Origin of the sequence: Paenibacillus sp. BGI2013, assembly GCF_002843485.1 — a bacterium.
Classification (GTDB): domain Bacteria; phylum Bacillota; class Bacilli; order Paenibacillales; family Paenibacillaceae; genus Paenibacillus; species Paenibacillus amylolyticus.
On sequence record NZ_PJFA01000002.1, the window covers coordinates 57672 to 173014 of the forward strand.

Below are 115343 nucleotides of genomic sequence, written 5' to 3' on the forward strand. Positions count from 1 at the left end.
CTAATGCGGATTAAGCAGGATATAGGGGTGAACTTAGCCGATGCAGGGGAAGATTTTGGTGGTGGACGATGAACAGCCCATCGCGGACATTCTGAAGTTTAATTTGGAAAAAGAGGGGTACGAGGTCATCTGTGCATTTGATGGCATTCGTGCGGTTGAACTGGCGTTATCCGAGAAACCGGATCTGATGCTGCTGGATCTGATGCTCCCGGGCAAGGACGGTATGGATGTCTGTCGTGAGGTGCGCGCTCATCTGGAGATGCCAATCATTATGCTTACCGCCAAGGATGGCGAGATCGACAAGGTGCTTGGTCTGGAGCTGGGTGCGGATGATTACGTGACGAAGCCATTCAGTACGCGTGAGCTGCTTGCACGGGTGAAGGCACAGATGCGCAGACGGCAAAAGCTTGCGATTACGGCAGAAGCGCATGAAGACGAAGAGAAGCAGGTCATGCGGCTATTTGATCTGGCTTTTGATATGGACATGTATACGGCTTATAAAGGCGGAGAACCGCTTGATCTGACCCACCGTGAATACGAACTTCTCTATTATATGGCGAAGCATTCCGGCAAGGTTATGACACGGGAACATCTGCTGCAAGCGGTATGGGGATATGAATATTTCGGTGATGTACGTACCGTGGATGTCACGATCCGTCGTTTGCGTGAGAAGATTGAGGAGAATCCGAGCAAACCGGAAACGATTCTGACTCGCCGCGGGCTCGGTTATCTCGTGCGCAGTGCCAAAAGCGTGGGGATATAATGGGCCGATTCGCGCGATTTTCGTTCTTCCGAACGATTCAGGCGAAATTGATAATTATCTATGTACTGCTGATTCTGATTGCGATGCAATTGATCGGGGTTTATTTTGTGAGCGCGATGAAGAACTCACTAACGAGCAACTTTACGGAAGACTTGCAGGCGCGTGCGGAGATGCTGTCGGTTCTCGTGGGGGAGACGATGGCTGGTGGAGAAGCAGAGGCTGGCGAGGACAAAACGGAAAATCTGCGTGTGCTGGTGAACAACCTGTTCAACATTAACGGTGCCGAGATTCAGGTGCTGGATGCCAGCGGCAAAGTACTGACGACCTCGCTAAGTTCACATTCGGACTATGTCGGGCGCAAAAACACCCAGACCGTCGTCAGCCGTGCGCTGCAAGGCATTCGGGACAATGAGGAATATATCGTGGACGAGGATAATGTTCGCAAAAAGGTCGTTGCCAAGCCGGTGCTGTCCGGCGGCAAGATCATTGGCGCGGTCTACATCGCGGCATCCATGAACGAGCTGTATTCCACGATGGAGGGAATCAACAAAATTTTTATCTCCGGCATTCTGATTGCCTTGGTGTTAACGGCGGTGCTTGGCGTGATCCTATCTCATACGATCACGCAGCCGATTAAGGAAGTGACGCGGAGAGCGACAGCGGTCGCAGAAGGTAACTTTGATCAGCAGACACCTGTATTTGGCACGGATGAGATTGGTCAGCTCAGTCGGGCTTTTAACTATATGACCAGCAGGCTTCGAGATGCACTCTCCCAGAATGAAGAGGAGAAGGAGAAGCTGACCTCCATTCTGACCAATATGAGTGATGGTGTAGTGGCTACGGATGAGTACGGTAAAGTCATTCTCGTAAACCGTCGTGCCAGCAGCATTCTGGGTATGCATCCTGCGGATATTGAAGGAAGACACTTCGCTATATTACTCGGCATTGATCCGGAGGATGCGGAAGCTCTCGCGAGTGGTTTCACAGGTTCAACGTTGCTGCAGATTGCACCTGCAGGACAAGAAGAACCTGTGGTCATTCGGATGACGTTTACACCGGTTCACCGGCGTGAACGGGGGATCACGGGAACGATTGCCGTACTTCAGGATGTTACTGAGCAGGAAGAGCTTGAGGCATCCCGGCGTGAATTCGTAGCTAATGTATCCCATGAACTGCGTACACCACTGACCACGATCAAGAGTTACGCGGAAGCACTGGATGACGGTGCACTGGAAGATCCGCAGCTTGCCGGTCGTTTCGTGGGTGTTATTCAGAACGAGACGGAGCGAATGATACGACTGGTTACGGATCTGCTGCATCTATCTCGGCTGGATTCCAAAGAGGCCATGCTACGTAAACAGCCAACTGACATTCTGGAAATGCTGGAGGAAGTGACGGATCGATTCTCGTTCCAGATGCATCAGAAGGATATTCAGCCTGTGCTGTCTGTAGAGAATGATATTCCGGCTGTTCCGCTGGATCGGGACCAGATTGATCAGGTGCTGGATAATGTCGTATCCAATGCGCTGAAATATACATTGGAAGGCGGCACCATTACGATTGCGGCTAGACGCAGTGATGAACACGCACTTGCCATCTCGGTATCGGATACCGGAATGGGTATCCCACAGCGCGATTTGGATCGCATTTTTGAGCGGTTTTATCGGGTGGACAAGGCTCGTTCCCGCAGTATGGGAGGCACAGGGCTAGGACTGTCCATTGCCCGGGAAATTGTGAAGGCACATGATGGTAGCATCTCTCTGGAGTCTGAAGTAGATGTGGGAACGACAGTAACGTTCACACTGCCGATGCGTGAGAAAGGGGGTGAGCACCGTGAAGGAACGGATTAAATCCTTGGTGCTTGCTGCCCTTGTTGTAGCCAGTCTGGTTCAGAGTTATTTTCTGATCTACCGTTTGCCCGGAGGCGGGGATTCCATTGTGACGTCAGAAACGAACTATGTGAAGACGGAAAATATGGGTCAGGAACGAAATATTGAAGAATTGATCTTCCCTGATCAGATGATTATTCATCTGGGTGAGGATAAACATACGGTGTTTTACCCTGGCAATACATTCTATCAGTTAATCTATTCGCGGTTACAGGGGCGGGCGTTCGATGATTTTCAGCGCCGCAGTGTGCAATCGGTGAACTGGGATCAGATTCGCAAGGAGAACCCTGGGTTTGAGCTATCGTTCAAAGAAGGTATTCCCGTAGCATTGTTACAGCGGGTGATGAGGCTTGGGACGGATTCCTTGTTCCAAGGGGAGACCATTAACCGAATCTCGATCTATACGTCCAAAAATGAAACGAAGGCCCATGCGCTGTTCTTCAGCGCCAAGGGAGACGTGGTATACGAAGCAACGCAGGCGGACCTTACAGTACAAGACGTGCAGCAGCATGTTGACTTCGGTACGAACTGGACGCCATATACGCTGATGGATGGCGGGTATTATATCCCGGCCGAAGCTCTGGAGACGATTGAGGCAGATGTGCCGACAGGGCAGTTCACGGTTGAGCAGATGCAGCGTAGTCTGTTCTTCGATCCAAGCATGACCCGGAATATTCGGGAAAAAGACGGATCTGAGATCTACACGGACAGTAAACGTAGTTTGCAGGTAAAACAGGAGCAACGCTGGATCAGCTACACCGATCCGGCGGCACCGCCTGCGGGACAGATTGATCCTGCGAAGGATGCGTTGTCTGCAGTTGATTTTGTGAATCAGCATGGTGGCTGGAAAGGCCGTTCGCGCATGATGCTGGAGACCGCCGACATCAAGACGCAGCTTGAATTCCAACAGTATTATGGTAGCTATCCGATTATGGATTCCATGCAGTTCCGCTTTGGCACGATCAGTATGGAGATGCAGCAGGAGACGGTATCCAGCTATGAGCGATCACTGGAATACCTGAACGAAGGTGCAGAGACGAAGAAATCGGTAAAGTTGCCTGGCGGAGACAAGCTGAAGGCTCTTATTAAAAAGGTAGCAGGTGAGAATCGCCAGGTCGTGGACGTGTACCCGGCGTATCGTCCTTCTTCGATTGAGGACGGACTTAAGCTGATTCCGGTATGGGTGATCCGCTTTGGAAACGGGGAGGAAACCACCGTTTCTTGATAGGTTATAGTCTTTGAACCAAAGAGTAGCTGTACTTTATCACTACGCGTGCAGAATAACCTTCCGATCGCTGTTACCCCCAGATTTCTTGAATTCCCTTTTAACACGGGAGAAATCTGGTGGTAAAGGCGAACGCTCCGCTTCTTCAGGTTATTTCTGCCCTCTCCGTTATCGTATAGCTTTAAGTTCAAAGGCTATAAACGGCCAGTTCCGGTGGAAGGTGTAGGCAACTTGAGAAAGTATTGCAAGCAGCTAAGTTAGGGGGGGATGTTTTGGATTGGGGACGGGCGAAAAATGTGTTGATCTATGCCTTTCTGCTGCTCAATCTGGTGCTGGGATACCAGATCTGGATGGATGCGCGGGAGACGGCCGGAGCCAATCTGGACTTCACCTCACTGGCAGATAATACACAGCAGGCGATGGAAGAGAAGGGCATTCAGGTGCTGGCTCCGATTCCAAATGAAACGCCAAAGCTGCCAAAGTTGTCCTATGAGTTCATTGAAGAGGACAAGGCTGGCGTGGATATGGAACTGGAACAGCCTGTAGATAGCAAGTTAATCTTCTCTCAAAGTGAGCTGGAAGATGCATTAGAGCGTGAGATTCCACAGATCGGGACATACCGGCTGGATCAGTTGATGGCCGAGGATGGGGCTTTTGTGCTTCACCCACTGGTGGATGGCAAATGGCCGCTCTTCAATGTGAGTCTGGAGCTATTCTACAGCGACCAGAAAATAACGGGTTACCGTCAGACTCCAGTGCGGATTACGACCGCAGAGGAGAGCGATCAGCAGGTGCTTCCGGCGTCGAAGGCGCTGGGAACGCTGATCGAGAACTTTTTGCCAAATGATGCAATTGTCAAAGATATTCAGCTGGGCTATTACGGCCAGTTGTTCAATTCAGATATACAGGTAGCGATGCCGGCATGGCGGTTCGTGCTGGAAAGTGGCGAAGTGTTGTACGTGCAGGGCATCAGTGGGGATGTTTTCAGTCCCAAGACAGACAAACCAGGGGAGTAATGCGTTATGGGGATATATTTTACCGTGTTATCCAGCGGTTCGACAGGTAATGCCACAGTCATACAACATGGGGGTACCTCTCTCATGATTGACGCGGGTCTTAGTGCGAAGCGATTGGATGCACTGTTTCAGGAAAGGGAGATTTCTGGGGCAGAATTGGACGGGATTCTGGTTACACATGAACATTCCGATCACATTAAAGGACTAGGCGCGATGTCTCGGAAATATAATTTACCAATCTACGCGAATCTGAATACGTGGGCGGCACTGGAGAAGTCGGTTGGGGCGATTCCAGAGGAAAACCGGAGGGTATTTGAGACGGGTGAAAAGCATGATTTTGGTTCACTGCGCGTGGAATCCTTCGGGATCTCGCATGATGCGGCTGAGCCGGTAGGTTATACGTTCGATGATGGTACGGAGAAGCTGTCTGTTGCAACGGATCTCGGGTACATGAGCGACAAGGTTCGCGATGCCATCTCTGATTCTGACGTGCTGGTGCTGGAGGCGAATCATGATGTCGAATTGCTGCGTATGGGGCGTTATCCATGGAACACCAAGCGCCGGATTTTGAGCGACATTGGGCATTTGTCGAACGAAGCGGCAGGTGCAGCGCTTAGTGAACTGATGAACGGACGCATCAAGCGCACGTATTTGGCACATCTTAGCCGAGATCATAATATGATGGACTTGGCAAAAATGTCGGTGCGCGACGCGATGGAGAGCCGTGGATGCTTTTATCGGGACCATGAGTTCAAACTCTGTGATACGTATTACGACCGTCCTACGCCATGGGATAGGGTGGGTGAGCCATAAAGCTGTCCAGTTCGGCGGCTTTGCGCTCGACTTCCTCGCGGGTTAGGATGCCTTTATCAATAAGTAGTTCAATGATGGTGCTGAGTGCAAGGGTATTTCGATAGTGTTCTTCCTTGAGATCGGCCAGCTTGGCCGCCATATGAACTTCATCCATGGCTGTGAGTGTACGTGTGCGATCCATATATATCCTCCTCTATGAAGCTTCGAATTGTCTTTTACTATTATTGTAGTCAGGCTTGATGGAAAACATTCCTCTTTTTGCCGCTAACATTTGTGTGATGAGACGTGTATGCTGAACCTGTGACTATGCAAGGGTGAAAAAGTTCTTCAAATTTGCCAAAATGGCGCTTAGCGGACCGGATTTTGTGGTGATAGATACTATGGACCTTTATTGTTAAGCGCGTTATAGCGGAAATTTGCTTTAATTTTCGTAAATATGCAACTTTTTGTGATTTGACGTGTTTAGTATATGAGGAGCATTGTGATTTTTGCTGTTTTGCGTGTGAAATGGCATGTCATAGAATGCGAGAGCATGATTGATAGAGTCACTGACAGAATGGCGTGTCCGTTCTGTTGTACATAGACGCTGTATCTTGATTTGATGCCGGGATGCGGCGATATGCAAGACCATTTTTTAAAATTGCAAAAAAGCATGGGAAACCGTTGGAGTCTTCACGTAACGAAGACGACAGAAGAAACCTGAAGAAACAGAGTGTTCGCCTTTAGGAACAAATTTTTACCTTGGAAGAGGGGATCAAAAAAATTTGTGAGTAACAGCGATCGGAAGGTTCGTCTGTTGGCGGAGTGGTGTATGTGAGAACTCCATCGTTGAACCATGCGACAACTTAGGCGGCAGTCAGGGTCTTGATGCGTGACAACGAAGGGGAGAGGATCACGATGGGATTGTTTGGAGACGATTTTTATTCAACCAAAGTATCAAGACGCGCCGAACCTGAACAGAAAGGCAAACTTCAGATCATACGCCCTGGAGGCAGAGCACGTGGACGTGACCGCTGGAGCAATCCGCGCAGATCGCGTACGGGAATCAGTTCCACAGTGAAGGTAGCTGTGATTAGCTCGGTGATCAGCTCCATCGTGACCGTCATGCTGTTTAGCTTCATCACACAGCCTGCTTCGTTACCGCTGGCTAATGCTACAGGTAATGGTGGTGGAGGCGGTGCACAGACAGCGCAGGCAGCTGATCCATACGACCGGATTATCCAGGCAGCAGCCCATGTTCGTCCTTCCGTGGTGAGCATTGTGAACCATAAAACGGGTAGCAGTCTATCGATGGAAGATTCGGCGCTGGGCTCAGGGGTCATTTTCAAGAAGGAAGATGGCAAGGCCTACATTATGACCAACCACCACGTCGTGGAGGGTGCGAGTGATCTGGAGATTGTGACCGTAGATGGGGAGACACATAAAGCGAAGCTGGTCGGTAAAGACCGTGTAAGTGACATTGCTGTATTATCCGCAGAAGATAAAGGGCTGGGAGCAGTCGCGGAGATTGGCGATTCCAGCAAACTTCAGCGCGGTCAAACGGTGCTGGCGATCGGGAATCCGCTCGGTCTGGGCGGTACGCTGACATCCGGTATTGTCAGTTACACGGATCGTATTCTACCTGTATCGATTAATCAGGACGGAGTGTACGACTGGGAGCAAAACGTGATCCAGACGGATGCGGCGATTAATGAAGGTAATAGCGGCGGTGCTTTGGTCGATTTGAACGGCAAAGTGGTCGGCATCAACACGATGAAAATCTCGGATACGGGCGTTGAAGGTCTTGGCTTCGCGATTCCGATGAACGAAGTGATGAAAACGGTAGATTCCCTGCTACTGAACGGCAAAGTATCTCGTCCATACCTGGGCGTGTACACGGTCGATCTGAGCAACCCTTATGCACCACTGGATGACGAGCAGCGTAAGGATCTGAAGCTGCCATCTCATGTGGACAGCGGTGTGGTTGTGCTGGAAGCATCCGGTCCGGCATCCGAAGCAGGTATGAAGCTGAATGATGTCATTACGGAATTTGACGGGCAAAAAATTACCTCCACGCTGGATCTGCGGAAGTATCTGTACGATGAGAAGAAGATTGGAGATACCATTGAAGTGACCTTCTACCGGGATGGCAAAGCGGAGAAAGTATCAGTTAAGCTGACGGATAAACCGGAGTAAGGGAAGATCAACGAGCGAGCCCATACTGTTGCGTGGATTGAAATAGGGAATGCTAGAAGAGTGATCAGATCAACTGACCACTCTTTTTTAGTTGTTATGGGTGGATGTGCTCGTTCGACAGTAAATGAGTAGATCAACCATTTTTATATTCTCATGATCAGTTAGACCCGGAGCCAAAGGAGCAGATACATAAGACTAGGGCTGTGGTAAACTGTTGTCAATATGTTGGAGACGGTCGCTGATGCAATAACATCTGTTTGTCGATCTGATTTTATTTCAGAATGGAAGGGGTATTTTTGATGAAACATTTGAAGAAAAAGATGCTTGGGGGAACGAGCTTGGCGCTGTCGCTGTTTGTGCTGTCGGCCTGTGGATCTGAGGTAGCTACGACAGGAGCATCTGTAGATACAAGTGCTCTGCAAGAGAAGATTGCAGGGCTTGAGAAGAAACTGGTGGAGCAGGGAGCCAAGAGCGTTGAGCAGGAGCAAAAGATCGCAGCACTTGAGACCAAGTTGAATGAGTTGAGTACAAGTGTGATTGCGGTAGGTGAGGCTGGTGGTCAAACGCCTGTAACATCGGGAAACAACGGATCGGCTGGGAAAGGCGATGGGGTGCTGATTACCTTTGCCCAGTATGAGAAGCTTGAGGTTGGCATGTCGGTGGGAGATGTCATCGAGATCCTCGGCGGCGAAGGTGAAGCGCTGAGTGAAGCGGAGAATATGGTGGTTTACAACTATAAAGGCACAGCCGGCAATGGTGCCAATGCTGTTATTGCTTTTCAAGGTGGCAAGCTGTTGACGAAAGCGCAGTCGGGATTGAAGTAAAATTAGTATTGGACATGAAGAGTATGAATCTTTGGAATAAAGCGTATTACAGGGTTAGGGGAAGTTAAATGGGGGCCAATCAGAAAATTCTGGTTGGTTTTTTTGTTGTTTTGATAAAGTCTGTGAGTAGCGGAAAAGTTATTAGAAGTAGATTTTTTGAATAAATATCTTGACAGTCGCAGTTAGTTGTAACTATAATAATCACATTATATAAGTTGTAACTGTAGTAGTTACATATAGTGATTTAAAGGGGGATTTAGTCTAAGCAATTGTACAACCAGACTATAGGATGGTTTAAAAAATCAACGGAATTGGCTGCTGGATACATTGTTATGAATAAACGGCGGCGACATAAAGAGAGGGAGATCAATTAAATGTTTACGAAAAAATCATCAATGGGCATTATGCTCGTTCTATGTTTCATGTTAATTCTGAGTGCTTGTGCGGGTACAGCAAGTAAAACCGAAAATGCGGAAGACTCTTCATCCAATGCTGCTAGTGCTGAAAATACAAAGAGCGAGGAAACAAACACACCAGCGGTGGAGCTGAAAGTGACTACCTATAATCCTGGGGAAAACAGCATTTTTGGCGTTTCATCAAACCTGATTGAAGGTCCAACTGAAATCGTGCTCGTTGATGCGCAGTTCCAAAAGAATGATGCCGAGAAATTGGTCAAAATGATTAAAGAAAAGGGTAAAAAACTGACCATCGTATATATCAGCCACAAGGACCCGGACTACTACTTCGGTCTATCGGTGATCCGTGAGGCGTTCCCTGATGCAAAAATCGTTGCGACTCCAGCAACGGTGGAAGGAATCAAGGAAACAATTCAAGTGAAGAATGAATATTGGAATCCGATTTTGAAAGAAAATGCACCAACTGCACAGATTGTTCCGAACGTCCTTGAGGGTGCTCAATTGACCGTAGATGGAGAAACCGTAGAGATTATCGGTCTAGATGGTTCCGATCCGTCCCATACGTTCCTGTGGATTCCTTCCATTAAAACTGTTCTGGGTGGCGTTCCTGTCTATGAAAATTCGCACGTCTGGATCGCAGATAACCAAACGCCAGAGAGCCGTGACTACTGGCGCCAATTGCTAGACCAAATTATTGCATTGAATCCAGAGCGAGTGATTCCAGGTCATTACCTGGGTACCAGTGCCGGGGATATATCGAGTGTTACATTCACTCGTGATTATATTGCTAAATTTGAAGCAGAGGCAGAGACAGCCAAAGATTCTAAAGAACTGATTGCAGCCATGAAAAAAGCATATCCGGACTTTACGAATACAGGCGATCTGGATACGAGCGCTCAGGTAATTAAAGGCGAAATTTCTTGGCCTTAAGTATAACGATGGAATTCTAGAAACGCTATAAGTAAAGGGCGAACATCCTTATCCTGTTAAGTGGGAGGGATGTTTTTGCTGTCATTAGGCGTGTAGGGGTTTCTTTTCGGCGGCAGGTGTGATAGAACTGAGAAGTGGCTATCCTGTAATGGGGTACGCGGTTGTGAATCGGGAACATAGCTGGTTACAGAAAGGATGCTTAACGGATGTACGTTGTATGCAAAGAACACGTGGACATTGCCATCGACATGTTTGTCGATGAGTATGAGGACGCTCCAGATATCGTTGATCTGAAGGAGACGGAATTTGCCGACTGGGACCCGCCTGCTAAATGCGCCGAGTGCGAACAGCACGCGGAATTCCTCGTCGTTTAGCGTACTGTAGGACTTAGATGGCTGGAGGCGTGACTTAAGGTGGCGCTTCGGGCTGACTTTCCATCCGGTATGAACATCACAGCAAGAAGCCAAGGAGAGCGTGATGAGCGCTCTTTTTGGCTTTGTGTGGGGAATTGGTGGTGGTTGTTAGGCAGCGTGGAGCTGTAGGGGTTAACGTGGGAGTAGGCCGAGAGTAAGAGAAGATTAAGGTAGGTAGGTGCCGAGTTGGGAGTGAGCTAGGTTGTAGTAAAGGTGCAAGTTGTAGGTAATAGAAATGGAAGCCGCTGAGGCATGGGGGAAAGTGCCGTTGGGTAACAGCGATGTGGGTAGTGACGTGGGTGTGGCGGAGCGGAGTAACTCTAAAGAACCTGACGGATCTTATTCGTGGCAAATACCGCCTGGTTGAAATCTAACGAATCGTAGACACTTTATGTTACTGAAAAGGCCTCGAAAGTGGTGGGGAACGCTTGTTTTGACTGAGATAGTGTGTTTCAGATTCGTTAGATTTTAAAGTAGCCGAAATGGGGCTGAATAAGGTGTGTGAGGTTCGTTAGAATTGGAGAAATATGTAGTAAAGGTATACTACAGATGGAACGAACGATGCGATGAAGCATCTTACTTATAGGAAATCTCGCAAGACAATTTAGGAGGAATGGATTTTCATGTTTATTCAGATTATTGGCGTAGGCAAATTGAAGGAAAAATATCTCACGCTGGGCATTCAGGAATATGCCAAGCGGCTCGCCCCGTACATCAAATTTCAGATGATCGAGGTCGCAGACGAAAAGGCGCCCGATACCCTGAGCGAAGCTGAGGTTCGGGCGGTAAAAGAGCGCGAGGGCGAACGCATCCTCGCGCATGTGAAGAGCGAGGCGCACGTGGTCGCGCTCGCACTGGATGGCCAGCTCTGGAGTTCCGAGGAGCTGGCATTGGAGATCGACAAGCTCGGCACGTATGGGACGAGCCATGTCGTGTTTGTCATCGGAGGAAGCCATGGGCTCTCCGATGAGGTATTGCGCCGCGCGAAGCAGCGCTTGAGCTTCGGGCGCATGACCCTGCCGCATCAGTTAATGCGGCTGGTGCTGGTGGAGCAGATTTATCGCGCGGTGAAGATAAATCGGAATGAACCGTACCACAAGTAGGGCGAAATTTGCTTGATGTCAACATCTTTGATCCGATAGTACCCCGTCTCCTCCATGGAAGAGCGAAGTGTGGAGAGATACCTCGGCCAAGCACTCTCCAACTGCTCCTGTTCCTCTGGTGTGGGCACGACCAGCTCACTGTTCTCCAGGGACACCCGGTCGGTTTGTCACCTTCTCCAGAAAGTGTCCTTGCTGACGCCTCTCCAGCTTACGGATCAAGCCCTTGGCGTGTTGCTTGTCCATCACGAATTTGTCAGGGTCCGCCTTGTGTTTGGCATAGCGACGAATCTGCTTGTAATAGGCCATCGTATAGTGCTCCAGCATGGCGAGTTGGCGCTCCTGGTCGTAGCCAAGATGACGGCGGCCTAGCGCAATGGTTGCCGACATCCGCAGTACATCATACAGATAGGAGCCGAAGCAGCCTTCATCAAAATCATTCACATCATACACAATCTGGCCCGATTCATCACAGAATGCCCCGAAATTTTCAAAGTGCAGATCGCCCTGAATCCATGTCGGCTGTTCTACCGATGTGTGATAGAGAAATAATGACGTGTAGCATCATAATAGAACAGATAGGCACTTCCCCGGAAGAAGGAGAACGACGTTTGCATTATTTTCCGGTAATTCTCAGCAAGCTCCTTCTGATCCAGCTTCATAAACCTCTCATCGAACTCTTCCAGCACCGAGATGAGCGTATCCGGCGCAGCTTGGTACGTGTGCTAATGTCATTGTCGACAATGACTGGCTTTACCATCAAGATGCTCCCCTGTATATAAGAACCTGAATTATGCCTCTTATCATAGTGCACATCAGGGCCACAATCCAAGAGAGGAGAATACAGGCTCCTGCGGATTGTGGCTGGAATTTTATGCTTGATTTTGTAGACGTGATCAGCCAAGCAGGTTACACTCTTTCATATTATGAATTACTTTATCTGCTAAGGAGAACACCCTGATGATTCGTGTGATGCTGATTGATGATGAAGAAGATGCACTCGATTTGCTTGAAATATTGCTGGGACAGCTCGGGAATGTGCAGGTGATCGGGCGATATATGAACCCTGTCGAGGCTATTGAGGTAATACGGACACTTCAGAGCAACGGAAGAGAAAGCCCTATTGATGCCGTGTTTCTGGATAACCGAATGCCAGGCATGAACGGGATGGAGGTAGCACGAGCGATTAGACAAATGATCCCACAGATGCCGATCATCTTCACGACAGCTCATGCAGAGTATGCCGTGGAGGCATTTGAGATTCAGTCGATTGACTATCTGCTGAAGCCCTTTACACCAGACCGATTGCAGAATGCTGTTACTCGTGTTCAGCATTCCATGTCCCATTCTTCGCTTAGCCCCTCGTCCACCAACCCATCCCAAGCTGGACATGTTGAGAATTCGTCTGCTGCCATTCAATGTCTGGGTGGATTCCAGATCAGGCTGCCGGGTAACAGAGGCAGAGTGTTGTCCTGGAAGACGAAGAAGGAAAAGGAGCTGTGCGCTTTATTGATTCACGTTGCAGGGGAATCCTTAAGCACGGCGGCTATTCTGGAAGCCATCTGGCCAGGCTATGACCTGAATAAGGCAAAGACGTATCTGTATACATGCCTGTCTTATTTACGCAAGACCCTGACAGATCATCATATTCCGATTCGTATAAACAAGGTTCATCAGGGCTTTGTGGCTGAATGGGATGGAATGATACTCGATGTCGCCGAGTTCAAGCAATTGGTAAGCCAAATCAAATCGCTGAGCACCCAGTCAGACCACCTGACTAGGAGTGTAACTACTATAGAGATGGATGCCGAGCTTTATGACCAAATGAATCAAATGTACAAGGGTGATTATATGGACGCTTGTGACTTTAGATGGGCGGAGTCCAGGCAGCTGGATGTTAGAGGGGCCTATATTCGTGCGCTTAGAGTATGGTATGCGTATTTCCACAAGCAGGACAACGCCAGTTTGGCTGTAGATAGTATGCAGCGCATATTGAAGCTAATTCCGGATTCTGAACAGGACGGACGTGAGCTGATCAGACTGCATCTGAACATGGGCAATCGATCTGAGGCCCATCGCGTAGGCTCCCAGTTGGAGCAAGCGGTGTGTCTTCAGTTGGGAGCTGAGCTGGAGGCGAAGACCGTGCTGCTGATTCAGCAGACGAGGGAAAAGGCTGAGTGGAACAACCGATGAAAAAACAAGCTACCGCTGCATGTATTACCATATTTCTGCTGATTGCTGCCTACGGGATTTTCCTGACCTATGTGTCTATGCCCAAAGAACAGATCCCCGTCGCAACGAGCGGAGTGCTGGATCTGACCTCCTGGGGGTTCGCGGAGAACGGAGTGCTACCGCTGGATGGTGAATGGGAGCTGTACCCTGACAAGCTGTTCACTCAGCAAGACTTGATCCCTACTACTGCGGGGGAAGAATTAACAGCAGCAATGATTCAGGTACCGGGATCATGGTCGCAGCTGATACCTACGAAGGGTATGGTGACCTATAGACTACGGATTGAAATGGATCACGTGGCTGCCAGTACGGTATATGGACTCAAAACATCATCTATTCAGGTATCGAATCGAATAATGGTAAATGGCCAGGTGGTTGGCTCCAGCGGGAATCCAGGCAAACAACCGGATTATGTAGCCTTGAATAAGCCACATACAAGCTATTTCACACTTCAGCCTGGCTCGAATGAGCTTCTGATTCAGGTGGCCAACTATGATTTTCGCGCAAGCAGCGGAATCAATGAATCTGTCTTTCTAGGCACAGCTACGCAAATATCAGATCTGTATAATCAGGCCATCATTCATGATTGGATTACCATAACAGCCTTTTTGATGATGGGCTTATATTTTCTCGGCTCATTCTCTCAGCGCAAAAAGGACTTTTCCATTGCTGTAGTTGGTATCGTCTGTATGTGTTTCGCCATATTCACTAGCGTGAATGGTGAGCGGGTGTTGTTCGATGTGGTCGGACTGCTGCCCTTCTGGTTGTATTACCGTATTCAGATGGTGTCAGCGGCAGTTGTGGGGATTGGATTTTTCTTCTATGTCTATTCCGCCTTCCGGCCTTATTGCTCCAAATGGTTCGTTCGCGGCGCCTTGATCTTCGGGGTGATATTGCTTGTGTTGCATGTTCTGTTTGGTGCCAGAATTTCGTTGTCTCCATTTCGAGAAATGTCAACATTCTATACCACCTTTTCATTGTTGTATGCTACCTATGTATTCGTATTGGCCGCACTCCATAGAGTCGCAGGCAGCCTCTATCTAGCTGTAGCAGCCATGGCCTCGAATGTACAAGCGCTGAAGCAGAATATGAACATTTACTATGGAGTACGGATTTTTGAAATGGCGCCGATCGAGCCCTTTCTGATGTTGCTGATGCTGGCCTTGCTGATGTCAGTCCACTTCTCGAACGCCTTCCGTAAAATTGAGGAGCTCTCAGAGGAGCTACTGCAGGCGGACAAGGTAAAGGATGATTTCCTGGCCCGTACCTCACATGAATTCAAGACACCGCTGCATGTGGTCATGAATATTTCACGCTCGATGCTGAGTGATACCGTACATCCGCCAACGGCAGAGCAGCGGGAGAAGCTGCAACTGATGACAGACATGACCAAGAGACTGTCGCAACTGGTGTATGACATTCTGGATCTGTCCAAGCTGCGACAGGGCAAGCTTCAGATTACTGCGGCGCCAATTGATATTCGTGCTGTAGTCGAGATGCAAGTGCGCTTCTACTCTTATCTGGCTGTCGAACGGCAGCTTCAGCTCGTGAACCACGTCCCAGCACATTTACCTTTTGCACTGGCTGATGAGGGCCGTCTGAGTCAAGTCATCGGTAATTTACTGGATAATGCCATCAAGCATACCGAGCATGGAAGAATTGTGGTAACGGGAAGGCTACAAGGTGATCAGCTAGAAATTTCAGTGCAGGATTCAGGAAGGGGCATTGAGCCGGAGGATCTGGCGTTAATCTTCGATCCGTTCAAATCGCTTCATGGAACGCAGCCAGGCGGCTTCGGATTAGGACTGTCCATCGCAAGACAATTGGTACAACTGCAGAGTGGTACGCTTACGGTCTTCTCTACGCCTGAAGTTGGCTCGACATTCACGATTACGCTTCCTGTCGCCGATCAAGGCAACCCAGCAATTACACTTCCTCCAGTCGCCGAGGTCGATCCCAAGCAAATGCAGTATTCATTTGCTACGCCTTATTATTCGAATCACGCGGGCAAGCACACGGTACTCATCGCTGACGATCAGTACGAGAATCTGAAGGTCCTCATTGACGCACTTCAGGGGCTTGACTATCGGGTAATCGCAGTGAAAAACGGGTATGAGGTGCTCCAACAGCTTCAGCGAGCAGACAAGGTTGATCTGGTCATTATGGATCTGATGATGCCAGGAATGTCAGGCTATGAGGTGTGTCAGGAACTGCGAACACGGTACTCGCTGCTGGAGCTGCCGATTCTGATGGTAACGGCTACCATCCAGCCACAGCACAAGGTAGCCGCCTTCCAGGCAGGGGCGAACGATTATTTGCCCAAACCGTTCGATATGGAGGAGCTGAAAGCTCGTATCGGAAGCCTGCTGGCGATGAAGGAGTCCCTTGGACGTGCGATCCAAATGGAGATAGCTTTCCTCCAATCCCAGATCAAGCCGCATTTTCTGTTCAACGTGTTGAATAGTATTGTCGCATCAAGTTATACGAATATTGAACGGGCACGGGGAATGATTGTCGATCTGGCTGATTACTTGCGCGGCAGCTTTCGATTCAGCAATACGGACGAAAGAATCGCTTTTGAGGAGGAGTTCAAGCTCATACGTACGTATGTCGATATTGAGCAAGCACGTTTTCGCGATCGGATTCGCTTCGAATCAGATATTGCGGCAGGTGCGTTGGACTTGCGTATTCCCCCACTGCTGTTGCAACCGTTAGTAGAGAATGCCATTCGTCATGGCATTGGTGATCGCCTTGAAGGAGGCCTGGTTACTTTAACAGTGAGTGAGTCGGATGGATATTGGCAATTTGTTGTGGCTGACGATGGTGTTGGTATACCACTGGAGCGACTGCAGACACTGCTCGATCGTACTGTGACGGATGAATCGCAAGGGGTGGGCTTACTGAATATCAATAAGCGGCTAACCTATGAATATGGCATATCACTGCGACTGGAGAGCACTCTGGGGCACGGAACGAAGGTAACTGTGCGCATCCCTGCCTCGTCGGTGGCGATGTAAACGGCTGATGAGTATTGACGCGGGTGTTGACGCAAGCAACGGCTCACATGACAGGCTCCTATCCATGATGATAGGGCCTGTTTTTTGTTTTTTTCAGAAATATTCTGGCTGGTTATCGTCATTGTTCATTCAATGATTCATCTAACTGTGAATATAAGCGTGTCAGTAGGAGAGAAGTGCTGTAGAGTTATGTCGATTTTTAAGGTTTTTTTAAGGTGTGATCTTCTATACTAGGCTAAAAGAAGTGGGACAAAAGTAATAATAGTTGTGAGAGCGGCAGATTTGTGCTGTCAGGAGGGATCAAGAAATAGACGCTATGAATCAACCAAAGAAAGGAATGAACAGAACGATGAACAGAGGAATGCTGACTGCAAGAAGGGTTTGTTTCATTCTAATTGCATGTATGCTGTCAATGGGGTACATCCCTCCATTCCAGACATGGGAAGTGAACCGCGCCTATGCGGCGCCCGAGAAATGGACAACCGTAGGCAACCCTGGCATCTCAGATGGATATATGCAATATCACCGACTGGCGGTGGAGGATGGTACGCCCTATGTGACCTTTCAGAATCAAAATGGCCAGCTGCGTGTGATGACGTATTCCAGCACAGATGGCTGGAGGACACTCGACAACACAGGGCTCAACCAACAGACCTACTACACTACCCCGATTGAAGTTCGGAATGGCGCTCCTTATATCGTCTATCCCGATATGGCGCATGAGGGTAAGCCAATGGTCATGAAGTATATGGAGGGCGAAGGCTGGGTACCTGTCGGCAATCCGGATTCACTGCCGCCAATGGGCTATAATGCTGGACTGACTCTAGACCAGGACGGTACACCTTATATTGCTTTTACGAACAATCGCAAGGTATTTGTCATGAGTCTGGATTCTACAGATGACAATTGGAAATTCATAGGCAACATTATTTACACCTCAAGCAGTCCTTCAGATATACAGCTCAAGATGGATAACGGCGTCCTCTATCTGACCTACCAGTATAACTACAATGGTTATAGAGCTGCCGTCATGAAGTATACAGAAGGAAGCAACTGGACTAGCCTCGGGGATGACATTTTTAATAACAACCTGAATTATTTCTCCGCATTTGACGTCTATGATGGTCAGCCTTACCTCGCATTCGGAGATCGTTCCCACAGCAATAAGGCAACCGTCGTTACGTATAGCGAGCAAAATGGCTGGACACCTGTAGGTACAGAGGGCTTCTCAACAAATGGGGCCTATAATACGAGTCTGACGATCGATGAAGACGGTACACCCTATGTAGGCTTCCGCAATGGTTCCTCTGCAAAGGCTACTGTGATGAAATACGGCACAGACGGCGTATGGCAAACGGTGGGCAATGCTGAGTTTTCCGAAGGTTTAATTAACGATACCTGGCTTGCGGTAGACCATGGCACTCCTCACATTGCTTTTCAGGACAGTGTATATGGTCAGAAGATGACGGTCATGAAGCTGGGTGAAGCTTACACCGTGTCTTATAACAGCAATGGCGCAACCGCCGGTAATGTGCCTACAGACAGTAACCTGTATGATAATCAGGCTACTGTGACGACAGCGGGTAATACGGGGAATCTGGAGAATCCTGGCTATGCCTTTTGCGGCTGGAATACGGCGGCGGATGGTAGCGGAACGGATTATAAGGCCGGAGACACCTTTACGATCCGTAATTCCAATGTACTCCTATATGCGAAATGGGCCTCACTGAACGTAACAGTCGATTATGCGCCAGGCGAGCATGGGACGATCAGTGCGACGAACGAGACAATCGTGAAAGGCGGTCATCCAGCGGCAGTACCCAACGTCACTCCGAACAGCGGTTATCGGTTCACAGGCTGGAGCAGCGATGGGGGTGTAACGAAGCTGAGAACCGACGAGTTGAAGACAACTGTTATCACCCAAGGGATCACTTACACAGCTTACTACACCCAGATTATCAAAGGTGATACCAGCGGCGACGGCATCGTGACGGCTGCGGACGCCCTGATGCTGACAAAGTATCTGAAGGGCAACATTCAATTGACACCTGAGGAACTGGAAGCAGCAGACGTCAATGGTGATGGCGTTGTGGATGATAAGGATGTCAAGGCGATTCTGGCGATTATTACAGGAAAGGGTTGAGCACATGAAATTTTTTGACACGAGGAAGCAACTGACTGGATGGAGAAGATGGACGTCGATATTGCTGGTGATTTGTCTTGTATTGTCCATCACTCCTGCGATTCAAGCCGATACTGCACTGCCTGCGGTTGAAGTGGCCGATGCGGAGGGCAAGCCTGGAGATATAGTAAGTATGGCGGTATATGTTGATCCTGAATTCCTTATTCATAAATTTAACATCTCGCTCCAGTATGACACCAGTTCACTCGAATTGGTGACATTGGTTAATGAGCTTGATGTAATTGATAATTCCTACTCTTTCAATTTAAGCCAAGGAATCATTAATCTCGATTCTCCAACAGATGATGTCGTAGCTATCATGGAAAAAAGCAAAATTGCGACATTGAGGTTCAAGATTAAGGAAAATGTGCTGCCTGGTGAGGTGAAGGTAACTGTTACCAATCATGCGCTTTATGAAGGTGATGACCCAGCAGATCCATCCTACGCGTTTGATGGCACGATCACAGTCTCAGCAGCGCAATATACAGTAGCATTTGACACGCAAGGTGGTAGCGCAGTAACGAGCATCACGGGTGTAAGCAGCGGAACCACCATCAGCGAGCCACCTGCTCCGATCAGAGCAGGCTACAGCTTCACTGGCTGGTACACCGATGCGGCAGGGACAACTGCTTGGGATTTCTCCTCAGCAGGAGTTACGGCAAATACGACTCTCTATGCCAACTGGCTGCGCCACACTGCAACGGTTGGTATTGGTAGTGTAGCAGGAATGCCGGGGGAAACGGTAAAAGTTCCAGTAATGGCAAGTGGTTCCAACTATGGAATCGGATCCTACAGTCTGCAGATCGACTTTGATGCTGATGCATTGGAAGTGATGAGCATTGAAGGTGAAGCGGGCGACTACTTCGATTCCAATTATGATAATACAGCAGGCTGGCTCAAGACAGCCTGGGCAGACAGTGACGGTGGAGATTCGCCGATTGTTGTTGGAGACAAGCTGTTCACTGTAAGCTTCCTGATCAAGAATGAGGCAGCAACCGGGGACAAGCCTTTGACGGTGCAGACGTCAAGCTTGGACCATTTTACGGTAACAGATGCTTCCGTGGCTGAAATGGAGAAGACGCTGAAGGCTGGTAAAATAACGGTCAGCGACATTCTGGCTGTTAACAGTGTAAGCGTCAGTCCCACTACGATTGGCGTACTGCCAGGAGGCAGTCAGCAGTTCCATGCTACAGTGGACGCTTCAGAAGGCGCCGCTACGACCGTAACTTGGTCCATAACCAGTATGAATGACAAAGTAACTATTGATGATACAGGCAAGGTTGATGTTGCGACGGATACCACACCAGGATTGTACACCGTCACGGCTACTTCCACAGCAGACTCCAGCAAGCAAGGTACAGCGACGTTAGTGGTACTGCCGATCATTCCAATTCCAGGATTCCCAGGTGACTCAGAAGCACCTGCAGCTCCCCAAATTCTTACTGCAGTTGAAGGAGATCAGCTGGTAGATCTCAGCTGGAATACCGTTACGGGAGCAACATACTATAACATCTATATGGCAACAGAGCCATGGGCATACAGTAATCAGGAGATCGCAAGTGTAACAGACTCAACCTACACAGTCCGGAATCTGAGTAACGGCCAAGCTTATTACTTCACGGTAAAAGCAGGCAATACTCACGGCATAAGCGTTGCTTCGATTCAGGCGGGCGCAACCCCAAGTAACGGAGGTGCTCCAGGAACTGACACACCAACGCCTCCTACGGTATCGGCACCTCCAACGAACGTAACAGCAACTGTAGGAAATAGACAGGCGACAGTCCGCTTCACAGCACCGACAAGTGACGGCGGTAGCCCGATTACCCACTACGAGATTACTGCTGAGCCAGGCGGACAGACTGTGACAGGAACAGCAAGTCCAATCGTCATGACGGGCTTGAGCAACGGCACTAGCTATACATTCACGGTGAAGGCGGTGAATGCAGTCGGGGCAAGTGAACCCTCTGCTGCATCCAATGCCGTGGTCCCAAGAAGCTCTTCCAGTAACGACGACAATAGTGGCATCGGAAATGGAAGCACAGGTAGCGGTACAGGTGGTGGCAGTACGCCATCAACACCAGCGACACCCCCAGCCTCTAACGGCGTGGAGATTCTGGTTAATGGCAAGGCTGAGCAAGCAGGTACAGTTGTCTCTGAAGAGCGCAATGGGCAAAAGGTGACGACGATTCAGGTCGATCCACAGAAGCTGGAGCAGAGACTTGCAACAGAAGGTCAAGGAGCAGTCATTACAATTCCGGTCAGCACAGAGTCGGATATAATTATTGGTGAATTGAATGGACAAATGGTCAAGAGTATGGAAAGCAAGCAGGCAGTGGTCGAGCTCAAGACGGCTCAAGCGACATACACACTTCCTGCAAGCCAGATCCAGATCAACGCGATTGCAGACAGGCTAGGCAATTCCATCTCACTGGAAAATATCAAGGTACGTATTGAAATTGCTGCGGTGACAGCGAATATGCTGAAGGTCGTTGAAGATGCCTCTGCACAAGGTTCATTCACACTCGCCGTACCGCCACTAGAATTTACGGTGAAAGCTGTGTATGGGGATTCTGTTGTTGAGGTATCAAAATTCAATGCTTACGTAGAGCGGAGCATCGTGCTTCCAGCTAACGTTGATCCGAACAAGATCACGACAGGTGTCATTGTTGCACCAGACGGAAGCGTGCGACATGTACCAACGAAGGTAGTGAATAACGGCGGAACGTACTATGCACAGATTAACAGTCTGACCAACAGCATCTACTCCGTAGTATGGCACCCGACAGAGTTCAGCGATGTGGCTTCACATTGGTCGAAGGGTGCTGTGAATGATATGGGTTCACGGATGATTATTGAAGGCACTGGCGATGGGCAGTTTAGCCCGGATCGGGACATTACCCGTGCAGAATTTGCAGCTATCCTGGTGCGGGGATTGGGACTCGCCTCAGAGCAAGGAAGAACAGCCTTCTCTGATGTGAAGCAAGGAGACTGGTATAGCCAGGCCGTCAGCACAGCACAGGCATATGAGCTGATTGGCGGATATGAGGATGGTACATTCCGTCCGAACGACAAGATTACACGTGAGCAGGCCATGGTCATGATTGCCAAAGCAATGAAGCTGACTGGACTGCAGGACAAGCAATCTGGTACCTCGACATCCACAGCTACAGTGCTGGGTTCATTCAAGGATGCAGCAGCCGTATCAACATGGGCACACAGTAGTGTGGCAGACAGCGTACAAGCAGGTATCGTATCCGGTAGAGGCGTTGCCGAGCTGGCACCCAAGCAGCATATGACTCGCGCGGAGGTAGCGGCAATTATCCAAAGACTTCTGCAGCAATCCGGCCTGATTTAATTAGTTTAGGGGGCAAATGCCCCCTGTTGTATTTATATATCCTAGGCAGGTACTCCTTAAGCGGGCATGCAGGCTAGCGAAAAATAGGTTACCTTTCGGAGGATATTTGGCCTAGTACACATTTTCATATTTTCGAGAGGAGAAAGAACAGCTTATGCTTAAAAAAGCAGGAAAGGTCACTTTATGCCTAGCACTGATCTCCACCTTGTTGGGCAGCTTGTTACTCCCTAAGGACGAGGTCCAGGCCAATGGTTCAGCTACACCTCCGCAGTATAAATACAAGCTGCTCAAGGATAACATAGGTGTTCCTATGAAGCTCTATTACAACAACGATACCTTTTACTACAAGTCACAGTTGACTGGTGGCCACAACATCGCACACCAATCCACGGACCTGCAGACATGGACCAAAATCATTGGCTCGGATACCTTCAGTTCAAGCACAACTTTTAATCTGGACTACCTCTCCTTTATTGGAGATAGAGTCTTTGCGACGGGATATAACGTATCTATGATGATGTTTCCTGATTTCTCTAATACTACTACTTCTTTTTTGGGCTACATGAATAATACATCCAATGCCAGCAATAGCTGGACTCCATCAGCCTTTCCTACGGGGCAATTCTTGCTTGGGCCTATTGTTACCGACGGAAGTAATATTGTAATGGGAGCTGGCAATACCAATGTCATTTATCGACAAACCTCATCCACTGGAAATATAGAAGAGAAGGCATGGACCAGCACTAATTTCAGTGGTGTGCGCATTGTAAATGCTGTATATGATCAGGTTAACAGTCGATTCATTTTAGGAGATCTTAGAAAAAATATTTATTACTCGACTAACGGAGGGGCTTCCTGGAATACCATTCAAGTGGATTCTTCGGATCTGGACTTGAACGACCTTGCTCAAGCTGGAGGGACAACTTATATTGCTGGTAGTAACGGTGTATGGAAGCTCGTAGGCACTACAGTAACCAGATTATTGCCCACAGGCAGCAATTACCGCGCTGTAGCTGTTGACGAAGACAATAATGTGTACGTGCTACGCTCTGACGGAACCGTGCTCCTGTCATCCAATAGTGGAATAACCTGGACACCCGTAGCGGCAGCAGACAGTAGCGTTATTTCCACTACATTTGGTGCTATGGAATATGGTAACGGGAAGTTGCTTGTCGGTGGTAATAAAGGACTGTACCAGTTAATAACCGACACAAGCATTACTAAGCAGCCAGAAAATACGCAAGTAAATATTGATGAAGCGGCTACCTTCTCTGTATCTGCCATGGGAGACAGCCTTGCCTATCAGTGGCAGGTGGATACGACAGGCACAGGCAACAGCTTCACGGATGTGAATGGAGCAACAAGCAGCAGTTTGACAGTTAATCCAGCGTCAAAGAATATGGACGGCTACCTGTATCGTGTCGTCATTACCGATGCCTCCGGGGCACAATTCATCTCGAGTACAGCTACCCTTTCCATCCTTATCGTGAAGGCGAAAGTAAGCTACAAATCTGGTGACCACGGAATGATCAGTGCAACGAGCGAGGATGTCGAGGTGGGGATGAAGCCAGAGGCTGTACCAACCGTTACTCCTGACCCTGGCTATCGGTTTACGGGCTGGAGCAGTGATGGTGGTGTGACGAAGCTAAGTAGCGACCAGTTGAAGGCGACAGTTATCACTGGGGCGGTCACGTTTACAGCTAATTATGCCCAGATTGTTAAGGGAGATCTGGATGGCTCTAATGGAGTATCGGCAGCGGACGCTCAGCTGCTGGCGAAGTATCTGAAGGGTGCGATCACCTTGACCGCGGATCAACTGGCAGCAGCCGATTTCAATAATGATGGAGTTGTGGACGAGGCTGACGTTAAGGCGATTCTTGCCTTTGTAACGGGAAAAAGATGAGGCATATTAGTTGTCGCTGATGAAGTGAAAATAGCTCCATGTAAAGCCTAATGGCTTTGCGTGGAGCTATTCTTTTATACTGAAGACATAGCGATAGGGACATCGAGATTTGTATAATAAATGAACTGGGACATCAGCAGAAGTCTGCTGAATGTAAATAACAGGCCACTGCCAGCTTGAAGTGAGATGCTCTTTGGGTCTGCTCCATGTGATGCTTGACTTGATGCCCACTTTGTTCATTAATGAGTTTTTCATTTTGTTTTTCTATCTGCTCTTTATTTCGAGCTTCCTCCTGTGCCGTCATTCTCAACTCCTGCCGTTCTACTTTATATAACAATCGACAATCACAAAATCGGCCTTTTCCTTGATGCTTCTTTTTGCTGGATTGGTTGTCAGTATTCACTGTTATTTTACTGATGATCAAATGTAGTAATTCTCTCTGTTTCTCTGGTTCAATTTTCGTTATGATCTTAGAGAAGCCATTCAGAAGTAGCAGGAAGGAGGGGGGCTCTTGCAAAAAAGCAATCATTTCAGAAGAGGTTTCTAGCAATTCGAGAAAAGATATGGAACGAGTGTGGGATATAAGACAACCTTACTGGTATCCATTATTCGATTGCAGTAGAGAAGACCTGATATCTTTTGATTCCGAATATATAGAGAGTGAAGAAAAGCTAAATGATATTATTACTTTGCTTACGCACCATGAAGTTGAGCAGGTGATTGAATTTCTAGAAACAGGTGAGACTTTTAATATACAGGTTTCCAATCTGTATCCTTATTATGGCTGCAATGGCGAGCTTTCAGGTGGTGAGGGGTTTTGGACTTCACACAAAATGGACTGGATTATTTATGTTTCACACGAAGGAACAATAGCTTTTGTGGAGAGTGGCTAGTTAAAGGATTAAAGTCATTATGGTCTGATTGGGGAAACCATACTGCTTGGGATACAAAGAACTAATATTCTATAATAGAGAAGTTCTATGCAAAGAAACCACTCCATGTACGGAGTGGCTTTGTCTTTATATTTTGATCCAATCACCTGAAATGACTGGACCCTCAATCATAAACTAAATTTCAAAATCAATCGTACCCTTTTTGGTTAATTCAAAGGGACCAGGTGTGACATCTGCATCGGGTCTCTTTGATCCGAAGAAATCGGAGTCCAAATGATATGGACTACTGTCCGGCTCCTCAAACTTCATGTTGGCGTGATAAGTCTTTCCAAGCAGATCCGTGGTAACTAACATTGCAGAGATTCCCCGAAGCAATTCGGGATCATGGATCTGAATGTGCACTTTGCCTAGTGCAGGATCCATCTCAATTTTTACGCCCTTCTGTGCAACTATCTTCGCATCCGATTCGTGACGACTTGGAACCGCATCGTTGAGAAATGCATTGCCACCCATAGCCACCGGAAGAACGGCATTGCCTATAAAGAAATCCTTCGCGGCATCGCCAAGCTCAAGAAGCTCCTCTTTGGTGTATTCCCACCATTTCTTATCTTTCACATTAGGATGTTGATCGTAGCCGCCAAGTCCAACAGCATGCAGATAACATATGGAATTATCCGGAACCCCGTCCATGACCGTCTTCCCGTCCTCTCCAACTTCATCCCTTGGTTTAAGGGGAAGATGTTCAAAGAAGGTAATAGGAACAGGTTCTTTATTCGCATCGTTATCACCCAAGAAGATATTGTTGTAGTACCTGTCATCGCCCCCAGTGATATTAGAGTATCCGGCCATGGCCGTCTCGTGAGGGAAGTGATATGGCGTAATACGAGTAATTTCGGAACGAACGACAAATCGGCCTGCAAACAAATTATGAGCAAATGCCCCGCCCTGAGCCATATTTCTGAAATTCATCGGAGAGAGAAATAGATTGTGATCGACCATATATGGACCATGGCAAACCTCAACGAAGAGGTCCTCCGAAAGACTGTCAAAAAATACATTACGGCTGATGCGAGTGCCCTGTGCCTGCCAGTCCAGCCAAAGCGCACGGTAACAGCTATACATTATATTTTCGCTAATTTGAGTATCCAGTGAAGCATGAAGCTTAATTCCCGCAACTTCGGCACCATGTCTGAGTCGTTTGTGGTGAATATTATAAATGCGGTTCTGATAAATGTGGCTGAAGGCTGCTCCCATATGACCCACAATACCTGCCTGTTCACAATCATGAATTACATTACCTCGAACAATGTGACTGCCGATGTTATCCTTATGCCAGCCGGAGCGTAATGCTCGTAAAATAACCTCCTGCTCCCGTTGAGTACCGCCTTTACTATGCTTCTCCAAAGACTTGCTGTGACCTGTACCGATTTCGGTACCCAGGCTAATACCAACGCATTTGGATTCACTGATGATATTGTTTTCAATAATCCAACCCTTGCTCCAGTGAGGTCCAATCAAACCTTCCTGGTAGTCGGTAGGCGGTGCCCATTGGGGGGAGGCCTGACGAAGAGTAAAACCGCTTACGGTGATGTAGTTAATTCCCGGTTTCTCAGGCCAGAAGCAATAAGGACGTACATTAATTTCTACATTTTCCGTACGAGGGTCTTTTCCACCAAAGTTGGCCCAGATTTTGGTTGTCGTAGAACCAACCTCGGCATACCATTTTAACAATGAATCCTTGGGATACTTGGCTTCGGGCCAAACTTCAGGATTGTGAACGCTTTCAACACTATTGCACTCATATAATGATTTGCCATCCAGATAGACATCGCCGAGATGAACCGGGAAAGGCCCGTCAAACAACCAGTCTCCACTGAGCTCCACCTCAAAGGGATTACGAACGGAAAAGATAGAGTTGAGCACTTCTGTGCTCCAAACATGGTCTCCTTCAGACTTCCAGTTGGTAATCCGCTCAGCTCCTGTAATCACAACTTCCCCGTCTCCTGCGGATCGATATACGATTCGATGCTCCGCTGTTCCTCCATTCGCCGGGTTAACCCATTCCCTGTATACTCCCGCATGAACAATAACGGTATCACCAGCCATGGCATGAGCCGCAGCGCGTGATATGGTACGAAGGGGTTGATCTGCTGTTCCTTTTCCTTGATCATTCCCATGGTTGGATACATGATATTCCATAACAACTCTCCTTCTATTTAAAAATGTTTGTTGTATCTCGTTATTATACTAGAAAATAAATGTATTGGGAGAGATAGGAAGTCAGGTGTCGGGCTAAAGGTATACTGATATGAGGTAAACCATATCTAGTACCCTATGAGGTTGTGATTTTTTTGCTTTTTGAGAATTTAGCTATTGTTAAAAGCTATGACTAGCCATGCTTTTTTCATATAACAAGCATTCCATTTCATCATGCTATACTCATTAGAATAAAAAGTTAGAAGGAGAAATTCTTATGATACCATTTCGTAATGATCATGTAGGCAGCTTTCTACGCCCTGCAAACTTAAGTCAGGCACGTGAACAATATAAATCAGGCAACATCACATATGAAGAATTAAGAGCTGTAGAAGATCAAGAGATTATTCGAATTATTGAAAAGCAAAAGGAAAATGGCGTATTGGCAGTTACGGATGGTGAGTTCCGCAGAAGCTGGTGGCATTTTGATTTTCTGGGCGGCTTGGATGGCGTAGAGTTGTATGAGGAAATTGATGGGCCTCAATTCCATAATATGCAAACTCGCAAGGGTGGAATTCGTGTTTTTGGTAAAGTTGATTTCTCGAGTCATCCTTTTGTTAAGGATTTTGAGTTTTTGAAAAAGCATGCAGGTGATGCAGTGGCGAAACAGACCATTCCAAGTCCCAACATGCTTCTATATCGGTTGGAAAATGGCGCCAATATCTATACGGACCGGGAGCAATTTCTTCAGGATACGATTGCGGCGTATCAAAAAGCCATTCAAGCTTTCTATGATGCGGGATGTCGATACCTGCAATTAGATGATACCGCTTGGGCAGACCTATTCTCAGAAGCTGGTCATGATAAGCTGCGTGCCAAAGGTCTGGAACCGGCAGAAGAGTTGAAAACGATGCAGCGCATGATTAATGAATCCTTGTCTCATAAACCGGCGGATTTAGTGGTGACGATGCATATTTGTCGTGGTAACTATAAATCGAATTATTTCTCAACGGGTGGTTATGATTACGCTTCTGAAGTTATCTTTGGAGGCTTAAACGTAGACGGATTATTCTTAGAATTTGATGATGAGCGTTCAGGTGGTTTCGAGCCATTAAAATATGTGAATCGAAAAGATTTGAAAATCGTGCTTGGTTTACTCACATCAAAAACAGGCGAGTTAGAGGATAAAGAACAAATTAAAGCTCGGATTGCAGAGGCGGCAACCTATGTACCACTTGAGCAACTTTGTTTGAGCCCACAATGTGGCTTTTCGTCTACAGAAGAAGGCAATATTTTAACGGAAGAACAACAATGGCGTAAACTTCGTTATGTGAAGGAAATTGCAGAAGAAGTTTGGAATTAATCCATTTAAATAACGGAGGGGATGTAAAATGACGATACAAGCAGACCAAGAGACAATTATAGTTGAAGCGTTCATTAATGGTCAAAATGTAAAATCCCTTTCGCAGTTAGCCAAAGAGAATCCGACAAACCCAACTGAGATCGTAGGCTATTTCCCTGTCACTACGAAAGAACAAGCGGTTGAAGCGATTGAAGCGGCGGCAGGGGCTTTTAAAACATGGAAGCAGACCTCCATTGATGAACGCATTATTATGATGCGCAAGTCGATCGAGAAGATTAGAGCAGCTGAGAATGAAATTGTTCATTTGCTGTCTAGAGAGCATGGCAAGCCCCTGTATGATGCACACGGTGAAATTTATGTTTCGTTAATGTGGATGGAGTTTGCTTGTAATGAAGCTAAATCGGCTCTACAGGAAGAGATCAAAGAGCATGAGAATGGTAAAACTATTCTTTCCTATGATCCAATTGGTGTGGTGGCAGCGATTAGTCCATGGAACTATCCCATTGCATTATCTACGATTAAGATCGCTCCTGCCTTACTTGCGGGCAACACAATTGTGCTTAAACCAAGCCCATATGCGCCACTGGCGGCAGCGAAGGTGGCAGAGATTATTGCGAGTGAGTTCCCGGCTGGGGTAATCAATGTCGTTCATGGTGATGCGGATGTGGGCGTTGAACTGACTAGTAATCCTCTTGTTACTAAAATCGCTTTTACAGGTGGAACCGCAACAGCTAAGCATATCATTAAAGCTGCGTCGGAAACGATTAAGGATATGACGCTTGAGCTTGGTGGTAATGATGCGGCTATCTTCTTGGAAAGCTTTGATGTTCATGATGAGCGAGCAATGCGCCGGATTGTCATTTCTAATTTCTTGACAGCAGGCCAGATCTGTATGATCGCCAAACGTGTGTATGTACACCGTTCTATTTATGATGAGTTTGTGGAAAAATATATAGAGGCGGCTAATCGCTGGATTCGAATTGGTGATCCATTTGATTCAAATACGACGGTAGGTCCGGTTAATAACCTGAAGCAGAAAAATTATGTGCTTGGTTTGGTTGAAGATGCGCAAAAGCGTGGGGCTAAGGTCATCCCTCTCGGGCAAATTCTTGATCAGAAGCTGTTTGACCAAGGTTACTACCTACAACCTACGCTTGTCTTAGGTTGCGATGTTCATGATCCGATTGTAGTGGAGGAACAGTTTGGCCCTACGGTTCCGATTCTTCCATTTGACGATGAAGAGCAGGTTATTCATCTACACAATGAAAGCATATATGGATTGACGAGTTCTGTCTGGGGGAAAGAAGAGGATGCCATCTCCGTTGCACGTCAACTCGAAGCTGGAACGACAATGATCAATACAGCTGCTGTGCAGGGTCTCGACGTTCGGTTCCCTTTCGGTGGAGTTAAGCAATCTGGTATTGGCCGTGAATACGGTGCCGAAGGCATCCGCACGTATACAGAAAAACATGTCATCAACGTTCCAAAGACACTGGATCTTCCTTATATACCAGAATAAATCTTATAGTACACAACTTCGCATCGTACAGGAATGTACATGTGAAATTGAATGTAGGCTCTAACTTTGCGCTTTGTTTACTGATTTTTAAGAATCAGTAGACAGGGCGTTTTTTTGTCAGATCAGTTTGACAGTGGTGACTTTTTTAGAGAAAAAATAACCCCACATCTGATGGAGGTGACGCTGAGAAAATAAAGAAGCCACTCCATTGATGGAGTGGCTTTATATTCAGCTATTTTACGGTGAACGGCGGTTATCTTCTACCTAGTGTCTCCCAAATTCCATGGAGCCAGGAATCGAAATCAGCATCTTTGTCGCCCTCGTAAGTATCATAAATATCCAGACGTGTCTTTTGCAGTTTTTCCTTGAATTGCTCGAATGTGTGACCTTCAGGAAGGCTTTTTTTAATCCGTAGCAAAATTTTGTTAGTACCTTTAAACAGCTCACCTTTGTTTTTGGCAGGCATTTGTACATCTTCATCCAACTGCTTGAGCTTTTGATATGCGGCTTCGCGCACTTGAAACACTTGATCATTTTTCAAAACATGCTGCAGCAACTTAATGGTAGGGGCTGTATTCCAGTTCCCCAATTCGTTCACGGCATTCAGTCTTTCTCTCCAGCTCGACGTCCGGTTAGCCGCTCGTTTGAGCTCTTCAAAGTTCTCCGGTAGTTCGTTAACTGCTCCAATATCATGGTTGTTCGTCAAAATTCAATCTCCTTAATCATCGCCATCTCGGCAGAATGATGAATGTTATTTATGTGATCACTATTATAGCACGAACCTGACTAAACTACTCCTATGAAGCCGATTGGTTAGCCTTTTCCTTAATGAAGTCCACCATATACACCCAACCAATTAGTCCACATAAGACAAAACCAAACGCATGCAGAGATCCATAAATGGGAATAAAATCGAGTATGGTTAAGGAGTACATATTTTTCAGTAACGGATAGAAGATGGAAATGACAACAACCGTGTAAAAGGCTAGACAAGAAAGGCCTAAGAAAAAGGCTGCCTTAATATCCAAAGCATTTTTCCTCAAGTAAGTAAGGAGATAAGCGGTGTAAACCACAATATTACAGGCGAACAAAGTGACACCAATGTATTCAATTGGCTTGGAGAAAATCATACCAATAGCAATCAAGATTGGTCCGATGATATCGATGGCAACGACCCAAGGATACCAGCTTTTCTTCGTCATGATGCGTCCCAGTGCACCAATAAAAATCGGAACGATCGCAGATGAGAAATGGAAGTGGAGCGAGCTTAACGCGTGCGTTGAAGGATTAGCTTGGAACAGGTTCAATTGATATTGATATAAGGTAAACCAAATGCCCCCGATAAAAAAATAAACGAGCCCCGCACCAATCGCTATTTCCGCTGCTTTTCCTTTAGAGATCACAATCGTGGTCAAGCCATAGATGCCAAGCAGCAGTGTGAACAGTAGCCATCCAAGAGACAGAATTCCTGGGATTTCCGTACTTTCTAACCCCCACATCTTATTACTCATTACCGAGGCCAGGGTAAGAAGCGCAGCGGGAAATTGAAGCCATTTCATAGCGGCATAAATCATTCGTTGATGTTTATTCTTTTCGTCATGGTTCAAAAGTGAAATCACAAGAGGTACAATGACAAAAGCCGCAAAAAGCAGAAATTTTTCAACAAGTTCGATTTGGAAGTAATCAAGGGAAAATATCAGAATGGTTATGATTCCACCGGGAAACACGGGTGCTAATAATGATTTCATTCGTTGCTTCAAGGAACTATTCATGGGGTTTCCTTTCTAACTACGTTTATCGTAAGAACTGCCTGTATCCAGTTGTGTAGCATTCTTTAGTATAGATTGGCAATTCTTCTTTTAGTAGTCTAACACATTTATTTGTCAATATATGAAAATAAGCTTATCTTACTGCGGTTGATGGAGTCATGGGAAATAGCCCTTTCGCTCTTCAAAGACTTTCGCCATAAAGGAGCTGTGGTATCAAATGAATAAGGATAAAAGTATAGAAATGAAATACTCTTCAAAAGCAGGGGACATTCTACAGCAGATCAATAGTAAAACTAAGCTAGGCGAATTACGAAAAATCGCAAAGGATATTAAAAAAGATCACGAACTAGCTATGGAACTTTGGTCGACCGAAGCGTTTTTGCCCAGACTATTAGCTATTTTAATTATGGATAAAAAACTTCTCTCACAAGAAGTGCTTAATAAGTTTGATAAGGATATGCAGACTCACACTTTTGATGAGCGAAATAACTTAATGGATTGGTTAATGGCTAATCAGCTTACCAAAGACAAGAAGACCATTGCATTGATGGAGTCATGGGAAAAAAGCCCTTCTGCTCTTCAAAGGCGAGCTTTTTGGTATTATCAAGCGCGATTGAGATGGACCGGACAAACGCCTCCTGATAACACCGAGGACTTACTATCTGCAATTGAAGCTAATATTACGCAGGAAGAGCCGGCAGTTCAGTGGGCTATGAATTTCATTGCAGGCTGGATAGGCATTTATGATCAAAAGTATCGTGCACGTTGTATAAAACTTGGTGAGAATACAGGTCTTTATAAAGATGAAATGGTATCAAAGGGCTGTACTCCTAATTATTTGCCAGAGTTCATTGCAATTGAAGTTAACAAACGAAATAAGAATTAGTTACCTCTGCGAATCCCTATGTGGTTCGAACTAATGGACCTCCCTGACTGCATCCATTAATAATAATGATGCCTTGCCCAATGAGTAGGAACCAAACCACAGGTTTATTTCTTTCATTATTCTTTCATAGCACTCTGTTATAATTTCAAAAATAAGTAATCAAAATGGAACAAACCGGCTGGGAAAAATGAAACGAAATTCAATAAGTTTTTGACTGTACATTAAAGCCAATAAAGATGAAAGGATAAAAAGAATAGATATGAATATAGCGATAGAGAAAGAGTTGCAAAAACGGCTACTTGTTCCGTGCGAGCAAAGATTACTGTCACTCCTATTTAAGGAACACGTGAATATAGAAGAAATAGAGGATCAGCTTCAGGGTCTGAATATGGATACGGGTAATCATAATTATCTGCTGATGTTAGCTCATTTTGGGTATAACGTCGATTGGATGGGATTTCCGAAGCATGTCATCCCACAATTAAAAGGCATCTATCGTTATTATCAGGTGGAGAATGCCCTGATGCTACAGAAACTTTTTATGAGTACACAGAAGTTGAATGAAAAGAATATATACCCTTTGCTTTTAAAGGGAGCCGCGATGCGTCTACATTTTGCCTCAGGAGTATCTAGAATGATGGCTGATTTAGACTTTGCGCTCGAGGGTGAACAATATGAAGAAGCGGTTTCAATTTTTCAAGATATGGGTGCGGAGTATATAGTAGAAGCTAAGCATTCCATTACATATAAGTTGGGAAAGACGGAGTTTGATATTCATCATGTCATATTTAAGAACAATCTTGAAAAGGGCAGTGATATTTGGGAGAGAGTTGAACAGGTTGAGGTGAATAGCTGTAAATTCAGAGTATTATCACCGTTAGACATGTTTGTCCATATATTAGATTCGCAATCCAGATGCATATTTGTTGATGAGATGCCGGAACGACGGATGAAGTGGTTATTTGATGCAAAAATGGTCTTGAAAATGATGCCTGACACGGATTGGACAGCAATAGCAAAGCGCGCGAGTGAACTGCATTGTAGTTATCGGGTTCACTTGATGATGAAATTATTCGCAACCTGTTTTCCAGAGGACATTTCGTTAGAGGATGCAGAAAATTTATTTGCAGTGGATAGTGGATATGGCAAATGGCTAAAAGACGCAATGGATTTTTATGAGACGATTGTGCCTTATATGAAAGAACGCCGTGCGGACGAAAATAGTTCAATCACGCTGCGGGTAATACATTTAAGAATAAAATATAAACCTATCAGAAAGGAGTATAGATATTATTCTCATGAATTAAAGGAAGTAGAATCTGGTATGTGTTTTGCAAAATATGTTGCCGAACTTTACCACTTAAATAGACCCGTGAAATTGTATCAGAAATTTCTCTCACGGTTAAGACTTCGTTGATTAGAACAAATACTATGCGAGAAAAGAGAGAATAATGGATGGATAATAAAAAAGCTACAATTTCCACTTTCTTCGAAGATGTTAATAAGCGAATTTTGAAGAAAAACGGGATGCATTATAAGAATATGCAAATCAGATTAGCAGATAAGGTTCTCGAAATTCGATATTGGGATGACATAGAGGTTTCATTAATACGATCATCTCTTTTGGGAAGAGTCCTTTCAAATGAGCAGTACGTAGTGCCGGGTGCAGTAATCTGGTGCTATACGGATGATGTTAATGTCTATATTCCCGATTCGTTTCGCGATAAGCCGCTGCAAGAAGGAGCAATAACCGATGTATATCAGGGAAAGGATGCAACGGGAAGCATCAAGGTTACTAGAAGTACGGAGATGGAGGGTGCCGACTACATCAGGAAGACCTATTATTTCTGCAGACAAGCAGGCACTGATTATGATGATTGCATGTTGGGACATCCACTTATAAGATGTTTTTATTTTTGGGCAGAGCAGGAGAACATATTGATTCTGCATTCCGCTGCAGTCGGATTTAATCATAAGGGTGTATTGATAAGTGCGCGGGGTGGTGCTGGGAAGTCAACTTTATCGGTAAGTTGTTTGCTTGAGGGGTTAGATTTTGTGGCAGATGATTATGTTATGATGCGTGAAGTGGGAGAACGAAATGCACTGCCACTATATACAATGGTTGGATTGAATTCGGATATGTATCAGATTTTGAAACCGAACATGCCTGTTATCAAGACGGAGGAAAAGCGAAACGGGAAGAAGTTCTTTGATGCATCCGCCTATCCTTTTCAGGAAGAATTACCGATTAAAGCTATTTTGTGTCCAACTGTTACAGAGGGAAGCGATCCAATGATTGTGCCGACGGACCGAGGTTCAGTATTGGTAAAATTGGTTCATTCCAGTGTAAGTCAGATTGGCGGACGAAGAGATACAGAAATGGTTAAGAGAATGATGGACAGACTGAAGGATTTACCCGTTTATGAGTTTCGTTTAAGTAAAGACCTTAAGAAGAATGTAATCGTATTGCAAAACTTTATGGAGGGACTTTAACATGTATAAATTAAATGATGAGAAGATGTTTTATGATATTGCTGACGGACAAGCCATTATAATCAATTTTGTTACTGGAATGTATTATGGAGCAAGTGCTCTTGGATCGATGGTTTTAGATGCGTTGATGCAAGGCAAGGACCCGAAGCAGATTGTCGATACAATTAAAAATAATGAGGACTGTGTAGTGGATATTGATCAGCGTGTAGAGCGGTTTATTGCTGCGCTTACGGAAAAGGAAATATTTATTTTAGATGATCAACCTTACAGCCAAGAATCATTGGGCGATTTTGTCGTGGTTCATGGAGATTACAGCCTTGAGTTGAATGAATTCGCGGAGGTTCAAGATCTTCTGTTGGCAGACCCTGTACATGATGTGGAAGCAGATATGGGATGGCCTAAGCTAAAAGAAGAGGATTAATACAATGAGGCTATCCATTATTATGCCTGTATATAATGCGGGATATTATTTAGAAGAAGCAGTGGAATCGATATCGAACCAGACCTGGAATGGCGAGAAGGAGATTATTATTGTAGATGATCAATCAGAAGATCATTCCTTTGCGACTGCCCAAAGATTAGGTGATCGTGTGATCTCGGTGGAACATGGTGGTGCAGCAAAAGCAAGGAATGTCGGACTCAAGATGGCTTGTGGGGATTATGTATTATTTCTGGATGCAGATGATGTTTTGTCTCAGGATGCATTGGATAATCTTTTTACTGCCATGGAAGATGAATCGAACTGTGTTGTTGTATATGGAAAGGCAAAAGATTTTATTTCGCCGGAGTTATCGAGTGAACAAAGTATGAAACTGAAGGCAAGAGAAAACGGTTATGGCGGTGTATTGCCGGGCTGCGCGCTTATCAAAAAATCAGTCTTTGATCGGAACGGATACTTCGATGAAAATCTTTCAAGTGGAGAAACGGTAGATTGGATGATGAGTTTGAAGGAAACAGGAGCCGTGGTTCGTGAAATCAATCAAGTAACGTTAAGGCGACGCCTTCATATGACCAATACAGGACGTTTAAAACGTGAAGAAGAAATGAAAAATTATGCAGCTATTTTAAGGAAAAGGATGTCAAAAGAATGAAACCGTTAGTATCCATCATAACGCCAATCTACAATGCCATGCCATATTTAAACACTTTCTTAGATTCTGTAGAAAACCAGACCTATGCGCCGTTAGAACTTATTTTGGTAGATGACGGGTCTACCGATGATTCACTCTCGGTCCTTACAGAGCGGGCAGTTATAATGGAAGAAAAAGGTATATCGGTGAAAGTTCTATCCCAAAACCATGCAGGACAGGTGGCTGCTGTAAATCTAGCACTTCCGAGTGTCCACGGCGAACTATTAACCTGGTGCGATGCGGATGACTACTGGACGGATGACAGTATTGAAAAGAAGGTAGAGTGTCTTCTAACTCATCCTGATATTAATATGGTGCGAAGCAACGGATTAATCAAAGATGAGACAGAGAATCCGATTATGTATAGAGAAAAAAATAATCAGCCGTTTTTGTCCGATATATTTGATGATTTGTTCCATGAACGTATCTTGGAACTTGCGGGCCGATTTATGGTGCGAACAGAAGCCTTGTTTTCCTGTTATCCGAATCGTCAGATTCCGGCATCCACTGTGGATCAGAATCCGCAGCTGCTACTTCCAATCGCGAGCAGAAGCAAGTGTGCTTATCTAAACGAGGAGCTGCATGTATATTGCAGGAGAAGTAGCGGTCATTCTAGTACGAAGCGTAGTTTCACGGAGACTATGAAACGGATAGAAGATATCAAGCAGCTTTATTTAAGTATTTTGCCTTATTGTGAATGTGATCAAGAGTATTATCACAAAGAAGTGGAACATATGATTGCTGCATTTAAGAAGACCTTAATGCAAACTACGGCCATGATAGCAAGAAATAGAACGAGCAACGAGTGAAGACTGAAATTAGTGTGCAGTAGTTTTGATGGACTATACGAAGAAAGCGGCGACTTGCCTTGAATAAATCACTCGGAGTAAATTTACTTACATTATGGAATCTGTTTGGTCGAAAGCGACAGATTCAATTTGGCGTGCTTGTCTTTTTCTATGTGATCGGTGCAGTGTTAGAGACCGCAAGCATTTCACTTATTGTTCCTTTTGTTTCTACTATTCTAGAAGGGGATCATGAGAGTATTAGCAAAGTTGCTTTTTTTGCGGGAATTGTTTTTATATGTTTTCTAGTAAAAAACGTGTTTGTATATGGGTTAGGAATTATAAAGCGCAAATATATCGTTAGCCAATATAAGGATACAAGCAAGTCATTGTTGCGCATGCACCTGGATCAAGATTATCAATCTTTCACTGATGAAGATTCGTCGGCTCTTATTAATAATATTAACAAATACACGGGTTCCATCTTCCTGAGTATACAGAGCATGCTGGAGTTTATTGCAGAAGCTGTCGTCATTCTCATGCTTTTGGCTTACATGTGCGTCCTAAATGTCAATATTTCAGCGGCTTTGATTCTGGTGTATGTTCTTATCATGATCTTGTTCCATCGGTTTATTTATACTAAAGTGCGAGAGACCGGAAAACGTTCCAATCACAGCTTCGACCGAATGAGTGCCGTCACAAGAGAGGCCATAAATGGTATCAAGGAAGTGAAATTGTATCACGCAAAAGACGCAGTGGAGCATCTCTATGAAGGGTACATCGAGGAAAATGTAACCTTAGAAGTAAAGCAAACTGTCTATTCCACATTGCCTAGACATCTGATTGAATTGATTACGGTGGCTTGTATGTTGATGGCGTTTCTTGCTGTTTATGTAACGAATGGCTCATCCGAGGACGTCATGTCGAAAATGGCCATTCTAGCCTTGATTTTAATTAGAGTTATGCCAGGAGTGACCAGAATAAATGGTTATTTATCTTCTTTGTATGCGAACTCCTCGGTTTTGGATCGAATGGACGGGGGTTTCTACGAGAAGATCCAAGGGATACTAAAGGAAGACAAACCAAGAAAGTCGTATGCTGTAAATGATCAAGACAAAGATACACATGCTACAGGCAGGTTTAATCAGGGCAGTAAAATTGTATGTAGTAATCTATCTTTTTCCTATGAGAATGGAAAAGAAGTTTTGAAGAAAATAAACGTTGAGATTCCTTGTGGTGCTATTGTCGGTTTAAGGGGCCCCTCCGGAATAGGCAAAAGTACACTGTTAAATCTGTTGACGGGTCTTCTTGTGCGAAATGACGGAAGACTCGATATCGAGCATGGAGATGGAACGACGGAGCAACTTAGCGAGGCAAAGCTTCGTTTCGGATATCTTCCCCAAAAAGTATTTTTGTTGAATGCAAACCTGAAGGAAAATATTGTTTTCTATCGGGACTATGATAAAGAAAAAATGACGCATGCTATATCGGTGGCTCAAATAGCAGATATGATTGCAGGGTTAGGTCAAGGTGAAAATACCAATCTTGGTGAGAACGGAATCTTTCTTTCCGGGGGACAGTGCCAACGCGTAGGCCTAGCGAGGGCGGTGTACGATTCTCCGGATATCTTGGTGTTGGACGAGGGAACATCCGCATTAGACGAATGCCTTGAAGAGGAAGTGATGAGAGCAGTGTCTAGATTAGATAATCAGACTGTTATCATTGCATCTCATCGAGAATCAACTCTAAAGTATTGTGATTTCGTTTATGAATTGAAGTGATTTGATAGAGTGAAATGTTGAAGCCGATTAGAGACAGCTGCAAGTAAAGTTGTCTCTAATCGGTTTTTTCTGCTTCCTGGGGGATCAGTTTGGTTCGAGCCAAGTGTATACGTTAGAAGTCGGGATGGATCGTGGTTCCATCATCGCTATGTTCTTTCATTATTCTTTCATAGCCCTCTGTTAATATCCATAGAGGATGATGGATCTCGGATCTGGGTTAAAGCTTGCTCTAGCAAGGCTATCATTCTGACGTATGCCGATAGAAAATAATCAAGGATTAGTTACCTAATCAAAGGGATGAAGGAGAGGATACATATTGTTATCGTTTAATTGGAGAAAGACGGTTTATCTTGTTATAAGCTTCGTATTGTTGTTCAGCATAATCGTTCCATTCGAGGTGCGATCAGTTTATGCTGCAGATCCTTCTTCACCTGTTAAAGCGGAGAAAATAGACGCAGGAGGTAATGCTTCAATGGCGTTAAAGTCAGATGGTACCTTGGTTAGCTGGGGGCCTGGTCAACTAAACGTCCCCGTAGGCTTAAGCGATATTATGGCAATTGATGTTGGGTATTTTCATATACTTGCATTGAAGTCAGATGGCACGGTGGTCGGCTGGGGGAACAACAGCTTTGGTCAACTAAACATGCCAGCGGGCTTGAATGATGTGGTGGCAATCGCCACAGGAAGCAGCCATTCGCTTGCATTGAAGTCAGACAACACGGTTGTCGGCTGGGGTAACAATACCAACGGTCAAACCAATGTACCAGTGGTTGTAGAAGGGGTAGTGGGGATTGCTGCAGGAAACATCCATTCGCTTGCACTGAAGTCAGATGGCACAGTGGTCGCTTGGGGAGGCAACAATAGGGGTCAAACCAATGTGCCCGTAGGCTTAAACGGAGTAGTGGCGATTGCTGCAGGAGAAACTCATTCACTAGCGCTAAAGTCAGATGGCACAGTGGTTGCCTGGGGATCTAATCAGGACGGTCAAACCAATGTGCCAGCGGGCTTAGACGGAGTAGTGGCGATTGTTGCAGGAGAATATCATTCATTAGCGCTAAAGTTAGATGGCACAGTGGTTGCCTGGGGATACAATAATAGTGGTCAAACCAATATACCAGCCGACTTAGAAAGAGTAGTGGCGGTCGCTGCAGGTCATTTTCATTCGCTTGCCTTAAAGTCAGATGGTACCGTAATTACCTGGGGATCTAATCAGGATGGACAAATGAATGTACCTGGGAATGCCAATCTGAGCGGGCTTAAGCTACAGGAAGGGGATTTCACAGAATCCTTTGATCCTTCAGTCATGGACTACACGTATTATTACGACGGTCAATCGCTGTCCAGTGTAGATGTAACGCCGACACTCGAGAGCACTGACCAGACAGTTATGTATGTGAACGGTGAGCTGCTGCCGTCAGGTAGCACGAAGATGATAAACTTTGCGGGAGCAACCACGGATACGGTTATTCCTGTTCGCGTGGAGCCCTACTTGTTACCCGGTAAAACGTATACCATTACGCTGGCGATCGATTCAACGCCTCCGGAAGTGCAGTTTGGTACGAATGGTGGTGTAGTGGCAGCGAAAACTGCAGCGAGTATCGTAACGGTCAGCGACCTACAAAGCGGAATAGATGATCATTCACTACAATATGTGTGGACGCAAAGTACGGCCGTTCCGGCAATGGGCTGGTTCCCCTTTAGAGACGGCGATACGTTGAGTCAGACTAGCGGGAATGGAAGTTGGTACTTACACATTCGCGCAGTAGACAAAGTGGGGAATGTTAAGGAGGCTGTTTCGAATCCGTTTCTACTGGATAACACAACGCCGGCACCAGCACCGAGCCCAATAGATCAAGGCGGTAATTCGTCTGCTCCGCCTGCAGTAACCTCATCTCCATCTAACCAGGCAGCTTTAGCTAAAATAAATGTTTATAATTCCGGAAAGGCATTGGAATTATCTCCTAAGTTCACGTCGGGGACTACGACGTATACAGTAGAAACAGACGCTGCGCAGGTTGAACTGGAAGTAGCTTCAGCCCATCCCAAGGCGGTTGTGAAGCTGTTGGGAGAACGGATAAGTGAGATGACGACTGTTCCTTTGGTGATGGGTGCTAATGTGTTAACCCTTACGGTTCAAGCTGAGGATGGAACGATCAAGACGTATACCGTCACCATTAACCGTATGACCCATGATGAACATCATGTTCCTTCAGCTCCGGTATGTCGGTTCACGGATATCGAGAATCACTGGGCAACATCAGATATATGCGAGGCAGCCGAATTGGGTATTGTGGAGGGGATGGATGCCCAGACCTTTGTACCAAGAGGCAACGTAACACGAATGGAGTTCGCCGTTATGCTGATGAGGACACTTCAGATCCCGATACGTAACGAATCAAGTGAGGTATCTTTCAGCGATGCAGAGAGCATTCCGGCATGGGCACACCTGACGATCCAGACAGCCGTATCTGAGGGCGCTCTGCAAGGATATCCCGACGGAACATTAAGACCGAAGCAAACGGTAAGCCGTGCAGAGATGGCTACAATGGTATCCAAGGTCATGGAATGGAAGGCTGGCAGTACGGATAGCCCCTACTTCTCTGATGATACACACATTCCAACATGGGCCAAAGCTTATATCGAAGCTGCTCGAGAGCACGGACTTCTGAAAGGGCAAGCGGGTAATCGATTTGTTCCGGAGGGACGAACAACAAGAGCCGAAGCTGCGGTTGTACTCTTGCGACTTTGGAAATCTATACATTAAGCAATAAAGGACTGACCCCTGATGTCATTAGATGACAACAGGGGTCAGTTTTTGTTGAAGCCTGATAGGAGATATGCTTGTAATCCATAATTCCCTCTACTATTATGGATAGAAAAGGCATAAGGTGTATATTTTCTTAATTTAAATATAAAGGGACCTGATGTATGAATTCCACTGTAGAACTTATCCTGATGATTGTTTCATTGATCATGACGGGTATCATCTTACTCACTGTGTACGGGTTTAGACGAGAGCGCGGAGTAATCTACCTCGTAGGTTTGATCGTATGCCGAATGATGTACTCAAGCAGTATCATTCTGGAGAGACATAGCGATGTATTTATGACTAAATTAATTTTTCGCAATATTCAGAATACGACCCAAAATGTAATGGTCCCTTTCTTGATCTTATTCGTTTATCACTTAGTCGGTCGAGACAAGCTGCTGAAGAACCAATGGAAGATCCTATTGTTTGCCGTATTTGTATCGTGGTCGTTGCTTATGTGGCTTGACCCAAACTTTCATATTATATATCTGACGATTGAGCTTTATAATGGCCACCTAGTCACAACAAAAACCCTCTATTCTAGAGCATTCAGCCTCATTTGCTATAGTGCAGTGGTTATATGCCTCTACTATTTATTTCAGTATGTAAGGAATATTAGGAGTGATTATCGTAAGCCGGGAATGTGGGTTCTCCTTCTGGCTACATTACCGTTTGTCCTGGAGATTATCAAATTTGTGAAGCCTGAGTGGTCATCATGGTTACTTCCATTAACAGTTTACTGCGGATCTACAGGGACAATTATGCTGGTGATTATTCTGAGGATTAAGTTCTTCTCTACCGTTCCGATTGCCAGGAATATTGTGCTCGATACGTTGCAGGAGAGTATTGTGATTGTGAATGGTTCGGGAAAGGTCATCGATAACAATAATCGAGCTTCACAATGGTTCTCAGAGTTGGGCTATACCAATATTTCGGGTCGGAATATATCGGAAATCCTAGCGTCCTGGCCAGAATGGTATAAGCTGAGCAAGTCTATGCAACCGGGCAGTGTAGAGATTGATAAGTGGCTGGATGGAGAAAGAAAAATATATAGTGTAAACGTATATCCATTATATACACTGGGTAAGGCACAGGGTAATATTTCTCTTATTTTTGATATTACAGAGAAACAACGGCATCTGGAGCAGATGGCACAGTTGAACCAGTTGAAGGATCAACTGTTTACAATTATATCGCATGATATTCGCAGTCCGCTAGCGCTGCAGTTTCAACTCGTGGAGTTACTGGAGGCGGACAGGCAATCCTTCGCTGCGGATCATCAGGAGATCATTGAGCAGCTGGGTGACCAGATTCGTAATACACTTGGAATGGCTAATAACTTGTTGGAGTGGTTTCGCAGTCAGGTTGAAGACATGACACTTCGTCCAGAGTTACTGGAGCTTTCGGAGGTTGTTGAGGACTGTTGTCATATGTTACACATTAAAAGTGAGAGTAAACATATCAGCGTGATGAATAAGATTGCTATAGGCACCCATGTATATGCAGACCGGGAAACAGTTGGTTTAATTATTCGTAACTTATTAACCAACGCCATCAAATTTTCCGAATTGGGTGGTTTAATCGAAGTGTACGCTCAGTTGTCAGGAGACATGGTGATCGTGTCCGTTCGTGATAACGGAGTAGGTATGGAAGAGGGGCGAGTTCGTCAGCTATTTAACGAGAAGCAACTCAACTCCATGGCGGGTACATTAGGTGAAAAAGGGGCAGGGCTTGGACTGCTCGTAAGTCGACAGTTCGTACAACTAAGTGGTGGAGATATGTGGGCAGAAAGCACGGTGCGACAAGGAAGCGTATTTCACTTCACTTTGAGAGGCGGAACAGAGAGATGAAAGTTCTCATCGTTGATGATGAGCCTGCCATGCTGTTGGCAATGAAGCGGATGCTGTCGAATATGCAAGATGTGGAGATTGTCGGAAGCTTTCAGAATGCGGCAGAGGCACTCGATTTCGTTAAGAACAGGGAAGTGGATCTCGCATTCCTGGACATCCAGATTGCTACGGACAATGGATTAGAGCTTGCACGCAGCTTGATCTCAGTTTGTAATGATCTTGACATTGTGTTTACCACTTCGCATGCAGAATATGCGATTCACGCTTACGATGTTTATCCGTTGGACTACATGGTTAAGCCGATTTCCAGAATGCGACTGGCTCAGACGCTCACTAGGGCGGCCAGCAGACGCAGATCTTCTTCTAATCTTGCTGACGACCTTGTGCCTAATCGGCTGACGGTTCATGGACTGAGTTGCTTCGAGGCTAGCAGCAAGCAAGCGGGTACAGTGAAATGGAAATCCAAGAAAAGCATGGAGCTATTTGCCTATCTGCTTGTTCAACAGGGTAGAAGTGTAGCCAAATCCCGAATCCTGGAGGATCTCTTCCCAGGGAGGCCTCTCAAGCAGGCAGAAGTGTACTTGAATACGATTGTCTATCAGCTTAGAAAGGTGTTATCCGAGCATGGGTTCAAGGAGATGATCCTATCAGCGCAAGAGCAATATCGGGTAGATTTAGATCAAGCCGATGTTGATTTTATTCGATTCGAACAGACCATGTTGGAGTTATTTGAATTCAATATAGCTAATGAAAAAGCGGCCATAGCGTTAGAGAAACAGTTCGTAGGCGAGTTGTTTGAGGGTAAATCTTTTGATTGGGCGACAGGGGAACGTGAGAGATTGTTAATTGTGTACGTTTCCTATGCCAAGCGTCTTGCAAGCTGGTTGCTGGAACGGAATCAATATAATGAAGCAGCACGCATTGCCAGAAGAATTGTATCCCGCAATGAGTTTGAGGAAGAGGCAACATTGCTGTTGTTAAGTATATTGGGAGCCATGGGAGATCGAAAATCACTACATAACCACTATGAGCAATATACACAATTACTGCTTCATGAACTTGGATTACAGCCTTCGCTGTCTATTCAACAGCAATATGAACAATATCAATGATATTCTCCTGATAAACAAAAAAGAGCCGCAAAGCATGCGGCTCTTCATTTTTTTAACGCCCGCCCGTATTGGAAGCCCAGACAGGAATCCAACTGTTCGGATAATTGCTATTGGTCAGGGTTGTGTTATAGAGAACTAAATTCCCATCACTTTGCATGACCAGTGTGTCACCCGTTGTGTTAGCAGGTAAGCTGCTCCCGTGATGACCTGGAATCCATGAGGTGGTATTGGGAGACCAGGCAGCTACCTGTACAGAAGTATCAATCATCAAAACTTTATCCCATCCCCAACCGGTGTAATATTCGAATTTACCTGTAGCCGGGTTGAAACCATAACGATAACCATATTGGTAAACGTCTTGATATTTCATGCCATATTTATACATGACAGGTTTCCCGTACTGTGATTCAAAATTGAACGAAAGAGCCCCACTGTTACTAGTTCCGCTACTCCAGAGAGAAGAACCGTTTTGATAGATAACAAAGTTCCCGTCATTTTGCCAGATGGCTGAGAACCTGCCATCTTGGGAGGTGAGATAGTCACCCTTAGCCATGCTTTGGCCGATCGTGAGTTTATCTCCAAGATAGCCAGCAGAAGCTGTTGCTGGTACGGCAAATGCAAGAATCAACAAGCAAGCCATAAGAACTCGAAAAGATCTGGGAAAAAGTCGTTTGTTCATTGGACACGCTCCTATTTTTCTTATAATGGTTAAAGTTAAATGCATAGAACAACAAATCCTTACAGCTATTGCATGTTTCTACGTTGTATTCAGTCAGGAGCGGTGAGGTAACACGTCCCCATCTGGTGTAAAATGGGAACTAAGATCTAAAATGCTCCCAACGGTCACCTCCTTTAATAGAAGTGTGAAAATCTTTGATACATATTATGTAATGGGATGTGTGTGTTTTAGGAGATGGAAGCTAAGTGTTTTTTAGTAGAGGAGTTATATCATCAAGTGAAAATGCATACTTTATTTTCCATTATAGCAACAAAAAATATAAAAGCCATATTTTTCTATATGAAATTTTGAATCTATTACTTACAACCAATGCGTTATAACTTCTCGTCTCCTGAGCTAGAAAAAAACCTGTTATTCGATTGAATAAATTGAAGCTAAACACTAATTTTGGTGCAGATCGAGATATAGGTATTCATCTCCTCTATCAATCTCTCAACTTTTTACACCCATTTTATATATTTAATGATTTTTATGAATTGAACTATGGTAAAATATCTCAGGATCTAAAATTGGAGAGGGGTTTTTTCATTCATGTTTTGGAAAAAAGTTTTGGGTAAAAGCACACTGCGTGTAGCTACCGCTGCACTATTACTCACGCAACTATTGGGCGCAACAGGTTCTGTCTCTGCCGCAGGTAACGATGTAGAAGTACACTTGATTGGAATCAATGATTTCCACGGTCAGTTAGATACCACATCAATCGTGGGTGATAAGAAGGCAGGAACGGCTCCAATTCTAGCAACCTATCTCAAAGAAGCTCAAGCCAAATATGAACACTCTCTACTCTTCCATAATGGGGACTCTGTTGGTGCATCTGCTCCAGCCTCATCTTTGGATCGTGACGAGCCTACCATGGAATGGATGAATATGATGGGCTTTGATGTAGGTTCCTTAGGGAATCATGAATTCGACCAAGGTGTCGCTGCTTTAAAGGCACAGATCTTTGGTGGCCTTGATCCAAAAGAAGGTAAGGTAACACATGCCGGTGCAAAATTTGATTACGTCAATGCAAACGTGATTGAAACTGCCACAGGAAAAACATTGATTAAGCCGTATGTGATTAAAGAAGTGGGCGGAGTCAAAATTGGATTTATCGGACTAGTGACGAAATCAACACCTGCCAAAGTATCTCCATCTGGGACAGCTGGCGTACGTTTCTTAAGCGCAGAAGAAGAAGTGGAAGCCGTTAATAAATATGCCAAAGAATTGCAAGACCAAGGTGTAGAAACGATCATTGTTTTGGCACATGATCCAGCAACAACCAAAGAAGGTGTAACCACTGGAGAAGCAGCTGATCTGGCAAAAGCTTTACCGGCGGACTCCCCTGTTGACGTTATCGTTGCAGGTGACAATCATGCTTTGGCTAACGGTGAAGTGAACGGAAAGTTGATTGTGCAAGCCTACTCATATGGTACGGCGTTTGAAGATATCAAGCTGATGATTGACCCTGCTACCGGGGATGTAACTGAAAAATCAGCGACTGTTACAACGACTTTCCAAGAGGGTGTAAAAGAAGACCCTGAATCTTTAGCTATTATTAAAAAATCATTAGACAAGCATCCTGAGCTGACGAAACCAGTAGGTACAACGGATGGTTCTGTTACCCGTACAGATGCTTATAATAACGAAGCCCCTCTGGGCAACCTCATTGCAGATTCAATGCGTGAAGCAGACTTTGGGGATAAGGCCAGTGCTGCTGACTTTGCATTTATGAATCCAGGCGGTATTCGTGCGGATCTGCCACAAGGCGATGTGACCTTTGCTGATCTTGCCAAAATCCAACCGTTTGGTAATACTCTAGTAAAACTTGAGCTGACTGGCGAACAGGTTAAAACCTTGTTGCAGCAGCAATGGGGTACCAATGCTGACGGTACACCTAATACCAAAACACTCCAAATCTCTGGTTTGAAATACACTGCAGATTTCAATAAGCCAGTCGCAGAACGCGTTACTGGTCTTAGTCTGGAAGATGGAACAACGATTGATCCTGCAAAAACATATACGGCTGTAGTTAACAACTTTATGGCTGCAGGTGGAGATAACTATAAAGTGCTGCTGGATGCTAAATCATCCCTGGCAGGTCCTATCGATCTGGATGTATTCTACCAATACATCGTAGACACGTATAAGGGCGGTAGCATCGAAGCTAAAAATGAAGGACGTATCACAAACCTGGCTGCATCTACTGAGCCAACAGAAACACCTGTAACAACAGAAGTCATTTCTCGTGCTGAATTTGTAAGTGCTCTGGTCGACATGTTGAAACTTAACGAAGTAGCTACAGCACCTGTATTCAAAGATGTTGCGGCTAATGCTGCATATGCAGATGCGATTGCTGAAGCTATGCATGCTGGATTCATTCAAGGTTTTGGTGGAAACTTCTATCCTGATCGGGATATCACGCGTGAAGAAGCTGCTACCATTCTTGCTAAATTGGTAAAAGATCAAGCGACTGATAAAGACGCTGCTACAATTATTGCTAGTTTCGAAGATGGTAAATCCGTGTCTGCCTATGCAATTAAACCTATGGCAAAACTGATTGACAAAGGTATTTTTGCTGGAACAGATAAAAAATCACTTCAACCTAAACTAGGTCTGACTACTAACGATGCAAAAGCATTAATTGAAAAAGCTGTTGCAGCAAAAGCTTCATAATGTAGAACTTATTCAAACTTTATATTAAAACAGAGAAACACATCCTATCGGGCGAATGAGCATTCCTCTACGGATAAACCCTCTCATCAAGTAGTTCTTTAATTGGTGAAAAGGGTTTATCCAAGAGAATGCCATATCCCAATTTAGGATGTTTTTTTTATGCTTAAAATCCACGATTCTATGGAGAAATCTATGTCTGAATTGGCTCTATGGTTTGGTTACCGTTTAGTGTTCAGAATTTGGTAAGGGCTCTACAGTAAAATGGTAAGGCAAGCCATATGAACTTGATGAATTTTATCAGTTTCTGTTGTAAGGATGGAATGGCCAAAGAAAAGGGAAAAAGTTTCTGGTTGCTGCAAAAATTTTAGAAGTGGAGGAGATTTTCGTTTGAAACAAAAACGCAATATAGGTAAACCGATATTGTCTTTATTTCTGGCAATGTTGCTCGTCTTGCAGACCGTGATATACTCCACCGCCGCATATGCGGAGAGTGTGCCAACCGATTCCGGAATGGAAGCCGTCATTGAATCTGACTCACCGAGTGCCGACGAACCACTTTCGGTACCTGAGGCAGTGTACGATGCACCGAATAATTTCGTAGCGATGGTGGCAGTCCCAACGGACAAAACAGCGGTATTTATGGAATCCAATTCAACCTTTCCGCTGGAAGTGACACAGGGGAATGCTGTTATTAATCCGAACGGTATTATTCAGGGTAGACAGCCCTTTACGCTCAAATCGGAAGGTCTCAAGGTACCAGTGAATGGTGATGACCCAAATCCCACTAATGCAGATCCTGAGAAATACATCCAAAAGGGTGACTGGATCGAGCTGAAAAGAGAAGATTACTTCAAGGAAGTGGTGCTGCCAACAGCTACTAAAACCTTGAATGCACAGACGGAATCAGGTACAAAACAGCTGGGCACCGCCTATTTCACTCCAAATAGCATCAAGATTGTATTTAACGGTGAAGATAATTTTTTCAATGGTGTTGGACGAGGTATTGCCTTCAGCTTTGAATCTACTGCCAATGCAGATATAACGGGACTAGCGTATGGCGATAAAAAGCCGATCAACATCTTTGGTGGTGCATATCAGCTAGAGAACCCAGATGTTACAGCAGAGTATAACATTACTTTAAGCTCACCTGGAATGATCAGGTGGGATCAGTATGGTTACCGCGGGATTCAGCCAGCGCAATTGGTTGAAGGTGCAATTACTTGGGAGTCAAACGTCTCTGCATTCGATCAGTTTGATAAAACAGTCAAATTGCCGTTAGACGGGAAGACATTCTATACGAATCCAGCCACTTATAATACGGGTTTTGGAAATGTCCGTGGTATCTATAAGGAGGGTTCATTCAAAGTAAACGGCCAAAATGTAACGCCAGTCATTGGGGCCGACGGATCGCTGACTTACATATTTCCAGAGGGAACAGGTCTAGATCCAAAGGTTGAATATAAAACATGGATTCCAAAGGAAGCTTATTATTACGAACATCGGAATCCGCCAAACAATCTTGGTCGCAGCTACCGGGACATGAATGGCAAAGTGGAACTGAGACAGGACAACAACATGTTGGTACAGGCAGGTCAGGAGATTTCTTTTGCTCCCGACTGGATTCAAGCCAGCGCTTCGTATGACCATGCGAATGAAACCATTACATGGAAGATCGCGGTTAACCAATATAATAAAAAAGAGTTAAAGGACTTTACCATCACAAATGTATTACCGGCTGGGCTGGAATTTGAATCGGCTGCATGGCAGACATGGGTAGATGGCGCTGTATCTGAAGAAACGCCAATTACACCAGATTCAAACGGCGTGTATTCCTTCGGGGATATTAACGGAAAAGTCGAATTGTTGATTAAAAGCAAGGCGATAAGTGGTTCCAGCTTCCAAATTGACCCTCGTGCCAACTGGAATTTGGACACACCAGGGGTTATACAGAACAACGATGTAATGACGGGTAAAAGACCTATTGCGGTGACAGATGAGGCAGTCGTCAGCATTGGCGCACACACGTTTACAAAAACAGGCGCAGTATCAACCGAGGATTATAACCTGGGCAGTATCACGTGGACCGTTAATCTAGCACCACAGTATGCCTTACCTAACGCGGTAGTATACGATGTCCTTGTGCATGGCGGTGACTTGAACGTCTTGGACAACGCTGTAGATGAAACCAGCGAGGTGAGTGCGGAGACAATTGCGAAAATTAAAGCAAATATCACTTCTGCGCAGCTTTGGAAGCAGTACAAAGCGGGAACTCTGAAGTCGAATGCAACCGGATTGACGATGAAAGCTATTCCATTAACCGTGGACGGTAAAGTGGTGGCGGATTTGATCAAGGTGACCGGATACACCGAAGAAGCGGCATCCTTCAGCTTCCGTGCACTTGAGACCAACCCGAACATTCTCTTCAGACAGGAAATTAACGCAGGGAAAATAAGCTCGAATCGGGCTTTGCTCATTGATGGCGAAACCGTAAAAGAAGCAAATAGTAGTGCCAACCTACACCTGCGTATGTTGAACAAGGATATGCTCTTTGCTTCGAGGCCATTAAAAGTAGATGGTAATTTTGAAAATGTGACGCCGAATAATGTTAGCAGTTACATTAGAGATGATAACAATGAAGCATGGACGATTTCTGGCTATGACAGGACAACCAAGACGGTCACATTCCGTTTAGGGGTTAATATGCCTGGATATAACACAGAAGAAATGGCTAAGGATGGCGGTAATCGAGTCATTAGTAATATTAAGCTAGTGGATACACTTCCCGAAGGGTGGGAATTTGTTCCTTTCTCTGAAACTAAGGATTTTGAGCTTTGGAAAGGAATTTCGAACAATGGTTCAGGCAATGAATATGGTGTTAGAAACGATGCTAGAACTCTAATTGAACCAGGTACTAGTTCTCATGTAGTCCATTTTTCACACATTGGAAACGAGGGTACCTTCACCTTCTCTAAGTTGGAAAGTCCTTATATCATTCTGGTGAAGGCAAGACCTTCCAATGATGCTCTGCAGAAGTATTTAGAGGAATACACTATCAACGGCACAGACAAGCAGGTGCTGTATAACAAAGCCGACCTCCATATGACATGGGGTGGAGTGGAGAAGGTTGTCACCGAACAGCGCAAAGTTATTGTACCTATTCAGACCCTTGGAAAGTCGGTAACTAAGCCAGTTCCAGGAGTGCTGGAATGGACGGTGAACTATACCCCGCCATTTAACATGAAGCAGGGTGTTTATTTGCAGGATACCTTGGGTGCAGGCATGAATTTGCGTTATGAAGAAAACGGAAAGCTTGTGCTGACATCACCTAGTATGGCAGTCTATCCTGCTAAATTGACCGCAAGCGGCACTCTTGAACGAGAGGGCGCAGCACTTGACCTCAGCGACCCGAATGCTGAAGTTCAAGTAGAAGCTGCACCAGGCACGGGTGGCGCTACGGTTCTAACATTTAAAATGGACGACCCTAATCAGCTTTACCAGTTTGTGTACCAAACAGAAGTTGATCCATCTAAAGCGAAAGCTGGAGACACAATGGGCAACGAGGTAAAACTGGAGGGCGATGACAATCTGAAATCTGTCAGTGCCAGAAGCGAAAGTACGCTGGACAGTTCGGACGTGGCTGGCAGTTCAAGTTCCAATGCTCTGTTGCCTCTGAAAAAGGTAGATCCCAATGGCAATCCGCTAAAAGACGTAGAGTTTACACTCTATAAGAAAGACGGCGGAACTATAATCACCAAAGGAAAAACCGATAGCGGAGGGAAACTTAATCTGCTATTCCCTGATCCAGGGTATTATGAGCTGAAAGAAACTTATATTGACACCAATACTTGGCTGCCAACTACAAGAGTATACCAAGTATATGTAGGGAATACGCCAGGGAAGCCCATCTGGGTTGACGGGGTGAAATTAACCTCTGATAATCCACTGATCGTGCCTACACCGGCCCAAGGCAAGCTGACCATTACCAATAAGGTGGAAGGCAACGGCAGTGATCCGGACAAAGAGTTCGAGTACAACGTGACCATCACCGGCGAAGGTAAGGACAGAGAGTATACCTATAAGAAGTCGGATGATACGTTCGGCACGATCAAGAGCGGAGGCAAGATTACCCTTAAGCACGGGGAATCTGTGACGTTCCCAGCCTTGCCTGCGGATCTGGTCTATACCGTAAACGAGGCTGATTATACATCCGTTGACGGTTATACGACGATACCGGGTACGAGAGAGCTGTCTGGCTCAATCGTGAATAAAGGTGATCACAAAGCGGACTTCATCAATGAACGGACCGTTAACAAGCTGACCATCAGCAATACGGTCATGGGCAACGGCGGCGATAACACGAAGGAGTTCGAGTACACCGTCAACTTTGAGGATACAGGCAAAGAGGAAAGTTACTCTTACTTGAAGACGGACGGCAGCACAGGTTCGATCAAGTCCGGCGGTACTTTCCGCCTCAAGGATGGAGAGACACTGGATATTTTGGGCCTGCCTAAGAATCTGAAATACACAGTTACCCAACAAGATTACCCAATCGATGAATACATGACTACTCCTGAGGAACGGTACTATACCGGGGTCATGAAAGGTATTGATGAAGATGCCCCATTCACGAACGTGCGAGTCTTGAAGGGCGGCCTATTAATCAGCAACACAGTTAAAGGCAAAGATGAAGACAAGAAGAAGCTGTTTAAGTACACGGTTGCCTTCACCGGCGAGGGATCGGACGAATCCTACGTCTATGAGAAATCAGACGGCAGTAAGGGTATGATCAAGAGCGGTGAGAGCTTTGAGCTTACAGATGGCCAGACGTTCATTGTCCAAGGGCTTCCAACCAATCTTCAGTACAAAGTGACCCAAGATGATTATACGGAAGATGGCTATGTGACTGATCCAGAGAGTCTCATTCACATGGGCACTATTCCAGAGAAAAAATTATCTGAAGCACATTTTGCCAATACCCGACCGTATCTGGAAGGCGTGTTGCGTAACAATAACACAGGAGAAGTCATTCCGAATGCACCGATTACGGTAACTGATCTGAAGACAGGCGAAGAGATTCAGACGCAGACGAACGAGAAGGGTGAATATTCAATTCCAGCCGTAGCGGATACCGATTATACGATCAGATATACGAAATTGTATCGGGTAGGCGGTAAGGATGTACCTGTTGAATTTACGCAGAAAGCAAAAGTGAACAGCAGTGTAACGGACGAGACTGTTCCAGCGGACATTACGGCCGTGGGGATCATTCTGTTCAAACAACTGGATGGAACAACAGTGCTATTCAATGATTTGTTGACTAGCCAGATGCATATCTATTTGAAAGACAAGGATGGCAATTATGTTAAGGAAAACGGCCAACCTAAAGCATTCCCTATGGCTACGAATGGAACTTTCTCTGTGGAAGGGCTAAGCGAGCAGAAGTACACAATGGAAGTTCGCTATCAAGCTGAGACCGGCGAGGAATTGCTCCTCAAAGTGGCGCAACTTGACGTTAAAGCTAACGGAGAGCTGAATATTTCAGAGGAGTTAGTCGACCCTTACGGTACGGTCTATGATGAAACGACAGGAGATGCCGTCACTGGCAAGAAAATTGATGGAGCCAAAGTTACACTGTATTATGCGGATACGCAGCGGAATAGAGATAACGGCCGCATTCCGGGTACGAAAGTAACGCTTCCAAAGGTTCCAAATTTTCCGCCGTACGACAACGAGAGCCCGGAGCAGAGTAGTGATGCAGATGGCTTCTATGCGTACATGGTGTTTCCTGAAGCGGATTACTATCTGATCGTAACGAAAGACGGATACGAAACGCACACAAGTGGTACCATTTCAGTCGATTTTGACATTGTCAGGTACGATGTGCCAATGAAGCTAATTAGTTCTGGTGGCGGCAATGGTAACAATGGAGGCGGCACCATAACGCCTGGTCCAGGGACAGTAACGCCTGGTCCAGGCACCGTAACGCCTGAACCAGGCACCGTAACACCTGAACCAGGCACTGTAACGCCTGAACCAGGCACCGTAACGCCTGAACCAGGCACCGTAACGCCTGAACCAGGCACTGTAACGCCTGAACCAGGCACCGTAACACCTGAACCAGGCACTGTAACGCCTGAACCAGGCACCGTAACGCCTGAACCAGGTACCGTAACGCCTGAACCAGGCAATGGTAACGATCAGCTTAAGAACGATAGCAACGAGTTGGACGATGCTCCGAAAACTGGAGATAACAGCGTATCGCCATTCTTGTATATGATTTTGGCGCTGATGTCCTTAATGACGATTGGGTTCTGTCTACTCGGGTACAAGAAGAAAAAGCACTTCCAGTAATGGAAGGGAAGGCGGTAAGAAAAATGAGCAAAACTAAAAAAATTCTTATCGCTGTTTCCTTGCTTGTGTTGGTATTTTCACTTGTCAGTCTTGCGAGGACTTTCTTGCGAGACTATGCCGAGAAGCAGAAAATCGAAGAGTTAACAAAGGTTTGGAAAGAAGGATCAGAACAAGGTGGAGGGGATGCAATCCCCTCCCTTTTGTTCAATAAAGGCAATGAGCCGGTTATGCTTCCCGAATTTCGAGATCTTTACGAGAGGAACTCAGACATCGTCGGCTGGCTGAAGATTGACGGTACCCGAATTGAGTACCCGGTCATGCAGAGGCCACAGGATTCGGAGTACTATCTCAATCATGATTTTGATAAAAATGGAAACCAAGGTGGTCTTCCTTTTTTGGACGAGTCTAGCCGGGCTAATAGTTCGGACATTTTGCTGATTCATGGACATCACATGAAAAGTGGTTGGATGTTTAAAGATTTAATGAAGTACAGGAACGAAAGCTTCTATCAAGAACATGCGACGTTCCAGTTCAGCACGCTTTACGAAAAGGAAGAGTATGAGATTGTTGCCGTTATTCTGTCAAAAGTTTATCGCAAATCGGACGACGTGTTTAAATACTACCAGATTGAGAATGTAAGTACGCCCGCCGAGTTCGATTCATATGTTCAGAATATCAAACAACTCTCTCTTTATGACACAGGTGTAACAGCACAGTATGGTGACAAGCTTATTGTGCTGTCCACATGCGAGTATTCAACCGAAAACGGTAGGTTAGCGGTGGTGGCTCGAAAGCGTTAATTGACGATGCTGAAACACAAAATCAATCTGCTTTATCTCGCGTTCTCTCCTTAGAGGACGCGATTTTTCTTGTCCCCGAAATAAGGTGCTCATGGACATGTGGATTGAGGAATTACGCAGAATGATAAATTCTGACGAATCCAACGAGTATCGAGGATGTATACATTTGAGATGAGGACATGAAGGCCACTCCATCGTTGGGGTGGTCTCTATGCTGATCAACGACGCAGACTGGAAGGAGACGCTTTTGATCATATTATGGGGTTAAATCGACAAATCTATGTTTCTATGATAGGGTTGAATCATCCCATAGGCATTCTACTCTTCGGAGTAGAGTGCCTTCATGTATATTATGGGTGCTTACATTAAATGTATTTTAAAATTAATTGGATCGTATATGGAGGTGGTGATGCTATGTTTCTCTCTTTAGCCCCAACAGGGGATGGTTGGATGAGTATGAAAAATGTGAAAATATCATTTAATAAAGAGGAGCGAACATAGCATGACTACTAGTTTTCAAGCGGAGAACCGCATTCCATTAAATACATCCCGACTTAGGGATTTACGTAAATCCGGGCGTTTGCCAGGTATTGTTTTTGGCAAAAATACGGAGAATGAAATGATTCATATTCCAACAATACAATTTCAAAAATGGTTGAAGCAGGGTACGTCTGGTTTTATCGAACTGCAGTTTGAAGAGAAAGGCTCATTGACTGTATTGTTGGAAGATCTCCAGCGTGATCCAGTTACACGGGATTTACTTCATGTGGATTTTCAGCAGGTGCAGACCAATGAGATCCTGCGTACTAAAATTCCTGTCAAGTTCAACGGCACACCGATTGGCACAAAACAGGGCGGAGTCGTGCAAGTTCAATTATCTTCTATTGAAGTGGAGGCATTGCCGAGACACTTGCCAACGTCGATTGAATTTGACATTAGTACTATGGAACTTGGAGAAACGATACATGTAAGTGATGCTAAGTTTGCACCAGATGTGACGGTGATCTCTGAGGGAAATGAGTCTCTTCTCTCTGTAGTTAAACCTTAACAATTCCAAATTCGCAAAGCTGAATAATTCAAAATTAGCCGTACGGGTGATCATCCGTACGGCTAATTTGTGCTGATTACGAGATGTTGGCGTGATCCCATCCTCACAAGGCGGGTAGTCTGGAATTCACCTCACGTATGTCTTTTGCTCGCGTACAGGCGTAATGATCCTGATATTTCGCTACCTTTTCAAAGTTCATTCGCAAAATTCAGGTGTAAAGTAGGTAGACTCAGGAAAGGTAATCACTATAATGGAAATAAGATACATATATAGCTGAACCTGACCCGCTAAGGTCATTGGCATAACATTTCTAAACAGGGCGGTGAGCGAAAAGAAATGGACAAATTAAAGAATAGCGGATTCTATAAACTGAGATTCTTCATCACTCCTGAAGAGTTTAAAAGCCTTTTGCAGCTTTTGGAGCATCGGCAAGCGCAATTCTATCGTACCAATGCTGCCCGAACAGAGCATGATTATAATCAGGTGTACGAGGAGTATCAGACGTTCTATCAGTATTTTGTGGCAGGAGAAAAGAGAGATGACATCCATCCCTTCTTTGTTTACTCTATTTCTATTGCATCAGAACAAGAAAGTTCAGGATTTTTTGTAAGAAATGAAGAGGTTTCTTTTCCATATCACGGACAATGGGCAGAGGATGAACTGCCGTGTATCTTGCTTTCATTTCCGAAAGGTTTTCAAGTTGATTTGGAAGATGAAAAAGGAAAGTACTATATTTATGAGGATATCCGTGAACATAAGCCGGCAACTTATGCGTTTTTCGATGAAATAAGAGATTCTATCAAAAAAATGACCAAACCCCTTCGCTTCTCAGCCCTTGATGCAGATGCGATGAAGGAGCAAAAGCCCTCTGTGCGTATAAGCCATGATGCAATGCACGAATTGAGCCAATCGTGGATCTTCAGTAAATATGGACTTGTGATTCATGGCAAATAGGAGGGGCTGAAATGACGTTCGCCCTAAAGCTTATCTGTACCTGGGTACTGCTAGTTGCCTCATGTTCAGCGGTATGGTGGAGCTTCAGAACAGAAAAGCTTATAACCGTCTCTTGGCTGGCGTTTCTGCTACCGGCTGTCTTCCAGCTTGTTACGGCTTTCCGGATTGGTCCAGGCCAAGCAAAGTCACTCATCGTGTTCGGCTGCATCAATCTAGTGTTTGCTGCCCTTGTGGGTGCGGGTGTCTGGTATCTAGTCCAAATAGCCAATTCATATCGAAGGGGCAAATGATCAACGAATGGAAAGGGGAACTCTAATCGTGAAGCCAATGCAAGAAATAGAGCCGCTGGCCATAGAGATCGCTGCTGCCGCCAGAACGTCCTTTTGTACTCTTTTTGAAAATGGTGAACGTTACTATTATTGTACGTTATACACTACTGGCGAGGGACATGCGCCAAGTATCTCTGCATGGTCGTGGGAAGCTTTGGCGTTAGAATCGGCTAGGCAAGCAGAGGAAAGTGATACGCCGGTATCCACGATTGCGGATCTCATCAAATGGTCGTATGCGGATTCGCCCTATTGTTGTTTTGGGGATGATCACTTTGACGATGTCAAACAACGATATAACGAGCGTCCTTTCATTGCGGAACTGGAGAATGATGATTGGAATCGCGAGTTGGATGTGAGGCTGCACGCCATGGAGCTGGCGATGAAAATGCTCGATGATGAAGGCGTGTTTGCCTTAAATCAACCACGAGAGTCCGTATGTGTCCTTGTTGAAGTCATGCCGCCGGATAAGATCAATACCGAAATTGCCTTACGTTTGAATCGGGCAGAATCTCCGGCTATGCAAGCATGGTTGGCGGAGGCGGCAGAATAGAAGCATCAGGAGCGTTACTACGATGCTCGCAAGGCATACATACGACTTAATCTCGACAATCTTACTGAATCGGCAAATAGTAGACGATCAAATTTCCCGAACTACCTTTGTACATTAAAGGGTGGTTCTTTTTCGTGTTTGAGCTACGACATCAGAAGCTACCAGTTCCCCCTCTACCACTGTACAAACACACTTTTTCTGCCTTGTCCACATTTATACCTCACCAAAACTATTTAATTGCATCTAATAGATTATCAATAAAAAAGGAGGTTTTGAGAATGGGAAATAGAAGACCTGGAGCACCTAGTGGTTATGACCCTGTTCAGATCTATAACTCGACTTCGTTTAATGCGAGTGGAGTAGTGGAGTATGCATCCATTTTTTGTAGCAACGATAGATATAGTGTTCAGCGTGACGAGACTTGGAGATCTTCCGACCGTGGTGTGTGCCTGGTAACTAGAATCACCGCGACGGTTAGAACACCGAGTGGAAATATTGAGGCTGAACCGTATACCTCTTCTGGTACTTCGTACAGCCAGTTCGCCATTATACAGGTAGGGGTAAATCAGTTCCGAGTGACACGTGTTACAAGTGCGATTAGAAAATGCCGGAAATAACCGAAGAGGGTTAATATCGAGATTAGGTACGAAACATGAAGAGACGACTTGCCGGGCTAGCAGGCAGGTCGTCTTTTTTCGTTTTAATGTTCTTTGTACCATAATATTCTGCGGTGCATCGAGGAATCTTTCAAAAGTCGGAAAGGCCGTAAGGCTGGTTGATAATTGCCTTCGATAATCCAAATTCGCCGTTTCTTGTCGATGGCTATATCGAATCCAACTTGTCTAAGCATAGGGTAATGCTCTCCCAATCGTTTGGCAGCTAATCGTGCAACTTGTTCCGCTCTGACAAGTAAGCGCCGATCTCCAATTCGAGCTAGTCTCAGTGCTTTAAAAACGGGAATGGGGCGGTTATTCACATTGGTGACTTGGTATCCTTGTGCCGCAACTTTAGCATAGGAACCTGTCACGTTCCAAGTGGACGAGGAACTCTTTTTGCGCTGAACCATGATCCGAATGTCGAACGGCCTGTGTTTAATTTGAGCAAGCTGCAGACGCTTTTGGACAATATATTCATCACTTTTGATTGTTTGTTCGAACCATTCGAGTAACTGCTCGTTGTCTCTCATGGTGACTGTGTTATTTTCATTTTGAATACGATAAGCATTTGCACCGCTTCGTTTAATGAACAGGATACCCCTTCCGTAACTGCCATTACGAGGTTTCAGTACAACGCTGGGATACTGAAGAAGCATCTTTGTTAGCGTATCCTTCTCAAGCAACTGTGTTTCTGGCAACCGTTCAGCGAGAGAGGGCTCATCGCGCAGAATGCCATACTGCAACCATTTGTCTCTTTCGAATAACATTGGAATCACAGCCTTTTTTTCAATCGTCTACGGTAATTCTAATTCAAATTCGTGATCCGCATAAGTGGCCATTCGTCCAGATTTGTAAGTTGATGCATGTCCAATTGGTCGATGGAGACAGAAGATGAACTTTTGCGAGAAATGACTGCATTCTGGGGAGGTGTTCATTCACGCTTCGAGTAGCTTCTGGATACGAAGGTTCACTTCTAACACCACCGTGGATAACGGCATGCCATGCTGATGCACGTACTGAAACGAGAGCCAAATGTGTAATGGATTGAGCAGTGCTAGACTAACCCTATACTAGTATTTTTCGCCTATAAACTAGCTTATAAAAGAGTGCAACTTTTTTACCAATATATATACAAGTTATTCGTTTACTGTATGCCTTTTCGATGTTATACTCACAATATTCAAAAAAGAATTTGTGAAAATATGTCGAATTGAGGCTTATCAGGATGATTATAGGTAGACAAAACGGCGAAACGATCATCCTCATTCCATCGCTTGAACCGGATGAGAGACTTCCAGCCTATGTACGGCAATTGCGAGAGTATGGATTTACTAATATTGTTATTGTAGACGACGGATCTGGTGAGGCCTACCAGTCGATTTTCGAGGAGCTTCGTGAGAACGGTTGTGCTCTGCTGACACATACGGAAAATCAGGGGAAGGGTGCGGCACTCAAGACCGGATTTGAGTATATTGGGAAGCAATTCGACGCATCTTCCTTCGTCGTAACCGCTGATTCAGATGGACAACACGCAGCTGAGGATGTATACCGCATAGCCCAAGAAGCAAGGATTTATCCGGACTCATTGGTGCTCGGGGTAAGGAATTTCAGCGAGGGGAACATACCTCCAAAGTCCCTGTTAGGCAATCGAATGACCTCCTTTATTTTTGCCATGCTCTATGGTAAAAAACTGTCAGATACCCAGACTGGGCTTCGTGCCTTCGGTCCAGGGTTACTTGCGTTTATGCAGGATGTTCGCGGCACTCGATTTGAATATGAGCTGCAGATGCTCATCTCGTGCATTCAGTCTGGCATACCGATTCATACGATGCCAATCCAAGTCATTTATGAGAATGGCAATGCAGGCACTCATTTTAAAGCGATCCAGGATAGTGCTCGGGTCATGGGGGTGTTGTTCTCCAATTTCCTGCGGTTCATTTCATCATCGGTGGCCAGTTCTGTTGTGGATTTAGGCATCGCCTGGTTTTTGATCGACGCGTTGCGGCCCGTGTTGGGTGAGCAGCACTATTTAAGAATTCTGCTTGCAACCGTGATTGCGAGAGTGATTTCCATTGTGGTCAACTATGTACTGAACAGACACTTTGTATTCCGCAAGGAGGATAGCCAGGGCAGTCTATGGCGCTATCTGACGTTATGCGGAGTAGTGATCTTGCTTTCCAGTACCGGTGTATATATATTCCATACCGTTCTCTTCGTAGATGAGAAATTGGCGAAATTCGTCTGTGATGCCTTGCTGTTCCTGCTCAGTTTCCAATTGCAGCGAAGATGGGTATTTGCAGCAAGGAGGAAGCAGTTGTAGTGCAAAACGAAAAAAGGCAGAATATCTTTTTTGTCATCACGATGATCCTGATGTCGATTTATTTGGTATGGCGTACGTTCTTTACGTTGCCATGGGGTGAGGGCGTTCTGAACGTCATTTTTGGTATGCTGCTGATTGTGGCTGAAACGGTCACCGTACTGACAACCTTTGAATTATTCTTTCAAAAGATGCAAAAAGAACGTACACAGCTCGACTTTCCAATCGTTCCGCCGGAGTATTATCCGGATGTGGATGTATTTATTGCTACGCATAATGAGCCTGTTGATCTGTTATATAAAACCGTTAATGCCTGTACGTTCATGGATTACCCGGACAAGCAGAAGGTTCATATCTATCTCTGTGACGATGGAGCAAGAACTGAGGTGGAGGAGCTTGCCAGACAGTTTGGCGTGGGGTATCTGGGGTTCCCCGGAAACAAGGATGCCAAGTCTGGTAATCTGAACAATGCACTGAGCAAAAGCTCTTCGCCGCTCATTGCAACGTTTGATGCGGATATGATTCCGCAGCACACCTTTTTGATGAAAACGGTACCCTATTTCATGCTCTCCACGTTTATTAAGGAGAATGAGGTATGGCGTCCTCGCCGAGAGGACGAGATGGACCCTAAGTTCAAGCTTGGTCTGGTACAGACCCCGCAAAGCTTCTACAATCCGGATCTATTCCAGTTTAACCTGTATGCAGAGCAAGGTATTCCGAATGAACAGGATTTCTTCTCCAGAGAAGTGAACATCCTGCGTAATGCCTCCAATGCGGTAGCCTATACAGGAAGTAATACGATCATTTCGCGGCAGGGCATGGAAGACATCGGAGGTTTTCCACTCAATACAATCACCGAGGACTTTGAGACAAGCATCCGCTTGCAGCAGGAAGGTTATATTACCTATGCGACTCAAGAGGTTCAAGCTGCCGGGCAGACAACAACAACAGTGAAGAGCATGATTAAACAACGGATTCGTTGGGCACGGGGTATCATTCAGAGCCTGCAGAATACGCGTGCACCCTTATCTGGCAAGCTTCCTTTCTGGACGAGAGTGACCTACTTAAGCAGTTTCTTATACTGGTGGTCCTTCTTTAATCGGTTGATTTTCATTTTGGCACCTATTTTGTTTGCGTTGTTCGACTTCCAGATTGTGAATACAACCTTTTGGCAAATCCTAATATTCTGGCTTCCATCTTATTTCTTCTATAGTGTATCCATGCGATATCTGTCCAGTAATATTCGGAATCAGCGATGGAGTCAGGTTATCGATACCATATTTATGCCTTATCTGATCTGGCCGGTTCTCCTGGAGACGCTGGGAATTCGCGAGAAAAAATTCAAGGTCACCAACAAAAGCAGAGCAAGCGGTCGACAATGGATGTCTGCTCTGTTATATGCACTTCCGCATATCTTCTTGCTGTTGCTTTCCATTGCAGCCGTGATTCGGTATGTGAATGGCAAGTACGGCATTGCGCTGTTCTTCAGCAGTATCATTATTTTCTGGCTGATTCATAACATGATTGCGCTGTGTTATGCCCTGTTCTTCATGGTTGGCCGCCGTGCGTATCGGGAGACAGAACGGATTCGGGCGCAGGAAGATGTCACTATTCACGACCAAGCCAACAATCTACGATATCAGGCCAAGACGGTGGATGTATCAGAGCAAGGTATTGCCTTCTATGTCCCTTATCCCATTTATTTGGCTGAACAGAAAATCATCTCTTTGGTCGTCAAAACCGACCGCTATGAGGCCAATCTCGATGCAGTCATCGTTTATGTGAAACAGGATGGAGAGGGCTGGCGTTACTCCGCAACGGTTCAGCCGATTGATGAGAATGATAACCGACAATACATGCAAATTATCTACGACCGTAAACACTCATTGCCAGAGCAGATGAATCTGTGGGATACGGCTTATGACGATATGTTACGTAATGTGAAAAAACGGATTGTTCAACCCAGATCGGATCAGCGAAAAATGCCGCGGCTTTCCCTTCAGCTTCCAGTTCATTTCACCAATGATGCTAGCTGTACGCTGCGCAGCTTCAATTATCGTTTCTTCTCCGCGACGGATTTCCATGGTGATATTGCGGCAGGAGCGGTCGTTACTTTTTATACAAAGAGTAATATTGAAGTCATTTTGCAACATACGGGAAAAACGACAGCCCGTGAGCGCGAAGTGCTTCTCTCGGTGGAGAATATCGATGATATTGTGGAGAAGGGCCTGATCGACCAATTGCTGACTGATTTGATTCAGCCACATTCTGATCGTGCCACCAGAGAGGGTTAGGAGAGATAGAGATGCTCATTGTGCTTCATTTTGTGATGGGAGTTTTATTGATAATCTCCTTTGTTGGTTATATGCAGTTTGTTCGGAAGACACTTGCACTACGGTGGGAGTTTATCCCTGTATTTGTGTTTTCCTCGATTGCCTGCATCGTATATTTCGCTGGCTTGGCAGGTCAGCTCTTTATAGGAAGTATTATCGTGATGATACTCGGCTTGTTTCTTTTTAGAGATACGCTGGTTCGAGCTGTCCGACGAGGGACCAAGCCGAATGTATTGTTCTCGTTATTTCAGTTTTCTTTTCTGGGCGGAACGTTCATCTTTTTGCTGATTCTGTTCCAAAATCAATTGACACACTACGATAATTTCTCGCACTGGGCTATTGTATTGAAGCAGATGTTGAGTACAAATGCCTTTCCGACGCCAGACTCCAATCTGATTGATTTTAAAAACTATCCGCTGGGGACTTCGTCATTTATTTATTATGTCTGTCGCTTCATGGGGCATTCCCAGTCCGTGATGCTTTTGGCACAGGGTCTGCTTATCTTTTCCTGTTTTTATTCCATGTTTGGCATTATTTCGGAGAAGAAACGTTTTCTTCTGTACGCTTTTCTCGGACTCGGGTTATCTACACTTTCGTTTTTCAATCTTACGATTCGGATCACTAACCTGCTCGTGGATTTCTTGCTTCCGATCTACGCACTCGCGATCCTGGCAGTGATTTACCAATATCGTAATGAGATCATGAAGGCATGTATTGTTGTTCTTCCGCTTGCCGGATTGCTGACCATCATCAAAAGCACGGGTATTATTTTCGCCGCGATCGGCCTGATCTTCCTGGTGTATACATGGTTGAGAAATGGGCAACGCTCGAACTGGAAAGTCGGACTGGCTGTGCTTGGTACCATTGGTGGTTCACTACTTCCGTATTTCGGCTGGAGCTGGCGAATGGCGACGGTGTTCCAAGGCATTAATAACAAGTTCGAGGGAACAGCCTCGGTGATCAAAGCGGGCAAGACGGGAGAACAGAAATGGGAGATTCTGACGCTCTTCTTGAAATCAAGCATAGATATCACGTCCAGGCCTGTGCTCGGCATTGTACTTTTTCAACTTATCGCGATTGGAGCTTCGGTATTTGCTATCGTTGTGCTCAAGAAGAAGTGGAACTTATGGAAAGCATTAATTGCTTTGGATTTTGTACTGTTACTGTATTATGCAGGTATTCTGGCGTTGTATCTCTTCTCCATGCCATTGGATGAAGCCATTGTCCTGGCAGGCTTTGAGCGTTATGCATCGAGTATCGTGGTGCTGTTCGCCGGTGGGCTGGTGTTGTGCGCTGCGATCGACCTGGAGCGATCATTCCACTATCGGATCGGTGAGGTGCCTGATTATCAATCCTTTAAGACGGTCAAGACGAAAGGTCATTATCAAAAAGGCATTATCGGCTGTATGGCGGTTGCGGCGACCATCCTTTTATCGGAATACAACGGGATCGTCTCGATTGCCAAAACCTACGATACAACGCTCCCTTACAAGATTCATGCGGTTACCGGTGATCGGTGGTACCCAGGTGGGCAGGTGGATAATAATAGATATCTCTTCTACGCCTCAGACAGGGACCAGCAGGTCACGAATTATTACATGCAATATGTAGGAAAGTATTTCTTGTATGCTCCACATGTGGACGGGATCGTGTTGTTCTATGAGGATAATATGGATAACCTTCTGAGCGGCTACGATTATCTGGTGGTCGTCGAGACGGATCTCAACGCCAAGTGGTTGCTGAAAAAGCATTATGGTATCGACATGCAAGAGGGGATTTATAAAATTACCCGTTCGGGGGATCAAATCGTTCTTACGTTGACTTGAAATCATAGATGTTGAGATCCTGTTCCGGACATCCGGTCAGGTAAGATTGAATACATGATTGTATATAGAGTCTCCTTAAATATAGCCCGCTATAGCTAATACCTATAGCGGGCTATAACTCTTTCGTAGAACAGCTATTCCGATCGGATATGTTATATTTAATTCTATAATGATAAACGGGGAGATTAAACTATGAGCGTACAAACAGAACCTAAACAACGAACAGTCACTCCATTTCGATATGATATTGTGGGCAGTTTCCTGCGCCCGAGTGCATTGAAGGACGCCCGATTAAAATACCAGAACGGCGAAATTACCACGGAACAGTTGAATGAAGTGGAGAATGCCGAGATTGTAAAACTTGTACAGAAGCAAAAAGAGGTTGGCCTTCAGGCTGTAACGGACGGCGAATTCCGCCGCTCTTGGTGGCATCTGGACTTCTTCTGGGGACTGGATGGTGTAGAGCGGACAATCATTGAGGAAGGCTACCGATTCAACGGTGCGACATCCAGACCGGAAACAGCTCGTCTGAGCGGCAAAATCAGCTATAGCAGTCATCCATTTGTAGCGCATTATGCCTTCTTGAAAGAAGCGGCTGGGGAAGACGTTGTTGCCCGTCAGTCCATCCCAGCAGCAGCCCAGTTCCTATTCGAATTGGACCGGGCAGATAATAAGGAAAGCACACAGGCCATCTATCCGAACCGCCAAGAGCTTCTCTCGGACATTGTCGGGGCGTACAAAGCATCCATCCTGGCTTTTTATGAAGCCGGCTGCCGCAGCATCCAGATTGATGATTGCACATGGGGTGCATTGTGTGACCAACAGTTCATCACAGTGATGGAGCAGATTGGCGTTAATGTGGAAGAGTACGCAAACGAACTCGCAAAACTGAACGAAGATGTGGTATCTGGCCTGCCGGAAGACCTCGTGGTAACCACTCATGTCTGCCGCGGTAATTATGTTTCGACATTTGCAGGAGTCGGTGGCGGTTACGAGCCGATTGCGCAGACACTTCTGAGCATCGATAACTACTCTGGTTTCTATCTGGAGTTTGATACGGAAAGGGCTGGTGACTTCAAACCACTTCGTTTCCTGAAGGACAATCAGCAGGTTGTACTTGGCCTCTTCTCTTCCAAATTCGGAGAGTTGGAGAACAAGGAAGATATCCTGAAACGGATTGAGGAAGCTACACAATATGTTGATCTGGATCGAATCTGCCTGAGCCCGCAATGCGGCTTCGCTTCCACGGAAGAAGGCAACCATCTGACCGAGGAACAGCAATGGCGCAAGCTTTCCTTCATTAAGGAAATTGCTGAAGAGCTCTGGAAGTAACTTTTTCAACGTCATTCATCATTCACGCATGTGTTATGTATAAGAAAAAATCGCTAAAAAGCCGTACGGACCATCTTCCGTATGGCTTTTTGGTGTATCCTCACTTTTGAGTGGATGTTTGATCAGAGTCCATAACAGCCAAGAGAGTGAAGCAATGGGTAGAGATGAGAATAACGGATTAGGCAAACGGCATGACTGAGGAAGAGGTGTGGTGGACGAAATAAAATAGCGACACTTAGGACAAAGGGATCTTTGTCGCGACTGCCGCTATTTGTCTATCTCGCATGATATCGTCCTTTAGGCACCACCATCGGTGATCCCGAAACGGGGTCTTCTATGACCGTACATTCCAATCCGAAAATGTCTTTAACCTGTGGGGCGGTTATCACCTCTGCGGGCTTACCCTCAGCCACAAGTTTTCCGGTATGAAGCACAGAGGGTTACATTCCTTGATGAAGTAGTCCATTATCCGTTCTTAACGGAACAGTTATAGGATGAGAGCAGGAGGGGGTCTATTAAATTAGGATGAAAATAATATCCATGTATTACATTCCAGATCATGGTATATTTGTATTATTAAATAATGTAAGGAGATTCTACATGCATAATCAAATCATCAAAAAGTTGATCGTACTTTGTTTGGTTTTTTTATTATTACCGGCAACGAGCGTTTTGGCTGCGTCGTCGCTTATTAAGGACCCGGTCTTGGCCAAAGTTATTCGAGCAGATCTGAAGATGTCGGCTAAGAAGGAAATAAAGGCTGCCGATTTGAAAAAATTAAAATCTCTATATGCTATGGAATTAAAAATTAAGATTTCTAACCTGCAAGGTCTTGAACATGCCGTTAATATGACAGATTTATTTTTGCCTGGTCAAAATATAAAAAATATTAAGCCACTCAACAAGTTAAAGAAATTGACGTTCTTAGCTGTTGAAGGCAATCAGATTGCAGATATCTCACCACTTTTAGGTCTGACTAGTCTGCAAAATCTGGTTATGGACGATAACAAAATCAAAAGCCTGGCTCCATTAAAAAATATGCATAAGCTGACCAGTCTGCTCGCCAGTGGTAATCAGGTGACTGATCTAAGTCCTCTTCAGAAGTTAAAGCTGGAATGGGTCATTATGAACGATAATAAAATTCAGGATCTGACTCCTTTAAAAAATCATCCGACCTTGGAGTATCTATATGTAGAAAATAACCTCATTGAGGATATTTCAGTGCTCGAAACCATCCCACATCTAACAGAGGTATATTTGGTTAACAATCCGTTGAATGATCGAGCAGAGCAGGTTGTGAAAAAGCTGGAGAAGAAAGGTGTCCTTGTAAGTCTGGTAAGCGATGAAGCGGATCAGGCGAAGTAGTTTCGATTAGAAAAAATGTATATGTATATGTAAGAAGAAGTTAATCCCTCATTATATTGAACAAAAACAAAGAAGGCCGCAGATATTCTGACGGCCTTCTTTAATTATGTTGGACAGAAACGCTCGGTAACAACTTAACGCCGTCCCGCAACAATATTATTCCACTTCGATCTCCTTCACCGTCTCTCCCTCAACCAGCACCGGCTGATAGTAGGTGTTTGTTGGCAGATCCTTTTTGCCCTGCAGATTCTTGATCACCCAGTCGGCAGCATCACGGCCCATTTGCTCTTGGGGATGGGTTAGCGTTGTAAGCCTTATGTTGGCGTTCTTGGCGATGTACGAATTGTCTTGACCAATGATGGATAACTCATCCGGGATCGAGATGCCCAGTTGCCTGCAGGCGTTCACGACCTCCAGTCCTACCTCATCGTTATAACAGACGATCGCGGTGAGTGAATCCCTGTTTTCGTCCAGATACGTTGCTACATTAGAGGATAAATCCGGTTTCGATGCGGTATCAAAGGAAAGCACTTGCTCAGGATGGAACCGTAACTTCGCTTCACCCAGTGCCTTGATGTACCCCTTCATTCTGTACTTGCCTTGTAGATCATCCATTTTGGCAATAATGCCGATCTGGGTATGGCCTTTAGAGATCAATTCCCGTGTGGCAAGATAGCTGGATTGCACGTCATCCAGACAGAAGAACGGAACCTCCAGCTCCTCATAAAATGCATTAATCATCGTAAACGGCACATCCTGCTCTTTGAACGATAGGTAGTATGCAATGTTGGGATTGTAGAGATTACTTTTGGTCGGTTCGACAATCAGGCCATCCACGCCGTAGGAGAGCATCATTTCGAGGGCTTTTTTCTCCTGTGCTACATCATTATTAGTACTGGCCAGCAGTAACGAGTAGTTGTCCTCATTCAGACGACTCTCAATACCGCGGATAATGGACGGAAAGATATAATCCGAGATGTATGTCGTGATCACACCAATCGTTTTCTTAGACGTATTGCCACCTGATCGTGATCGATACTGATTACTAACGTAGGTTCCTGACCCTTTTTCGCTTCGTAAAAATCCTTCGTTCGATAACTCCAAAATAGCCTTCCGCACGGTCTGGCGACTTACGGTGTAGCTTTCCTGTAATGCCAACTCGGTTGGGATCTGTTCGCCTATGCTATATGTCCCCGAAAGGATATGACTCTTTATATCATCAATGATGACCTGATATTTTGGCTTCACGTAGTCCACTTCTTTCATCGTTACTCATCTATATCAACGTTGTTGTTCAAATAGTTGTACGTACATATTTTAGCATGATTCAGATAGGATGAAAATAAAACCGAACATTTTTCAAAATAAACCGTACATATCCAGCCTTTTTGGATGGAGGTGTACCTTACAGCATAGCCTTTTTATAGCCATATAAGACCTTTGAATGGTCAAAATGAGCACATTATGTGTCCTTTGTAAGTATAACTATTATATATTATTGACAAATGTACGTACAAAAAATATACTAAGGCTGTCAGAAAAGGAAAGCGCATTCTTTGAAAACACAGACTTTTTGAACCACCTCTTATACAAAATTCATTATTAGCTATTGTCATAAGTAGAAGCTTCACCTTATATATGCATCCTTTGGGATGTGAAATCGCGACCGGAGAGGGGATACACGTGATTATGAGTCAACTGGACTTGAAAGAAGCCATTACCAAGGGCGCTACTTCGCTCGGTATTGAATTTGGATCAACGCGGATTAAGGCGGTGTTGATTGACGAGCGTTTTGAGACCATCGCGTCAGGCAGTTATGAATGGGAGAACCTCCTGAAAGATGGATATTGGACGTACAACCAGGAGGATATCATCACAGGTCTGCAAACGGCTTATCGTGAGATGAAGCAAGATGTGGAACAGAAATACGGTATTACGCTGCGCACGGTCGGGTCTATCGGATTCTCGGCCATGATGCACGGATATATCGCTTTGAATAGCGCTGGTGAACTGTTGGTACCTTTCCGCACGTGGCGTAACGCTACGACGGGAGCAGCTGCAAGAGAGCTAACGGAACTTCTGCAATTCAATATCCCGGAACGCTGGAGCATTGCCCACTTGTATCAAGCGATTTTGAACGAAGAGGTGCATGTGCCACAGATCGATCACCTGACAACTTTGGCTGGATACATCCACTGGTTGCTGACGGGCAATAAGGCGATTGGGATCGGCGATGCTTCAGGGATTTTCCCAATTGACGAGTCTACACATAACTATCACCCATCCATGATCCAACAGTTCGACGAACAGATCGCAGGCAAAGCTTATCCGTGGAAAGTCGAGGATCTTCTTCCCAAGGTATATCTCGCGGGTGAGAACGCAGGTGCATTGACGGAAGCGGGAGCCAAGTTACTCGACCCTTCACAAGATCTGCAAGCAGGCATTCCGCTCTGCCCGCCAGAAGGCGATGCCGGAACGGGTATGGTGGCAACAAATAGCGTGAGAAAACGTACGGGGAACATCTCCGTCGGCACATCCGTATTTGCGATGATCGTACTGGAGAAGGAATTATCCAAAGTGTATCCCGAGATCGATATGGTCACCACGCCGGATGGTAGCCCAGTAGGGATGGTGCATGCCAACAACTGTTCCAGTGATATCAACGCATGGGTTGGACTGTTCCGTGAATTCTCTCAAGCAATGGGATATGAAGTGGATAACGCCAAGTTGTTTAGCGTGTTGTTTAACAAGGCTTTGGAGGCAGACCCTGATGGTGGCGGCTTGCTCAGCTATGGTTACTACTCAGGTGAGAACATTACGGGACTTGAGAAAGGCCGTCCATTGTTCGTCCGCTCCCCGGAAAGCAACTTCAATCTGGCAAACTTCATGCGGACACATCTGTTCAGTGCATTCGGTGCACTCAAGCTGGGTATGGACATTTTGACGGAGGAAGAGAATGTAGCCATTGATAGTATTTTGGCGCACGGTGGCTTGTTCAAAACGCCTGTCGTCGGGCAACGGATTGTAGCTGCTGCGATGAACGTACCGGTGTCGGTAATGTCTACCGCTGGTGAAGGCGGCGCATGGGGCATGGCGCTTCTGGCTTCGTACATGATCAACAAGGATCAAGAGGAAAGCCTGGATGTGTTCCTGGAGCAGAAGGTCTTTAGCGATGTTGAGGGAGTTGAAGTGGCACCGATTGCATCGGATGTGAAAGGGTTTGAAGCATTTATCGAACGCTATCGGAGTGGACTTGCGATTGAGCAATCAGCCGTAGATCATCTGGTAGAGGTTGTTCAAAAAGACCGCTTTTGATTACGAAGGATGCCTAGTGGCATCATCAACATCGAATATGGAATTCAGCCGAAATGTCCGTTGCTCACGTAGCTCTATCTACGCTCCGCTACTCCATTTCTAGCTTCATCCCATCTTCTCGGTACTGAAAACCGACTTTTTGAACACGCACTATTAGAGAACGGGAGGGAATAACATGTTAGAACAACTGAAAGAAGAGGTATTCCAGGCGAATCTGGAACTGCCAAAGCACGGACTTGTGAAATTCACATGGGGTAACGTCAGCGCAATTGATCGGGAAAGCGGTCTGTTCGTCATCAAACCAAGTGGCGTTAGCTACGATGTGATGAAAGCAAGCGACATGGTTGTAGTTGATCTGGACGGTAACGTAGTGGAGGGTGAGATGAGACCTTCCTCGGACACCGCAACACATGCCGTACTATATAAGCATTACTCGGAGATTGGCGGCATCGTGCACACACACTCTACGTGGGCGACTATCTGGGCGCAAGCCGGACTGGACGTACCTGTAATGGGAACGACGCATGCGGACACGTTCTATGGAGCGGTACCTTGTGCACGTTTCCTGAATCAGGACGAGGTTGATCGTGGATACGAAGCGGAGACAGGACGCGTCATTATTGAAACGTTTGAACAGCGTGGGATTGATGTTATGGCGGTTCCGGCTGTGTTGCTCCATGGGCACGCACCGTTTACGTGGGGGAAAGATGCCAAGTCTGCGGTGGTGAACAGTGTCGTGCTGGAGGAAGTGTGCAAAATGAACCTGTACGCGCGGCAATTGAATAACTTCGCGAAGGAACTGCCACAAGGCATTTTGGATAAACACTATCTGCGAAAACACGGAAAAGACGCGTATTACGGACAGAAGTAATTAGGTTATATAGCGATCGGTTGATAATAATTCAAGCGAATAGGTTGTTTGTTACTACTACCAATGAAGTTGTATCAAACTTTTACACGATAACGGAGAGTGCAGTACCTATCTGTAGAAGCGAAGCGTTCGCCTTTATAACCGGATATCATCCTTATTAAAATTGATCAAAGAAATCTGGGGATAACCAGCGATCGGAAGATGGTACTGCAATCGCAGTGTTCTAGTGTAAACCCAAATGTTCAACTATAAAATAATGAAATGAGGATGATTATATGTCAGCAACAGCAGCAAAAGAGTTCTGGTTTGTGGTCGGTTCACAGCACTTGTACGGAGAAGAAGCACTGGGCGAAGTAAAAGCCAACGCACAGAAAATCACGGATGCGCTTAATGCAAGCGGCGTACTGCCGTACCCGCTCGTATTGCAGGATCTGGCGGTAAGTGCAGATAAAATCACGAGTACGATGAAGGAAGTCAATTATCGCGACGAAGTAGCAGGTGTGATCACGTGGATGCATACATTTTCCCCGGCGAAAATGTGGATTCGTGGTACAAAATTGCTGCAAAAACCTTTGCTGCACTTGGCAACGCAATTCAATGAAAGCATTCCATGGGCAACCATCGATATGGACTTCATGAACTTGAACCAAGCGGCACACGGTGACCGTGAATATGGCTTCATTAATGCCCGTCTGAGAAAACAAAATAAAATCGTTGTTGGCTACTGGGAGCGCCCAGAAGTGCAACAACAGGTTGCTGACTGGATGGACGTAGCGGTAGCTTATAATGAAAGCTTTAACATCAAAGTAGCGCGCTTCGGTGACAACATGCGCAACGTGGGCGTAACCGAAGGTGATAAAGTTGAAGCACAGATCCAATTCGGATGGACCGTTGATTACTTCGGCATTGGCGACCTCGTTCAATACGTGAACGCTGTAACAGAGCAGGAAATCGATGATTTGATCGCTCAGTATGGAGAACTCTACGAATTCGATTACGGCACGAACAGCAAGGAAGCTTGGGAAGCCAGTGTACGTGTGCAAGCGAGTTATGAAATTGCGATCAAACGTTTCCTGGACGAAGGTGGTTACAGTGCCTTCACTACAAACTTCGAAGATCTGCATGGCATGAAACAGCTTCCGGGTCTGGCTGTACAACGCCTGATGGCTCAAGGGTACGGATTTGCCGGTGAGGGTGACTGGAAAACAGCTGCGCTGGATCGCTTGCTGAAAATCATGGCCCATAACGAGAACACGGGCTTCATGGAAGATTACACATACGAGATGGCTGCTGGACAGGAAGCGATTCTTCAATCTCACATGCTTGAAGTAGATCCGACACTTTCCAGCACGAAACCGAGAATTATCGTGTCCCCACTGGGCATTGGCGATCGTGAAGATCCGGCACGTCTTGTATTCGATGGTAAAGCAGGCGAAGGTGTCGTGGTATCCATGGCAGACTTCGGTACACATTACAAACTGCTGATCAACGAAGTATCTGCTTTTGAACCAACCGTTCCAGCACCTAATCTGCCAGTAGCACGTGTTCTGTGGAGCGTGAAGCCGAACTTCCAAGATGGAGTGAAGGCATGGATCGAAAATGGTGGTGGTCACCATACGGTTGTATCCTTGAACCTGACTACAGATCAGATCGTGACGTATGCGAAGCTAGTGAATCTGGAGTACGTTATTATTAAGTAAAAGTGGATTGGCAGCTACTGCCTGAACTCATACAAATTCTTTCTCTGCGGCCGGGGGTTAACCCTCGGCCATTTGTTTGTTATGCTGAGAAGCATGATGTGAAGCTGAGCAAGGATTTGCTTTTTCATCGAAAAGGGATAAGAAATGAAGGAGGAAGGACATGTATACAAAAGATAGCTTGATGCAGCAACTAAAGCAGCTTGGTGTGGATAGGCAAGGCACGGTGCTCATTCACTCTTCCATGAAAAGTATAGGCGAGGTTGAAGGTGGAGCAGACACGGTGTTGGATGCCTTTAGCGACTATATGAAAGAGGGATTGTTGGTGCTTCCCACTCATACGTGGTCTACCATTAATGCGGATAACCCAGTGTTCCACGTGGAAAATTCTACCTGTTGCGTGGGTATTCTGCCTGAACTTTTTCGTAAACGTCCGGGCGTAGTTCGTTCGTGGCACCCGACGCACTCAGTAGCAGCACTGGGACGGGACGCAGAGGCATTTACGAAGGACGATCATCTCTTCGATACACCGTGTGCGAGAGGATCAGCATGGGGGAAACTGCTTGATCGGAAAGCGACGATCTTGTTAGTAGGCGTTGACTTGAAGCGGAATACATTTATCCACGGGGTCGAAGAGTGGGTGGACATCCCTGGCAGAATGACGGACGAGCATGAGATGCTTTATACGGTTTTACCAGATGGAAGCCAGATTTCAGTACCATCCCGCAGACATTGTGGGTTGCCATGGTCGGAGCATTTCTGGAAAGTAGATGAGGTATTGGTTCGCGAAGGTGCGATGCGTACAGGAAAGCTCGGTGATGCGGTCGTAAGAGTGTGTGATGCGGCTAAGACAGCAGAGGTAATTACGGAGATGCTGAAGGATAACCCCGATCTATTCACGGACAACCTCCCTCTAAATGCAGTAACCGAATGATACAAGGGCCGTCCGATAGCCGGATGGCTCAATATCGATCACTTGATGATATCTGAATATCTCCCTAGCAGATGATCTCCTCTCCTGTTTGTACTCTAAACCTTCAAAAGCATTCATAAATAATCAGAAATAGATCAGCATTTCGATCAGAGGTTGGTCGGACTTCCAGTGTATGGGCTACTCACCCTTATGGCGGTGTGATAAGATATGGTTAAATTAACCAATAAGTTTGGCGTAGCAGAATTGTATAGGTGTTTATTGAAGTTTTATATAAGTATCACATAGAATCATGAACAACCACGTTGTCATTGTAGCATCTAAGAAGGAGAAGATTCGTGAACCCTTTAGTATGGTATGATCTCTTTTTATTTGTCCTTTTGTTTGGTGTAGGTGTATATGTGTTTGCTACAGTTAGAATTACGAACTTACATAAAGTGTACTTTTTATTTCACGGGTTGATGATGCTCTGGCCTTTCTGTCAATTTGCGAGTACGCTCACGGATGATTCCGGTCTGCAATTGTTCTACGTTACCTTATCTTTCGTTGCGGTCTCCTTGCTTGGGAGCGGGTGGCTTCTACTGACGATCTTTATTACCGGTTATTCAGAGCGTCTGAGTGCAAAAGGAACCTTCTTGCTATTTGTCCCTGCGGTGATCGGGGCTATAGGTGTGGTCGCAAATCCATGGAACGAATTCGTCATTCCACTGGAGGGCGGGTACATCGAGCGGGATTACGGCCTTTGGTTCTGGGTTGTGATGACTATTCTGGTGAGCTATTTCTTGACTTCTCTCGTGGTTCTATTCCGGGCGGTGTATTCTTCGCACACGTCTGCCATGATCAAAAAACAGGTGAGAATCACCCTGTGGGGCATCCTGGTCTTGGCTGTCTTTGCAACGATTGATGCGATTCTGAATGTCGTTCTAGCCCGGTGGTTGCCGATCATTCCTGGCATGACTTCGCTGGGGATCTTTCTATCGGACCTGTTCTTCGTCTATGTGATCAAAAGATACAATGTGTTCGATCTGGTCTCCATCGCCCATGAGGATGTAATCAATACCATTCCATATGGCATCCTGGTACTGGATGAGAATGAAGTCATTGTTGAAGCGAACAAAGCCTCACGATCCTTTATGGATCTGCATGTGGGGGATTCTTTTGATATGGAAGCTTTTCTGGAGTCTGTTCATGTCGTGGGCAGCTGCCGGGAGTTCGTCAATCATTATAAGAAAAAAGAAAATACCCTCTCTCACATTGAAGTGATCGTGGAGCGGGACAACAATATCCGGCACTATATCCTGCAATCGTCTCCGATTGTGGATTCGGCTCTTGTGCCGATCGGTCATATTCTCACGTTCCAGGATGTCTCGCAGGAGCGTTTCTACGTGAAAGAGATGAATCGCCAGAACGTAACGCTTCAGGAGCGAAATCAGGCGCTAGACCTGATCCGTCAGGAGTTATCCGAGGCCAATCGCAAACTGGAGGAACTCGCCCTGACGGACAGTTTAACCAACTGTTACAACCGTCGTTATCTGACCCAACATCTGAATCACGAAGTCATCACCAATATTCAATACAAAACACCATTTTCACTCCTGCTGCTCGATATCGACTACTTCAAAGCCATCAATGATCGCTATGGACATGTCATCGGGGATGAAGTGCTCGTTCGCACGGCGGAGGCCGTCAAACAATCGATTCGCAGCACCGATATCCTGACGCGCTATGGCGGGGAAGAGTTCATGATCTACCTTCCGCACACGGAGCATGATCTGGCGAACCAGATCGCGGAGCGCGTAAGAACAGCTGTGGAGTCCAACCACATCATGGTCGATCACGAGATTATGCAGGTGTCGATTACGATTAGTATTGGGATTCTATCCTTTGAGGATTTTGAAGTTGTGCATGTGCCGGACAATCCGGAGGGGTATTTGACTCAACTGTTCGCTGCGGTGGATAAGGCGTTGTATCAGGCGAAGCAGAATGGGCGGAACAGAGTGGAGTTTGCTGAGTTTGAGCGGGAAGTTATTTGAAAAGAGAAATAAGATAAGAGTGGAGACGTACTCCACTCTTTTTGGTGTTAGCGTATGATTTTGATGTAGAGATATTTATTCGGAATTTTTATGTGATTTTTCGATAGCATTTAAAAATTCTTTGCTAATTTTGGTCAATGATATGATTGTATCTGTACTTTTGCCGCTTATTAAAGTTATATGTTCATCCAAGGCTCTTTTGTACTCAGAGTCTTCTTTGAATTTAAAGATTTCTTCAGCAGTGACCTGCAATCCATTGATTATTTTCTCAAGAGTCTCCAAAGAAATGTTACGATCTCCCCGTTCAACTCCACCAATATAGCTGTAATGAAGACCTGCTGCTTCCGCCAGTTGTTCCTGAGTCCAGCCTTTTGCTTTCCTTAACTCACGTATTCGATTTCCTACGTCCTCTGGTAAACTCATTTGATCACCTCCACTTAAGGTTAGAAGAGGTTATAGAATCCTTACAGACTAATATGTGCAAAGGAAATAATTATTAAACAGTACTTATAAGTACAATTTATATTGATCTTCTTTTGGTTTATCTATACAATTATAAGAAAATCGATAATTAAGGAGGATTATCTTTGCGGAAATCTATCCTAAAATCACTCAAACCTGACATCATTGTTGAAATGTTGGAGATGGCTGTGGCTTTTGAAAATTGGAACAAGGTGATGGAGAGGGCGGACATGTTATATCAATGTGTGCAGTCTATCCATGAAGAGCGGCAGGAGTATCGGTCAAAGGGAGTGCCTGCACCACATATAAACATCGAGCGGCCCTTGGTCTACTATTACGGGTTCAGCCATTTGATGCGGGGTATGGCTCACCAGAAGATGGGACAGGTAGATCAGGCGAGGGCATGTATCGATCAATATGCAGAACTGGGATGGTTGGAGGATCTGGATGAGGTAGGTATGCTGGTGGTACAGGAGTTCAGACATAAGGCACTGGTGAATCGATATGCTCTTGAGATTGAAGCCGGGCAGGTGCAACTGCTGGAGGAGTTTGTGAACTTTTTGCTTGAGCATCCGGAGGAAGGGTTGGCAGGTCTGAAGGTGATTACTGAGGCAGCAGTGCGGCATAGGTGGCAGATTGATCGGCTTTTACATGTGTTCGAGGATCAGATGCAGGGTATTGGCAAAGACGATGGTTCTTCAAACAACGATAATATGTACCATTACTGTTATCAGCGGGCTCTGTACGAACATTGGATGGGAAGACCACAGGAGGCCATGGAGTTCATTTTACAGGCAATCTGGTTAGCCAATAAGCTAGGGATGGATCGGTATTTTATAAGGTGCACGGCATTGTTGGAATCATTGCGGGAAGAGGCGACAGCGGAGCAGATCGGGCGGTATCGGGTCATGTTGGAGGGGATGAAGTAGGAAGGGTATTTACTGAAACTGGTAGGATATGCCTTGAAGTGGGTATATGCATATAGGACCATAGCACCGATGAGGAGCACAGCTTGTGTTTTATCATGGTGAAATCAGGATGTTAGCCGGATAGTTTAGATATTACACTTCTGCTAACATAGGATAATCCTATTTCAAATGAGCGGAGAAACGTATGAGTACAATCAAAGTTACCCCTGAACAACTACATCACGTATCGAATCAGGTGGATCAGGCCAGACAACAGTTTGAGAGCATAAGAAATGATCTGACGAGACAGATCATGTTCGTTCAGATGATGTGGATGGGCGCGACGCAGGAGCGATTTTACTATGAGTTCGAGCAGTCACGTCCTATACTGGATAAAGCGCTGGAGAGTATGGTGAATACATCGAAGGAATTGAAGGATATCGCCACGCGTTTCCAAGATGCAGATGCTCAGAAGGTAAGTCTCGGTGGTGCGTTTGGAGCAGTTGGTGCTGCAGCTATGATGACCAAATCATCAGGTGATTCAAATTCGGGTGATAAGGGCTATCGGATGGCACAAGTCAATATGTTTGGTAAATTGGTATGGATGCCGGTCAACGAGAATGGTGTTGCGGATCAGGCTGCTCTTCAGGCTTATCAGAGGGATCAGGGAAATCTAGACTTTAATCGCATGCAAGCTGTGAACGTTGAACCGCCTGGGGAAGATATTTTTGCATTACAGATCAAGGCGTTTGAGATGGGGATTCATCCTACGACAGGAGAGCCTGTATCCGATAAGTATGCTCAGATGATGGTGACCTCTCTGAAGTTTAGTCAGATATTCATGGCGATTCAGATGGTTCGTGGGAGTATGCCGGGCGGTAAAGGGCCTCATCGATTGCCAGCTTCTAATCCTGCTGTGGCGAAGATTAAGCAGCATATTGAGGCTGCGAAGGCGAAGAATAGGAGTATAGAAAAAAATGCACTAGAGGCAACTCCAAAAGCCACAGAGCAGAGAGCTCAGTTGAGCCAAAATTTGATTGACCATGTTATTAATAGACATTCTGTTAATAGTACGAAGCAACAACTTCCATATCTCCAAAAGAAAATGTCCGATGAACAAATCAATGAAATGCTAAGTAGAAAGTCTTTCTTTAATAAAGAGTGGTCTGATAATAAAATAACTGATGCGTCTGCAGAGGCCGTTAATCAGTTGAAACAACAGGGAATAAAGGATGGATTGCATACTGTTACTGTATTTGATGAACAGATTAAAGTTTTCATTAGAAATGATAATGTTGATTCCGTTTATGGTACGCATATATATAAAATTAGTGATTTAATAGATTAGGGGTGTTCAAATATGTTCACTATTTCATATAAAGCAATTGATAACTTTGATGAAATTAAACAAATGTCTGCAAAGCAGTTTGATCTAACGAAACAAGATATCGAGGGAATTATTGAATTGGACTTTAACGGAAGTAAGTACGGTATGTTCTTTGACGATTGTCCGTTTGGTAATGAAAGACTTATTAGATGGTTTGTGGACTTACTGACTATAGTCCAGAAGATTAGAATACATCAATATGTTGCTTATCGAATTCCTGATAGCGCTAATTTGTGGCTGGAGTTTAAACAGCAGGGAGTGGAACTACAAGTTAGTTTAGTAGAAGATATTGATCGGGAAGTTATTCTGGACTTATTTATTACTGAACCACTTGAGGAATTTAGATACTCAACTTGGAAGGATGTTATTGTAAGTTCGGCTTCCTTTACAGATGAAATTATGAAAAATGCGCATCAGTTTCTGGATTTTGTTACTGAATTGAATCCTGACATACTGCAGAGTACGAGTATTCAAATACTTCAGGAAAAGTTAACCGATGTAAAGCGACTGAACTCATAGAGAACCTACTTTGCTGAAAATGTGGATTACGAAGGATAATTTCAAATCGAACTTTTAAGCATGTAGTCACTTTGAATACAGGATATAAGAACACTCTTATTCTATGGCATCATAAAGTTCCGACATTCGGTCAGCCAATTCCAACTGTGGCTGCATTCGCTGATGATTCATATCGGTAGGTGTCATATACAGCACTTCTTCTCCCTGCTCAAACATTGTTACATGGAACAATACCCCTGTAGCATCTTCTTGATCTGGATAAATTACAATTTCTAAATCGCGTACCTTTTCAATCCATTCCTGAATCAGCACTTGATCTGTAGTTGTTTTTTTAGTACCATCACCACCAGTCATCATTTCAATAGAGTCAACCTGTGTAATATCGCCAGGATAAAAGGTGTGTAATTCCTTCTGGACTTTATTTACTTCGACTTGATCGGGCTGATTAGAACTTTGGCAGCCGCTAAGAATCAGGACCATAACTGTAGCAAACATTAAGGCGATAAGTGAATATCTTCTCATCGTACTCCCCCTCTTTAAACGCTAAACGAATTTTGTATTTGAAATGTTCCGCATAAACTCAATTTTGTTTAATCCTTAAAGTACATCGAGGTTACTGGTCACATTTGCTGGAAGACTACGAAACTGGGTTTAACTCTTCTAGAAATTTTTGGATGGTTCTACCTGTAAACAATTCCGGATCGCAAAAGAAATGCCCACTAATAAAGCCCTCATATGTAACAAAAAACATGAAGAATCCGCTCTCATCCGAGAGTCGGATTCTTTCTCGTTCCAACACCAATATAACTCTTGTCAAAACGTAATCATTACGATATGATAATACTCATTGTTTAGATCATAATGATTACGATTAAGAGAGAGGGGCATTACCTTGAATAAAAAGACGCCACTGCTAGCGCTGGTCTCCTTGGCCTTGAGCGCTGGACTGTTGAGCGCCTGCGGATCATCTGAGTCCAGTCCCGCTGCGCAACCATCCACCGATAATAAAAATGTTCATTTCCTATATAACTTCTCCACGAGTTCGCTAGATCCACATGTGGATTCCAGCTATGTGCCGCTGCGCGCGGGCATTACGGAAACGCTGGTTCGTCTCGATGAAGAGAACTTGACGGTTGCTCCATGGCTCGCCGAGAGCTGGGAGAGCGAAGATGGGCAGCATTGGACGATCGACCTGCGAGATGATGTGACATTCCAGAACGGCAAGCCAATGACGGGTGAATCCGTCAAGGCATCCCTTGAGCGGGCGCTTGAGGAGAATGTAGCTATCCAGAACGCGCTTAAGATCGATACGATTGAAGCCGAGGGCGACAAGCTGGAGATTACCACAACTCAGCCGTTCCCGGAGTTCGCTTCAGAACTGGTGAACCCCAACACGGCGATTATCGACGTGAGTGAGCCGGACATTGTGAACAAGCCGATTGGTACGGGCCCGTTCAAACTGACCTCTTTTACCCCAGGCAGCAAGCTGCAACTGGATCGCTATGATGAATATTGGGACGGAGCATCGCCTCTGGATTCCATCACGTTCTCATTCAATGAAGATGCCAATGCCCGCACACTAGCGCTCAAATCTGGGCAGGTAGATATCGTATACCGTCCAGAAGTCGAAAGCCTCGAATCGCTCAAAGCGCTGGACGGCATGAAGGTTGAGTCCACGTCGACGTTCCGCGTGCATCAGCTAACGATGAACATGCAGCGGGAGATTATGAAGGACCTTAATGTTCGTCGTGCACTGGACGCGCTGATTGACCGTCAGGGTATCGTCGACACGATCCTGCTAGGATATGGCGAAGCAGCCATCGGACCGTTCCTGCCATCGCTGCCATTCGCACCAACCTATACGGATACAGCAACGGAATCCGGAGCTGATGTCGCTGTAAAATATCTTGGCGAAGCAGGGTACACGCAGCAAAACGGCGTGATGACCAAGGATGGCAAACCATTGCAGCTGACGCTGCTGACATATTCAGCCCGTGCCGATCTTCCGCTGATCGCTCAAGTGTTCCAGTCTGATGCGAAGAAGATCGGTATCGACGTGCAGATTCGTCAGATTGACACGCCAGAAGATTATATGGCGTCTAATCGCGACTGGGATATTGCAACGTACAGTAATTTGACGGCCCCTCGTGGAGATGCTGGTTATTACCTGAATGCAACATACCATCCGAAGGGTGCCCTTAATTTCAGCGGATCGGAAGATCCAGAGCTGACCAAGATCATCGACGAACTGAATCTCACAGTTGCACCGGAGAAGCGCGCAGAGCTTGCCGAGAAGGCAGCCAACTATGTGCATGATAACGTACTGAATTCATTCGTGCTGCATCCAGGTACGATCGTTGCCTACAACGGCAAGAAGATCAAGAACTGGGTTACCACTCGCAGTGAATATTACATGATTACCAATAAGCTGGATGTGATGTAATGTTTCGCATTTTGCTTCGGAAGTTCCTTGAGGTATTTATCTTTCTGTTGTTCATTATGTTTGTGAGTTTCCTGTTCATTCGTCTGGCTCCGGGTGATCCCGTGCTGACGATCCTGAATGTGGACGAACTGTCCGTTAGTCAGGAGCAGGTCGAAGCTGTACGCGAGGAAATGGGCTTCAATGATTCGCTTCCTGTCCAGTTTGGCAACTGGTTGCTCGATTTCGTTCGTCTCGACTTCGGTGTATCGTATTCAACAGGCCAGCCAGTTATGCAGACCCTGATGCGTGCGCTACCTGCTACGGCTGAACTGACGATTGGCGCTCTACTGGTCATGCTCGTCATAGCGATACCGCTCGGCTCGCTGTCAGCACTCCATCGTGGCAGTTGGATTGACCGGGGCAGCCGGATGCTCTCCATTGTGGGTGCGGCGTTGCCAAGCTTCTGGCTGGGTCTGATCCTAATCGACATGTTCGGCGTACGCTTTGGCAATCTGCCGACCATGGGCCGGGATGGATTCACATCACTTATTCTGCCATCTCTGACGCTGGGACTTGCCATCTCCAGCGTTTATGTGCGTCTTTTGCGTTCCAGCCTATTGGATTCTCTTAGCCAGGAGTTCGTTCGGTCCGCCAGGGCAAGAGGGTTATCCGAAGGCCGGATCTTCATGCTTCACGCCTTCCGGCACAGTCTGCCGCCTGTCATTACAGTATTCGGCGTCAGTCTCGGTAGCCTGATTGGCGGAGTTGTTGTAATTGAAGTGTTGTTCGCTTATCCGGGTATTGGCAAGCTTGTCGTTGATGCCATCCGCCAGCGTGATTATCCACTGATTCAGGGTTACATTCTGATCATGGCTATCGTGGTATTTCTCGTGAATACGGCGGTTGATCTGTCGTACCGTTATTTGAATCCCGAAATGAAACTGAAGGAAAAGGAGGCCCACCGATGAAAACCATACCCCTGCCCATTCCACCTACAAAATCTAAAAAACATAACTGGCAGGCGATCGTTGGTTTGCTATTTGCCCTGCTGGTCATCGCGGCCTCCTTATATGCCTTTTTAGTTCTGAAACATGATCATACATTAACCGATCTGCGCGGACGATTGCAGGGTGCAAGTGCTCTCCATCCGTTCGGCACCGACCATCTGGGCCGCGATGTACTGACACGTCTGCTGCTTGGCGGCGGCCAAACGCTTGGTTATAGCTTGCTGGCACTCGGTGCTGCACTGCTGATCGGTATTCCTTTTGGACTGATAGCAGGATACAAACGTGGCTGGGTCGATAAGCTGTTCATGCGCATCGCTGATGCTTTTCTCGCTTTCCCTGATACCATCGTGGCGATTGTGCTAAGTGGCTTGCTTGGCGCGGGAATCGGTAATCTGGTATTGGCGATTGTGATCGTAAAGTGGGTCAGCTACGCCCGTCTCGTTCGGAGTACAGTTTTATCGGAGTCCCAAAAGGATTACATTCGCATCGCCCGGACCAACGGATTGTCTGACGGTCGTATCATGAGAAAACATCTGCTGCCACATATCGCAGGTCATGTGCTCGTGCTGGCCAGTCTTGATCTGGGTAAAATCATTCTACTCATCTCATCATTGTCTTACATTGGCCTTGGCGCACAGCCGCCAACACCTGAATGGGGTGCGATGCTGAACGACTCACGGCCGTACTTCCAGTCTCGGCCGGAGCTGATGATCTATCCGGGTCTTGCCATTGTCTCGGTAGTGCTGCTCGCCAACATGCTGGGTGACTATCTAAGAGACCGGTTTGACGTGAAGAAAGAGGTGCAGCCATGATTCTCTCCATTGAAGAACTGAGCATCTCCAGTCGGGATCGTACGATTGTAGATCAAGTCTCTCTGGCTGTTCGCGAAGGTGAGTTCATGGCATTGGTTGGACAGAGTGGTAGTGGCAAAAGCTTGCTCTCGCAAGCAATTGGTCGTCTGCTGCCGCCCAACCTGCATGCGTCGGGGCGAGTCATGTTCGAAGGTAGCAACCTGCTCGAACGGAAGCCAAAGGAGATGCGCGCCCTGCGGGGAAGCCGCATCTCATATATTTTTCAAGACTATCAGGGAGCATTTACGCCCTTTCGCAGCATTGGTGGGCACTTTGATGAATACCAGAAGGTACATGGAGAAAAGTCTTCTGCCATCCGCAAGAAACGAGCGGAGGAAGCGCTGGAATCGGTTGGCCTTGGCGCTGAATTGCTGCGCCGCTATCCGTTCCAGTTGAGCGGTGGACAGCTTCAGCGGGCATCAATCGCCACATCGCTGATGCTGTCTCCTCGTCTGCTAATTGCTGACGAAGCAACAACGGCACTGGACAGTGTGTCTGGGCATCGCGTGTTGGAACTGCTGGCACGCAAACAAGCGGAGACGGGATGTGCCATTCTGTTTATCACGCATGATTGGCGCCATGTACGTCGCTATGCCAACCGCTTGGCTGTGATGAAGGAAGGCCAGATCGTCGAATCTGGCGGGAAACATCGCATTCTTGACCATCCCCAGCATGAATATACGCGCCAGCTGATTGATGCGGCTCCGGTTTTGAGTCGCTCACTGAAGTCGGGATTGAAGGAGGCAGGAACCGAATGAAGACAACCGGAGATGATGAACGCCGTGGACTCGTGCAGTCCGAAGAATCTGGTGTGCGAAGCCACGATTTTGCTAGAGATTTAAACCATGCAGACACAGACAATACAGTCATAAATACTACAGAAACAGATCATGCAGTTACAGATGCGGATATAGATACCACCGGTTCAGACAATGCTTCATCACTCAGCACCCCTGGCAATCCTGTGCTTCACGTGGAACATCTAAGCCGAACGTACGCGGGTGCAGACCGACCGGCTGTGAACGATATTTCCTTCACCCTGAACCACGGCGAATGCCTTGGCCTGGTTGGCGAGAGCGGGTGCGGCAAGAGTACGCTCGCCCGCTGTCTGCTACGGATTGAAGATGCAGATACAGGCTCGATTACACTGGGTGGACAGGATATTGCGCGGCTGAGCGGCCGACGGTTGCGGCCTCATCGCCGGAAGATTCAGATTGTTTTCCAGAACCCGATGGCTGCACTGAATCCAAAGCTCAAGATTGCCGATTCGCTCATCGATCCGTACGAACAGCTTGGACGGAACGCCGAGCTGTCCCACTTTACCTATACGTCGAAGGAGGCTTACGTCCAAAAGCTGCTTGAAGCGGTGGAGCTTCCTAGCGATTTGGCTGGACGTTACCCCCATGAGCTAAGTGGTGGACAGCGTCAGCGCGTCACGATTGCACGTGCTATTGGCATTGAACCGGACGTTGTCGTTCTGGATGAACCGACGGCCAGCCTGGACGTGATCTCGCAAGGAGCAGTTTTGCAGTTGCTCACCGATCTCCGGACGTCGCTTGGTCTTTCATACGTGTTCATCTCGCATGATCTGGCTGCTGTACATCGCATGAGCCAGCGTATCATCGTTATGCGGGAAGGTCAGATCGTTGACCGTTTTGGTGCAGATGCGTTGTTCGCTGAAGAACGCCATCCGTACACGAAAGAGTTAATTTCAATTTTCTGAGTACTCCCGGAAACGCCGGGGGTTGTAATCGTTGATTTATATATGAAGCCGCCTTACGAAGAGATTCGAGAGCGGCTTTTAGTGCATCCATTTGATCACCCAAGTCCCCCTAAATCCGGGTTCCTTTCTTTGTTTTGAACAAATATATCTTTCAGGCCTATAACCGGGCTAACGTTCCGATGTAAACTAGCGTATACTGATGGAATAGCAAATATCTTGAAATTGCATATTTAAATTGCTCTATATTATTGATACACTAGATCAAGGTTATAATCATTCAGAGAAGGTGCGATCCCGTTCAAGAATGGGCTTGCTGCAAATGCCAAATCGATAACGCTTACATCCTTTTGGCAAATATAGGATATAAGGACGGTAGACATGAGCCAGGGACAAACGAGTACAGATGTTATCTTGATTGGTGCCGGAATTATGAGTGCAACTTTGGGAACTTTGCTAAAAGAATTGGCACCAGACTGGAATATTAAGGTTTTCGAAAAGCTAGCCACTGCAGGAGAGGAAAGCTCCAACGAATGGAATAATGCCGGAACCGGGCATGCTGCATTGTGCGAACTTAACTATACCGTTGAACGACCAGACGGAACCGTAGATATTAGCAAAGCGATTAAAGTGAATGAACAATTTCAGATCTCAAAGCAATTTTGGTCCTATCTCGTCAATAGCCGTCTGATTCGTAATCCGCGGGACTTCATTATGCCGATTCCTCATTTGAGTTATGTACATGGAGAGAGCAATGTCCAGTTTTTGAAAAGACGTTATGACTCCTTGTCGAATCACCCGTTGTTCGCAGGCATGGAATTCTCGGATGACAAGAAAGAGCTGGCGAAATGGATGCCGCTGATGATGAAAGATCGTACCAGTAATGAACCTGTTGCAGCGACCAAAATTGACTCCGGTACGGACGTTAACTTTGGTGCTTTAACGCGTATGCTGATCAAACATTTGAAGGAACAACAAGTGGGCGTCCACTACCAACATAGCGTGAAGAATATGAAACGCACCAGCGATGGACAATGGGAATTATCCGTGAAAAACCTGAAGAGTGGTGCAGTCGAACGCCACAAGGCAAAATTCGTCTTTATTGGCGCGGGCGGCGGAAGTCTGCATTTGCTCCAGAAGACGGGCATTCCGGAAGGTAAACATATCGGCGGATTCCCGGTCAGTGGGATCTTTATGGTGTGCAAAAATCAAAAAGTCGTGGAACAGCATCACGCCAAAGTATATGGCAAAGCTTCGGTAGGAGCTCCGCCGATGTCGGTTCCGCATCTGGATACTCGATTTATCGACAATAAGAAGTCGCTGTTATTCGGACCGTTTGCCGGGTTCTCGCCGAAGTTCCTGAAGACGGGTTCCAATGCTGATTTAATCACGTCGGTTAAGATGCATAATCTGCTTACGATGCTCGCAGCAGGTGTCAAAGAAATTTCTTTGACCAAATATCTGATCCAACAACTAATGTTATCCAAAGAACAACGTATGGCAGAATTGCGTGACTTTGTTCCGGGTGCGAAGAGCGAGGATTGGGATATGGTTCTGGCGGGGCAGCGTGTGCAGGTGATCAAGGATACCGTCCAGGGTGGCAAGGGTACGCTCCAATTTGGTACGGAAGTGGTCACGTCTGCAGATGGAACGATTGCGGCTCTGCTAGGTGCATCACCGGGTGCATCCACGGCAGTTCAGGTCATGCTTGAGATTCTTCAGCGGTGCTTCCCGCAGCATATGGAGGCATGGGAGCCAAAGATCAAGGAAATGATTCCTTCTTACGGCATATCCCTTGTGGAGAATCTGGATCTCCTCAAAGAGGTTCATTCTTCAACAGCCAAGGCGCTGGGATTATCGGATGAAAAACATGTCCTGCACGTATAACGTTTAGTTTATCGTGTTAGATCATAATGAAGTCATAGAAAAGAGAGCTAAGCCGGGTCGAAACCCGTGCTTAGCTCTCTTTTGGTTTATTTGGTATGTCAGAACCTGAACTTGAACTCGAGCCTGGGCTTGAACATGTCCGCTATCCTCGCGTTCCCCGTAGACCTTACACAAAGCATACGGATATGGATCGTACAATATGCTGCTGTAGAGTCATAGAACGATCTTATCGCTCAGGCTCTCATGCTGCGGTCCAAAGGGATGACAAAGGAAACTTTCGTACCTTGGCCCGGCGAGCTGACGATGGTCAAACCTTGTCCGTACATCTGGGTCAACCGGCGATGTGTATTGGTTAATCCAATGCCTCCAGTTCCGCCTGGACCTTTCTTGGGCCACGCCAGTGCCCGTTCGATCTGCTCGGGCTGCATCCCCACACCGTCATCCTCGATTTCAATCAAGGTGGACGCTGTTTGGTTGATGATTCGGATATGCACGGTTCCACCCTCCACTTTGCTGAGAATACCATGTCGAACAGCATTCTCAATGAGCGGTTGAATGGTGAGTGGCGGCAGGGATAGATCAAGGTCATCAGGGATATCCCAGATGACGTTCAACCGATTCATGAATCGTTCCTTCTCAATGTAGAGATAGGCGCGGGATAGATCCAACTCATGAGTGACCTCAACCATTTTCTCCGAATTGACAAAATGAAAGCTGGTCTGAAGGTACTCGATAAAAGCATCGCCCAGTTTCTGCATTCGCTCCGTGTCCATCTCACTAAGAACCATGATTGAATTGAGCGTATTGAAAAGAAAATGGGGCTGAATCTGTGCTTGTAAGTAAGCAGCCTCCATGCGCAGTCGCTCATCAATGGATTGTTTCAGTACGATCAGAGACCCGATGCGATGTCTTAATTCAACGGCATCCACGGGCTTGGTGACATAGTCTGTAGCACCGGCCATGAATCCGGCGTATACATCCGCTGGCTCGTTACGGGCCGTCAGCAACAGGATGGGAAGCTCGGATACCGAATAACGCTTGCGTACGTTCTCGGTCAGTTCATAACCGGACATATGAGGCATCATGACATCGGCAATCAGTAAGTCCCAAGGCTCCTTATCCAATAATTCAAGTGCCTCAAGCGCCGAGGCCGCGGGTTGAATATGATACGGTTCATTCGCCAGCATGGAGATCAGTACTCGCAGGTTTACAGGATCATCATCGACGGCAAGAATTCTTGCAGCAGTCTTATCTTGAGAGACGGTCTGCTGCTGCGGCTCTGCAATCGCAATTTCATCGAAGCTGTGAGCGTCCCATTGCTGCTCAGTCTGGTCCGATAGCGATGCGGTGTCTTCCCGTGGAAGTGAGATCTGGAAGGTCGATCCTTGCCCAGGTACGGATTGCACGGTGAGTTGGCCGCCATGGAGTTCTGTGAGCTGCCTGCTGATATTGAGACCGAGGCCGATTCCTCCGCTTAAACGAGCCTCTGGGGTCCCCTGTTCATAGGCCTCGAATATTCGCTGTTGTATCTCCTCACTCATACCAACACCTGTATCTGAAACTTGAATCAAGACGTACTCTCCATGTTCCCGAACGGACACGGTAATTGTACCCTCATCGGTAAATTTGAGTGCATTATGCAACAGGTTGTAGAGCACCTGAACAAGTCTTCTCTCATCGGCCTGAATCAACGGCAGTGATTCAGGAATATCCACCTGCATATGGATGGGCTTGCCCTCTGCCATGAATCGGAACATACCGATCACGCCTGGAATGACAGATGCAAGAGATAAAGGTTTCTTCTGAAGCGTAATACGTTTTTCCTTCAAACGAATGACATCAAGGAGGTCATCCACCAGTTGGGACATGCGTCGGCCGATGGTAACTAACAGCTTCATGTCTTCTGCCTGCTGCCCACCTGATTTACGACGTTCACGAACCGCGATGCTCTCGGCGATATTGATGATCCCGTGCAGCGGTGTACGCAATTCATGAGCCGTATTCACAAGAAACTGATCCTTCTGGCGATCCTCCTCTTTGAGCTGTTCGTACAACTTCTCGATCTCACTTGAATTGCGGAAGTATTTTCTGAACCAATAGGCGGAGAAGCCAAACATGGCCGCAATCACATCGATCGGATAATACACGTTGGTAATTTCGCTATGTGAGTTCACAATTCCCCATAACACGCTTGATAGGCTGCTAGTAGCCGCAAAGAGCAAAAAGCTTGCGTCGCTTCGTTTCTCGGCTGCCATTCGGAAGAATAGGTACACAGACCAGCCGATGGCAAACAGATAGAGGAAATCAGAAAGCCCAATCTCAAGTACATGATAGATCAGGGTCACTGGTGCGACTAGCAAAAATAAACAGTAAACGCCAAGCACGCTGGCATAGATGCGGAACAGTTTACGCCATTGTAGACTATGGGAGAAACTTTTAGCCATTTGTAAAAGAAAGAATGCGAACAACGGATAGGACAACGCTTTGGCCTTAACGATCCAAGTGAAGTTGAGTGGAATCCAACTTAATAACAGATTGTCATGGTCGGAAGCGACCGTTAGGGCAGCTACTAGTGTTAGCATCGAGAACGTCAGCAGAGCTCGTTCCTTCCGGATAAACAGAAACATGACAAAAGCGTATAGGCTGTGCAAAAGCAGTATAGCGAATGTAATCTTTTGCAAGTCAATGGATAGTCCTCGTTCACTTCCAATGGCTTCTGGAGAACCAAAATAGAGAGAGCGTGTGATCCCTCCGCTATAAGGATCGTCAAAATTGGCTGTCTGCACCAAAAGATTAAGTTCGGTAGAACCGTCAAGCACATAGGAAGTTGTAAATGCAGTCCTTTCTGGTCGATAGGCTTCGGCATGAGTGGCAGGTTGGCCGAATTCGGCAACAATGGTCCCGTTCATCTCGATAATCGATGATGTCTGGATTTTCTGAGCCCAGAGAGAGACTTCCTCCACAGATGGATCTAAAAGTATGCGAAGATGGTATGTCCCATATCCAAACGACGATGAGGATTGTGGTAATGCATCACGCCAGTCACCGGGAACTTGAATCGGTGTGGATGGGTTATCCGCTATTTTCGCGTCACGATTAGAGATTAACGTCTGGGGATAAAACTCCCATTCTCCATCCAGGGATATGGGTGAAGTGTTGGCGAGGTCCCAGCCTCGAAGGTCTAACAAGCCTTCAATGGGTTCAGGATGTGCGGGTATAGTGAAAATCTCGGACCATATCCAGCGAAAGCCAAGCAAAATAGTCAGGAATAGAATCGACAGCACTACATATCGGGGTATCTTTTTATAGGTTATTGGTTTCATGGCAGACTTTAGTTTTCGACAGTTTACTTCAAATTCCTGCATGCCCTCTGCCAAAGATGAACATTTTTTTGAATACCGGAACATAGATTCTATATTTAAATGATAGCGGTCCCACGTCAGAATTTATGGTAAAATTATAGATTAAAGGGTGATCAGTGAGCCAGAGGAGTTGTGCATATGAGAGTGATTTTGGTAGATGATGAATATCTCGCTCTGAGCAGGTTGAACAAACTGTTGCAAGAGAGAGAGGATTGCGAAGTTATCGGCTCTTTTGTGACGGCACAGGAAGCCATAGATCAGATCGAAATTCATCTGCCGGAAATCGTCTTCATGGACGTTCAAATGCCGGGGATGAACGGGATCGAGGCGACTGAACGTATCCATGAGGTTTCTCCTGGAACAGAAGTTATTTTCACAACCGCATATAACGAACATGCACTGACGGCCTATGGGCTTGAAGTGCTGGATTATATTATGAAGCCTGTAACGCGTGACCGTTTGGAAAAAACGATGAAGATGTATCAACGCCGAACGGTGTCAGCAAGTCTGAATGTAGCAGAAGGGCCATCCATGTTGATCCGTTGTCTGGGGATGCTCCAAGTCCAAGTGCACCCCAATGAGCCGCCAAAACATATGAAATTCAGAACAACCAAGATTAGAGAGTTATTTGCTTATTTGCTCCACCATCGGAACAAACCGATTAAGCGTGATACACTACTTGAATTGTTGTGGCCAGAGTTGGATGAGCGGAGAGGTATATCCAATCTGCACAGTGGGATCCATCGCTTACGCAGCATGATGAACGAACTCATGGGTGAGGATAAGATGTCCATTCGCTATCAACAGTTTGGTTATCTATTGGAAACGGGTGAATTCAGGATTGACGCGGAAGAATGGGAGAGCCGTCTTAACCGATTGCCTCTATTATCTTCGTCTACAATAGCTGAACATCGACAGACCTCAGATCAATATGAAGGCAAATATTATGGTGAGGACGATTACGTATGGGCTGAGCTGGAGCGTCAGCGCTTGCATGCACTATGGCGAAACCATGCCATGCAACTTGCACAATATTACATTGATCTAGGACAGAATACGGAAGCACTCACGTTATATTACCGGGTACAGCAATTCGAGCCATCATTGGAGGAAGTCGGACTGGCCTTAATGAAGACCTACGATCGATTGGGTAATAAAGATCCTGTGGTCGCTCAATATAATCAGTTGGTTATCGCTTTAGAACAAGAGGCAGGTATACGTCCTGGCCTGGAAGTTGAGTTATGGTACCAACAATGGAAAAATTCGAATAGTTAATTGGAAATATACAGCCTTGCAGCTTCATTTGCAAGGCTGTTTTTTGTTGTATTTGCTAGTGAAAGGTTTGGTAAGAGTTTGGTAAGAGGCCATGTGTAGAATAAGCAAGATGAGGGTAGATATGATGTTTTGAGTCAGTAAGCAGTCCAAAAATAACATATTAAGTAGGAGGAAACTATGTACACAGCAAAAATCCGGAAGAAACCATGGCAAAGAATTTCCATGCTGGTTCTTTCCTTTATTCTGGCGATTGGAACGTTGCCCATGAGTTTGGCTCAAGCGGAGTCGACTAACCAGACTCCTGTTGGTCCGGGCGGAGTTGGATCCCCTTCACTATGGCTACGACCAGAGCGGGTAAACGGAGTTGCCAGCGGCGAAAAGGTGAGTATCTGGGAAGATCAAGGCAGTAAAATAAACAATGCAACCCAAAGTACTGAAGCTAATCAACCGACCTATTGGGATGATAAGAGTCATAATATCAATTTCAATCCGGTATTGGAATATAACGGCACGAGTAGTTTTATGAATCTGGATGTAAGTAAGCTTCCTCAAGGGAAGAGCCCCAGATCGATCATTACCGTTAGTAGAACCAATAAAACGGGAGGCCTCAATTATATTATTTCATGGGGAGTACAAACGGGTGGTTATACGGGTATGGGGATGCTTCAAGTTGACGCAAGGGGCGGCTTGACAACATTTAACAGTGACCCTAACCAGACTTTGTACACTCCCGACAAGTTCATGGGAATGACATTCCCGACAGAGCTATTTGTTACTTGGACAGGTGGGGACACTGGAACGAATAAAGCTAGATTGTACAGTAAAATGAAGCAGGTACAGGAACTGAGTGGTTGGGGAAAAGATAATGCTAAGGCATGGAATACTGGTAACTCGGACGGAGCCGTAGTTGGTAAGCTAATTCCGGCAACTGCGGCCAATAGTGGGCATTGGGAGGGTACGATTGAAGAAATCATCGTATTTGACCATGCTCTGACGGACGCAGAACGCCAAAAAGTCAGCACATATCTGGCGATCAAATACGGCTATACGCTTGATCAGACGACAGCAAATTCATATGTCGATTCAAACATGACTACGATCTGGGATGCCCAGGAGAACGAAGTCTATACCCACCGCGTTACAAGCATCGGTCGAGATGATCAGAGCGGCTTGATGCAGAAACAAGCCAAAGCGCAGGAAGAAGATTCGATATTGACGATTGCATTAGGCAACAGTATCGAGGATACGAATTCTGCTAATGAAAATAAAATAACAGAAAATTCTTCTTTCTTTACATTCGGTGACAATGGGGAGAAAAATACCGATTTCGTAACACCGATTACTAATGATAAAGAAAAACTGCTTATGATGAAGCGTATCTACAAAATACAGAAATCAAACTGGACTGAAACACAGATTACACTTCAACTAGACAAAAAAGGTGGCTCGACGGAGTTGCCTCGATATCTAGTAATTAGTGATGATGCAAAATTTGATGCTCCAAAATCGTTCCATTTAATTGAAAATGGCCAAGTAAGCATAAATACCTCCAATTTTGGTCTGAATTCATACTTTACGATAGCAGAAGTTGCTGCTCCTTTGACGGCGCCAGACATTACACTGATTGACGATGAGTTGAAATGGGAAGCAGTTGAGCATGCAGATAAATATGAAGTAACGATTGAACTGGAAGACGGTACGAAGCGGACGGAGGAAGTAACCGGAACGGCGCTTAACCTGTCGCAATTGGTACCATCGCTAGAAGTTGGAACTTACACGGTGACAGTAACAGCGAAGACGAACAATCCAGCCTACTCAGATTCAGAAGCATCAAATTCGAAAAGTTATGTTGTTATTGATAAGGCGAAGTTGAAAGCCAAAATCGATGAGATTAAAGATAAGATCGAAACAGGCGAACTGGACGAAGAGGAGTACACACCAGCGAGCTGGACAGTACTTGAAGAGGCAAGGAACGAAGCAAATCGAGTGCTTAATGATCTGACAGCGAATCAAGCGCAGGTAGACAAGGCACTTCAGGATCTGACTGATGCAAGAACGGGCTTAATCCCTACAACATCTGTACCTGTTGTAGATAAATCAGCTTTGCAAGCGAAAGTAACTGAAATTACAGGTGAAAGCCTCGAAGAGTCAGCGTACACACCAGCGAGCTGGGAAGCACTCAAAGTTGCGATGAATGAAGCAGAGCGAGTGTTAAATGAACCGACAGCGACTCAAGCGCTGGTAGATAAGGCACTTCAGGATCTGACTAACGCTAGAACGGGACTTACCAAAGTAATTGGTACAGATGAATCTACGTTGCAGACGCTGGTCCCTTCCGTGGGAAGCTTGTCCCCGGCCTTTGATCCGGCTAAAGACACGTACACCATCTCTGTTCCGAATAGCGTATATCAATTTCAGTTAACGCCAACGGCACTTGATCCACTTGCGAAGATTGAAATAGCTGTTGGAGATGGAGAATGGAACGAGGTTTCAAGTGGCAGTGTAAGTGAGAATCTACCGCTTCAAGTCGGTGGGAATAAGATCGTTGTTAGAGTAACCGATTCACTTGGAAATGTTACGGCGTATAAAATCAACGTGACTAGAGCATCCAGTGACAATGGTAACAATGGTGGAGGCAACAATGGCGGCGGTGGAAATACGGGAGGTAACGGCGGAAGTACACCAGCACCAGCACCTACACCTGCGCCAGTACCAACGCCAACTCCGGCACCCGTGAAGGATAATTTGGAAACAACACGGGATGGTAGCCATCAACCATTTGCTACATCCAAACCATCTAATAACAAAGAAACATTGGTTCAAGTTGATCCAGCCAAGCTGAATGTTGCCATGTCACAAGGCACAGGCCAGCAGTTCGCCATTCATTCACCGAATGATGGGGATATGAAGGTGGACGGTTTAACCCTCGAAACACTGAAACAATTGGTGGATCAAGGTTCCAAACTGAACATTAGCAATCCGCTGGCAATCTATCCGGTACCTGGCGGTAAAATGGACGTGAATGGTGTGTCCAGACAGCTTGGTAATGCAGCGTTGAATGATATTGATGTCCATGTTGATATCGCACGTTCCTCGGATGCTTTGATTGACAGCGCTGAGACAAGAGCCGCATCCCAAGGATACGAGCTACTTGTCACACCGGTTGATCTGGATCTGACGTTTACGAAAGATGGACAGACCGTGCGATCCGGCCAGCTGAACGGTTATGCACCGAAGTATATTGCACTTCCGGAAGGTATCGATCCGAACCGGATTACTACAGGCGTAATCATTAATCCGGACGGTAGCATCTTCCATGTACCAACGGTTGTCACGAAGATCAGTAGTCGTTACTACGCGCTCATTAATGACTTGCGTAGCAGCGGAAGTTACTCGGTTATCTGGAACCCGCAGGATTTTGAAGATGCCAGATCCCATTGGGGTAAAATTGATGTGAACAACATCGCTGCGAGATTAGATCTGCAAGGTAACGGAGATAACACATTCTCACCGAACCGTCAGGTTACTCGTTCTGAGTTTGCCGAGATTGTTGTGCTTGGACTGGGCTTAATGCGTCAGGATGCACCACAGAATCTATTCCCTGACGTTAACGATTCCGCATGGTTCCGCTCTGCGGTAGCCCTTGCCAATGAATTCGGTATCGTTCGCGGTTACGATAATGGGAACTTCAACGGTAATCAGGAGATCACACGTGAGCAGGGATTTGCCATGGTTGCTCGTGCGTATCGTCTGATTGAACCGGAAGCGGCAATTAGCCCGGATCAGATGAACTCTGAACTGGAACGTTACAGTGATGCAGCGGATGTATCGAATTGGGCGAAAGAAGATGTAGCCCAGTTGATTGCAGCCGGAATCATCCAAGGTAACGGGCCGGAGGTGCTGAGTCCAAAGACCACGATGACTCGTGCCGAGGTTACTGCATTGATTGCAAGAATGTTGAAAGTAACAAACTTGATTGATCAATAAACACAATCTAAAATGAAAAGCCTTTGCTGACATTGGGGGTCGGCAAAGGCTTTTTTCCATTTTTATTAAATTCTTAAATCCATGTCGTAATACTTTCGCCCTGTTGGCAGATCGTGGAATCTGAGATGATGGGTTCACCAGAGGTTCGGGTGACAAACTTTGAACTGCTGGCCTTCAGGCTATTGCGATCCTTCCTTCTACAATCATTGGAGATCATAGGGTCGCAGCTCTCCTGAAGATTTTATTTCAGAGAGGAGGCGTCCAGGCTATCACATTCCTTCCTTCTAACCCTAACCTTTCACGTTATATAGGGATGTGGCTTTCCTGGACTCTTTTATCATGAACAATACAATCTATTTGCGCAGAGCGAACAAACTCATTATCGAATCAAACGAAGGGAAACAACAGTTGCCGAAGACATATCTGGCGACTGCCCTCAAAAATATTGAAGCACTCGGATACACCTTCTCGGATGAGCTAATGCAGGCGATGCGGCAGCTGTCCAAGGAACTGTTTGAAACAGTGTATCATCAACTCGTGGCTGATCTAAGAGTCATGGTCGGCGCACATGTGAAGTACACACCGATGTATGCAGGATTCCCGATGCAGGTGATGCAAGCGGATGAGGCCGAGTTATATCTCAATGCGATTATTCATTATCTGACCAACCTGACTGTGGTCTGTCCGGATCAACAATCTCTGGAGCGAATGCCTTTGCTGGAGAAGACGGACTTGAAAGTCATTGGTTTGGGAAACCAGCAAGCATTCCAGACACTCATCCGTCAGATCATTGAAGCAAAAGGTTCCATCTCGGAAACAGACAAGGCGGATATCGACACGGTATTGGAGCATGCAGACCCGGAAGACGTGGATGCGCTATTACCCAATGAGATTCCGTTCAAAGAAAATGTGGGCTTTGTGGTTGCCTCGCTGTTGAAGCATGAAAAAGCGAACATCGACCGGATCGGTCCATATTTCAAAACGGCAAGTGATGTCCTGCGTCTGGCTGTTGCCTGGTCCGATGGTGATGTTAGCCTCGCTGCGGCTTCTCCCTTCCGGAAATTCAAACGCCGCGAGAGACGCCTTTTGCTCGGATTATTGGAGCAATGTGGCTCCATGACGGAGGATATGCTGCGATATAAGGATCGCTGGATTCGCCTTGGCGAAATTCTGCATCCTTCGGAATATAAGCTTCGGTATCCACGATGCGAAGAAGCCTTTGATATTTTGCGTAATAATAAGCCTTATTCGACCTTCAACGGAAGTGTGGAGCTTGCCTTCCAATATCGGAATGTATGGAGTCTGATCGATCTGTTGTCACAGCGTCCAGGTGAATTCGCGAGAAGACTGGATCACTTGCTGCGGATGACCGAAGATGAAGCGTATGTACTGCTGGCATTTGGTGAGGTACTGGAGCAAGTATCTACCCCGGTGTTATTGCAGGTAAGACAGCATTTTGCCCACCGTAATGAACCGCAGGATCTGCGTGTCTTCTTCCCGAAAGGCAATGTAGCCAAAGCTTTTGCTGTTCCGAATGAGCTGCCAGAGATCGATGAAGCCACGTGTCAGAATGTCGTGCAATTGTGCGAACAGGCATTGGTAGAGCGCTTCGCTGCCCTTGCCCCGCTTGGAAAGACTTATGTCGATCCACAGCTTCATGATTATCTGGTGCCCTTTTCCCAGAGATCGGCGAGCAAGGCTCTGCATACTATCGTACGTGGGAGTCGTGTGCCGATGGCCGAGGGAGATACCATTCGATTCTTCAACTGGTGGAAAGAGGGGGACGTGGATGGAAAGTCTACAGGGCGCGTGGACATTGACTTGTCTGCGGTGATGTACGATAAGGACTGGAACTATGTGGAGCATATTTCCTATACGAATCTGCGATCCTCTAACTATAAGGCTGTCCATAGCGGAGATATCGTGACCGCACCTTATGGCGCAAGTGAGTTCATTGATCTGCATATTCCATCCATCGTGGCCTATGGTGGACGATATGTGGTGGCGACACTGCTATCGTTTACCAGTCATCCGTATTGTGATCTGCCGGAATGTTTTGTAGGGTGGATGATGCTGAAGAAGCCGGGGTCTGGCGAGATTTTCGAACCGTCTACCGTAGCGAACAAAATCGATATTACCGCGGATACGCAGATTGCGATCCCTGTGATTATGGACCTGGTCGAACGCACCGTCATCTGGACAGACCTGGCGCTGACCAGATATCCGGAATACTACAATAACGTAGAGGGGAATCAGAAAGGTATCGTGCTGATGGGTAAAGCACTAACGAATTTACGCAAACCCGATCTGCACGACTTGTTCATGCTCCACGCGAAAGCTAGAGGAGAACTGGTGGATACAATAGATCAAGCGGATACAATCTATTCGGTGGATCAAGGTATTACACCCTATGATATCGAGCAGATTATGGCGGAGTATCTGGTTTGACCTGTTTGACCTGACTACTGGCGATATGTGAATATCAAGGTTAGAAAAGAGTAGCTGATGCTGCTCTTTTTTTCTGGTTTGGGTGCAAAGAGCCTACAGAATGGTGCAGGTAATGTCGGATGCAAAGAGAATGACTTTGCTAAGCTTAAATTAACGTGGGAGGGATGATATGGATACGCTGAGGCGGTTAAATGAAGCCTTGAATCATATTGAGGAGCATCTGATGGATGTCGTGGACATGAAGGAGATTTCCCGAATTGCCTGCTGCTCGGAGTATCACTTTACACGCATGTTCTCTTTTCTTAGTGGTGTAACACTCTCGGAATATATTCGGCGTCGCCGCATGACACTTGCGGCCATGGAGTTAAGCCACAGTGACAGCAAAATCATTGATATTGCGCTAAAGTACGGGTATACATCGCCGGATTCTTTCACTAGGGCATTTCAAAGCATGCATGACACTACGCCCTCCGAAGCGCGAAACCATGGCCCATCCCTTAAAGCCTTTCCACGGATGACATTTCAACTGACCATTCAAGGAGGAAGCGAAATGAACTACCGCATTGAAGACAAAGAAGCTTTTCGAATCGTGGGTATTCGTAAAAGGGTGCCAATCGTATTCAACGGGGTTAATCCGGAGATCGCTGCGATGTACCAGAGTCTCACACCGGAATTGATTGATACGATCAAGGGGGCATCAAACGTCCAACCTATGGGCTTAATCAGTGCTTCAGCCCATTTCAGTGAGGGACGGATGGCGGAACAGGGAGAACTGGATCATTACATTGGTGCAGCTACGACAAAGGATACGCCTGAAGGACTGGAACAGCTGGAGGTTCCTGCTTCAACGTGGGCTGTATTTACCGTCGTGGGTCCGTTTCCAAGCACGCTTCAGGAGGTGTGGGGCCGGATCTACGCAGAGTGGTTTCCCTCATCGGATTATGAGCTGAGTGAGGGTCCGGAAATGTTATGGAATGAGCACAAGGATGTTACTGTAGAGCAATATAGAAGTGAGATATGGATACCTATTCGGAAGAGATGATACTGTCTCTAGCTTAGTATCTGCGGGCGCAGCTTTTTGAAGCTGCGTTTTTTGTTTTCAGAATTTGCTATCGGATATACGTGCCGTTTTCATTGCAAATTTATGTAATATAATGGTATTATTTTATTGGAATTGTAAGAATACTTGTATGTAGAAGAGTGATTTAAAAAGGGGGGGGGCGACGGAAGTGTCAGTTATTATATATTATAATGTAAGCGCTTTATTAAATGAGTTCCAAGGAGGGAATTACTCATGACCAAAAGTATAGTGAGAAAGGCGCTTGGTTTGTTTTTAATCATCGTTATGATCGCAACAGCTGTTGTATACCCTGCATCTACCGGACACGCGGCAACCATTAATGTGACCGATAACGGCTCCAGAATTGAAGTAAACACCGGATCAGGATTAGTCTATGTGGTGAACAAAACCAATGGGGATATTATCTCGGCCAAAATGAACGGTACGGAGCTGAACAGCAACAGAGGGTCGCATATCGGCTCAGGTTTGGGCTCATCTGCCAATGTGACTTGGAATACTTCTCCTTCAGGATCAACCGTGTTAATCACGGTATCCACAAGCACACTGACTCACTATTATGCTTCGCGTGGTGGGGAGAACATCATATACATGGCCACGCATATCACAGCTCAACCTTCGATCGGGGAGCTGCGGTACATTTTCCGCGGTAATGGTAGTGTGTTGACAGGTGTTCCGGCGAATTCAAACAACAGGGGCAACACCGGAGCGATTGAAAGTCAGGATGTGTTCGGGTTTGCAAATGGACAGTCGGCCTCCAAATATTATGGTAATGATCAGGCCAAAGATTTATCCGTTCGTGGAGTTACGGGGAATGGCGTCGGTGTATTTATGGCCTACGGCAATCGGGAAAAAAGCTCTGGTGGTCCATTCTTCCGCGACATCCAGTTCCAAAGTGGAACCGAGACGGAAGTATATAACTATATGAACTCGGGACATGCACAGACGGAGAATTGGCGCCTGGGTCTGCATGGGCCGTATGCTTTGATCTTCACCACAGGTGGTACGCCAAGTGTACCCGATTTCAGCTGGATGTCTGGTCTGAATCTGCAGGGTTGGGTATCCAGTCGGGGGAACGTAGTGCTTAATGGCCTCTCCGGGATGGATACGGGTTATGCATACACAATTGGGTTCGCCAATAACAATGCCCAGTATTGGGTGGGGACGTCTTCAAGTGGCGCGGCAGCCAAATACAGCATGATCCCGGGCACGTACACTATGACAGCTTATAAGGGAGAACTAGCCGTATATACGGAAACGGTTAATGTCACGGCAGGGCAAACGACGACTCTGAATACACGTACGATCAACAATGACCCAAGTAAAGCCTCTAACATCTGGCGAATCGGCAACTGGGATGGTACACCACGGGAGTTGCTGAATGGACAGACGATTCCGATCCGTCACCCTTCCGATAGTCGCAACCCAAGCTGGGGACCTGTCACCTATGCTACCGGTAGTGCGACCAATCGATTCCCGGCAATCCAGTTCCGTGGTCAGAATTCTCCAACCACAATAACGTTTAATTTGAATGCATCTCAAGCGGCATCTTCTCATACGCTCAACATCGGTATTACCGCAGCTTACAATAATGGTAGACCGAGTGTAACGGTTAATGGACATGCTTTAACCAATCCTGCTGCATCTTCACAGCCCAATTCTCGTAGCTTCACCATTGGTACGTATCGTGGGAACAACACAACCTTTAGCTGGAATGTTCCAGCATCCTACTTCGTGAATGGTTCCAATACCATCACGATTACGCCAATCAGCGGTTCAAGTGACTTGGGTAACTGGTTAAGTGCAGGCTGGGTCTATGACTGTGTTGAGTTGCTGAATTGAATGAAGAATTCAATATAGTGGAAGGAATAGAGGAGGTGGCCTGCCTGGTTTTCTTAACCGGGTTCAGGTTACCTCTTTTAGCTTTGTCATCCGAAATGAAAAGATATCGATTCATGAGATCCCTAAGGATTTTGCTTTGCTGGAGATGGTGATCCGGATAGTGGTATAATTTTCAAGACGTAATCATGAGTAAATGAACGGGAGGAAAAGAGAATGAGAGACGATCTGTTGGTTCAATTGCAAGAGTGGCATGAAGAAGATGAATTTCAGGAAATTGTAGATGCAATTCAAGCAATTCCTGTGGAAGAAAGAGATTATGAGCTGGTTAACCATTTGGGACGAGCGCTGAATAACTTGGAACAGTATGAAGAAGCGGTTGAACAATTCCTGACGGTTGCTAAAGAGGGCACAGGTGACCCACTCTGGCATTATCGGATTGGACTGGCTTATTATTATCTGGAGCAATACGCGCATGCGCTGCAGGCGTTTGAAAGAGCGGATGAATTGGACCCTGAGGATGAAGATACGCTGGAGTTTCTGGGATGGATTCGAAGCAAAATGGAGGAGCCGTCCGAATCTGAACCTGAAGTTGAAACGGATCCAGAGGCTGTTGGAGAATTCCATGTACCCGTTGACGTTGTAGCGACCTTTGAAGCAGTTCCCAGACCGGAATCCGGCGAATTCTGGAACGATAGTGAGCAGGCACTGGAGCACTATGTGTCCAATCCGCCAAGTGATGGTCTCATTGAGTCTGTGGAGGAGCAATTGGTGTTCCGACTCCCTGCCTCCTACATTGAGATGATGAAGCTACATAACGGTGGCATTCCGTACAATCGATATTTCCCTGTAGCCAACACAGATACGGGAGCTACGGATTATGTTGAAATTGAAGGTATACTGGGCATTGGCCGTGAGAAACCTCGCACACTAGCTGGTGTACAAGGCAGCTGGAATTTGATTGAACGTGAAGGTTATCCGGAGATTGGTGTGGTCATCGCAGTATCTCCTTCGGAGTCGGGGGTTATCATGCTCGATTATCGTTCATTCGGTAATGATGGAGAACCTGAGGTCGTTTATGTGAAGAGGGAGAATCCCAAAGAGATCATTCCGCTGGCACCGAACTTTGAGACGTTTATCCAAGGGCTGATGACTCCAGAAGTCTAGTATGAATAATATCATTGTGTTGAAGCGCCTCTATACTAGTGCTAACTAGACAATGTAGAGTGTGGTAAAAACAATACAAGCCGCGAGGGAGATACATTCCCTTGCGGCTTGCTTCGTTCTATCGGAATCTTTCCGGTTTACGCCGGATATCCGCCACCTGGAGGCGGCCATGCGCCGTAGAAGCGACGCAGCAGAACAATCTCCCCTAGATGGTACGAGTTATGGGATGCGATATTGCGCAGAAGTCCTGCTTTAGTTTCACCCGGGAAATAGAGCAGTGGATCATCTAATTGTGCAGTTTCTGCAATGGCTATGGCTTGATCAACTCCATCCAAGAATGCCTGAATATCTGCCTTCCACGTGGCTTCGTCCTGTGGACCCTTCTCCTCAGGCCAGCTCTCACTCACGTTAGCAGGGAGCTGTGGTTTGCGTCCTTCCAAGTGATCGAGCATGAATTGTTGCCAATAATGCATGTGCTTCACCAACTGATAGATCGTATATGGCATGGCATCGTGCGTACGAGCAGCAAGTGTGACATCGATATCGGGTAGAGCACGGGCGATGCGGATATGACCGCGTTCCCCCACTAATGATTTGACAAGGGCTTGCCCAAAGCTTTGATTAACATCTGACATATGGTACCTTCCTCTCTTCCAAGACCGGATCTGATAACCTGTCTTCTATTTAGTATTATACAATTAAATTGCTAAAAATTAAAAATGGATAACCAAGTACCCTCAATACTTAAAATGCCTATGATATAATAGTGAAAATAAATCTCAAGACCTCAGGGTCGAGGAGGAAGCTCCTGTGAAAGTGATATTGGTTGACGACGAACGTCTAGCGTTGATAGGCCTTCAAAAATCACTAGAAAAAGAAGTAAGCGGCATTGAAATTATCGCTACATATATGAATCCAACAGAGGCTGTGGCGGGTATTGTGGAGCACAGTCCTGATGTTGTATTTCTGGATATTCATATGCCGGAGATGGATGGTATGGATCTGGGAAGACAGATTCAGGCGGCAACACCGGGCACCGAAATTATATTTGTGACCAGTTACGATCAATATGCGGTGCATGCTTTCGAATTACAGGCTTTGGATTATGTGATGAAGCCCATCCAAAAGGATCGATTGAAGCAGACGGTGAGCCGCGTAAGAGAGAAACTGAGCGTAAAACGCGAGCAGCGGTCAAAGGATACAAACGTACCTTTAATTTGCTGTTTTAATCAGATTCAGTTTAAGCTTCCGGGAAAGGATATTCAGGTTGCCAAATGGCGTACAAGCAAGGCGCAGGAGCTGTTTGCATACTTGCTTCACCACCGGAACCAGGTCATCCATCGCAGTGTTCTGCTGGAGCTTCTGTGGCCGGGAATGGAAGAAGAGAAGACGACACACCAACTCTACACTGCAATGTATCATGTCCGCCAAACCCTGAAAACTTGCAATATGGATATGATCACGATTCAGAGCGGGCACCTGGAGGCAGGCTATCGACTCGAATTGGGTGAGGCTCAGTTGGATAGTGAGCAGTGGGAACGGGAAATCAGGCAATGGAAAGTCGTAGACGCAAGTACCGTTCATGCCTATGAGCAAGCGCTTCATCTATATAAGGGTACCTATCTTGGCAATTATGAATACATGTGGGCTGAACCTGAGCGAGAAAGATTACGCTATCTGTGGCTGTATCATATGAGACAACTAAGTCTGTATTACCAGCAGCATGGGCTGGCGGAGAAAGTGGTCGAGAGTACACAACGTATCCAGCATATGCTTCCGGATGAAGAAGAAAGTTATTTTATGCTAATGAAGTTATATGATGAAATGCACAACGATCTCGGTGTGGAGGAGCAGTATCGTCTCTTAACCACCAGAATGGAGCAAGATTTGGAGATACCGATCAGTGAGGACATTACCGAATGGTATCAGGACTGGAAGCTCGGTTTAACCAAAGTCATGAAAAAATAATTAATGAAATTACTTCAAACGAAACGTATGGACCGTTACAGATATTTGTTCATCATGCTAATCATTTTTGGAGTGTTAATTGGCATGCGCTCGGTATGGTCTGAGCTATTCCACACAGTAGATGAGCATCGCGCCGTTAACGGGGTGCTTGATTTGAGAGATGTGGATCTGGATCATTCCCCTGTCATGTACTTGAATGGGGAATGGGAAATTTACCCGGATGAGTTGCTGACCCAACAAGATATTGCGAAGAGGAATGGCGGTGCGAAGAGTGTTCAGGTCCCAGGAGACTGGGGGAGTGGACAGAGTCAGGAACAAGAGGGTTCGTACGGTTACGGAACATATCGCTTGCGTATTTTGACAGATCCACTTCAGACGCCTGTTACCTTTTGGTTCAAGGGGATTCGAAGTTCCTCCGAGATCGAGATGAATGGAGACGCGGACGGGGGCATGGGTGAGATCTCCGTGGATAGCAGTACATATATACCCCGAAGTACTTCGTATACAGCGACCTATGATCAGGAAGGAACAACATCCATTGAGTTATTGATACGCGTGGCCAATTACGACAGCCCTTATATGGGCGGAATTAGCAAACCTGTTCGCTTTGGTTCACAGGCAGCCGTTGATTTTTCGCGTTGGTATTCCATTGGTTTTCAGATGCTCACCTTTCTGGTTCTGCTCCTCCACGGCATGTATGCCTGTATTCTTTACGCATTTAATCGACAGGAACGTTCCTTGTTGGTTGGAGCCGTATTAACTTTATCTGTTGGCATCACGGTTACGATGGGTCATGACAATATATTGATGTTATGGCTTCCTATTAATTATACCTGGGGCATTAAAATTCGATTGATCTCATTGTTGCTGCAAAATGCTTGTATCCTTCTGTTATTCCAGAGATTAACGATGGTTCATGTACGAAAGGCATGGCTACAGTGGCATGTTGTCATGACCTTGATCTATACGGCCGTGATTGTGGTGGTGCCCATTCATATTACCTATGCCATGATCCATTACAACGTTATTAACCTGTTCTTTCTTGTATCCATGATCTGGTTTCTATACATCGTCGGAACGATGATCTTCAGGAAACAGGCGGACCGGGATATTGTTTTTCTGCTGCTTACTGCAGGAGGTATTACATCCAACCTGATATGGAGTGTGGCCGAGACAGCCAAAGATGTGACAACTGTCTATTATCCTATCGACATCATCTTTGCGATTACGGGCTTCTCTGCCTATTGGTTCAAGAAATACTTCAGGAATGTCAGGGAGAATATGAAGCTGAATACAGAGCTGCAGAAGGGCGACAAAATTAAAGATCAATTCTTGGCGAATACATCACATGAACTGCGGACCCCGCTGCACGGGATCATTAACATCGCTCACAACGTGGTCACCCGAGAGAAAAACCGGTTGGATGAACGGAGCCTGGAGGATATGGAGTTGCTGATTACGATCGGTCGACGGATGTCACATCTCCTTGGTGATCTACTGGATGTAGTCCGGCTGAAGGAGCACCGCATTGAGTTACGTCAGGGGCCTCTTTCCATACAGTCGGTTGTGCCCGGCGTTATCGCCATGCTGCAGTTCATGGCAGAACGAAAACCAGTCCGCCTTCATATGGAGATTCCGGAATCGTTCCCTCAGGTCATGGCTGATGAAGAAAGGCTTGTTCAGATTTTGTATAATCTACTGCATAATGCGCTTAAACATACAGAGGAAGGAACGATATCCGTAAGTGCCGAAATTCGTGAAGGACATGCTCTGATTCATGTGACGGATACAGGCATTGGCATGGATGAAGATACACGGATGCGCATTTTCCTCCCGTATGAACAAGGGTCGTATGGAATCAGTGATGGACAAGGCATCGGGCTTGGACTGAACATCTGCAAAGAGCTCGTAGAACTGCACGGTGGGGCACTTACGGTTCGCTCGGAACTCGGAAAGGGCTCGGCATTCAGCTTCGATCTACCACTCGCAGATGAAGCCGCCGATCAGGCTCAGTCACAACTTCCCCTGATATGGGAACAGGCCGCCGAGATGATGGAAGATGCACCTAGCGGATTCCTGTTACCCCGCCAAGGTATGGGGGACGCGGAAGCCTTGGCGACAGCAGAGATGGCTCCGTTGTTAAAAGAGGGGAGAGCTACCATTCTGGCTGTGGATGATGATCCGGTGAATCTGGATGTGTTGGTCAGCATTCTTTCGACGGAACCATATGATATAACTACAGCGGGTTCGGGTCAGGAAGCGATGGAATTGCTCGGCACACGTCAGTGGGATCTGCTCATTACAGATGTGATGATGCCCAATATGTCCGGATACGAGTTAACCCAGAAGGTGAGGGAACAATTCTCGATGTCTGAGCTTCCTGTGCTGCTGTTGACGGCACGAAGTCAGCCACCAGATATCTACACGGGGTTTGCATCGGGCGCCAATGATTATGTCACGAAGCCTGTAGATGCGGTGGAACTGAAATATCGGATACGTGCATTGACCATGCTAAATCAGTCTATCCAAGAGCGCCTGCGCATGGAGGCCGCGTATTTACAGGCTCAGATTCAGCCTCACTTCCTGTTTAATACGTTGAATTCACTTATGGTTTTAAGTGATATTGATACAGAGCATATGCGGAAGCTTGGCGATGCTTTTTCATCCTATTTACGGATCAGCTTCAACTATCTCAACACAGGGGAACTGGTGAAATTATCATATGAGCTGGAACTCGTTGAAGCCTATCTTTTTATTGAAAAAACACGATTTGAAGATCGATTGTCGGTGGTATTAAACGTAGAGCCGGACCTTCCGTTGCTTCTCCCGCCGCTATCCATTCAGCCTTTGATTGAAAATGCCGTCAGACACGGACTATTAAGCCGCAATGTAGGCGGTACGTTATGTCTATCCATCACTCGTCATGAGGGTTATACCCGTATTGAGGTGAAGGATAATGGCAAAGGCATCGAACCGGAGAAGGTTGCAGAGCTGCTACATGCTACGCCAGGTGGAAAAGGCGGAATAGGCATTGTGAATACAAACCGCAGATTGCTGCAAAGGTATGGTCAGGGATTATCGATTGTAAGTGAGCCGGGTGAGGGCACGATGGTATCATTTGATATTCCGGATGAGATATAAGGAAAAGGCCGCAGAAGTGAAAACTTCCGGCCTTTTTGTTTTAATTGCGAGTTCATTCCCTAATTTTAATTATTTCTAATGCTTCTTTCATATGTTAGTATATTTAACATTAGAAGCGCGGGTTCCGGCATTGGGCGCTAAACGTTGTTATAGTGGGTGAAGAGATCGATGCGCAATTGGGTCAAAAATGAGAATGTGCAGATGACGGCCATTGCCTTTACCACTGCGGTAGGGGCGCAATTCAAGATAAATCCGTTCCGGGAAGATTACTTCCGAATCGGGCTGGGGGTTAGCATCCTTTTATTTCTGCTGATGATCATGCCACACTTGTCTTATGTGAAGACAGGAATCCTGACAGGCATCGCGAATTTGCTGTTTCAGTCGGTAGATCTCATCAATCATGTACAGAGCGTGTCCATACTGGAAAGCATGCGGGACAATCTGGGTGCAGGTGTGTATTATGTGGTCTTTGCCTATGGGCTTAGCAAATTCAAGCATCGATTCCATGAGATGCAGCCTCTTCTGCTCGGCGGGTTAATCACATGTATCGATTTCTCCTCTAATCTTGTTGAGCTGCTTTTTCGCGGAATGTTAAGCGGGACCAATATCTTTTATATGAAGGAATGGTTGTATCTGCTTGTGGTAGGTGGTCTGCGAAGTTACTTTGTGATTGGGCTATATAACAGCATTGCGGTGAGGCAGATGAGGCTATTACATGCAGAGCAGGAGAAGCGGATGGAGCAGATGCTGAGTGTGAACTCGGGTCTGTATGGCGAGGTCTTTTACCTGAAGAAAGCGATGAATACGATCGAAGGCATTACAGCTGATAGTTATGATCTATATCGCGATCTCCGGGAGCAGGACATGAATCAATACAGTCAGCGCACCCTGGGCATCGCTCAGCAGATTCATGAAGTGAAGAAGGATTCACAACGCATTCTGGCGGGTCTGCTGAAGCTGTATGATAATGAAAAAGCAGTCAACATGAGCCTGTCTGAAGTGCTGAACTTTGCCAGTAAAGCAAACCGAAAATATAGCGAAATGCTGCATAAGCAGGTGGAGATTGACATCGAACAACAGTATGATTGTGAGTCTCCGTATTACATTCCTCTTCTAACAGTAATGAACAACCTGATTGCCAATGCGGTAGAGGCGATTGAGCATGATGGGACGATTCGAATTCGTATATATGAGCAGGAAGAAAACGTGCATTTCGTCGTGATGGATTCTGGAAAAGGCGTACCTCAAGCTAAACGGGATGTTATTTTTGAACCGGGCTATACAACAAAGTTCAATGAAGTTGGCATTGCCGCGACGGGCATTGGTCTGTCCCATGTACGTGATATCGTTCAGTCGTTGGCGGGACAAATTAAGGTAGAGTCGGCGCCTCCGGGAGCGAGAGGGACTACATTTGCTATAGCTATTCCCAAAATAAATCTGATCAAGGGGGCCGATGTCGATGACACTTTCTATCATGATCGTGGATGATGATGTGGTGAGTCGGAGCATGCTGCATGATATCATTGAATCCTGTGGTATCGGTGAGCTTGCGGGCATGGCTGAGGGCGGTATAGAAGGCGCACGGATGATCATGGATCTGCGTCCTGATGTGGTGTTGATTGATCTGCTGATGCCGGATCAGGATGGAATTGAGACGGTAGCGAAACTGCGGCACAGCGGATATATCGGGAAATTCATTATGATCTCTCAGGTGGAGAACAAGGAGATGGTGGGGGCGGCCTACCAGAACGGCATTGAATTCTTCATTCATAAACCGATTAATCGGGTGGAAGTGGAGCATGTGCTCAGCAAAGTGAATGACCAGTGGAAGTACGAACGTTACGTGCTGGAGATCAAGCAGTCGATGGCTCGATTGAATCTGGTGGAAGCGCCGGCCCCTGCCCAAGGTCGTACGGTGCGAGATGCGGCAAGAAGCATTCTGATGGATCTGGGGATCATCGGAGAAAGTGGTAGCAAGGACATCATTGCGCTCATGGAGTATGCGATTGATCAGAAGCAGGTCGCGGAGTGGCCGCCGCTGAAGGAGTCCTATGAAGCGGTTGCCCAGACTTATAAGTCTACGCCCAAAGACGTGGAGAAAGAGAGCAAGGCGATGGAACAACGCATTCGCAGAACGGTAATTGCCGCGTTAACAAACATGGCCTCGATTGGACTCACCGATTATAGCAACCACAAGTTTGAGCATTATGCGCCACTCTACTTTGACTTCCAGGATGTTCGAATGAAGATGAGATCCATGGAAGAAGATCAGGCAGGTGACAAAGGCAAGGTTAATATCAAAAAGTTCCTGCATGTGTTCTATATGGAGACGCTTGAAAAGATGAATAATTGAGGCATCATATGCCTCTGTCTGTTGGAGGATATGAAAACCCGGGAAGGTGACCATCGGCGGTGTCGAGGTCACCTTCACCAAAGACGGGAAGCTGAAGGGGTTACTATTTTAATCCAGAATGACTTCTTTATCTGGTTGTTCAAGAAATTCAAACATGATTTTAATTTGTTCCAACGTATTTCTTTCCAATGATAATTCAGGTAAAGCGTCGATAGCAAAAAAATCAACTGCGCTGGTTTCTACACCTGTTTCCGCATGCCCACCCACAATGTCACAGCGGATAAACATCTTATATACGTGATAAGGCTCAGGTGGGTGTCCATGGAATTTTTTGTCCAATACTGCTAACAACCGCATCGGTACAACATCAAAACCGGATTCTTCTTTAATTTCTTTCACAGCTACTTCTGATGGTGATAGGCCGATGTCACTCCATCCCCCTGGTAATGCCCATGCCCCATCTAATTTCTCTCGAACCAAAAGCACTTTGTTTTCCCTGAAAACAACACCGCGAATATCGACTTTAGGCGTTGCGTAACCTGAATCACTTGCAAATGTAAGTGATATTTTCTCTTTGTTAACAGAAGTATAGTTGCTTAAGATATCAATACTAATGCGCCTCAATTCCTCGTATCGCTCGATATCATAAACATCCTTGGCATAGGTTAAACCTGTTTGTGAGATAGCTTGAATCTGTTTTGCCCATTCTAGCCACTTTGTGTCCATGGACTCCTCTTTTCTTCGCAAGTCACGAGATTTAGTTTAGTTAGGAAATAACCCCATTATATCATATGAATTACAGTCTATAACTACTAAGAAAGGACAACTCAAATTTAGGGAATCACACTAATGATTAAACGCACTCTACAAATATTGCTTTTTAATATAGAACTGCGAGATATTATAAAGAAACGATGTCCAGAAGAGGAGAAAGTGAAATGAACATAACTATTGATCAACAAGGCAATTCCAAGGTCGCCATTATTGAAAGTGATGGCATCGTCATCAACAATGCTCAAGATGCACTGGATTTGATGGCTTCGGTAAGGTATAGCGATGATGCCGATAAACTCATTATCGACAAATCGAACATCACGGAAGAGTTCTTCGAACTGAAAACCAAGCTTGCAGGTGAGATTTTGCAGAAGTACGTGAACTATCATGTTAAGCTTGCTATTGTGGGAGATTTCGAAGGACATAACAGCAAGAGCCTGAGAGATTTCATCTATGAGTGTAACAATGGCAAGCATGTTTTCTTTTTGAAAAACAAAGAGGAAGCGCTTCAAAAGTTGCATAATATCCGTTAAGCGCACATCTGAAGCATGTAGAGAGCCTGCTTATAATCTGAGCCAAACGTAGGAGGTTTGCACCGTGATATCTAATGAGAATTTAAAGGTATATGCTCTGCCTGAGATCGGAAATCTTAAAGTGCATGGCAGATCAACTGGAGAGCGATCGCCGCTGACGTTATTTTGGACGGGGAGTGCAGTCGAACTCAATGTACGGGGCTCCGAACTATGGGTTGAGGTAGAGTCGCAGTATGACATGTATGAGTCATGGATCAGCATTCTGATCAACGGTGTTCCGGTGAGCAGACAGATGTTAACGGCGGGAAGGTACTGGGTCTGTGTATTACGAGGTATGAACGCAGATGTGGTGAAGAATGTACGGATCGTCAAAGATGTTCAAGCGATGAGTGGTGACCCGGGTTGTGCCTTGCAGATTCATGCGTTGAAATCCGATGGAGCGTTCCTGCCTGTGCAGGAAAAACCGTACAAGATCGAGTTCATTGGTGACAGTATTACATCTGGCGAAGGTGCGATTGGAGCGAAAGCGGAGGAAGATTGGATTCCGATGTGGTTCAGCGCCATACATAATTATACGTTTATGACAGCAGAGGCATTGAATGCAGAATATCGGGTCATCTCGCAAAGTGGCTGGGGTGTGCTGACAAGTTGGGATAACAATCCAAAAGGGAACATCCCCGAGTATTACGAACAGGTCTGTGGCTTGCTTACTGGTGAACGTAACGATGCGCTAGGCGCAGGAGATCAGCATGATTTTAGTTCCTGGCAGCCGGATGTGGTAGTCATGAATCTGGGTAGCAATGATGGGGGTGCATTTCAGTCACCGGAATGGAAAGACCCCGACACGGGCAAGGTGTACAAGCAGCGTTTGAATGAAGATGGTACTTATCATGAAGAGGATCTGGCTGCTTTTGAGAAAGCGGTGGAACAGTTCCTGTTCAAACTTCGGAAAAACAATCCAGATGCACAACTCGTATGGGCTTATGGCATGCTTGGTTTTCCCATGATGCCTGCCATCTACCGCGCGGTTGATGCGTATACAAAGGGGACAGGAGATCGTAAGGTCTCAATCATCCAGCTTCCTGATACAACCGAAGAGACGGTAGGGGCGCGTACCCATCCTGGCGATTTATCTCATCGTAGGACGGCAGAGGTGTTAGCGGAATATGTACGAGGATTGATAGGATAACTTGATACATGGTGATGGAAAGACCACTCTTTCATGAAATGTACCCCAATGGTTAGATGGTGTCTAACTTTATGAGGTCCATTTATCACAAGAATGGTCTTTCCCTTTTCTACTCATCTAGACATTCGAGGGTTTATCCGTTGTGTCGCTGTTTTGTACCTCGTAACGAATCGAAATAATCTGTCCGAGCGTCTGGGTTCGGAGCATTTTAAATTGACTTGGCACAGTGCCTGTCGGGAATAAGGGGATGCCTTCGCCAAGAATTTTGGGAATGATGGCGACTTCAATCTCGTCCAGTAATTTTTTTGCTAACACAGCTTGAACCAATATGCCGCCACCCACAATCCACACGTCTCCATCAGAAGTCTGCTTTAATCGGGGAATGAGCGTACCTACCTCCTCGGTTGTAAACTGTACATTCGAAGCGGGCGGCTGTTCCGAGCGAGAAAGCACATATGTTGGCCGATCTGCATAGGGGAAATCATCGGAAAGTGTGAGCACCTCTTCATACGTATAACGTCCCATAACAACGCTACCGATCGTTTCATAAAAGGCAGCATACCCGTTGTCTCCACCATCACCCTCCACATCAAATAACCAATCGACCGAACCATCCAGTCTTGCGATATATCCATCCAAACTCATAGCAATGTACAAAATTGTTTTGTTATCAGACATGTTCATCGCTCCCTTCTACAATGTATGATACACTTTAACTATGACAAAAGTTGACGTAGTTAGGATGTTGAATACATGAATCATCGGAAACTGGCGATCATGCGTCTCATGGATTCCAGACAGAAGTTCACTGCACGGGAACTGGCAGAACGGTTCGACGTTTCGGTTCGTACGATCCAGCGCGATCTGGATGCATTGCAGGCGCTGGGTTTTCCCTTGTACACAGAAGTTGGCGTGAACGGCGGATACCGGGTGTTGCCCAATCGGATTTTGCCACCTCTTCAATTAACGCAACAGGAGGCATTAGGGCTGTTTATGATGCTGGAATATCTACAGAAAGTCCCTGATTTTCCATATGGATCCATGCGTGAACATCTGGCTGAGCAGTATTTCTCTACTTTGCCCGAAGATGTACAGGATCTGATTATGCGAATGAGAGAGCATATCACCTTTGTCCAGCATCCTGGTGGGCATTCCGAGCCTTTAACAACCGAGATATTGGGTGCAGCGGTAGAAAAGAGAGAAATCGAATTTATGTATCATGCCCGCAGTGGTCCTAAAAAAGTACAGGTCTTTCCCTATGGCATCTACTATGAGCAGGGACATTGGTACATGCCAGCCCGGAAGAAGGATCGTGTATTGTTGTATCGGGTGGATCGCATGCAGCAGTTGGTTGTTATGGAATCAGTGGATAAATCTGTTCCAAGTCTAAAGGCATGGCTAGCTGCCAAAGAAGATAGAGCAAGCGTAGAAGTGGTGCTGCAATTCACGGAATTTGGAGCAAGGATTGCTGCGTCAGATGTGTTGTTCAAGTCAGTTGAAGGCCATGAGTGGCGCGGACTGATTCCGCCTGAAGAGTTTTCTTTTACAGCACGAAAGTTACTCTCCTATGGGCCGGAAGTGAAGGTGGTGTCTCCGCTCGAACTGCAGCAGCAGGTTAGAGGGATGCTGGAACGGAGTTTAAGCCAGTATGGTGGGGGATAAGAGCTTTCAAACGCTGGATATTAGGGTATCAAGGAAGAGATAAGAAAGGTGTGTAGACAAATGAGCGAAGTTTGGACTAAAGACATCATCCCGACTGTATCCGATAAAGTAGTGATTGTGACAGGTTCGAACGGCGGGTTAGGGTATGAAACGGCATTAGCGTTAGCTGAAAAAGGCGCAAAAGTTATCCTTGCAGTTCGTAATCTGGAAAAAGGTGAAAAGGCAGCTAATAAAATAAAGTCGTCTGTGCATGTAGCTGGAGAGGTAATCGTTATGCAGCTTGACCTTAGCGATTTAGCTAGTATCCGTAAGTTCGCAGCCGCTTTTCTTGAGCAATACGATTCTTTGTCCATTCTCGTTAATAATGCAGGAATTATGAACCCTCCATTCCAGTTGACGAAAGATGGCTTTGAATTACAGTTTGGTAGTAATCATCTAGGCCATTTTGCGCTTACGGGTCTAC

Annotated in this window: 85 protein-coding genes (1 of these 85 only partly in view); 69 read left to right on the top strand and 16 right to left on the bottom strand. The window is 46.0% G+C overall.

The window, feature by feature from the left end; translation table 11 throughout:
• Positions 1 to 40 precede the first annotated feature (40 nt).
• From yycF to CXK86_RS04235, 5 genes are all read left to right on the top strand, one after another.
• Positions 41 to 763 carry a response regulator YycF gene (gene yycF, locus CXK86_RS04215; RefSeq protein WP_017691453.1) on the top strand — a complete coding sequence of 241 codons (723 nt, stop codon included), beginning with the start codon at positions 41 to 43 and terminating at the stop codon, positions 761 to 763.
• Positions 763 to 2613, top strand: coding sequence for a cell wall metabolism sensor histidine kinase WalK (gene walK / locus CXK86_RS04220; protein WP_076252173.1), 1851 nt, complete (start codon positions 763 to 765; stop codon positions 2611 to 2613). Before yycF ends, walK begins: the two co-directional genes overlap by 1 nt.
• Positions 2597 to 3877, top strand: a complete 1281-nt coding sequence (locus tag CXK86_RS04225) for a YycH family regulatory protein (protein WP_076252171.1) — start codon at positions 2597 to 2599, stop codon at positions 3875 to 3877. The genes walK and CXK86_RS04225 overlap by 17 nt, the downstream gene beginning before the upstream one ends.
• A gap of 272 nt (positions 3878 to 4149) precedes the next feature.
• Positions 4150 to 4893, top strand: coding sequence for a two-component system regulatory protein YycI (yycI, locus tag CXK86_RS04230; RefSeq protein WP_036612041.1), 744 nt, complete (start codon positions 4150 to 4152; stop codon positions 4891 to 4893).
• Between the two features lie 6 nt (positions 4894 to 4899).
• Entirely contained in the window at positions 4900 to 5706 is an 807-nt protein-coding gene (locus CXK86_RS04235) for an MBL fold metallo-hydrolase (RefSeq protein ID WP_036671861.1), read from the top strand.
• On the opposite strand, the gene CXK86_RS04240 is transcribed toward CXK86_RS04235, so the two are convergent.
• A complete protein-coding gene (locus tag CXK86_RS04240) occupies positions 5675 to 5887 on the bottom strand; it encodes a hypothetical protein (protein WP_036611899.1) in 213 nt (70 codons plus the stop codon). The two genes, CXK86_RS04235 and CXK86_RS04240, sit on opposite strands and share 32 nt — an antisense overlap.
• A gap of 716 nt (positions 5888 to 6603) precedes the next feature.
• Between CXK86_RS04240 and CXK86_RS04245 the strand changes: the two genes are divergently transcribed.
• The 5 genes from CXK86_RS04245 (at position 6604) to rlmH (ending at position 11567) form a co-directional block, all read left to right on the top strand.
• Positions 6604 to 7881: a S1C family serine protease gene (locus CXK86_RS04245; RefSeq protein WP_036611896.1), complete on the top strand. Its 1278-nt coding sequence runs from the start codon at positions 6604 to 6606 to the stop codon at positions 7879 to 7881.
• Between the two features lie 299 nt (positions 7882 to 8180).
• Positions 8181 to 8705 carry a hypothetical protein gene (locus tag CXK86_RS32510; protein ID WP_051449799.1) on the top strand — a complete coding sequence of 175 codons (525 nt, stop codon included), beginning with the start codon at positions 8181 to 8183 and terminating at the stop codon, positions 8703 to 8705.
• A 374-nt stretch (positions 8706 to 9079) separates the two neighbouring features.
• Positions 9080 to 10051: an MBL fold metallo-hydrolase gene (locus CXK86_RS04255; RefSeq protein ID WP_076252169.1), complete on the top strand. Its 972-nt coding sequence runs from the start codon at positions 9080 to 9082 to the stop codon at positions 10049 to 10051.
• A 206-nt stretch (positions 10052 to 10257) separates the two neighbouring features.
• Positions 10258 to 10425, top strand: coding sequence for a CxxH/CxxC protein (locus CXK86_RS04260; RefSeq protein WP_017691462.1), 168 nt, complete (start codon positions 10258 to 10260; stop codon positions 10423 to 10425).
• A gap of 662 nt (positions 10426 to 11087) precedes the next feature.
• Positions 11088 to 11567: a 23S rRNA (pseudouridine(1915)-N(3))-methyltransferase RlmH gene (gene rlmH / locus CXK86_RS04265; protein WP_076252167.1), complete on the top strand. Its 480-nt coding sequence runs from the start codon at positions 11088 to 11090 to the stop codon at positions 11565 to 11567.
• 135 nt (positions 11568 to 11702) lie between these two features.
• Here rlmH and CXK86_RS32515 read toward each other — a convergent pair whose 3' ends face one another.
• Together CXK86_RS32515 and CXK86_RS32520 are read right to left on the bottom strand one after the other, a co-directional pair.
• On the bottom strand, positions 11703 to 12077 hold the full coding sequence (locus CXK86_RS32515; protein ID WP_306821937.1) for a DUF2252 family protein: 375 nt from the start codon (positions 12075 to 12077) through the stop codon (positions 11703 to 11705).
• Positions 12078 to 12091: 14 nt separating this feature from the next.
• Positions 12092 to 12226, bottom strand: a complete 135-nt coding sequence (locus CXK86_RS32520) for a DUF2252 domain-containing protein (protein ID WP_257467764.1) — start codon at positions 12224 to 12226, stop codon at positions 12092 to 12094.
• A gap of 298 nt (positions 12227 to 12524) precedes the next feature.
• Between CXK86_RS32520 and CXK86_RS04275 the strand changes: the two genes are divergently transcribed.
• The 5 genes from CXK86_RS04275 (at position 12525) to CXK86_RS04295 (ending at position 24253) form a co-directional block, all read left to right on the top strand.
• Positions 12525 to 13757: a response regulator gene (locus CXK86_RS04275; RefSeq protein WP_076252164.1), complete on the top strand. Its 1233-nt coding sequence runs from the start codon at positions 12525 to 12527 to the stop codon at positions 13755 to 13757.
• Positions 13754 to 16813 (top strand): sensor histidine kinase, encoded by a 3060-nt coding sequence (locus tag CXK86_RS04280; RefSeq protein WP_076252254.1) that lies wholly within the window; start codon positions 13754 to 13756, stop codon positions 16811 to 16813. The genes CXK86_RS04275 and CXK86_RS04280 overlap by 4 nt, the downstream gene beginning before the upstream one ends.
• Positions 16814 to 17225: 412 nt before the next feature.
• Positions 17226 to 18956 carry an InlB B-repeat-containing protein gene (locus CXK86_RS04285; RefSeq protein WP_256720063.1) on the top strand — a complete coding sequence of 577 codons (1731 nt, stop codon included), beginning with the start codon at positions 17226 to 17228 and terminating at the stop codon, positions 18954 to 18956.
• A gap of 4 nt (positions 18957 to 18960) precedes the next feature.
• A complete protein-coding gene (locus CXK86_RS04290) occupies positions 18961 to 22350 on the top strand; it encodes an S-layer homology domain-containing protein (protein WP_076252160.1) in 3390 nt (1129 codons plus the stop codon).
• 154 nt (positions 22351 to 22504) lie between these two features.
• Positions 22505 to 24253 carry an InlB B-repeat-containing protein gene (locus CXK86_RS04295; RefSeq protein WP_076252158.1) on the top strand — a complete coding sequence of 583 codons (1749 nt, stop codon included), beginning with the start codon at positions 22505 to 22507 and terminating at the stop codon, positions 24251 to 24253.
• Between the two features lie 133 nt (positions 24254 to 24386).
• Here CXK86_RS04295 and CXK86_RS04300 read toward each other — a convergent pair whose 3' ends face one another.
• Positions 24387 to 24677 carry a hypothetical protein gene (locus CXK86_RS04300; protein ID WP_143781257.1) on the bottom strand — a complete coding sequence of 97 codons (291 nt, stop codon included), beginning with the start codon at positions 24675 to 24677 and terminating at the stop codon, positions 24387 to 24389.
• A gap of 139 nt (positions 24678 to 24816) precedes the next feature.
• On the opposite strand from CXK86_RS04300, the gene CXK86_RS04305 reads away from it, so the two are divergent.
• Positions 24817 to 25146, top strand: a complete 330-nt coding sequence (locus tag CXK86_RS04305; protein WP_076252154.1) for a hypothetical protein — start codon at positions 24817 to 24819, stop codon at positions 25144 to 25146.
• Between the two features lie 174 nt (positions 25147 to 25320).
• Here the strand turns inward: CXK86_RS04305 and CXK86_RS04310 are convergent, their stop codons facing one another.
• Complete coding sequence (locus tag CXK86_RS04310) at positions 25321 to 27345, bottom strand: right-handed parallel beta-helix repeat-containing protein (protein ID WP_076252152.1); 2025 nt, start codon at positions 27343 to 27345, stop codon at positions 25321 to 25323.
• A gap of 274 nt (positions 27346 to 27619) precedes the next feature.
• On the opposite strand from CXK86_RS04310, the gene CXK86_RS04315 reads away from it, so the two are divergent.
• Together CXK86_RS04315 and CXK86_RS04320 are read left to right on the top strand one after the other, a co-directional pair.
• Positions 27620 to 28705, top strand: coding sequence for a 5-methyltetrahydropteroyltriglutamate--homocysteine S-methyltransferase (locus CXK86_RS04315; RefSeq protein WP_076252150.1), 1086 nt, complete (start codon positions 27620 to 27622; stop codon positions 28703 to 28705).
• Positions 28706 to 28733: 28 nt separating this feature from the next.
• Entirely contained in the window at positions 28734 to 30224 is a 1491-nt protein-coding gene (locus CXK86_RS04320) for an aldehyde dehydrogenase family protein (protein ID WP_076252148.1), read from the top strand.
• A 253-nt stretch (positions 30225 to 30477) separates the two neighbouring features.
• On the opposite strand, the gene CXK86_RS04325 is transcribed toward CXK86_RS04320, so the two are convergent.
• Both CXK86_RS04325 and CXK86_RS04330 read right to left on the bottom strand, forming a co-directional pair.
• Positions 30478 to 30930, bottom strand: coding sequence for a HEAT repeat domain-containing protein (locus CXK86_RS04325; RefSeq protein WP_036611867.1), 453 nt, complete (start codon positions 30928 to 30930; stop codon positions 30478 to 30480).
• A gap of 91 nt (positions 30931 to 31021) precedes the next feature.
• Positions 31022 to 31996, bottom strand: a complete 975-nt coding sequence (locus CXK86_RS04330) for a YndJ family transporter (protein WP_076252146.1) — start codon at positions 31994 to 31996, stop codon at positions 31022 to 31024.
• A 214-nt stretch (positions 31997 to 32210) separates the two neighbouring features.
• On the opposite strand from CXK86_RS04330, the gene CXK86_RS04335 reads away from it, so the two are divergent.
• The 10 genes from CXK86_RS04335 (at position 32211) to CXK86_RS04380 (ending at position 44839) form a co-directional block, all read left to right on the top strand.
• Positions 32211 to 32879: a DNA alkylation repair protein gene (locus CXK86_RS04335; RefSeq protein ID WP_076252145.1), complete on the top strand. Its 669-nt coding sequence runs from the start codon at positions 32211 to 32213 to the stop codon at positions 32877 to 32879.
• A 346-nt stretch (positions 32880 to 33225) separates the two neighbouring features.
• Positions 33226 to 34296, top strand: a complete 1071-nt coding sequence (locus CXK86_RS04340; RefSeq protein ID WP_179087890.1) for a nucleotidyltransferase family protein — start codon at positions 33226 to 33228, stop codon at positions 34294 to 34296.
• A 38-nt stretch (positions 34297 to 34334) separates the two neighbouring features.
• Positions 34335 to 35372, top strand: a complete 1038-nt coding sequence (locus CXK86_RS04345) for a phosphoenolpyruvate carboxykinase (ATP) (protein ID WP_076252141.1) — start codon at positions 34335 to 34337, stop codon at positions 35370 to 35372.
• Between the two features lies 1 nt (position 35373).
• Positions 35374 to 35793, top strand: a complete 420-nt coding sequence (locus CXK86_RS04350) for a hypothetical protein (protein WP_076252136.1) — start codon at positions 35374 to 35376, stop codon at positions 35791 to 35793.
• 22 nt (positions 35794 to 35815) lie between these two features.
• Positions 35816 to 36463, top strand: a complete 648-nt coding sequence (locus CXK86_RS04355) for a glycosyltransferase family A protein (RefSeq protein WP_180361723.1) — start codon at positions 35816 to 35818, stop codon at positions 36461 to 36463.
• A complete protein-coding gene (locus tag CXK86_RS04360; protein ID WP_076252131.1) occupies positions 36460 to 37311 on the top strand; it encodes a glycosyltransferase family A protein in 852 nt (283 codons plus the stop codon). The genes CXK86_RS04355 and CXK86_RS04360 overlap by 4 nt, the downstream gene beginning before the upstream one ends.
• Before the next feature lie 59 nt (positions 37312 to 37370).
• On the top strand, positions 37371 to 39068 hold the full coding sequence (locus tag CXK86_RS04365) for an ATP-binding cassette domain-containing protein (RefSeq protein ID WP_076252129.1): 1698 nt from the start codon (positions 37371 to 37373) through the stop codon (positions 39066 to 39068).
• Between the two features lie 472 nt (positions 39069 to 39540).
• Positions 39541 to 41832, top strand: a complete 2292-nt coding sequence (locus CXK86_RS04370; protein ID WP_076252127.1) for an S-layer homology domain-containing protein — start codon at positions 39541 to 39543, stop codon at positions 41830 to 41832.
• A gap of 191 nt (positions 41833 to 42023) precedes the next feature.
• Entirely contained in the window at positions 42024 to 43727 is a 1704-nt protein-coding gene (locus tag CXK86_RS04375; RefSeq protein ID WP_256720071.1) for a sensor histidine kinase, read from the top strand.
• Entirely contained in the window at positions 43724 to 44839 is a 1116-nt protein-coding gene (locus tag CXK86_RS04380; RefSeq protein WP_076252123.1) for a response regulator, read from the top strand. Before CXK86_RS04375 ends, CXK86_RS04380 begins: the two co-directional genes overlap by 4 nt.
• A 52-nt stretch (positions 44840 to 44891) precedes the next feature.
• Here CXK86_RS04380 and CXK86_RS04385 read toward each other — a convergent pair whose 3' ends face one another.
• Entirely contained in the window at positions 44892 to 45518 is a 627-nt protein-coding gene (locus CXK86_RS04385) for a hypothetical protein (RefSeq protein WP_076252121.1), read from the bottom strand.
• Positions 45519 to 46109: 591 nt separating this feature from the next.
• Here CXK86_RS04385 and CXK86_RS04390 point away from each other — a divergent pair.
• The 8 genes from CXK86_RS04390 (at position 46110) to CXK86_RS04425 (ending at position 58882) form a co-directional block, all read left to right on the top strand.
• Positions 46110 to 48233, top strand: a complete 2124-nt coding sequence (locus tag CXK86_RS04390; protein WP_076252119.1) for a bifunctional metallophosphatase/5'-nucleotidase — start codon at positions 46110 to 46112, stop codon at positions 48231 to 48233.
• Between the two features lie 387 nt (positions 48234 to 48620).
• Positions 48621 to 54584 (top strand): DUF7601 domain-containing protein, encoded by a 5964-nt coding sequence (locus CXK86_RS33105; protein WP_101313490.1) that lies wholly within the window; start codon positions 48621 to 48623, stop codon positions 54582 to 54584.
• A 23-nt stretch (positions 54585 to 54607) separates the two neighbouring features.
• On the top strand, positions 54608 to 55384 hold the full coding sequence (gene srtB, locus CXK86_RS04400; RefSeq protein ID WP_101313566.1) for a class B sortase: 777 nt from the start codon (positions 54608 to 54610) through the stop codon (positions 55382 to 55384).
• 502 nt (positions 55385 to 55886) lie between these two features.
• Positions 55887 to 56432 carry a 50S ribosomal protein L25 gene (locus CXK86_RS04405; protein WP_076252115.1) on the top strand — a complete coding sequence of 182 codons (546 nt, stop codon included), beginning with the start codon at positions 55887 to 55889 and terminating at the stop codon, positions 56430 to 56432.
• Between the two features lie 336 nt (positions 56433 to 56768).
• A complete protein-coding gene (locus tag CXK86_RS04410) occupies positions 56769 to 57386 on the top strand; it encodes a hypothetical protein (RefSeq protein ID WP_076252113.1) in 618 nt (205 codons plus the stop codon).
• An 11-nt stretch (positions 57387 to 57397) separates the two neighbouring features.
• Positions 57398 to 57676 carry a hypothetical protein gene (locus tag CXK86_RS04415; protein ID WP_076252110.1) on the top strand — a complete coding sequence of 93 codons (279 nt, stop codon included), beginning with the start codon at positions 57398 to 57400 and terminating at the stop codon, positions 57674 to 57676.
• Between the two features lie 37 nt (positions 57677 to 57713).
• Positions 57714 to 58265: a DUF4303 domain-containing protein gene (locus tag CXK86_RS04420; protein ID WP_076252247.1), complete on the top strand. Its 552-nt coding sequence runs from the start codon at positions 57714 to 57716 to the stop codon at positions 58263 to 58265.
• A gap of 278 nt (positions 58266 to 58543) precedes the next feature.
• Positions 58544 to 58882, top strand: a complete 339-nt coding sequence (locus CXK86_RS04425; protein ID WP_051449797.1) for a hypothetical protein — start codon at positions 58544 to 58546, stop codon at positions 58880 to 58882.
• A gap of 83 nt (positions 58883 to 58965) precedes the next feature.
• Here the strand turns inward: CXK86_RS04425 and CXK86_RS04430 are convergent, their stop codons facing one another.
• A complete protein-coding gene (locus CXK86_RS04430) occupies positions 58966 to 59688 on the bottom strand; it encodes a YheC/YheD family protein (RefSeq protein WP_036671837.1) in 723 nt (240 codons plus the stop codon).
• A gap of 458 nt (positions 59689 to 60146) precedes the next feature.
• Between CXK86_RS04430 and CXK86_RS04435 the strand changes: the two genes are divergently transcribed.
• The 5 genes from CXK86_RS04435 (at position 60147) to CXK86_RS04460 (ending at position 68094) form a co-directional block, all read left to right on the top strand.
• A complete protein-coding gene (locus CXK86_RS04435; RefSeq protein WP_076252108.1) occupies positions 60147 to 61241 on the top strand; it encodes a bifunctional glycosyltransferase family 2/GtrA family protein in 1095 nt (364 codons plus the stop codon).
• Positions 61241 to 63532, top strand: a complete 2292-nt coding sequence (locus tag CXK86_RS04440; RefSeq protein ID WP_076252106.1) for a glycosyltransferase family 2 protein — start codon at positions 61241 to 61243, stop codon at positions 63530 to 63532. The genes CXK86_RS04435 and CXK86_RS04440 overlap by 1 nt, the downstream gene beginning before the upstream one ends.
• An 11-nt stretch (positions 63533 to 63543) precedes the next feature.
• Complete coding sequence (locus tag CXK86_RS04445) at positions 63544 to 65397, top strand: hypothetical protein (RefSeq protein WP_076252104.1); 1854 nt, start codon at positions 63544 to 63546, stop codon at positions 65395 to 65397.
• A 192-nt stretch (positions 65398 to 65589) separates the two neighbouring features.
• Positions 65590 to 66729, top strand: coding sequence for a 5-methyltetrahydropteroyltriglutamate--homocysteine S-methyltransferase (locus CXK86_RS04450; RefSeq protein WP_076252101.1), 1140 nt, complete (start codon positions 65590 to 65592; stop codon positions 66727 to 66729).
• Positions 66730 to 67329: 600 nt separating this feature from the next.
• Positions 67330 to 68094 carry a leucine-rich repeat domain-containing protein gene (locus CXK86_RS04460; protein WP_076252100.1) on the top strand — a complete coding sequence of 255 codons (765 nt, stop codon included), beginning with the start codon at positions 67330 to 67332 and terminating at the stop codon, positions 68092 to 68094.
• Between the two features lie 156 nt (positions 68095 to 68250).
• Here the strand turns inward: CXK86_RS04460 and CXK86_RS04465 are convergent, their stop codons facing one another.
• On the bottom strand, positions 68251 to 69342 hold the full coding sequence (locus CXK86_RS04465) for a GntR family transcriptional regulator (RefSeq protein ID WP_076252245.1): 1092 nt from the start codon (positions 69340 to 69342) through the stop codon (positions 68251 to 68253).
• A 441-nt stretch (positions 69343 to 69783) separates the two neighbouring features.
• On the opposite strand from CXK86_RS04465, the gene CXK86_RS04470 reads away from it, so the two are divergent.
• The 5 genes from CXK86_RS04470 (at position 69784) to CXK86_RS04490 (ending at position 76941) form a co-directional block, all read left to right on the top strand.
• Positions 69784 to 71409: a xylulokinase gene (locus CXK86_RS04470; protein ID WP_076252098.1), complete on the top strand. Its 1626-nt coding sequence runs from the start codon at positions 69784 to 69786 to the stop codon at positions 71407 to 71409.
• A 175-nt stretch (positions 71410 to 71584) separates the two neighbouring features.
• Positions 71585 to 72280 (top strand): L-ribulose-5-phosphate 4-epimerase, encoded by a 696-nt coding sequence (locus CXK86_RS04475; protein ID WP_047840995.1) that lies wholly within the window; start codon positions 71585 to 71587, stop codon positions 72278 to 72280.
• A gap of 275 nt (positions 72281 to 72555) precedes the next feature.
• Entirely contained in the window at positions 72556 to 73980 is a 1425-nt protein-coding gene (gene araA, locus CXK86_RS04480) for an L-arabinose isomerase (protein ID WP_076252097.1), read from the top strand.
• A gap of 160 nt (positions 73981 to 74140) precedes the next feature.
• Complete coding sequence (locus tag CXK86_RS04485; RefSeq protein ID WP_076252095.1) at positions 74141 to 74911, top strand: AAC(3) family N-acetyltransferase; 771 nt, start codon at positions 74141 to 74143, stop codon at positions 74909 to 74911.
• Between the two features lie 335 nt (positions 74912 to 75246).
• On the top strand, positions 75247 to 76941 hold the full coding sequence (locus CXK86_RS04490) for a histidine kinase N-terminal 7TM domain-containing diguanylate cyclase (protein ID WP_076252093.1): 1695 nt from the start codon (positions 75247 to 75249) through the stop codon (positions 76939 to 76941).
• Between the two features lie 75 nt (positions 76942 to 77016).
• Here the strand turns inward: CXK86_RS04490 and CXK86_RS04495 are convergent, their stop codons facing one another.
• Complete coding sequence (locus tag CXK86_RS04495) at positions 77017 to 77364, bottom strand: helix-turn-helix domain-containing protein (protein ID WP_076252091.1); 348 nt, start codon at positions 77362 to 77364, stop codon at positions 77017 to 77019.
• A gap of 164 nt (positions 77365 to 77528) precedes the next feature.
• Here CXK86_RS04495 and CXK86_RS04500 point away from each other — a divergent pair, with 164 nt between their 5' ends.
• The 3 genes from CXK86_RS04500 to CXK86_RS04510 all read left to right on the top strand — a co-directional run bounded on the left by CXK86_RS04500 (position 77529) and on the right by CXK86_RS04510 (position 80217).
• Positions 77529 to 78332, top strand: a complete 804-nt coding sequence (locus CXK86_RS04500; RefSeq protein WP_083684591.1) for a DNA-binding protein — start codon at positions 77529 to 77531, stop codon at positions 78330 to 78332.
• A gap of 184 nt (positions 78333 to 78516) precedes the next feature.
• On the top strand, positions 78517 to 79659 hold the full coding sequence (locus tag CXK86_RS04505; protein WP_076252090.1) for a WXG100 family type VII secretion target: 1143 nt from the start codon (positions 78517 to 78519) through the stop codon (positions 79657 to 79659).
• Positions 79660 to 79671: 12 nt separating this feature from the next.
• Positions 79672 to 80217, top strand: coding sequence for a hypothetical protein (locus CXK86_RS04510; RefSeq protein ID WP_076252088.1), 546 nt, complete (start codon positions 79672 to 79674; stop codon positions 80215 to 80217).
• Between the two features lie 96 nt (positions 80218 to 80313).
• Here CXK86_RS04510 and CXK86_RS04515 read toward each other — a convergent pair whose 3' ends face one another.
• On the bottom strand, positions 80314 to 80739 hold the full coding sequence (locus CXK86_RS04515; protein ID WP_076252086.1) for a hypothetical protein: 426 nt from the start codon (positions 80737 to 80739) through the stop codon (positions 80314 to 80316).
• Positions 80740 to 81109: 370 nt separating this feature from the next.
• Here CXK86_RS04515 and nikA point away from each other — a divergent pair, with 370 nt between their 5' ends.
• The 6 genes from nikA (at position 81110) to CXK86_RS04545 (ending at position 88104) form a co-directional block, all read left to right on the top strand.
• Positions 81110 to 82660, top strand: coding sequence for a nickel ABC transporter substrate-binding protein (gene nikA, locus CXK86_RS04520; protein WP_083684588.1), 1551 nt, complete (start codon positions 81110 to 81112; stop codon positions 82658 to 82660).
• Positions 82660 to 83607: a nickel ABC transporter permease gene (gene nikB, locus CXK86_RS04525; RefSeq protein WP_076252084.1), complete on the top strand. Its 948-nt coding sequence runs from the start codon at positions 82660 to 82662 to the stop codon at positions 83605 to 83607. Before nikA ends, nikB begins: the two co-directional genes overlap by 1 nt.
• Positions 83604 to 84458 carry a nickel transporter permease gene (nikC, locus tag CXK86_RS04530; protein WP_083684586.1) on the top strand — a complete coding sequence of 285 codons (855 nt, stop codon included), beginning with the start codon at positions 83604 to 83606 and terminating at the stop codon, positions 84456 to 84458. Before nikB ends, nikC begins: the two co-directional genes overlap by 4 nt.
• Complete coding sequence (locus CXK86_RS04535; protein WP_036671813.1) at positions 84455 to 85255, top strand: ABC transporter ATP-binding protein; 801 nt, start codon at positions 84455 to 84457, stop codon at positions 85253 to 85255. Before nikC ends, CXK86_RS04535 begins: the two co-directional genes overlap by 4 nt.
• Complete coding sequence (locus CXK86_RS04540) at positions 85252 to 86220, top strand: ABC transporter ATP-binding protein (protein WP_083684583.1); 969 nt, start codon at positions 85252 to 85254, stop codon at positions 86218 to 86220. The genes CXK86_RS04535 and CXK86_RS04540 overlap by 4 nt, the downstream gene beginning before the upstream one ends.
• Positions 86221 to 86598: 378 nt before the next feature.
• On the top strand, positions 86599 to 88104 hold the full coding sequence (locus CXK86_RS04545; RefSeq protein ID WP_076252082.1) for a malate:quinone oxidoreductase: 1506 nt from the start codon (positions 86599 to 86601) through the stop codon (positions 88102 to 88104).
• 233 nt (positions 88105 to 88337) lie between these two features.
• Here CXK86_RS04545 and CXK86_RS04550 read toward each other — a convergent pair whose 3' ends face one another.
• Positions 88338 to 91427, bottom strand: coding sequence for a hybrid sensor histidine kinase/response regulator (locus CXK86_RS04550; protein ID WP_076252235.1), 3090 nt, complete (start codon positions 91425 to 91427; stop codon positions 88338 to 88340).
• A 177-nt stretch (positions 91428 to 91604) separates the two neighbouring features.
• Here CXK86_RS04550 and CXK86_RS04555 point away from each other — a divergent pair, with 177 nt between their 5' ends.
• The 6 genes from CXK86_RS04555 to CXK86_RS04580 all read left to right on the top strand — a co-directional run bounded on the left by CXK86_RS04555 (position 91605) and on the right by CXK86_RS04580 (position 103260).
• A complete protein-coding gene (locus CXK86_RS04555) occupies positions 91605 to 92741 on the top strand; it encodes a response regulator (protein WP_076252080.1) in 1137 nt (378 codons plus the stop codon).
• A gap of 177 nt (positions 92742 to 92918) precedes the next feature.
• The gene (locus CXK86_RS04560; protein WP_101313491.1) at positions 92919 to 96728 is read left to right on the top strand and encodes a DUF8202 domain-containing protein; all 3810 of its coding nucleotides are present in this window, start codon (positions 92919 to 92921) and stop codon (positions 96726 to 96728) included.
• Between the two features lie 339 nt (positions 96729 to 97067).
• Positions 97068 to 99176, top strand: coding sequence for a TerD family protein (locus tag CXK86_RS04565; protein WP_076252076.1), 2109 nt, complete (start codon positions 97068 to 97070; stop codon positions 99174 to 99176).
• Positions 99177 to 99345: 169 nt separating this feature from the next.
• Complete coding sequence (locus CXK86_RS04570) at positions 99346 to 100218, top strand: AraC family transcriptional regulator (RefSeq protein ID WP_076252074.1); 873 nt, start codon at positions 99346 to 99348, stop codon at positions 100216 to 100218.
• Positions 100219 to 100470: 252 nt separating this feature from the next.
• Complete coding sequence (locus tag CXK86_RS04575) at positions 100471 to 102096, top strand: rhamnogalacturonan lyase B N-terminal domain-containing protein (RefSeq protein ID WP_076252072.1); 1626 nt, start codon at positions 100471 to 100473, stop codon at positions 102094 to 102096.
• Positions 102097 to 102309: 213 nt separating this feature from the next.
• Positions 102310 to 103260, top strand: coding sequence for an SMI1/KNR4 family protein (locus tag CXK86_RS04580; protein WP_076252070.1), 951 nt, complete (start codon positions 102310 to 102312; stop codon positions 103258 to 103260).
• Positions 103261 to 103397: 137 nt separating this feature from the next.
• Here CXK86_RS04580 and CXK86_RS04585 read toward each other — a convergent pair whose 3' ends face one another.
• Positions 103398 to 103895, bottom strand: a complete 498-nt coding sequence (locus CXK86_RS04585) for a DinB family protein (protein ID WP_076252067.1) — start codon at positions 103893 to 103895, stop codon at positions 103398 to 103400.
• A 175-nt stretch (positions 103896 to 104070) separates the two neighbouring features.
• Here CXK86_RS04585 and CXK86_RS04590 point away from each other — a divergent pair, with 175 nt between their 5' ends.
• The 4 genes from CXK86_RS04590 to CXK86_RS04605 all read left to right on the top strand — a co-directional run bounded on the left by CXK86_RS04590 (position 104071) and on the right by CXK86_RS04605 (position 110722).
• A complete protein-coding gene (locus CXK86_RS04590) occupies positions 104071 to 105228 on the top strand; it encodes a response regulator (protein ID WP_076252065.1) in 1158 nt (385 codons plus the stop codon).
• Positions 105229 to 105282: 54 nt separating this feature from the next.
• Positions 105283 to 108369, top strand: a complete 3087-nt coding sequence (locus tag CXK86_RS04595) for a hybrid sensor histidine kinase/response regulator (RefSeq protein WP_245838446.1) — start codon at positions 105283 to 105285, stop codon at positions 108367 to 108369.
• Positions 108370 to 108537: 168 nt separating this feature from the next.
• Positions 108538 to 109857 carry an ATP-binding protein gene (locus CXK86_RS04600; RefSeq protein ID WP_076252061.1) on the top strand — a complete coding sequence of 440 codons (1320 nt, stop codon included), beginning with the start codon at positions 108538 to 108540 and terminating at the stop codon, positions 109855 to 109857.
• The gene (locus CXK86_RS04605; protein WP_076252059.1) at positions 109829 to 110722 is read left to right on the top strand and encodes a response regulator; all 894 of its coding nucleotides are present in this window, start codon (positions 109829 to 109831) and stop codon (positions 110720 to 110722) included. Before CXK86_RS04600 ends, CXK86_RS04605 begins: the two co-directional genes overlap by 29 nt.
• A gap of 108 nt (positions 110723 to 110830) precedes the next feature.
• Here CXK86_RS04605 and CXK86_RS04610 read toward each other — a convergent pair whose 3' ends face one another.
• Positions 110831 to 111448 carry an NUDIX hydrolase gene (locus CXK86_RS04610; RefSeq protein ID WP_076252058.1) on the bottom strand — a complete coding sequence of 206 codons (618 nt, stop codon included), beginning with the start codon at positions 111446 to 111448 and terminating at the stop codon, positions 110831 to 110833.
• A 212-nt stretch (positions 111449 to 111660) separates the two neighbouring features.
• On the opposite strand from CXK86_RS04610, the gene CXK86_RS04615 reads away from it, so the two are divergent.
• Together CXK86_RS04615 and CXK86_RS04620 are read left to right on the top strand one after the other, a co-directional pair.
• Entirely contained in the window at positions 111661 to 112029 is a 369-nt protein-coding gene (locus tag CXK86_RS04615; protein WP_076252056.1) for a DUF4180 domain-containing protein, read from the top strand.
• 64 nt (positions 112030 to 112093) lie between these two features.
• Positions 112094 to 113218: an SGNH/GDSL hydrolase family protein gene (locus CXK86_RS04620; protein WP_076252054.1), complete on the top strand. Its 1125-nt coding sequence runs from the start codon at positions 112094 to 112096 to the stop codon at positions 113216 to 113218.
• Positions 113219 to 113335: 117 nt separating this feature from the next.
• On the opposite strand, the gene CXK86_RS04625 is transcribed toward CXK86_RS04620, so the two are convergent.
• Positions 113336 to 113902 (bottom strand): dihydrofolate reductase family protein, encoded by a 567-nt coding sequence (locus tag CXK86_RS04625; RefSeq protein ID WP_076252052.1) that lies wholly within the window; start codon positions 113900 to 113902, stop codon positions 113336 to 113338.
• A 69-nt stretch (positions 113903 to 113971) separates the two neighbouring features.
• Here CXK86_RS04625 and CXK86_RS04630 point away from each other — a divergent pair, with 69 nt between their 5' ends.
• On the top strand, positions 113972 to 114880 hold the full coding sequence (locus tag CXK86_RS04630; protein WP_076252051.1) for a helix-turn-helix transcriptional regulator: 909 nt from the start codon (positions 113972 to 113974) through the stop codon (positions 114878 to 114880).
• A 60-nt stretch (positions 114881 to 114940) separates the two neighbouring features.
• Positions 114941 to 115343, top strand: partial view of an oxidoreductase gene (locus CXK86_RS04635; RefSeq protein ID WP_076252049.1) — the start only. It continues 524 nt past the right edge of the window; only the first 403 of its 927 coding nucleotides appear in the window; its start codon is at positions 114941 to 114943; the stop codon falls past the right edge of the window.

Excerpts from the sequence above, each read along its gene's own strand:
- yycF (WP_017691453.1), top strand. The coding sequence starts at position 41 with ATGCAGGGGAAGATTTTGGTGGTGGACGATGAACAGCCCATCGCGGAC.
- walK (WP_076252173.1), top strand. The coding sequence starts at position 763 with ATGGGCCGATTCGCGCGATTTTCGTTCTTCCGAACGATTCAGGCGAAA.
- CXK86_RS04235 (WP_036671861.1), top strand. The coding sequence starts at position 4,900 with ATGGGGATATATTTTACCGTGTTATCCAGCGGTTCGACAGGTAATGCC.
- CXK86_RS04240 (WP_036611899.1), bottom strand. The coding sequence starts at position 5,887 with ATGGATCGCACACGTACACTCACAGCCATGGATGAAGTTCATATGGCG.
- CXK86_RS04245 (WP_036611896.1), top strand. The coding sequence starts at position 6,604 with ATGGGATTGTTTGGAGACGATTTTTATTCAACCAAAGTATCAAGACGC.
- CXK86_RS32510 (WP_051449799.1), top strand. The coding sequence starts at position 8,181 with ATGAAACATTTGAAGAAAAAGATGCTTGGGGGAACGAGCTTGGCGCTG.
- CXK86_RS04255 (WP_076252169.1), top strand. The coding sequence starts at position 9,080 with ATGTTTACGAAAAAATCATCAATGGGCATTATGCTCGTTCTATGTTTC.
- CXK86_RS04260 (WP_017691462.1), top strand. The coding sequence starts at position 10,258 with ATGTACGTTGTATGCAAAGAACACGTGGACATTGCCATCGACATGTTT.
- rlmH (WP_076252167.1), top strand. The coding sequence starts at position 11,088 with ATGTTTATTCAGATTATTGGCGTAGGCAAATTGAAGGAAAAATATCTC.
- CXK86_RS32520 (WP_257467764.1), bottom strand. The coding sequence starts at position 12,226 with ATGAAGCTGGATCAGAAGGAGCTTGCTGAGAATTACCGGAAAATAATG.
- CXK86_RS04275 (WP_076252164.1), top strand. The coding sequence starts at position 12,525 with ATGATTCGTGTGATGCTGATTGATGATGAAGAAGATGCACTCGATTTG.
- CXK86_RS04280 (WP_076252254.1), top strand. The coding sequence starts at position 13,754 with ATGAAAAAACAAGCTACCGCTGCATGTATTACCATATTTCTGCTGATT.
- CXK86_RS04285 (WP_256720063.1), top strand. The coding sequence starts at position 17,226 with ATGGGGTACATCCCTCCATTCCAGACATGGGAAGTGAACCGCGCCTAT.
- CXK86_RS04290 (WP_076252160.1), top strand. The coding sequence starts at position 18,961 with ATGAAATTTTTTGACACGAGGAAGCAACTGACTGGATGGAGAAGATGG.
- CXK86_RS04295 (WP_076252158.1), top strand. The coding sequence starts at position 22,505 with ATGCTTAAAAAAGCAGGAAAGGTCACTTTATGCCTAGCACTGATCTCC.
- CXK86_RS04305 (WP_076252154.1), top strand. The coding sequence starts at position 24,817 with ATGGAACGAGTGTGGGATATAAGACAACCTTACTGGTATCCATTATTC.
- CXK86_RS04310 (WP_076252152.1), bottom strand. The coding sequence starts at position 27,345 with ATGGAATATCATGTATCCAACCATGGGAATGATCAAGGAAAAGGAACA.
- CXK86_RS04315 (WP_076252150.1), top strand. The coding sequence starts at position 27,620 with ATGATACCATTTCGTAATGATCATGTAGGCAGCTTTCTACGCCCTGCA.
- CXK86_RS04320 (WP_076252148.1), top strand. The coding sequence starts at position 28,734 with ATGACGATACAAGCAGACCAAGAGACAATTATAGTTGAAGCGTTCATT.
- CXK86_RS04330 (WP_076252146.1), bottom strand. The coding sequence starts at position 31,996 with ATGAATAGTTCCTTGAAGCAACGAATGAAATCATTATTAGCACCCGTG.
- CXK86_RS04335 (WP_076252145.1), top strand. The coding sequence starts at position 32,211 with ATGAATAAGGATAAAAGTATAGAAATGAAATACTCTTCAAAAGCAGGG.
- CXK86_RS04345 (WP_076252141.1), top strand. The coding sequence starts at position 34,335 with ATGGATAATAAAAAAGCTACAATTTCCACTTTCTTCGAAGATGTTAAT.
- CXK86_RS04350 (WP_076252136.1), top strand. The coding sequence starts at position 35,374 with ATGTATAAATTAAATGATGAGAAGATGTTTTATGATATTGCTGACGGA.
- CXK86_RS04355 (WP_180361723.1), top strand. The coding sequence starts at position 35,816 with ATGCCTGTATATAATGCGGGATATTATTTAGAAGAAGCAGTGGAATCG.
- CXK86_RS04360 (WP_076252131.1), top strand. The coding sequence starts at position 36,460 with ATGAAACCGTTAGTATCCATCATAACGCCAATCTACAATGCCATGCCA.
- CXK86_RS04370 (WP_076252127.1), top strand. The coding sequence starts at position 39,541 with ATGGCGTTAAAGTCAGATGGTACCTTGGTTAGCTGGGGGCCTGGTCAA.
- CXK86_RS04375 (WP_256720071.1), top strand. The coding sequence starts at position 42,024 with ATGATTGTTTCATTGATCATGACGGGTATCATCTTACTCACTGTGTAC.
- CXK86_RS04380 (WP_076252123.1), top strand. The coding sequence starts at position 43,724 with ATGAAAGTTCTCATCGTTGATGATGAGCCTGCCATGCTGTTGGCAATG.
- CXK86_RS04385 (WP_076252121.1), bottom strand. The coding sequence starts at position 45,518 with ATGAACAAACGACTTTTTCCCAGATCTTTTCGAGTTCTTATGGCTTGC.
- CXK86_RS04390 (WP_076252119.1), top strand. The coding sequence starts at position 46,110 with ATGTTTTGGAAAAAAGTTTTGGGTAAAAGCACACTGCGTGTAGCTACC.
- srtB (WP_101313566.1), top strand. The coding sequence starts at position 54,608 with ATGAGCAAAACTAAAAAAATTCTTATCGCTGTTTCCTTGCTTGTGTTG.
- CXK86_RS04405 (WP_076252115.1), top strand. The coding sequence starts at position 55,887 with ATGACTACTAGTTTTCAAGCGGAGAACCGCATTCCATTAAATACATCC.
- CXK86_RS04410 (WP_076252113.1), top strand. The coding sequence starts at position 56,769 with ATGGACAAATTAAAGAATAGCGGATTCTATAAACTGAGATTCTTCATC.
- CXK86_RS04415 (WP_076252110.1), top strand. The coding sequence starts at position 57,398 with ATGACGTTCGCCCTAAAGCTTATCTGTACCTGGGTACTGCTAGTTGCC.
- CXK86_RS04420 (WP_076252247.1), top strand. The coding sequence starts at position 57,714 with ATGCAAGAAATAGAGCCGCTGGCCATAGAGATCGCTGCTGCCGCCAGA.
- CXK86_RS04425 (WP_051449797.1), top strand. The coding sequence starts at position 58,544 with ATGGGAAATAGAAGACCTGGAGCACCTAGTGGTTATGACCCTGTTCAG.
- CXK86_RS04430 (WP_036671837.1), bottom strand. The coding sequence starts at position 59,688 with ATGTTATTCGAAAGAGACAAATGGTTGCAGTATGGCATTCTGCGCGAT.
- CXK86_RS04435 (WP_076252108.1), top strand. The coding sequence starts at position 60,147 with ATGATTATAGGTAGACAAAACGGCGAAACGATCATCCTCATTCCATCG.
- CXK86_RS04445 (WP_076252104.1), top strand. The coding sequence starts at position 63,544 with ATGCTCATTGTGCTTCATTTTGTGATGGGAGTTTTATTGATAATCTCC.
- CXK86_RS04450 (WP_076252101.1), top strand. The coding sequence starts at position 65,590 with ATGAGCGTACAAACAGAACCTAAACAACGAACAGTCACTCCATTTCGA.
- CXK86_RS04460 (WP_076252100.1), top strand. The coding sequence starts at position 67,330 with ATGCATAATCAAATCATCAAAAAGTTGATCGTACTTTGTTTGGTTTTT.
- CXK86_RS04470 (WP_076252098.1), top strand. The coding sequence starts at position 69,784 with ATGAGTCAACTGGACTTGAAAGAAGCCATTACCAAGGGCGCTACTTCG.
- CXK86_RS04475 (WP_047840995.1), top strand. The coding sequence starts at position 71,585 with ATGTTAGAACAACTGAAAGAAGAGGTATTCCAGGCGAATCTGGAACTG.
- araA (WP_076252097.1), top strand. The coding sequence starts at position 72,556 with ATGTCAGCAACAGCAGCAAAAGAGTTCTGGTTTGTGGTCGGTTCACAG.
- CXK86_RS04485 (WP_076252095.1), top strand. The coding sequence starts at position 74,141 with ATGTATACAAAAGATAGCTTGATGCAGCAACTAAAGCAGCTTGGTGTG.
- CXK86_RS04495 (WP_076252091.1), bottom strand. The coding sequence starts at position 77,364 with ATGAGTTTACCAGAGGACGTAGGAAATCGAATACGTGAGTTAAGGAAA.
- CXK86_RS04505 (WP_076252090.1), top strand. The coding sequence starts at position 78,517 with ATGAGTACAATCAAAGTTACCCCTGAACAACTACATCACGTATCGAAT.
- CXK86_RS04510 (WP_076252088.1), top strand. The coding sequence starts at position 79,672 with ATGTTCACTATTTCATATAAAGCAATTGATAACTTTGATGAAATTAAA.
- CXK86_RS04515 (WP_076252086.1), bottom strand. The coding sequence starts at position 80,739 with ATGAGAAGATATTCACTTATCGCCTTAATGTTTGCTACAGTTATGGTC.
- nikB (WP_076252084.1), top strand. The coding sequence starts at position 82,660 with ATGTTTCGCATTTTGCTTCGGAAGTTCCTTGAGGTATTTATCTTTCTG.
- nikC (WP_083684586.1), top strand. The coding sequence starts at position 83,604 with ATGAAAACCATACCCCTGCCCATTCCACCTACAAAATCTAAAAAACAT.
- CXK86_RS04535 (WP_036671813.1), top strand. The coding sequence starts at position 84,455 with ATGATTCTCTCCATTGAAGAACTGAGCATCTCCAGTCGGGATCGTACG.
- CXK86_RS04540 (WP_083684583.1), top strand. The coding sequence starts at position 85,252 with ATGAAGACAACCGGAGATGATGAACGCCGTGGACTCGTGCAGTCCGAA.
- CXK86_RS04545 (WP_076252082.1), top strand. The coding sequence starts at position 86,599 with ATGAGCCAGGGACAAACGAGTACAGATGTTATCTTGATTGGTGCCGGA.
- CXK86_RS04550 (WP_076252235.1), bottom strand. The coding sequence starts at position 91,427 with ATGAAACCAATAACCTATAAAAAGATACCCCGATATGTAGTGCTGTCG.
- CXK86_RS04555 (WP_076252080.1), top strand. The coding sequence starts at position 91,605 with ATGAGAGTGATTTTGGTAGATGATGAATATCTCGCTCTGAGCAGGTTG.
- CXK86_RS04560 (WP_101313491.1), top strand. The coding sequence starts at position 92,919 with ATGTACACAGCAAAAATCCGGAAGAAACCATGGCAAAGAATTTCCATG.
- CXK86_RS04565 (WP_076252076.1), top strand. The coding sequence starts at position 97,068 with ATGAACAATACAATCTATTTGCGCAGAGCGAACAAACTCATTATCGAA.
- CXK86_RS04570 (WP_076252074.1), top strand. The coding sequence starts at position 99,346 with ATGGATACGCTGAGGCGGTTAAATGAAGCCTTGAATCATATTGAGGAG.
- CXK86_RS04575 (WP_076252072.1), top strand. The coding sequence starts at position 100,471 with ATGACCAAAAGTATAGTGAGAAAGGCGCTTGGTTTGTTTTTAATCATC.
- CXK86_RS04580 (WP_076252070.1), top strand. The coding sequence starts at position 102,310 with ATGAGAGACGATCTGTTGGTTCAATTGCAAGAGTGGCATGAAGAAGAT.
- CXK86_RS04585 (WP_076252067.1), bottom strand. The coding sequence starts at position 103,895 with ATGTCAGATGTTAATCAAAGCTTTGGGCAAGCCCTTGTCAAATCATTA.
- CXK86_RS04595 (WP_245838446.1), top strand. The coding sequence starts at position 105,283 with ATGCTAATCATTTTTGGAGTGTTAATTGGCATGCGCTCGGTATGGTCT.
- CXK86_RS04600 (WP_076252061.1), top strand. The coding sequence starts at position 108,538 with ATGCGCAATTGGGTCAAAAATGAGAATGTGCAGATGACGGCCATTGCC.
- CXK86_RS04605 (WP_076252059.1), top strand. The coding sequence starts at position 109,829 with ATGACACTTTCTATCATGATCGTGGATGATGATGTGGTGAGTCGGAGC.
- CXK86_RS04610 (WP_076252058.1), bottom strand. The coding sequence starts at position 111,448 with ATGGACACAAAGTGGCTAGAATGGGCAAAACAGATTCAAGCTATCTCA.
- CXK86_RS04615 (WP_076252056.1), top strand. The coding sequence starts at position 111,661 with ATGAACATAACTATTGATCAACAAGGCAATTCCAAGGTCGCCATTATT.
- CXK86_RS04625 (WP_076252052.1), bottom strand. The coding sequence starts at position 113,902 with ATGAACATGTCTGATAACAAAACAATTTTGTACATTGCTATGAGTTTG.
- CXK86_RS04630 (WP_076252051.1), top strand. The coding sequence starts at position 113,972 with ATGAATCATCGGAAACTGGCGATCATGCGTCTCATGGATTCCAGACAG.